This is a genomic window from Neolewinella agarilytica (assembly GCF_900110645.1).
In the GTDB taxonomy this organism is placed as follows: Bacteria; Bacteroidota; Bacteroidia; order Chitinophagales; family Saprospiraceae; genus Neolewinella; species Neolewinella agarilytica.
In genome coordinates, this window is the sequence record NZ_FOFB01000007.1 from 115,343 (window position 1) to 230,008 (window position 114,666).

At 53.9% G+C, this 114,666-nt stretch carries 79 protein-coding genes and 1 tRNA gene (1 of these 80 running past the window's edge); 26 read left to right on the top strand and 54 right to left on the bottom strand.

From position 1 onward, the window contains the following. On the top strand, positions 1 to 3,335 hold the 3' portion of the coding sequence (locus BM123_RS08215; protein WP_090167162.1) for a hypothetical protein. 64 nt of this gene lie to the left of the window's left edge; 3,335 of the gene's 3,399 nt are visible here — the last part of the coding sequence; its start codon lies beyond the left edge, outside the window; it ends in the stop codon at positions 3,333 to 3,335. A gap of 97 nt (positions 3,336 to 3,432) precedes the next feature. On the opposite strand, the gene BM123_RS08220 is transcribed toward BM123_RS08215, so the two are convergent. Further along, on the bottom strand, positions 3,433 to 4,305 hold the full coding sequence (locus tag BM123_RS08220) for a bifunctional 5,10-methylenetetrahydrofolate dehydrogenase/5,10-methenyltetrahydrofolate cyclohydrolase (RefSeq protein ID WP_090167164.1): 873 nt from the start codon (positions 4,303 to 4,305) through the stop codon (positions 3,433 to 3,435). A 197-nt stretch (positions 4,306 to 4,502) separates the two neighbouring features. Here BM123_RS08220 and BM123_RS08225 point away from each other — a divergent pair, with 197 nt between their 5' ends. The 7 genes from BM123_RS08225 to BM123_RS08255 all read left to right on the top strand — a co-directional run bounded on the left by BM123_RS08225 (position 4,503) and on the right by BM123_RS08255 (position 19,145). After that, on the top strand, positions 4,503 to 9,236 hold the full coding sequence (locus BM123_RS08225; protein ID WP_175489297.1) for a proprotein convertase P-domain-containing protein: 4,734 nt from the start codon (positions 4,503 to 4,505) through the stop codon (positions 9,234 to 9,236). 36 nt (positions 9,237 to 9,272) lie between these two features. Continuing rightward, positions 9,273 to 10,343: a PorP/SprF family type IX secretion system membrane protein gene (locus BM123_RS08230; protein ID WP_175489298.1), complete on the top strand. Its 1,071-nt coding sequence runs from the start codon at positions 9,273 to 9,275 to the stop codon at positions 10,341 to 10,343. 275 nt (positions 10,344 to 10,618) lie between these two features. Further along, positions 10,619 to 17,062, top strand: a complete 6,444-nt coding sequence (locus BM123_RS08235) for a choice-of-anchor L domain-containing protein (RefSeq protein ID WP_175489299.1) — start codon at positions 10,619 to 10,621, stop codon at positions 17,060 to 17,062. A 112-nt stretch (positions 17,063 to 17,174) separates the two neighbouring features. Next, positions 17,175 to 17,408 carry a KTSC domain-containing protein gene (locus BM123_RS08240; RefSeq protein ID WP_090167173.1) on the top strand — a complete coding sequence of 78 codons (234 nt, stop codon included), beginning with the start codon at positions 17,175 to 17,177 and terminating at the stop codon, positions 17,406 to 17,408. A 156-nt stretch (positions 17,409 to 17,564) separates the two neighbouring features. Further along, positions 17,565 to 18,179, top strand: a complete 615-nt coding sequence (locus BM123_RS08245) for a GyrI-like domain-containing protein (RefSeq protein WP_139211814.1) — start codon at positions 17,565 to 17,567, stop codon at positions 18,177 to 18,179. Continuing rightward, on the top strand, positions 18,176 to 18,985 hold the full coding sequence (gene pyrF / locus BM123_RS08250; protein WP_090167177.1) for an orotidine-5'-phosphate decarboxylase: 810 nt from the start codon (positions 18,176 to 18,178) through the stop codon (positions 18,983 to 18,985). The genes BM123_RS08245 and pyrF overlap by 4 nt, the downstream gene beginning before the upstream one ends. Before the next feature lie 84 nt (positions 18,986 to 19,069). Further along, positions 19,070 to 19,145: transfer RNA gene (locus BM123_RS08255), tRNA-His, on the top strand. An 81-nt stretch (positions 19,146 to 19,226) separates the two neighbouring features. Here BM123_RS08255 and BM123_RS08260 read toward each other — a convergent pair. Continuing rightward, positions 19,227 to 19,919, bottom strand: coding sequence for an L-type lectin-domain containing protein (locus tag BM123_RS08260; protein ID WP_090167179.1), 693 nt, complete (start codon positions 19,917 to 19,919; stop codon positions 19,227 to 19,229). Between the two features lie 315 nt (positions 19,920 to 20,234). On the opposite strand from BM123_RS08260, the gene BM123_RS08265 reads away from it, so the two are divergent. Then, positions 20,235 to 21,296 (top strand): ATP-grasp domain-containing protein, encoded by a 1,062-nt coding sequence (locus tag BM123_RS08265; RefSeq protein ID WP_090167182.1) that lies wholly within the window; start codon positions 20,235 to 20,237, stop codon positions 21,294 to 21,296. 4 nt (positions 21,297 to 21,300) lie between these two features. Here BM123_RS08265 and BM123_RS08270 read toward each other — a convergent pair whose 3' ends face one another. Together BM123_RS08270 and BM123_RS08275 are read right to left on the bottom strand one after the other, a co-directional pair. Next, a complete protein-coding gene (locus tag BM123_RS08270; RefSeq protein ID WP_090167184.1) occupies positions 21,301 to 21,666 on the bottom strand; it encodes a cupin domain-containing protein in 366 nt (121 codons plus the stop codon). Positions 21,667 to 21,892: 226 nt separating this feature from the next. Continuing rightward, on the bottom strand, positions 21,893 to 22,357 hold the full coding sequence (locus BM123_RS08275) for a CYTH domain-containing protein (protein WP_090167186.1): 465 nt from the start codon (positions 22,355 to 22,357) through the stop codon (positions 21,893 to 21,895). A gap of 296 nt (positions 22,358 to 22,653) precedes the next feature. Between BM123_RS08275 and BM123_RS08280 the strand changes: the two genes are divergently transcribed. Beyond that, positions 22,654 to 24,204 carry an amidohydrolase family protein gene (locus BM123_RS08280; protein WP_090167188.1) on the top strand — a complete coding sequence of 517 codons (1,551 nt, stop codon included), beginning with the start codon at positions 22,654 to 22,656 and terminating at the stop codon, positions 24,202 to 24,204. 631 nt (positions 24,205 to 24,835) lie between these two features. On the opposite strand, the gene BM123_RS08285 is transcribed toward BM123_RS08280, so the two are convergent. Then, complete coding sequence (locus BM123_RS08285) at positions 24,836 to 25,636, bottom strand: PIG-L deacetylase family protein (RefSeq protein ID WP_090167190.1); 801 nt, start codon at positions 25,634 to 25,636, stop codon at positions 24,836 to 24,838. Positions 25,637 to 25,686: 50 nt separating this feature from the next. Here BM123_RS08285 and BM123_RS08290 point away from each other — a divergent pair, with 50 nt between their 5' ends. Then, complete coding sequence (locus BM123_RS08290) at positions 25,687 to 26,115, top strand: hypothetical protein (protein ID WP_090167192.1); 429 nt, start codon at positions 25,687 to 25,689, stop codon at positions 26,113 to 26,115. Between the two features lie 75 nt (positions 26,116 to 26,190). Then, a complete protein-coding gene (locus BM123_RS08295; protein ID WP_090167194.1) occupies positions 26,191 to 28,203 on the top strand; it encodes a PEP/pyruvate-binding domain-containing protein in 2,013 nt (670 codons plus the stop codon). A gap of 73 nt (positions 28,204 to 28,276) precedes the next feature. Here the strand turns inward: BM123_RS08295 and BM123_RS08300 are convergent, their stop codons facing one another. The 3 genes from BM123_RS08300 to BM123_RS08310 all read right to left on the bottom strand — a co-directional run bounded on the left by BM123_RS08300 (position 28,277) and on the right by BM123_RS08310 (position 32,593). Then, positions 28,277 to 28,453, bottom strand: a complete 177-nt coding sequence (locus BM123_RS08300; protein ID WP_090167196.1) for a YqaE/Pmp3 family membrane protein — start codon at positions 28,451 to 28,453, stop codon at positions 28,277 to 28,279. 79 nt (positions 28,454 to 28,532) lie between these two features. Continuing rightward, on the bottom strand, positions 28,533 to 29,336 hold the full coding sequence (locus tag BM123_RS08305; protein WP_090167198.1) for a M90 family metallopeptidase: 804 nt from the start codon (positions 29,334 to 29,336) through the stop codon (positions 28,533 to 28,535). A gap of 350 nt (positions 29,337 to 29,686) precedes the next feature. After that, on the bottom strand, positions 29,687 to 32,593 hold the full coding sequence (locus BM123_RS08310) for a leucine--tRNA ligase (RefSeq protein ID WP_090167200.1): 2,907 nt from the start codon (positions 32,591 to 32,593) through the stop codon (positions 29,687 to 29,689). Positions 32,594 to 32,661: 68 nt separating this feature from the next. On the opposite strand from BM123_RS08310, the gene BM123_RS08315 reads away from it, so the two are divergent. Further along, positions 32,662 to 32,850: a hypothetical protein gene (locus tag BM123_RS08315; protein WP_090167202.1), complete on the top strand. Its 189-nt coding sequence runs from the start codon at positions 32,662 to 32,664 to the stop codon at positions 32,848 to 32,850. 9 nt (positions 32,851 to 32,859) lie between these two features. Here the strand turns inward: BM123_RS08315 and BM123_RS08320 are convergent, their stop codons facing one another. Beyond that, entirely contained in the window at positions 32,860 to 33,330 is a 471-nt protein-coding gene (locus BM123_RS08320) for a Gmad2 immunoglobulin-like domain-containing protein (protein ID WP_175489300.1), read from the bottom strand. A 69-nt stretch (positions 33,331 to 33,399) separates the two neighbouring features. Here BM123_RS08320 and BM123_RS08325 point away from each other — a divergent pair, with 69 nt between their 5' ends. Continuing rightward, the gene (locus BM123_RS08325) at positions 33,400 to 33,642 is read left to right on the top strand and encodes a CBU_0592 family membrane protein (RefSeq protein WP_090167206.1); all 243 of its coding nucleotides are present in this window, start codon (positions 33,400 to 33,402) and stop codon (positions 33,640 to 33,642) included. Positions 33,643 to 33,675: 33 nt separating this feature from the next. On the opposite strand, the gene BM123_RS08330 is transcribed toward BM123_RS08325, so the two are convergent. The 22 genes from BM123_RS08330 to mraZ all read right to left on the bottom strand — a co-directional run bounded on the left by BM123_RS08330 (position 33,676) and on the right by mraZ (position 61,246). Continuing rightward, complete coding sequence (locus BM123_RS08330) at positions 33,676 to 34,254, bottom strand: hypothetical protein (protein WP_090167208.1); 579 nt, start codon at positions 34,252 to 34,254, stop codon at positions 33,676 to 33,678. A 39-nt stretch (positions 34,255 to 34,293) separates the two neighbouring features. Further along, positions 34,294 to 34,836, bottom strand: coding sequence for an HD domain-containing protein (locus tag BM123_RS08335; protein ID WP_090167210.1), 543 nt, complete (start codon positions 34,834 to 34,836; stop codon positions 34,294 to 34,296). A 177-nt stretch (positions 34,837 to 35,013) separates the two neighbouring features. Next, positions 35,014 to 35,784: an exodeoxyribonuclease III gene (locus tag BM123_RS08340; RefSeq protein WP_090167212.1), complete on the bottom strand. Its 771-nt coding sequence runs from the start codon at positions 35,782 to 35,784 to the stop codon at positions 35,014 to 35,016. Positions 35,785 to 35,936: 152 nt separating this feature from the next. Beyond that, the gene (locus BM123_RS08345; RefSeq protein ID WP_175489301.1) at positions 35,937 to 38,531 is read right to left on the bottom strand and encodes a lamin tail domain-containing protein; all 2,595 of its coding nucleotides are present in this window, start codon (positions 38,529 to 38,531) and stop codon (positions 35,937 to 35,939) included. Between the two features lie 331 nt (positions 38,532 to 38,862). Then, positions 38,863 to 39,507 (bottom strand): hypothetical protein, encoded by a 645-nt coding sequence (locus BM123_RS08350; RefSeq protein ID WP_090167216.1) that lies wholly within the window; start codon positions 39,505 to 39,507, stop codon positions 38,863 to 38,865. Between the two features lie 20 nt (positions 39,508 to 39,527). After that, positions 39,528 to 41,078, bottom strand: a complete 1,551-nt coding sequence (locus tag BM123_RS08355; RefSeq protein WP_090167218.1) for a T9SS type A sorting domain-containing protein — start codon at positions 41,076 to 41,078, stop codon at positions 39,528 to 39,530. Between the two features lie 214 nt (positions 41,079 to 41,292). Next, positions 41,293 to 42,807, bottom strand: a complete 1,515-nt coding sequence (locus tag BM123_RS08360) for a T9SS type A sorting domain-containing protein (RefSeq protein WP_090167220.1) — start codon at positions 42,805 to 42,807, stop codon at positions 41,293 to 41,295. A gap of 13 nt (positions 42,808 to 42,820) precedes the next feature. Beyond that, the gene (locus BM123_RS23905; protein ID WP_139211815.1) at positions 42,821 to 44,383 is read right to left on the bottom strand and encodes a T9SS type A sorting domain-containing protein; all 1,563 of its coding nucleotides are present in this window, start codon (positions 44,381 to 44,383) and stop codon (positions 42,821 to 42,823) included. Beyond that, positions 44,380 to 44,748, bottom strand: coding sequence for a T9SS type A sorting domain-containing protein (locus BM123_RS08370; RefSeq protein ID WP_139211816.1), 369 nt, complete (start codon positions 44,746 to 44,748; stop codon positions 44,380 to 44,382). Before BM123_RS08370 ends, BM123_RS23905 begins: the two co-directional genes overlap by 4 nt. A 473-nt stretch (positions 44,749 to 45,221) precedes the next feature. After that, positions 45,222 to 46,706 (bottom strand): cell division protein FtsZ, encoded by a 1,485-nt coding sequence (gene ftsZ, locus BM123_RS08375; protein WP_090167226.1) that lies wholly within the window; start codon positions 46,704 to 46,706, stop codon positions 45,222 to 45,224. Positions 46,707 to 46,963: 257 nt separating this feature from the next. Beyond that, positions 46,964 to 48,328, bottom strand: a complete 1,365-nt coding sequence (gene ftsA / locus BM123_RS08380; protein ID WP_090167228.1) for a cell division protein FtsA — start codon at positions 48,326 to 48,328, stop codon at positions 46,964 to 46,966. A gap of 240 nt (positions 48,329 to 48,568) precedes the next feature. Further along, the gene (locus tag BM123_RS08385; RefSeq protein ID WP_090167230.1) at positions 48,569 to 49,381 is read right to left on the bottom strand and encodes a cell division protein FtsQ/DivIB; all 813 of its coding nucleotides are present in this window, start codon (positions 49,379 to 49,381) and stop codon (positions 48,569 to 48,571) included. Beyond that, positions 49,374 to 50,756, bottom strand: coding sequence for a UDP-N-acetylmuramate--L-alanine ligase (gene murC / locus BM123_RS08390; RefSeq protein WP_090167232.1), 1,383 nt, complete (start codon positions 50,754 to 50,756; stop codon positions 49,374 to 49,376). Before murC ends, BM123_RS08385 begins: the two co-directional genes overlap by 8 nt. After that, positions 50,756 to 51,904, bottom strand: a complete 1,149-nt coding sequence (gene murG / locus BM123_RS08395) for an undecaprenyldiphospho-muramoylpentapeptide beta-N-acetylglucosaminyltransferase (RefSeq protein WP_090167234.1) — start codon at positions 51,902 to 51,904, stop codon at positions 50,756 to 50,758. Before murG ends, murC begins: the two co-directional genes overlap by 1 nt. Continuing rightward, complete coding sequence (locus BM123_RS08400; RefSeq protein ID WP_090167236.1) at positions 51,894 to 53,054, bottom strand: FtsW/RodA/SpoVE family cell cycle protein; 1,161 nt, start codon at positions 53,052 to 53,054, stop codon at positions 51,894 to 51,896. Before BM123_RS08400 ends, murG begins: the two co-directional genes overlap by 11 nt. After that, positions 53,051 to 54,376, bottom strand: coding sequence for a UDP-N-acetylmuramoyl-L-alanine--D-glutamate ligase (gene murD, locus BM123_RS08405; protein WP_090167238.1), 1,326 nt, complete (start codon positions 54,374 to 54,376; stop codon positions 53,051 to 53,053). Before murD ends, BM123_RS08400 begins: the two co-directional genes overlap by 4 nt. A 39-nt stretch (positions 54,377 to 54,415) precedes the next feature. Further along, on the bottom strand, positions 54,416 to 55,672 hold the full coding sequence (gene mraY, locus BM123_RS08410; protein WP_090167240.1) for a phospho-N-acetylmuramoyl-pentapeptide-transferase: 1,257 nt from the start codon (positions 55,670 to 55,672) through the stop codon (positions 54,416 to 54,418). After that, positions 55,662 to 57,140 carry a UDP-N-acetylmuramoyl-L-alanyl-D-glutamate--2,6-diaminopimelate ligase gene (locus tag BM123_RS08415; protein WP_090167242.1) on the bottom strand — a complete coding sequence of 493 codons (1,479 nt, stop codon included), beginning with the start codon at positions 57,138 to 57,140 and terminating at the stop codon, positions 55,662 to 55,664. The genes mraY and BM123_RS08415 overlap by 11 nt, the downstream gene beginning before the upstream one ends. 41 nt (positions 57,141 to 57,181) lie before the next feature. Continuing rightward, positions 57,182 to 59,299: a penicillin-binding transpeptidase domain-containing protein gene (locus tag BM123_RS08420; RefSeq protein WP_090167244.1), complete on the bottom strand. Its 2,118-nt coding sequence runs from the start codon at positions 59,297 to 59,299 to the stop codon at positions 57,182 to 57,184. 59 nt (positions 59,300 to 59,358) lie between these two features. After that, positions 59,359 to 59,667, bottom strand: coding sequence for an FtsL-like putative cell division protein (locus tag BM123_RS08425; protein WP_090167246.1), 309 nt, complete (start codon positions 59,665 to 59,667; stop codon positions 59,359 to 59,361). Between the two features lie 182 nt (positions 59,668 to 59,849). Continuing rightward, positions 59,850 to 60,767, bottom strand: a complete 918-nt coding sequence (rsmH, locus tag BM123_RS08430; RefSeq protein WP_090167248.1) for a 16S rRNA (cytosine(1402)-N(4))-methyltransferase RsmH — start codon at positions 60,765 to 60,767, stop codon at positions 59,850 to 59,852. Further along, on the bottom strand, positions 60,767 to 61,246 hold the full coding sequence (gene mraZ / locus BM123_RS08435; protein WP_090167250.1) for a division/cell wall cluster transcriptional repressor MraZ: 480 nt from the start codon (positions 61,244 to 61,246) through the stop codon (positions 60,767 to 60,769). The genes rsmH and mraZ overlap by 1 nt, the downstream gene beginning before the upstream one ends. A gap of 519 nt (positions 61,247 to 61,765) precedes the next feature. On the opposite strand from mraZ, the gene BM123_RS08440 reads away from it, so the two are divergent. The 6 genes from BM123_RS08440 to BM123_RS08465 all read left to right on the top strand — a co-directional run bounded on the left by BM123_RS08440 (position 61,766) and on the right by BM123_RS08465 (position 78,232). Next, a complete protein-coding gene (locus tag BM123_RS08440) occupies positions 61,766 to 62,668 on the top strand; it encodes a DMT family transporter (RefSeq protein WP_090167253.1) in 903 nt (300 codons plus the stop codon). A gap of 110 nt (positions 62,669 to 62,778) precedes the next feature. Next, positions 62,779 to 66,687 carry a hybrid sensor histidine kinase/response regulator transcription factor gene (locus BM123_RS08445; protein WP_090167255.1) on the top strand — a complete coding sequence of 1,303 codons (3,909 nt, stop codon included), beginning with the start codon at positions 62,779 to 62,781 and terminating at the stop codon, positions 66,685 to 66,687. 208 nt (positions 66,688 to 66,895) lie between these two features. After that, complete coding sequence (locus BM123_RS08450) at positions 66,896 to 73,426, top strand: hypothetical protein (protein ID WP_090167257.1); 6,531 nt, start codon at positions 66,896 to 66,898, stop codon at positions 73,424 to 73,426. Continuing rightward, positions 73,423 to 75,474: a fibronectin type III domain-containing protein gene (locus tag BM123_RS24180; RefSeq protein WP_090167259.1), complete on the top strand. Its 2,052-nt coding sequence runs from the start codon at positions 73,423 to 73,425 to the stop codon at positions 75,472 to 75,474. Before BM123_RS08450 ends, BM123_RS24180 begins: the two co-directional genes overlap by 4 nt. Positions 75,475 to 75,480: 6 nt before the next feature. Beyond that, on the top strand, positions 75,481 to 77,265 hold the full coding sequence (locus tag BM123_RS08460; RefSeq protein ID WP_090167261.1) for a TonB-dependent receptor: 1,785 nt from the start codon (positions 75,481 to 75,483) through the stop codon (positions 77,263 to 77,265). After that, positions 77,252 to 78,232 carry a fibronectin type III domain-containing protein gene (locus tag BM123_RS08465; protein WP_090167263.1) on the top strand — a complete coding sequence of 327 codons (981 nt, stop codon included), beginning with the start codon at positions 77,252 to 77,254 and terminating at the stop codon, positions 78,230 to 78,232. The genes BM123_RS08460 and BM123_RS08465 overlap by 14 nt, the downstream gene beginning before the upstream one ends. Before the next feature lie 324 nt (positions 78,233 to 78,556). Here the strand turns inward: BM123_RS08465 and BM123_RS08470 are convergent, their stop codons facing one another. Continuing rightward, the gene (locus tag BM123_RS08470; protein WP_090167265.1) at positions 78,557 to 79,264 is read right to left on the bottom strand and encodes a hypothetical protein; all 708 of its coding nucleotides are present in this window, start codon (positions 79,262 to 79,264) and stop codon (positions 78,557 to 78,559) included. A 515-nt stretch (positions 79,265 to 79,779) separates the two neighbouring features. Next, positions 79,780 to 83,280 (bottom strand): pyruvate carboxylase, encoded by a 3,501-nt coding sequence (locus BM123_RS08475; RefSeq protein WP_090167267.1) that lies wholly within the window; start codon positions 83,278 to 83,280, stop codon positions 79,780 to 79,782. Between the two features lie 424 nt (positions 83,281 to 83,704). Between BM123_RS08475 and BM123_RS08480 the strand changes: the two genes are divergently transcribed. Further along, positions 83,705 to 84,571 carry a universal stress protein gene (locus tag BM123_RS08480; RefSeq protein WP_090167269.1) on the top strand — a complete coding sequence of 289 codons (867 nt, stop codon included), beginning with the start codon at positions 83,705 to 83,707 and terminating at the stop codon, positions 84,569 to 84,571. Between the two features lie 163 nt (positions 84,572 to 84,734). Here BM123_RS08480 and BM123_RS08485 read toward each other — a convergent pair whose 3' ends face one another. Continuing rightward, positions 84,735 to 85,595: a universal stress protein gene (locus tag BM123_RS08485; protein ID WP_090167271.1), complete on the bottom strand. Its 861-nt coding sequence runs from the start codon at positions 85,593 to 85,595 to the stop codon at positions 84,735 to 84,737. A gap of 144 nt (positions 85,596 to 85,739) precedes the next feature. On the opposite strand from BM123_RS08485, the gene BM123_RS08490 reads away from it, so the two are divergent. Next, positions 85,740 to 86,651 (top strand): universal stress protein, encoded by a 912-nt coding sequence (locus BM123_RS08490; protein WP_090167273.1) that lies wholly within the window; start codon positions 85,740 to 85,742, stop codon positions 86,649 to 86,651. A gap of 1 nt (position 86,652) precedes the next feature. Continuing rightward, the gene (locus tag BM123_RS08495) at positions 86,653 to 87,390 is read left to right on the top strand and encodes a hypothetical protein (protein WP_090167275.1); all 738 of its coding nucleotides are present in this window, start codon (positions 86,653 to 86,655) and stop codon (positions 87,388 to 87,390) included. A gap of 199 nt (positions 87,391 to 87,589) precedes the next feature. Here the strand turns inward: BM123_RS08495 and BM123_RS08500 are convergent, their stop codons facing one another. The 3 genes from BM123_RS08500 to BM123_RS08510 form a co-directional block, all read right to left on the bottom strand. Further along, positions 87,590 to 88,645: a response regulator gene (locus BM123_RS08500; protein ID WP_090167277.1), complete on the bottom strand. Its 1,056-nt coding sequence runs from the start codon at positions 88,643 to 88,645 to the stop codon at positions 87,590 to 87,592. Continuing rightward, positions 88,642 to 89,847 (bottom strand): PAS domain-containing sensor histidine kinase, encoded by a 1,206-nt coding sequence (locus tag BM123_RS08505; protein WP_090167279.1) that lies wholly within the window; start codon positions 89,845 to 89,847, stop codon positions 88,642 to 88,644. The genes BM123_RS08500 and BM123_RS08505 overlap by 4 nt, the downstream gene beginning before the upstream one ends. 107 nt (positions 89,848 to 89,954) lie before the next feature. Continuing rightward, complete coding sequence (locus tag BM123_RS08510) at positions 89,955 to 90,188, bottom strand: hypothetical protein (RefSeq protein ID WP_090167281.1); 234 nt, start codon at positions 90,186 to 90,188, stop codon at positions 89,955 to 89,957. Positions 90,189 to 90,656: 468 nt separating this feature from the next. Here BM123_RS08510 and BM123_RS08520 point away from each other — a divergent pair, with 468 nt between their 5' ends. Continuing rightward, positions 90,657 to 91,010 (top strand): carboxymuconolactone decarboxylase family protein, encoded by a 354-nt coding sequence (locus BM123_RS08520; protein WP_217642136.1) that lies wholly within the window; start codon positions 90,657 to 90,659, stop codon positions 91,008 to 91,010. On the opposite strand, the gene BM123_RS08525 is transcribed toward BM123_RS08520, so the two are convergent. From BM123_RS08525 to ccoS, 8 genes are all read right to left on the bottom strand, one after another. Continuing rightward, on the bottom strand, positions 91,007 to 91,408 hold the full coding sequence (locus BM123_RS08525; RefSeq protein ID WP_090167285.1) for a CBS domain-containing protein: 402 nt from the start codon (positions 91,406 to 91,408) through the stop codon (positions 91,007 to 91,009). The genes BM123_RS08520 and BM123_RS08525 overlap by 4 nt on opposite strands. Before the next feature lie 84 nt (positions 91,409 to 91,492). After that, a complete protein-coding gene (locus BM123_RS08530; RefSeq protein WP_090167287.1) occupies positions 91,493 to 92,179 on the bottom strand; it encodes a sulfite exporter TauE/SafE family protein in 687 nt (228 codons plus the stop codon). 64 nt (positions 92,180 to 92,243) lie between these two features. Beyond that, positions 92,244 to 92,684, bottom strand: a complete 441-nt coding sequence (locus BM123_RS08535) for a FixH family protein (protein ID WP_175489302.1) — start codon at positions 92,682 to 92,684, stop codon at positions 92,244 to 92,246. A gap of 7 nt (positions 92,685 to 92,691) precedes the next feature. Continuing rightward, positions 92,692 to 94,269, bottom strand: a complete 1,578-nt coding sequence (locus BM123_RS08540; protein WP_090167291.1) for a 4Fe-4S dicluster domain-containing protein — start codon at positions 94,267 to 94,269, stop codon at positions 92,692 to 92,694. Positions 94,270 to 94,272: 3 nt separating this feature from the next. Beyond that, on the bottom strand, positions 94,273 to 95,163 hold the full coding sequence (locus BM123_RS08545) for a cbb3-type cytochrome c oxidase N-terminal domain-containing protein (RefSeq protein WP_090167293.1): 891 nt from the start codon (positions 95,161 to 95,163) through the stop codon (positions 94,273 to 94,275). 22 nt (positions 95,164 to 95,185) lie between these two features. Continuing rightward, a complete protein-coding gene (locus BM123_RS08550) occupies positions 95,186 to 95,365 on the bottom strand; it encodes a hypothetical protein (protein WP_090167295.1) in 180 nt (59 codons plus the stop codon). Between the two features lie 6 nt (positions 95,366 to 95,371). Then, a complete protein-coding gene (gene ccoN / locus BM123_RS08555; RefSeq protein ID WP_090167297.1) occupies positions 95,372 to 97,543 on the bottom strand; it encodes a cytochrome-c oxidase, cbb3-type subunit I in 2,172 nt (723 codons plus the stop codon). Continuing rightward, positions 97,527 to 97,694, bottom strand: coding sequence for a cbb3-type cytochrome oxidase assembly protein CcoS (gene ccoS / locus BM123_RS08560; RefSeq protein ID WP_090167299.1), 168 nt, complete (start codon positions 97,692 to 97,694; stop codon positions 97,527 to 97,529). Before ccoS ends, ccoN begins: the two co-directional genes overlap by 17 nt. 120 nt (positions 97,695 to 97,814) lie before the next feature. On the opposite strand from ccoS, the gene BM123_RS08565 reads away from it, so the two are divergent. Further along, positions 97,815 to 98,678 carry a YitT family protein gene (locus BM123_RS08565; protein ID WP_090167301.1) on the top strand — a complete coding sequence of 288 codons (864 nt, stop codon included), beginning with the start codon at positions 97,815 to 97,817 and terminating at the stop codon, positions 98,676 to 98,678. On the opposite strand, the gene BM123_RS08570 is transcribed toward BM123_RS08565, so the two are convergent. The 9 genes from BM123_RS08570 to BM123_RS08615 form a co-directional block, all read right to left on the bottom strand. Then, the gene (locus BM123_RS08570; protein ID WP_090167303.1) at positions 98,675 to 101,122 is read right to left on the bottom strand and encodes a heavy metal translocating P-type ATPase; all 2,448 of its coding nucleotides are present in this window, start codon (positions 101,120 to 101,122) and stop codon (positions 98,675 to 98,677) included. The two genes, BM123_RS08565 and BM123_RS08570, sit on opposite strands and share 4 nt — an antisense overlap. 3 nt (positions 101,123 to 101,125) lie before the next feature. Then, positions 101,126 to 102,475, bottom strand: coding sequence for an oxygen-independent coproporphyrinogen III oxidase (gene hemN / locus BM123_RS08575; protein ID WP_090167335.1), 1,350 nt, complete (start codon positions 102,473 to 102,475; stop codon positions 101,126 to 101,128). A gap of 901 nt (positions 102,476 to 103,376) precedes the next feature. Further along, positions 103,377 to 104,036: a beta/alpha barrel domain-containing protein gene (locus BM123_RS08585; protein ID WP_090167307.1), complete on the bottom strand. Its 660-nt coding sequence runs from the start codon at positions 104,034 to 104,036 to the stop codon at positions 103,377 to 103,379. Between the two features lie 69 nt (positions 104,037 to 104,105). Continuing rightward, the gene (locus tag BM123_RS08590) at positions 104,106 to 105,143 is read right to left on the bottom strand and encodes a sugar kinase (RefSeq protein WP_090167309.1); all 1,038 of its coding nucleotides are present in this window, start codon (positions 105,141 to 105,143) and stop codon (positions 104,106 to 104,108) included. A 250-nt stretch (positions 105,144 to 105,393) separates the two neighbouring features. Next, positions 105,394 to 106,713, bottom strand: a complete 1,320-nt coding sequence (locus tag BM123_RS08595; protein WP_090167311.1) for an MFS transporter — start codon at positions 106,711 to 106,713, stop codon at positions 105,394 to 105,396. Continuing rightward, positions 106,710 to 107,063 (bottom strand): cupin domain-containing protein, encoded by a 354-nt coding sequence (locus BM123_RS08600; protein WP_090167313.1) that lies wholly within the window; start codon positions 107,061 to 107,063, stop codon positions 106,710 to 106,712. The genes BM123_RS08595 and BM123_RS08600 overlap by 4 nt, the downstream gene beginning before the upstream one ends. Then, positions 107,063 to 109,258, bottom strand: coding sequence for a heparinase II/III domain-containing protein (locus BM123_RS08605; protein ID WP_090167315.1), 2,196 nt, complete (start codon positions 109,256 to 109,258; stop codon positions 107,063 to 107,065). Before BM123_RS08605 ends, BM123_RS08600 begins: the two co-directional genes overlap by 1 nt. Positions 109,259 to 109,261: 3 nt before the next feature. After that, entirely contained in the window at positions 109,262 to 111,568 is a 2,307-nt protein-coding gene (locus BM123_RS08610) for a chondroitinase-B domain-containing protein (protein ID WP_090167317.1), read from the bottom strand. A gap of 529 nt (positions 111,569 to 112,097) precedes the next feature. Continuing rightward, positions 112,098 to 112,808, bottom strand: a complete 711-nt coding sequence (locus tag BM123_RS08615) for a FadR/GntR family transcriptional regulator (RefSeq protein WP_090167319.1) — start codon at positions 112,806 to 112,808, stop codon at positions 112,098 to 112,100. Positions 112,809 to 113,229: 421 nt separating this feature from the next. Between BM123_RS08615 and BM123_RS08620 the strand changes: the two genes are divergently transcribed. Continuing rightward, the gene (locus BM123_RS08620; RefSeq protein WP_090167321.1) at positions 113,230 to 114,486 is read left to right on the top strand and encodes a cytochrome-c peroxidase; all 1,257 of its coding nucleotides are present in this window, start codon (positions 113,230 to 113,232) and stop codon (positions 114,484 to 114,486) included. Positions 114,487 to 114,666 lie beyond the last annotated feature (180 nt).

Below are 114,666 nucleotides of genomic sequence, written 5' to 3' on the forward strand. Positions count from 1 at the left end.
AAGCAGCCAAAAAGCGCGTTAAGGCGCGCAAAATCGTCAGTCCTACCCCCCGAATGGTTCGCTGGTGGTTTCCGGACGGGGCGGGAAAACTGGCCATTATTTTTTTCCTGCTCCTTTTGGCCACGCTTCTGCTTTTTTTCATCAGTAACCCGCCCAGTGTTTCTCCACTGATAAACTCTTACCTCGACCTGCTGAACGAACACTCTACCTGGGCCATTCCCGTGATCGGTAGCCGGGGTAACCTTTCTTTTGTGCTTAGCCTGGCCTTTGTCATTGTCCTGACGTCCTTTCTGTGGCTAACCTATCGGCTGTGCCTGGGCAGTTATCTGGAGCCCGCACCGGATGATCCGGACTTACAGACCCGGTACTTCAGCCTCCGGCAACCGCCTCATCAGCAAACCGCACTTCGGATCGTTACGATCTTGTATATCCTGATGATGGTCAGCAATGTCTTGCTGTTCTTTTACTTTGACCGGCGGCTCAGTCAGCCGGAGTTGCCACTCGAGAGCACAGACTTCCGGATCGTTTACTTTCTTGCCATTCTAAGCCGCTTGTTCGGTGTTTTTATCGGCATTGGGTCCGTTCTCCAACTGTTCTTACAAGACTTTGGCAAGCCCATTGGCCTTTTTCTGGGGCGTTATCTGAGGTACTTCTACCCCGCCATTCTTGCCATCGCCATCGTTGGGTTCGTATTCACGAAAATGGACCAGTTCGACTCCCTATTCATCGAATTGGTTAATTCCCCAGGCAATTTTCTGCTCTTCTCTTTATTCTTTTTCCCGGCTTCTCTGGTTATCATCTGGTTCTCTCCGAACTATCTGATTTTTACGGATCAGCAGTTCTCTAACCGGTTTAAAACCTGGGATATTCTCGACCGCCTGCATGATGATAACAAAAAGTACCGTCAATCTCCTGGCCTAATGGGCTGGGCCTTTTTCCACAAACGCTTGTTCCCCCAACTTGACCGACTGGATGAAAAGTCCCCACCAAAAGAATTTATGCCGAAGGCAACAGGAATCATCGCCTACCCTCCTTCTTCCTTTCATCGGTTCCGGGCCTTCCTGGGTCTGATGTATATTCTGCTTCTGGTCGGTATCTGTGGAGACATTTATTTTGGCAATCAGACGGAGGCTCCGGCCTGGTCTTCCTACCTGGTTCTCCTTACGGCTCTATTAACACTCTTGTACATCATTTTTTCGTTGCGGATCACTAACCTGAGCCAGCTACCCGAAAATGAAGTAATCCGAAAGTTTCCCCAAGTGGACGATGCCAGTAAATTAAGTGTTTTCAGCCTCTTACGGGACCGGGCAGGAGACCGCAGAAACCGGAAACAGCAAGTTTACCAAAAAACCAGGGAAACCGTTTTCTTCGTTGAGCAACGATGGTCTTTTTTCCTTGGCCTCGGTGTTACCGCTGCCGCTTTTCTTCTTTTTGTGGTCACTCTGGTGCTGATTCTTGCGGGAGCAAGCTGGGATAGCAGTTTCCGATGGTTTCTGGGCTTTTTGGTTTTGTCCGTTTTCTCCTTCGCCTGGTTAGCCGTTTACCGGCCATTTTACCAGGGCTACACCTTCAACCTGAAAGACAATGGAGAAGGAGGCCGGCCAACATCAACCAACCGGTTCCCCTCAGATGCGGTAATGGACAGGCTCGATCATTTAACGGTGCAAACCATGCTGATGGCAAATCCCCTGTTGGCTTTACTGGCTACGGCATTTTTCCTGGTGGGCTTATTCTGGGAAGGCTTCGTATCCTCCTCCTTTGTTAGCTGGCTGAATCCTCTCAATATCTACCTCTTACTCATTAATGGCCTGCTTGCTTCCATTATTCTGATCGATCGCTTATTAATGCTTCGGGACCTGCGTCAGAAATATCGCTCAGCAAAAGCCGGAGAACTTAAGCAACACCTTCGCAGTGGAATGGTGAGCAGCTCCAGCAGGATGTGGGGCCTGGCCATCATTGGTGTTTTGCTAGGTACTGCCTATCTGGGCAACACCTATCATGAAATTCGCTACGTGACAACCACCGCCAACAATGAAGCACCGGACCTGGAAACCTACGTCACAAATTTCCTGCAGGCTGCGCCGGCCGAAGGGCCGGTTATTCTCGTCGCCGCCGACGGCGGCGGCCTCAAAGCCTGCTACTGGACGATGCTCAACCTCCTGGCGCTTGATGAGCAGGGACAGTTCGATGGCCACGTATTTGCCCTGAGCGGTGCAAGCGGTGGCACCATTGGTTTGTCCATGTATAACTACCTCAAATCACGGGGCAAAAGCAAAGCCCAGATCCGGGAGTACATCGAAAAAATCGGACGGGGTAATTATCTGAGCGGAGACTTTACCGGACTGCTCACCCGATTTCCCATTAACTACTGGCCAGACCTGCCGGGCTTCGAGCCTCACCGCTGGGATGACCGGATGGAAGGCATGGCCCGCTCGTATTTCAACATCGTTGGCGACGGCGGGGACGGACATGACTATGGTTCCGTCCGCAAAGAGCCTTTCTGGACCCCCTGGATTGACACCCCTTCCCTCCCCCTGCTCATCATCAATACCGCACGAGCCGAAGACGGTTTACTGGGCACCGTTATCCCCCTGAAAGAAAACCCCTTGACGGGCTCCATCGATCTTAACCGCAATAGCCGGGGACAGGCGATTTCTTACCCCGACGCGACCTTCCTTAGTAACCGCTTCCCCATCGCCAGCCCCGCCGCCAGAATTACGGGTAAAGGCCACTTTCTGGACGCCGGCAGCGCCGACAACTCCGGTCTCAATAGTATCTACAGTTTGTTACGAACCTTGAAAAGCAGAGAATTAGCGGACACCAGCAATACTGTTTACCGGCAACTTTTCGACCGCGGAGTGGTGGTTATCAGTCTCCGCAATGCGGCTTCCCGCTACGCCAGAGATGCCTTCATTGATGATTTGGACAAAATGAACCGCTACCCCTACAAATCAGAACTCAGCGCCAATTCCGGAGTCGCCGTTAACACGGGGCTGACGGGCGTCCCCATTAGCTGGGATGATTATCTGCGCGGTGAAACCGTTCGTAACCTCGGGCTTATTGATCAGTATCATACCGTAAACCTGCCCTTCCGGCTTCGGAAGGGAGATGTATTCTCCGCCCTGGGCGGAGAACTCAAACTAACGGACCTTGATCGCCGCCGGGACAGCCTCAACCACCTCATCAATGAGCACTTAGGGCGGGATTCCAGTTTTGCCGTTATGCCTCCACTTGGCCGCCTGCTGGCCGAGCCAACAAGGCGGTACATGGATATAATGGTGGATTGTCCGCAGGTGAAGGCGGTCTATGAAGATATTCGGGAGTTCAGGAAGTAGGGTGTGTGTTTTCGGATGTATTCTGTGAATCCAACTCCCTGGGTTAGTGTTATCGCAAGCTTGTGAAATGCAGGCGGTTGAAGCCCCGGCTTACTCCCTACTTTCGCTTACTGGCTTTAAGCGTATTCATCAATAAGGATACTACCGTCATTGGCCCTACCCCACCCGGAACGGGCGTCATGGCGGAGGCTTTGCTTTCCAGGCTTTTGTAATCCACGTCTCCGCACAGGCGGTAGCCACGTTTACGGCTATCGTCTTCTACGCGGTTGATGCCAACATCTACGATCACGACCCCGTCCTTTACCATATCAGCCGTAACCATTTCGGGGATGCCGATGGCGGCCACGAGAATGTCAGCCCGTCGGGTATGAAACTTCAGGTCCTGCGTTCTGCTGTGACACATCGTCACGGTCGCGTTTCCGGGACTTCCTTTCCGGCTCAGCAAGATTGTCATGGGGGTACCAACGATATTGGAGCGGCCCAGGACAACTACCTCCTTGCCGGAAGTTTCTATGCCGTAGCGGTCCAGCATGGTCAAAATCCCGTTAGGCGTTGCTGGCAAAAAGGAGGGTAAACCGAGGGTCATCCGGCCGACATTGACCGGCGTAAACCCATCAACGTCTTTACGGGGGTCGATAGCAAGATTAACGGCGTCTTCATCAATGTGCTTAGGTAGCGGCAGCTGAACGATGAAGCCATCAATGTCAGGGTCATTATTGAGTTGCTCAACGATTTCCAGCACTTCGCTCTGGGTTATTTCCGTTCCCCGTCGAATGAGCGTGGAATGAAAGCCGACTTCCTCGCAACTCCTTACTTTACTACGGACGTAGCTTTCAGAGGCGGGGTTATCTCCAATCAATACCGCGGCTAAATGAGGGATATTTCCTCCCGAAAGGCGGATTTGGTCCACTTCTTCCCTCATTTCTCCCTTAATTGTCGTCGCGAGGGCCTTTCCATCCAATACTTGCATAGCTTATTTCGTTTTGCGCCAAAGATAGACGGATCATGTCGTTTTGTCGCACGTCCGCTCCTACCTTTTCACCCACGCTGTTACCTTTAGGCCAGTCGAAGATCATGAATCCTTTATTTCATTCGCGCTCTGCTTACTTCTATACATTTTTGGCGCGGACGCAGGTGCAAGGAATCTTTAAGCATAACATCCCTCAGATGCCCATACTTTACATTCGCACGCTATTCGTTTTGTTATTCCTTGGTACTGCTTTGACGGCAGTGAACGGGCAAAACATCCGGATTAACCAGGCAGATCAGACCCTTTGTGACGGGCTGTTTTATGATTCCGGCGGAGCGTCCGGCAGCCATGCGGCTCCCGGGGTTAGCCATGAGATAACGATTTGCTCGGACCGTAGCTCCGGCTCTCACGTTGAACTTGTTTTTCAGAGCTTTGACATCCGGGGCGAGATGACCATTTACAATGGAACCTCCAGTGCTGCAGCGGTGCTTAACGTGATCGATGCCAACGCCAATGGCACCCAGTTCAGGGTTCAGGCAACGGCGGGGAATACTTCCGGCTGCCTCACCGTCAGGTTTGAGAACAATGATACTGAAATCGGAAATGGCTGGGCAGCCTCCATTAACTGTGTAGTCGCCTGCCAACCCATTGAGGCAGTACTACTCAGCACGAATCCCGCTCCGGGGCCGGATGGCTTTATTGACATCTGCCCGGGGGAGACCATTGACTTCAGCGGGCAGGGTAATTACCCGGAAAACGGCGTGATCTACCCTCAGAGTGATGCCCGGTCAGACTTCACCTGGAACTTTCAGGACGGGAATACCGGCATGGGGCAGAACGTCTCCAACACTTTTGAAGATCCGGGAGGTTACGTAGTACAGCTCATCATTGAAGATGACCAGGGATGCCGTAATGGCAACCGCATCAGCCAGCGGGTGAGGGTTTCCCCTCCTCCCATTTTCAACGACCCGGCCAACCTGCCCGCAGCAATTTGTGCTGGCCAGGAGTTACCCCTTACCGTTGGAAGAAATAGTACGGGCTCCATTTCCTTCAACCCCAGCCCACAGGAATTCTCTTTTAACACCAGTCAGACCTTTACCGAACTCACTGTGCTTCCTGACGGGACAGGAACGGAGTATTCCAGCCCGCTACTGTTCTCCAACTTTAACCCAGCACAGACCCTGGACAGCGGAGCGGACCTGGTTCGCATCTGTGCCAGCATGGAACACAGTTACCTCGGTGACCTCGACATCTGGATCGAATGCCCCGACGGAAACCGCCTGGACCTCCACCGCTTTGACGACAACGACGCCGTACGGCGGCAACTTCTGGGGCAGGGAAATGAAAACACCACTACGCCTGACCCTCCGGCCACCTATTGTTGGACGGCCTCCGCACCCCGCACCATGGCCGAAGCCGTTGTTGACTTCAATATTGGCGATGACCAGACAATGCCCTCTATTGATTATGCAGCAGAAGAAAGCTTCAACACCCTCGTAGGCTGTGAACTCAACGGAGAATGGACCTTTAACGTCCGGGATAATATTGCCCGTGACAATGGCTCTATCTATGAGTGGTCCATCGAATTCGCCAACAGTGTATATCCTGATCAGGAGACCTTCACCGTGCCCATCGATAATGTGATTTTCAAAAACACCAGCGACCTGGCTTTCTACTCTCCGGACAGCATCGTACTGAGTAATTCCAACCCTGGCCCGAAAACCATCACGATCATTTCAACGGACGACTACGGCTGTGTATTTGACACCTCCTTCGTCCTGGATGTATTACCGCCCTTCGACCCTGCCTGCCTTAGCTGCGGCCCACTGGTGGCCAGAACCACCATGGACACCGCCATTTGCCTCGGCGAAGACTTTCAACCCAATGTAGCCGGTAACCTGGCCGCAGACACCGTCATCACCTGGGAATCCACCAATGATGCCCCCTTCAGCAATGACCTCTACCGCAACGCCGTCAATGCCTACGAATCGGAAATCCGGATAAGCTCTCATTTCCCGGATCGCATTGATGACGCCACTACGGATATCCTTGCAGTATGCGTCAATCTGGAAAACAATGGAAACCTGCGGGATGTGACCTTACAACTTACGGCACCTAACGGGCGAACCATTACCCTGATCGAGCAAAGTGGAGGCAACGGGGAAGATCTTACCCAAACCTGCTTCACCCCACTGTCCACCACGCCCATCAGCAGCGGCTCTGCCCCTTACACTGGTGACTTCAGAATTGAAAGCGGTGGCTGGGGCTCTTTTAACACCAGCCTCGTCAACGGAACCTGGACACTAAGTGGATGGGACCGCGCCGGTAACGACATTGGACGTTTCATCAGTTGGTCCATTTCCCTCCGTTATGACCGCCAGCCGGTTTACCGCTGGACACCCGCCAACGCATCCCTTTCCTGTACGGATTGTCCGAACCCAACCATAACCCCAACGGCTCCCGGCACCTATACGCTTGACGTGACCACTTCTGATGGCTGTACTGACCAGGCCACCGTAAATGTAAGTTTCAATGTACTGGATGTTATGGTTACCGAACAGCTCATTCAGCCTCTTTGTAACGGCACTGCAACGGGCAGCATTCTGCAGGCGGTAAGTGGTGCCACGGGGCCCTACACCTATTTATGGAACGACGGTAACCGGGATAAGGACAGGACCTTGCTAACGGAAGGCCAATACGACGTAACCATTACAGATGCCAATGGCTGTACAAGAGAAATCACTTACAACCTCGATGAACCAGATGTACTTTCCGTTACCCTCGATGAAGTAATTGATGCCAGCTGTAATGGAGGCTCTACCGGTGAAATACGGGTAACCACCAACGGAGGAACCGGTCCTTTCACTTATCTCTGGGACGACCCCAACGCCCAGAACGATGAAGATGCCGGTGCATTGACCGCAGGTACTTATAACCTGCTCGTTACGGACGCCAACATGTGTACAGCTACATTCCAGGCGACGGTAGGAGAACCAGCAGTGCTGTCACTGCAATTCCGTGACTATGCCGTTAGTTGCCGGGATGGAGATGACGGCCGTGCAGTAGTTATTGCCAGTGGTGGTAACGGCGGGTATCAGTACAGCTGGCAGACGGGAGCGATGACGGATAGCATTTCCGGCCTGTTGACGGGCAACTATGAAGTAACCGTAACCGATCAGCTGAATTGCTCCATTTCCGGGATGGTCTTTATCGATCAGCCAGCCACGCCCATCACGGCTACCATTGTGCAAGACGAACAAGGTTGTTTTGAGGCCTCCGCCAACCGGGCAACGGTTGCCCCCAGTGGCGGAAGTGGCGGCTATACCTTTCTGTGGAGTAATGGAGAGAATACGGCTACGGCCACTGCTCTGCCCGCAGGCAATAACACCGTTAGTGTTACTGACTCAGGTGGTTGTGAGCAGGTCTTTAGTATCACCACCCAGGACCTGCCAGAGCTAACGGTCAACATTCTGGCCACTGCCCCAAGTTGTAATGACCGCTCTGACGGTCAGCTGGGGGCCGTTCCGTCCGGAGGAGCGGGAATGATGGAAAGTGATTACACCTTCCAGTGGTCTACCAATGAAGCCGGAGTGGTCATCACTAATGTAGCCGGCGACCAGATGTACAGCGTTACCGTTACCGGACCGAGAGGCTGTACGGGCACTGCCGAACGCTTCCTGGCGGCTCCTCCTCCCATCACCTTCACCGCAACGGAAGACCGGGTAGATTGCTTTGGCAACAGCACCGGAGGACTGGCCATCACCAACATTAACGGCCCCAATGCGGGGGCCTTCCAACTACAGTGGGGGCCGGAAGCTGCTTCCAGTATGAGCCCGACCATCACTAATCTGCCTGCTGGCAGGTATCCTCTCCGGATTACGGACGTGGGTAGCTGTACGGTAGATACCGTACTTACTATCAGTGAACCCGCCGAGTTGCTCCCCAGTGCCATGCAGACAGACGTAAGCTGTAACGGAGAAACGGACGGGCGCATCGCCGTAACCGGCACGGGCGGCACGGGTAATTATCAGTTCGCCTGGAGCAATGGCAGCAACCAGAACCAAATCACGGGTCTGGCAGCAGGTACCTACACCCTGAGTCTTACGGACGATAATGCCTGTGAGACCATCACTACCTATACCATTACCGAGCCTGCTCCGGTGGGTATTTCAGCCACCAGTACGCCCGTTCTCTGTATGGGAGAAAACACGGGTTCCGTCACCGTTACCGGATCCGGTGGCCGGCCACCCTTCCTCTTCGGGCTCGAAAACCAGGGCTTTACCCGGAATAATACTTTTATTGGTTTACCCGCGGGTGATTATGTCGCCTTCGTGAGAGACAGCGCCGGCTGTCAGATAAGCACAACCGTCACGGTTGTTGATGGCCCGACATTCTCCTTGGAGTTAGGGCAGGACACCACCATTATTTTCGCCGACAGTATTCAGCTGACGCCAGATATCATCGGTGGAATCGATACGCTGATTTACGACTGGAGAGGCGCTTACCCGGGTACGCTTTCCTGTACGGATTGTCGGGAGCCATTCGCCAGACCGGAGTATGAAATTGATTACGACCTCGTCATTACGGATGGAAACGGATGTATGGCGGAAGACCGGATCCGGGTCAGTGTAAGGAAAATCAGAGAGGTTGCGGTAGCGACCGGGTTCAGCCCCAACAATGATTCGGCCAACGATATTCTTTTTGTGCAGGGGCGCCCGGGTACCCGCGTCGTCAGCTTTGCAGTTTACGATCGTTGGAGTAACCTGTTGTTCGAGGACGGGGAGTTTGAAGTAAACGATGATTCACATGGCTGGGATGGCACCTATAAGGGCGAGCCCGTTAACGCCGGCGTTTACATTTACCGTATGGTTATTGAGTACGAGGATGCATCCCGTGAGACCCTCGCAGGTGAAACCACACTGATCCGCTAATTTTTGCCGTTTCTATCGCTTCAAAAGCTAATCCCCTTGAAAAAAAATTGCTCTACACTTTTACTTTTTGCGTTCCTGTTGTTGCCTTTTTTGGCGCATACGCAGGATGCAAGGTATGCTCAAATGGCAGCAGCGCCTCAACTTACCAATCCTGCCATGACGGGGATGATGGCCGGTGAACTTAGGTTTACGGCTAACTACCGCGCCCTCTACGGAAGTATCCTGGAAAGTGAAGGCTATCGAAGCATCGGTGCCGGAATCGAATGGAGGCGCCCTGCCGGCAATGGGAACTTCTTTGGTATTGGCGCACAGTTACAACGGGACGAGGCGGGCAGTAGTGAGTTCATCCGTAGTCAGGGCTTGATCGGCGTGAGCTATCAACAACACATTGGCGGCTCCCGCAGAAGAGGTGTTGCCCACTTTCTTACCGGAGGCGCTCAGATTGGTGTCGGGCAGCGGGGCTTCGACTTCAACAAACTCTGGTTTTCTCAACAATACTTTGTGGACAATACCACCCGGGAAGCATTTCTGGACCAAAGCCGTGCCTCCGGTGAGCTATACGGAGGGCGCGGAGCCGGCACCTACCTTGATGTCAATGCCGGCCTGGGTTACTTCGGCAGCTTTGGCGAACGCATGGGAGCTTACTTTGGCGTAGGTGTCTTTCACCTGACGCAGCCAGATGTTTCGCCCCTACCCGGCCAGTCTGATGTATTAGACCAACGCTTTGTAATTCATGGTGGCGGGGAAGTTCCGTTGGGGAGAGGAGATATGAGCCTCCTGCCCGCCGCCCGAATCATGCTTCAGGGGCCATCCTATGAAGCGCTTTTCGGTACGAACGTCCGCTACACCGAAGGCCGCTGGAAAGAGGTTGCTCTTAGGGCTGGTATCTGGGGGCAAATCAGCAATCAGTCAGGCGACTCACCGGGCTTTAATGCCTGGATCGTTTCGGTAGCGCTGGAGACCGAAAAACTCCAGTTTGGCGTAAGCTACGACCTGGCCGTCGGTGACCTGAATACCATAGCCAACAGCCGTGGCGGTTGGGAGCTAAGCATGATCTATGTACTACCCGCCAGCTACCGGGAAAAGGTCATTTGCCCCAAGTTTTAGTCACTTCGCCCTGCTTTTACGTTTTTTCATTGCATCCTGCGCTCCGTCGCCCGTTTACGGCTGGCAATGAATGACCGGCCTTCATAAACTGCTTTCTGTCAAATAATTACCGACGGACAAGTTGCTGATTGATTTGCCAGAATCAAGCTTTACCTTTGCAAAACTATACTTGAACAACATCCGGTAATTTTTTACGGCCGCTTTTCATCAGCTAAATGCTGACTTTTGCCACCAGTTTTCGTCTGACTTTTACATTTCCGGTCTAACACATGAACATGAAATTTTCGCTCATCACATTGATGTTGCTTCTGTATACGTCTTTGGCGTACGGACAAACATTTGATTTAACCGTTTTCGATCAACCTGAAAAATATGAGCTTAGTGTTGATGGTGAGCAGGAAATTATTCTACGGATCGGTGGGCTTTCAGTAGGCGAACCATACGGTATACAACTCCACAATCAGCCAAGAAATTTTCTCTTTGACTTCGGCACCTTCCCGGAAGGAACAGACCGGCTGTCTCCCGGTTTCCTGAGTGGTGTTGCGATGGAAGAGTCCATTAGTGTATGTGTCAGCGAATTGCTGGACGGCCCGGGAACGCTTACCCTTACCCTTCGCAAAAACAACCTGTTCAGCCGGGTGAAGTCTTCAGCCTCCACCTTCGAGGTGGCCAACAGTAATAATCTGGATTCGATGCTGAATATCGTTTTTCGAAACGAGAGTTGCTTCGATCTGTTCCCTAATAGTATCACTTCCGGCGTAAGAACGCTGGGAGATGGTCGCCGCGTGATGCAAACTGGTGTTTTTTCCGGAGGGGTGGACGCTTTCGACATGGAGAACGGGATCATCATGTCTACGGGTGCCGTAACCGATGCTGTAGGCCCTAATGCGTCAAGCCCCCGAAGTGTAAACTATGTCGGCATTAACAATACGATTGATTCTGATGCCAATAGTCTGATACCGCCTAACTTTTGTTCTCAGGGGCCAAATGATCCTCCTTGCTATTCTGACGTAGCGATACTGTCTTTTGACTTCATCCCCACCACTGATACGATATCATTCAACTATATTTTCTTCTCTGAGGAGTATTGTCTTGCACTGGACGGAGGTTTTGCCGCTGACGCTTTCGCCTTTTTTCTTGAAGGACCAAATGTTCTTCCTAACGGACGGCAAAACATAGCCCGCTTACCCTCCGGGGAAGTTGTATCGTCCAGGACAATGAATCACATAGAGACTCCTTCCATTTTCCGCGACAACTCCTTCAACAGTTTCTCTCCCTGTACCAACAACCCAAACGACCCGATTGCGCAGCAACAAACCGCTTACGATGGTTTTTCCAGGAAGCTTAACGTTAAGGCTGCCGTTACCCCCTGTGAACGGCACACCCTCAAATTGATGGTCCTAGATGCCCTGGACGCCAATCTGGATTCGGGCATTCTTCTCGAAGCGGGTTCCTTTACCGCAGGGCTCATCTCCGATCCGGAGCCTTCCGTTCAGGGTATTGCCGGGGCGATCAATCCGGTAGAAGGCTGTGATACAGCTTCCATCACCTTTAGCCGGTTATTCTCTGACACCTCTGATATTGCTCAGCCTCTGTTCGTCAACTACAACCTGATTACGACGGGGGGCGGGCTAAATCTGGCCGACAACGGCCTTGACTTCGACCTCCCGCCATCTCCATTTGTTATTCCTCCCGGAGACACCAGCGGCACCTTGAGAATTCCTATCCTTGCCGATGCCCTGGCAGCTGAAGGTGTGGAAGCTTTCATCATTAAATATGATGGCACCTGTAACTGTGACCAAAACCGGGACACCTTCTACATTCAGGACGCGGTCAACCTGGAAGTAGATTTGACGCCCGACCAGACGCTTTGTGCCGGAGACGATCTCATTCTGGAAGCTGACGTCAGTGGCGGTAAACCACGGTACACTTACCAATGGCCGAACGGGCTGGACACCAGCCGCGTAACCTATACCTCCACGGGGCGGGACACCACCATCCAGTTTGTCGTAACGGACAGTTGTGGCCTCATGGGTACCGGCGCCATCAACATTATGGCTCCTGCCGTCTCTGCGGCTACCGCCGGAGACTTCTCCTTGTGTAACGACCCAATCGCTACCGTCCCCCTGGATGTGGAAGGCACTCCACCTTTCAATGTACGATTGCGGATTGACTCCAGTGACACCATCAGAGAGGTGGATTATACTGTTACTCAGGACACGAGCTTCACCTTTGATTATCCGGCTACCATAAGCCTGGTTGAGGTGACTGATGACTCCGGCTGCGGAGGCTCGGCCACGGGTAGGGCTGTTATCCGTGCAGCGGACCTGACCGTTACACCGCTACTAACTGATCCGGACTGTAATACCTCCACCGGCAACATTACCCTGACGGTTGCCGGCGGGAACGCCAACCATACCTTCAGCTGGATGGATGATGCGGGCCAAACGGGGCCAAACCGCAGCAACCTGCCCGTTGGCAGTTATACGGTTACCATTGCTCCCGTCAGTGACCCGAGCTGTGCGGAGAACTTTACCTATATCCTTAATCCGCCGACGGCGCTGGTCATCGATTCTATTGATTACTCATTGCCTGATTGCCCCGGGGAGACCATCATTCTTTCTCCCATTGTATCCGGCGGTACTGCTCCCTACGAATTCTTCTGGCCCGACAGTCTGAGCATGGATAGTTTGTTGAGCATCACGACTCAAACCGGCAGAAGGGTCTATCCGGTAGTGGTGACGGACAACTGTGGCGTTGAGGTAACCGACTCTGTTGTTATTGACCTACCCGTTTTTTCCGTTGAGTTAAGCGGACGCTACTCCTTATGTAACACTGACCCCGTACAGGTTCCCTTTACGGTTTCCGGCCCCGCTGGAACGTATGCCGTTGAAGTTCAGACGGATTCTTCTGGCCTTAGCCAGCTGGATACCCTAATGCTCACTGTTGGAGTGACTGACGTTCTCTTTTCAACGCCTGCAACAATAACCGTCATCAGCATTCGTAACGCTGCAGATTGTAGCGGAGAGATTGTCGACGGGCAAGCAACGGTAGTTGACCCTGACCTGCGATTTAACCCGACGGTGGACCAGGTCCGCTGCCGTGGCGAAGCCACGGGTAGCATCCTGCTGACGGCTCCGGCTAACGTCCCCGTTACCTTCGCCTGGTCTGACGGCGGCAACACCAGCGGCAACCGGACGGGGCTCTCTGCCGGCAGCTATACGGTGACCATTTCGGACGCTATGGACGCCAGCTGTTTTATTGACACTACCTTTAACATTACGGAGCCAGCGGCATTAACGGTTGCTTTGGCTAATGGTAATTTGAGCTGTCCCCTGGCAGCCGATACGATTATACCCACCGTAATGGGCGGCACCCCACCCTACACTTTCCTGTGGCGGGACAGTCTCACGACTGACAGCCTGCTGCCCGTATCCGTTGGTGGAGGAAATACAACTTATACTGTTGAGGTAACGGATGCCTGTATGACTACCAGCACGGCCTTCATCAGTTACAGCTTTGAAGACGTCAGGGCCTCCGTAGGTGGCACCTATGGCGTCTGTAACCCTCCTTTCAACGTCGATGTACCGTTCGCTCTTAGCGGCAGTACAAGCTACGAGCTGGACATTCTGGAAAATGGCGTCCCCAGAACGCTGTCTCTCACGGGTAACACAACCATCAATTATAATACAGCAACGACCATTGAGCTCGTGGAAGTCAGAGGAGCGGATGGCTGTGTGGGCCTGGTTAATGGTACGGCACGCGTCATTGACTCCGATTTCATGGTCACTTCAGCCACTACCAACGTCAGCTGTGCCGGCGGAAGTGACGGGGCGCTGGATCTGACCGTCAACGGAGACCCAACGGCCTACACCTATGACTGGGCGACGCCTGGTCTTTCCGGGGCTAACCCTACTGGTTTGCCAGCGGGTACTTACCCCGTTCGGATTACGGACCTGTCTCCCAGCGCTTGTTTCTTTGATACCTTCTTCGTTGTCGCAGAACCAGACATGCTCCTTTCCGCTGAAGTAACGGCTCTCCCCAATTGCCCGGGAGAATTACTCGACATTGCAGTAAGCGTTACGGGAGGAAGTCTCCCCTACTCCTTTAATTGGGAAAACGGTGCTTCTTCTGACAGCGTCTACCAGATCACTACCTTACCAGGGCTTACCCGCTACCCGGTAGTCGTTACGGACAATTGCGGGCTGGTGGCCAACGATACGGTTACGGTAATTCTTGAAGACGTTCAGGCTGCCATCAGCGGTAACTATTCAATTTGTAATGCGCCCTTCAACGTGGACGTACCGCTGACCCTCAGCGGAAGCAACCGCTATGAAGTCACCCTGCGGGAAAACGGGATTGATCGCACTTTCATCGCATTGGGAGACACGCTGCTGAATTACAACTCAGTGGCCACGATACAACTGATTTCGGTCTTTGGCCTCGGCAGCTGCCCGGGGGCAGCGGGAGGCATTGCCAACGTAACGGATGCGACCTTTAGCGTTGTGCCCACCGTCACCGATGTAGCCTGTGCGGGACTTCCGGAGGGCGCCATCAGTGTAGTCGTTAATAACAATAATGCGGCTTATACCTTCAGCTGGGACCGGGCCGGGCTAAGCGGCCCTTCCATAGATAACCTTACCTCGGGTACTTATAGCTTAACCGTAACGGAAACTGCGGCAACGGCCTGTCTTTGGGATACGACCTTCACCATTCTGGAGCCAGCCTCCGTCATCAGTTTGTTACAGGACAGCAGCCGCAATGAGACTTGTTCCGCATTAGCTTACGCCAGTGCCACCTACACCGGAGGCACCGGGCAGCTCACCTACCGCTGGAGTAATGGCACAATGGGTAATGTACTCGGAGACGTGGCTGCAGGAGCTTATGACCTGACGATCAGCGACGAGAATAGTTGTGAAATTGTCCGCTCCTTTAATTTACAGGACCGCACGGTTACCGTTTTATCCACCATTTCCGCCTCTGAGCCTGAGTTAAGCTGTAACCAGACCAGCCTGGAGCTGAGCGCCCAGCAAAACACTCAAGCCGTCAGGTGGCAATGGACGGATCAGGACCAGAACAACCTGGGAACTGACCGGACCATCTCCGTGTCTGCCCCGGGCCGTTATTTCGTGGAGGTCTTTGACCCGGCAAGCAATTGTACGGCCCTGGACTCCATTGACATCGGGCAAAGCGCCGATCTGATCGATCTGGTATTACCGACGATCAGCCCGCTGACCTGTACTGATCAGATCATTGACATCACGGTAAGTCACCCTGACTACACGGATTCGGTAAGGTATGAATGGCGTCTTAACGGAGGCAGTATCATTGGCACATCTGCCACTTTGCCATCTGTCAGTACGCCGGGGAACTATGAAGTAACCGTAATACGGGAGGACAATGGATGTCCGACCGTTGCGACAACGGAAGTAGCCATTGACCAGGATCCGCCTACGGTGTCTAACCCCACTCCACAGGTAGTACTCAATTGCCGGCTGCCCGACGTGGCTGTTTTCATTACGGCCAACGGGCCCTATCGTTTTGCATGGTCTACGGCTAACGGGAACTTCACCGCTCCTTTAACCGAACCCGGCACCCGCGTTGATCGCCCCGGAATTTATTCTGTGCTGGTAACGGATACGCTTAATGGTTGTACCACTACGGCGAGCGTAGAAGTTATTCAGAACGGCGTTACGCTCACACCTCTGGCGGGTAATGACCAACCTCTGATTTGTGACGGCGCCGGGACGCTGCTTAACGGCAACTTCTCTCCCCGCCTCGCGGGCTCTACCGGACGGTGGTACGCTCCTGACGGACGGGTAATCAGCGAATCTACCCGGGCCTTTGCCCAGGAAGCAGGTCCATTTGTCTTTGAAGCTATTCACCCGGAATCCGGTTGTAGCTCCTTCGATACAGTGATGGTTGTTTCGGAAGCACCAACGGCTGTTTCTTACAGCATTCAGCAGCCCCCCTGCCCCGAAGTAGGTGGACGGATCTTCGTTTCTGGCGTAACCGGCATGCACCCTCCCTACGAATTCAGCAGCCCCACGGGAGTGACCGAACCCTTCGGTACGGGACTTCGTGGACTGCCCGAAGGAAGTAATGTTTTAGTCGTTACGGATGCACTGGGCTGTGAGCTACGGGATACCTTCCTGATCTTTGCCTCCGGGGAATTTACCGGCTCCGCTGAGGACGTCAGCGTTCAGCTGGGAGAAGAAGCGATACTCGGCGTAGAGACGAACCGGGGCGACGGAGCGCTGGTGCAGTGGGAGTGGTCTAACCTCCCGGATTCAACGGCCTGCCTCACTTGCCCGGAGCCAAGGGTTAATTCGCTGGAATCCTTTGTGGCACTCCTAACCGTGGCTGACTCAAACGGTTGTGTATTGGAGCTTCGGCAAAACGTATTCGTTACGGAGCAGGAACTCGTCTATATGCCCAATGCTTTTAGCCCTAATAACGGAGATGGGGTAAACGACATTTACACCGTGTTTGGCAATCCGGAATTTGTAACTAACGTATCAGCTTTCCGGATTTTTGACCGCTGGGGCAACCTGGTTTTCAATAATGAGAACTTTATGGTCAACGACCCGAATGAAGGCTGGGACGGTATGAACGCGGGGCAAAAAGCGCCCGCGGCCGTATATGTCTTCAGCGTTGAGGTAGAATACTATGACAAACGGACAGAGGTGATTCAGGGTAGCTTTACCCTGGTACGGTAAGCCTGTACCTGATCTGTTTCGAAATGAAAATTGCGAAAAGGCCGCACGAACATAGCCGTAACTGCTACCGTTGGGTAAGTAAGAGTGTATTATTAATTCTATCAGTTTTATCATGCAAAATATCAATCTACGTAACTGCTCCGAAATGGTGGCAGAAGCCAACTATGACGCGGTCGCTCAGACCCTGCTGCTCACTTACCAAAGTGGTAATACGACCATTGCCTACCAGGGGGTACCGGATACTATATTCCGGGAGCTCTGCCAGTCGGATTATCCTGACTTATGTATTCGCTTCAAGATCCAGGCGAGCCACCCATTCCGACGGGTGGATCGGGAAAGAAATTGAGCCCCTTCTGTTGGGCTTCAGGGAATTTTTCATCAGCTCCTGCCGGGCTAATACTTCTGATGGTTCAGCCGTAGGCCTGAACCGGCATTACCAAATGCCTGCGTCGGAGTGGTTTGGGCAACTTAGGTATATTACCTTTGCGGAAAATTCCTTCCCATGCTAAGAGCCGCTTCTTTTATGACCATTACTCTGCTGATGGTTTGCTGCTTTGCCTGCACCTCGACCGAACCAGAAGCAGCAGAAGAAACTATCCTTTCCAAAGAAACCGAAGGCGGAGACACCACCGCTCGGGTTACCACACTGGAATATCTGGAGCTGGACCTTCCGGAACGCTATTACGTTGTGTTCCGGCAAGATCTTTCTCTGCTGGACATGAACGGCTTTCTGGCTATGGAGAGTGATGCATTGAATAAGGCTGCTAAAGAGGCCAAGCTAAAAACCACGGGTCCCAGCACCAGCCTTTTTTACGAATGGGACACGGACCGTGGCTGGGGAGACGCTGCCGTAGCCCTTCCCGTAGCTGCCGGAGCCAGTCTGCCGCCATACGTTACCATTGCCCTGCCGCCCCAAAAAGCCATCGCCCTCGAGCTGGACGGGCCTTATGATGGTCTTTCCGCAATGCACTATGCCCTCGACGCAGAACTGAAGCGCCGCGGCCTGACCGCCGCTAAACCGAGCATCGAAGAATATACCGTCGGCCCGCTGGATACGAAAGATCCGACCCAGTTCAAGACCCGACTTATTTACACCTACGAAAACCCTGAGAAATGACCCGTGCCGAATTATTTGCTCAGATACAGGAGAAACAAAGCTTCCTTTGTGTTGGGCTGGATGCCGACCCGAAGAAAATGCCGCCCCACCTGAAGGGCGATGTCCTGGCCTTCAATAAGGCCATCATTGATGCAACCCGGGATCTATGCGTTGCTTACAAGCCCAACACTGCTTTCTACGAAGCATTGGGGCTGGATGGGATGCGCGTCCTGAAAGACACCATTGCCTACATCGGCGAAGATCACTTCGTCATTGCTGATGCTAAACGCGGCGACATCGGTAACACCAGCCGCTACTACGCCAGCTTCGCCTTCAATACCCTTGGAGCAAATGCCATCACGGTCGCCCCTTACATGGGCGCGGACTCCGTAGAACCCTTTTTGGAGTATGAAGGCAAATGGACCATCCTGCTGGCTCTAACCAGCAACAAGGGTAGCCAGGACTTTCAGCACGCCAGCCAGGATGGCGGTGTTCCCCTCTACGCCAAAGTGATGACGCGAGCTACTGACTGGGGCAGCGCGGATCAGCTGATGTTTGTCTGCGGAGCCACCAAGGCCGAGAAATTTGCCGAACTGCGGGCGCTTACGCCCGATCACTTTTTTCTGGTTCCGGGCATCGGGGCGCAGGGCGGAGACCTGGAGGGTGTCTGTAAAAACGGAATGAATGATCATTGCGGATTATTAGTAAACAGTAGTCGGGGAATCCTCTATGCCGGTCAGGATGAGGACTTTGCCGCCGCTTCGCGGGCCGCTGCACTGTCTCTGCAAACACAAATGGCAAAAGCATTGAAAAATTATCTCCCATAAAAGTTTTTCCTTCATTGGGAACTATTTACCTTTGCGTCGCTTTATTACAAAGCAGAGATTCAACTGAGTCAGCCCCATTTAAATGGTGATTGTAGCTCAGTTGGTTAGAGCGCCGGATTGTGATTCCGGAGGTCGCCGGTTCGAGACCGGTCTTTCACCCTAACCGACTCAGTTGAAAACCCCGGTAAGCCAGGCTTGCCGGGGTTTCTTGTTTTGTGGCCACGGCTTAAACTGTCGGCTACTAATCTGGCACCTCCGCCTGTGCAAACACCAGTTTCTTAATGCAGATGTCGTGGTAGTTCATCTTGCGGCCGGTGGCCGCCGTCACGCCCCAAAAGACGGTGGGGTTGCCCCGAAAAACATCCTCGACGATGTCTTCATTCAGGTTAGCGACTTGCTTTCCGTCCAGGTGAACCTGTAGTTGCTTTTCGATCGGGTTCCAGTAGATCCATAGCAGATGCTTTTGACCGTCCTCCAAATTGGGTAATTCGTTGGGGCCATCCACGCTGGCGTAGTGATGGGGCTGCCCGTTGACCGAGATGGCTACATGGTCATTCGGCGGATCGGCCAGATGGTAATTCTGATAAGTATCAAACTCAATACCAAGGCTAGGATAAAGACCAGCGAAGCCCATCCCCTCCCCCCGATAGCCCGTACGCATAACGGGATGGAAGACAAAGCCGATACCGTCAGCCCCCAACTCATCACGCTTGCCGAATACCAGACAGACAGTGAGCTCAAAAGACTGGCTCAGGTCGATGGGCTTTTCATACCAGGCGGAGCCCGAGGCAAACTGCACGTCGGGCGTCAGGCGGATGCAGTCTTCGTCGAGGATGCGGGCAGTGCCGCCTAACTTAAACTCCTCGACGCTGGATTGAGCAAAAAGAGTACCAGCTGTCAGCAAGACAACAAGCAGAGAGCGAAAAAAGTGCATATGTGCAGGTTTTATGTGAACAGTGGAATCGAAAGATTAACCGACACGTGCCTGATAATTTTCCTGTAGTAAAGGAGTCTGCCGGTAGCTTCGCCCTAGTTTTCACAGTCCGCAGGGTAATGGTAACACGCGTACCAGCAGTTCAGGCAACTTACCTGAGTCCGCATAGTTTGGGTATAACAATATAAAGATTACCGGAGAAATAATGTTGTGCCGCCGGTAAGTATTGATACGATGTTGCACCGGAAGACAACAAAGTACTGCCCGGACGGATTGTATCTAACAGTCCTTCACCGCCATAAAGCTGATTGAAATATGCCAAAGCTAGCCGTCCTTTATCAATCTTCTCCCCCACCCCCCGTTGATGGTATCAGTAAGCCCATGAAGCCAGGAGGCTATGCTGATAGCGGAGCAGACATTGCTTTTAGTCTGCAACAGGCAGGGGTGGAAGTCGTTCTCCCCGTCTCCGCACCCCGGCAGCAGCAAGATACCGACTGGGTATTTCCGGACACAGCAGCAGGCATCGAAAGCGCCCTGCAACGGGGCGCTACTATCCTTTGGCTCAATACTGTACTTTACGCCGGCCACGCGATCGAAGCCTTCTTTCCTTCCTCCCTGGAGCTGGTGGGACAGCTACCGCTGCGGGCCGGGCAATTCGACGACAAACTCCTGACGAACGATTTATTACGGAATCATGGCCTCCCGGTGCCCGACTACCACATCCTGTCACAGGATAATTACACCGAAAGATTACCGACGCTCACTTACCCGATAGTGGTCAAGCCCGTCCGGGGCCGCGGCAGCCAGGGGGTCACAAAAGTCGATGATGCAGAGCAAGCCGGTCTAGTCGTCCGTAAGTTGTTGGAAAGTGCAGAATACGGTGACAAAGTATATACCGAACGTTTTCTGGACGGGCAGGAAATCACGGTATCCGTTCTGCCTCCCGGCACGTACAATATACGGGGGCAGGAAGTAACTCAACCCTCCTACTGGTGCCTGCCTCCGGTGGTCAGGTTTAACCACGATGGGGGCATTGCTCCGTACAATGGCAGCGTGGCCGTAATTCATAACAGCCGGGTACTCTCCGCGGATGAGGCAGCCTCCCCGGCTCTGCAATCCGCTCTGCAGGCCTGTGCCAAAGCGGCTCATCTGGTGGGCGCAAAAGCCGTTATTCGTATCGATTGCAGGGCGGACGCAGCGGGAAATTACTTTCTCTTCGACCTGAACATGAAACCTAACATGACCGGAAATCAACGCTTGCACCGGCAAGACCAGCAGAGTCTTACTGGCCTCGCCGCCAGAGAAATCGGATGGTCGTATCAGGATTTATTGCTCAACCTGCTGGGTCAACGGTGGAAGGCCCAGGCGGCTTCGTGAGCGCTCAAATCCACTCGCATTCTTCCACTGTGAGCTCCGTTTTCTCCTCTCCGGTATGTTTAGTGGAAGCCGGTTCGAGTAGCAGCAACCACACTTCCATTCCGTTCTTAGTGCGTGGAAAATGCTGGACACCTTTCGGGACAATGTAGAAGTCACCGGGATTAAGTTCGACGGTTTCCCGATCGCGAAAATCCAAAAAGAGTGTCCCTTTATAGACAAGGAAGAGTTCGTCTTCGTTGGCGTGGTCATGCCAGACGAAGTCGCCCTTCACTTTAGCCAGCTTTAGCTGCTGGCCATTGAGCTCGCCGATGATTTTGGGAGACCAGTGGTCGTTAAAAAGCTCGAATTTTTGGAGGATGTTGGTTTTCATGGCTAGCCTTTTTTGGCGCGGACGCAGGTGCAAGGTAAAACCTGAGAAGCAATAGGCAGAGCAGCTCCCGCCGGATTTGGGCAGAGGAGTTCCAGCTCCGACCGGGCAAGGGAGTAAAACGACTTTGCGCAGACCACACCTCTTACATAACCCAGCTACCGCAAGCACACGCTCCGGGAGCCTTCGGCCCCATTCGCGCTCGACGCGGGAGCGTCTCGACCAGTGACTACCAGGAAGTAAACGGGCGATGAATGAGGCTCGAATTGTAGTACCGCACATCATCAGACACTTCCCGCCCCAACCAGGCGGGCCGGATAAAAGCTTCGCGCTCGGCCGTCAGCTCGATCTCCGCCACCGTAAGCCCCTCGTTAGCACCGGTAAAAACGTCAATTTCCCAGAGGTGATCTCCCAGCGGAACGAAATACCTCGTCTTCTCAATGAGTGGCTGTTCGCAAAGATCGATTAGTGCCAGTCCATCACTGACGGGGATTTCATACTCGTACTCCGCACGCGTAACTCCGGTAACCGGGCCTTTAATCGTCAGGTAGGCCTGCTCTCCGGAGATACGAACCCGGACAGTGCGTTCTTTTGTCGAGTTCAGATAGCCTTGTTTCAGGACGACGGAACGGGTTACTTCGGACTTCCAGTCGTCGTTGGCAAGGAGAAATTTTCGTTCTATTTCGTTCGGCATGTAGCGAAGATAGTCTGGTCACCGGCTAGTTTGGCCAGCTGCAACAAAGGAATGTTCAAAAGGGCTGATCCGGAGAAAGCTGATCGCTTTCAGGCGTACCGAACAAGAGCATTAATTCATTATGAGAAAAAATTGGATGAGTAAAATACAACACCTAAAACATATGCTGGCACCGATGCCTTTCGGATAATTGAAATAAGCCTGATCGCTTCGTTTGTGCATTGGTGATACACACGACGCCTGTCCGAAAAGTCACCAGCCTACATTTTTCTTACCTTGCCCAAAAGATAAAACCCATGCGTTCTACCCTACTCTGCTTTCTGGTCTTCCTTTGCACCTGCGTCAGCGCCCAACAAGAGAAAGCGGCTCCACGCGGCGATGCTTTCGGTGACGGTCCTCACAGCCAGCTCATTCTACGTGGGCTCATTCTCATCAATGGCAACTGCGCTCCGCCGATTGGCCCGGTAGACATCGTGATTGAGGGCAATAAGATCGTCTCGGCCAGCACGGTTGGCTTCCCCGGTGTAGAGATCAACGAAAGACGACGCCCCAAGCTGAAGGAAGGTGGCAAAGAAATTGACTGTTCCGGCATGTATGCCATGCCCGGCTTCGTGGACATGCACGGGCACATGGGAGGACGTGCGCAGGGCACGACGGCCGACTACGTCCTCAAACTCTGGCTCGGTCATGGCATCACCACCATCCGCGAACCCGGAAGCTTTAATGGCCTCGACTGGACGCTGGACCACAAAAAACGCTCCGCCACCAACGAGATCGCCGCTCCCCGCATCCGTGCCTATACGGGCTTCGGGATGGGCCGGGAAACCCCCTTCACGAACCCGGAGGAAGTGAAAGAATGGATCCGCGCCAACAAGGCCAAAGGTGCTGATGGTATCAAACTTTTCGGTGCCAGCCCGATGCTGATGCAGGCCGCCCTGGAAACCAACAAAGAAATTGGTCTGCGCAGCGCCTGCCACCACGCACAGATGGACGTGGGGCGGTGGAACGTGCTCAAGTCTGCCCGCGCCGGGCTCACCTCCATGGAACACTGGTACGGTCTGCCCGAAGCCCTCTTCACCGACCGCACCGTACAGGACTACCCCGTAGACTACAATTACCAGAACGAGCAGGATCGCTTCGGCGAAGCCGGCCGCCTCTGGCAACAAGCCGCAAAGCCCGGCTCCGACAAGTGGAACGAAGTGATGGATGAGCTACTGGAGCTCGACTTCACCATCAACCCAACTTTCAACATCTACGACGCCAACCGCGACGTAATGCGCGCCCGCAACGCGGACTGGCACGATGAGTACACGCTGCCTACCCTCTGGAAGTTCTTCCAGCCCAGCCGCATCAGCCACGGCAGCTACTGGCATAAATGGGGTACCGAGCAGGAGGTGGACTGGAAGAAAAACTACCAGCTCTGGATGGCTTTCATCACAGAATACAAGAACCGGGGCGGCCGGGTAACGGCTGGCTCTGACTCCGGCTACATCTACCAGACCTACGGTTTCGGCTACATCCGTGAGCTCGAGTTACTGCGCGAAGCGGGCTTCCACCCACTGGAGGTTATCCGCTCGGCCACCCTCTACGGCGCGGAGGCACTCGGCATGGAAAATGAGATCGGCACCATCGAACCCGGTAAACTGGCCGACCTGGTCATCGTCGGTGAAAACCCGCTGGCTGACCTGAAAGTCCTCTACGGCACCGGTGCCACCCGCCTCGATGACGACGGCGAAGTGACGACCACCAAGGGCATCCTCTATACCATCAAAGACGGCATCGTCTACGACGCGGTGAAGCTTCGGGAAGAGGTAAAAAGAATGGTTCGGGAGGCGAAACGGCTTTAGGAAGGGGGGTGTAGTCTTGTAGTTCGGTGGTCTTGTAGGCTGCCGCACCTCGGAGGAGGCGAGGCAGGCGGCACTTGTAAGCTACCGCACGTCGGAGGTGAGGCAGGCGGCAATGTTTTCCGGAGGAGTGGAAGAGAAGAGGAGTTTAATGATAGCAATCATGGGAAACTTCTAGAGTAGCTCGCAGGTACTTCGTAGCACAGCACCGGGTGTCTTGTAGGCTGCCGCACGTCGGAGGTGGCGAGGGGCGGAATCATCCACCGGCTCGGAGCGACGATTTTTCATCGGATGTATCTTTTGCTGGCGAAGCCGCAACAGTTCATCCGATGTATAAATCGAGGCTACCGCACGTCGGAGGTGAGGCAGGCGGCAATGTTTTCCGGAGGAGTGGAAGAGAAGAGGAGTTTAATGATAGCAATCATGGGAAACTTCTAGAGTAGCTCGCAGGTACTTCGTAGCACAGCACCGGGTGTCTTGTAGGCTGCCGCACGTCGGAGGTGGCGAGGGGCGGAATCATCCACCGGCTCGGAGCGACGATTTTTCATCGGATGTATCTTTTGCTGGCGAAGCCGCAACAGTTCATCCGATGTATAAATCGTTGAGGGTTAAGAAAAAACTTCCCACTGCTAATTTAAAACCCCACCTGCTCCTTCTCCGCTACGACCACCTTCCTGAAAAAGATCCGCTTGTCTTCGTCCGCCCGCTCAGCCGCAATCCAATCCTCCATGGCCTGCGGGGTGAACTGGCTCTGATGACAGCGAATGGCATCGTAGTAGCGTTCGGCATCGGTTTCGGAGAAGGAGATCCGGGTATTCAGGAATTGCTCGTCGGCGTAGTTGAGGTTCCAGTCGCCGTACTTAGTCGCCTGGGTGGGTGTATAGCTGAAGTAATAGAGTTCGGGGCGGTACTTGAGCTTACCGGAGAAAAAGAGCTCGGTGGTCACGTCGGCCGTCAGGCGGTGATCGGGGTGGCCGGAGTCACCGTCCGGGCCGAAGGTGATGATGACTTCCGGGCGCAGAGAATCAATGACGGCCTCCAGCGCGTCTTCCATACCAATGAGTTGACCGAAGAAAGCATCCATGCCCTGCTCCATACCCAGCATATCCCGACGGGATAAATGAATGGGAGGTTCAATGCCCAGCGCCCGGCAGGAACAGTCCAGCTCCCCGTTACGGACCTCCACGAGGGAGTCGCCGGCGGGGATGCCGGCGTGGTCCGTAACCCCATAACGGCCATCGGTAGCAATGACGAGATGAACGGTAACACCTTCGGCGGCGTATTTAGAGAGAATGGGCGCCACGGTCGTCTCGTCGTCGGGGTGAGCGAAGACGGCCATGATGGTGCCGGGTGATGTAGCCTCAGGAACGGAGGCCGTCTCCGCACCGCAACCTACCAACAAAACAGAACAAAGGATCAATAAATACTTTAGCATCGGGAAGGTGGTTGACGGAAACAAATATAACAAATGCCGAACTTTGCCCCATGCGTAGTACTCTGTTGACGGTTCTGTTATTCATTTCCGGTTGCTGTCTGGCACAGGAGGAGGTTCCCATTGTCTCCTTCGCCATTTCGGCGGAAGGCACGCCCCGGCTGGAGGTTGCCAACGAAGCCGACTTCTACTACGTACTCTTTGCGGAGGGGCGGGCGCGGACGCTGGTGCAGGGGGATGGGCAAAGAGCCGTGCTGACCGAACCGCTGGCGGCGCTCCCCGAAGCGGCCTACACCGTTCATCGTTACCCACGCGCAACGCCGGCGGATCTGGACAAAGACGGGGTGGACGATTTGACTGAGCTTACCGACTTCCCCTCCCGCAGCCCGCTCAATGCTGCCCGTCCCATTGCCTTCGAAGACGGAGTGGCCTGTATCCATGACAGGTCCGCCTTCGACGAACTTGCGTTTCAACCCGGATAATCCGCTGAAAATGAGCGTTTAAGAAACCTTGAGTTCGTTAAGTTTTACATCCAGGATAACGATGAGCCCGATTCCATGCGTGTGCACTACATGCATACGGAAAATCACGAAGCGCACGTCGAATTCGCCCGGGCAATCGGCATCCCGACCCAGGCGAACGGTAACAGCTTTCTGGAGGACATGCGCGGGCTGCTGATCTACCACCCCGAAGTAACGGCCCCCAGCGGCGAGCAGGGCGTATATACTTTCGAGTTTCAGCAGTTCGACGATTATACCTACGACATTATTCAGCAGACCTTTGACCTGTTGGGAGCCACCCTACCCTTCCTGCGAAACAATCTCGCTTACCTTCCCTTGCACCGGCGCGCCGTCGCCCGCTATAACGTAGAGCGAGCGTTGTATGACGCCAGCCGGATTCCCGTTTTGCTGGAAGGCGACCTTTACGAAGGCATCGATTACATCCCCCTCAACCTCACCGAAGGCTACGGCCGGCTACGGCTGATGGAGATCGGGGAACGCCCCGATCCGCGCGATATCGTCGTCTTTGAAACCATCCCCAACGATCTTCCCCGCGTGGGTGGCATCATCACTACCGTCGTACAGACGCCGCTGAGCCACGTGAACCTTCGTGCCCTGCAGAACAACGTCCCGAACGCCTTCATCCGTGATGCCCTGGACATTGAAGCCGTGAATGACTTGCTGGACCACATCGTTTATTACCGCGTAGACGCTGACACCTTCGCCCTCCGCCTGGCTACCCCCGACGAAGTGGACGCTCACTATGAGGCCCTGCGCCCCGACGAAGACCAGTTCCCTCCGCGCGACCTCAGCGTACAGCAGATTACTCCGCTGGACGACATTACCTTCGATCAATCCATTGCCTACGGCGCCAAGACCAGTAACCTGGCCACTATGCGCAGCTTCGCCTTTCCGGACTACCTCATCCCCGACGGCTTCGGTATACCCTTTTACTTTTATGATGAGTTCATGGCCTTCAACGGCTTCTACGAGCGGGTGGAAACGATGCTGGCCGCCCCGGACTTCCAGGCAGATTTTTCCATTCAGGAGCAAATGCTGGAAGAACTCCGTGATGACATCGAAGACGCCGATCTTCCTCAGTGGATGTTCGAAGCTATTACCCTCGCCCAGGAGAGCTTCCCCGAAGGTACCAACATCCGGTGCCGCTCCAGCACCAACAACGAAGACCTGCCGGGCTTCAGCGGCGCGGGGCTCTACGACTCAAAGACACACAATACTGACGAAGGGCACCTGGGTAAAACGATCAAAGAGGTCTTCGCCAGTCTTTGGAATTTTCGGGCCTTCACCGAGCGGGAGTTCTATCGCATTGATCATCTGCAGGCTGCCATGGGCGTGCTGATGCACGCCAACTTTAAGGAAGAACGCGCAAATGGTGTAGGGATCACTGCGGATCCCATTTACGGTTCCGGCGGCAATTACTACCTCAATACTCAGGTAGGAGAAGACCTGGTGACTAACCCGGACAATTTCTCCATCCCGGAAGAAATCCTGCTGGCCATCGAAGGTTCCGGACCTACGGCCTACGAGATCATTCGTCGCTCTAACCTGGTGCCCAACAACGATCAGGTAATGCCCTTGGCCTACCTGGATGAGCTACGCGGCTATATGCGGACGATTCACGAAGAGTTTGCCCTTCTCTTTGATGCCGTAGACGAAGAGAGCTTTTCAATGGACATTGAGTATAAGATTGACAGTACGGACCGGCTCGCCATCAAACAGGCCCGCCCCTGGATCGGCTTCCTGGACCAGCAGACGAGTACGGAGCAAATTGCGCCCTCCCAGCTCCAGTTGAGCATTTATCCCAACCCCATGGTGCAGGACGCGGTAATTAGTTTTGAGCTTCCGCAAAATGTGGAGGTGGAAAGCTGGTTATTTGACTTAACCGGCCGGCCCGTAAAACGAATTCAGCACGGCAACTTGCCAGCAGGAATGCAGCAAATTCGCCTAACCGTTGGAGATCTACCTCCAGCGGCCTATGTACTTCGTCTCCGGTTAGAGCACGGGAGCGGTAAGATCGACTTTACGACCGTTCGAGTGGTGGTACAATAGTTGTCCCCCTGCACCCTGCAACCCTGCAACCCTGCAACTTGCAACCCGCAACTTGCAACCTGCACCCCGCCCATCACTTTGCCAGAATAACAATCAGGGCGTAGACCATACCCGGCACACCACCGAGGATGGTAAGCACTACGCAAATCCAGAATTCTCTGCCAATGCCCTTAGCAAGCGCTACCCCCAGTGGTGGGAGTAATACGGCAAGGATGATGTGTAACAGGGAGGCGGTGGAAGTAGCGGCCATGGGAAGTTTGTTGTTAAGGGAGCCATTAAGAATGATAACAATTCCAAACTTAAGGATTTATGGTGGATAGACCGGGCGCTTAGCCAATTTTCCCATCCTCGTTCATATCCTGCTGAAACACCCGCTCCAGCAGAGAAAAAAGCTCGGGGTGATCTCGGTTAAGTTTGTAGGGCTGATTAAAAAAATACTCCGCAGCTACGGCGAAGAACTCCGCCTGGTTGGTCAGCGCATAACTATCAATTTCAGAATCTCCCCTGGCAATAGCGAGAGACTCTTTACGAATCATTTCCACCCAGGGGATCAGGTAATCGTTCTTCAGGAAATAGTCCGGGATACCATCCGTATCTCCGTCAGCTTTGTCCAGCAAATGAGCAAATTCATGAATGCCCGTATTGTCAGGTCCTTCCACTTTGAAGCCCCGATGCAGCGAAGGTCGTGAGAGCAATAGTTTTCCGTTGAGAAAACCGCCGCCCACCATTCCGGCTACCCGTCGATCTTTCCCCTCCGTTGCAAAATCTCCCCAGCGAAAATGTGTCTTGTACAGTAGTACCTGCTCCAACTTTGGATACTGGTTCCAACGCGGAAATCCGAAGGTGGGGATGATGGCGCTGGCCGCGATGAAAGCCCGGTCCTTCTCCGTGATTTCCGTCTCGATCCCCGTCAGGGTTACCTGCTGCAAAAAAGCCTGCATCCGGGCTTCAAATTTCTTCCGGTCAGCAGCGCTCAGGTTTTGGTAAAAGTTTACGTATTGCAACAACAGCTCGCGCCACTCTGGTAAAAAGGCAGGGAGTGGAGGAAGGCGTTTAGGCCGAAAGATGAAGTAAAGGATAAGGCCGAAGACCAGCAAAACGGCGAGGGCAGCGAAGGTGAAAGAAGGAGACATGGGCGGCAAGGTAAGAAACGGAGGCGGTCGGCGGGGTAAATCAGGCGCGCAGCGATGAATTTACCCACCGGACGCTCGGAGGGCCTGACGAAATGATCGATCCGACCGCCTCCGCTGGTACTCGCTCCACAACGGTGAATAGCAACTTAGCCAAGCGAGCTACTGCTTTGCACCAACAAGGAAGCAGAGCGATTTGAGCTTATGCAACGGCAGAACGGATGTTGGAACCCGCATACATCAGTCAACTCACTCCCGGAGGGAGTTCGCCACCGCTCGCTGCCGGAGGCAGCATTGACCAGGCACGTGCGGCAGCCTACCAGACCACCAGACCACTTAGTCGCGCAGCGACCCTACCCCACCACAAAATTAACCATCCGCTTAGGCACCACGATCACCTTGCGGATCGTCTTCCCTTCCAGGTGTTTGGCTACGTCGGGATGAGCCTTTGCTTCCGCTTCAATGTCTTCTTTAGAGGCGCCGGCGGGGAAGTCAAGCGTAAGCCGGGTCTTGCCGTTGAAAGCGATCGGATACGTGAAGCTATCCTCCACGAGCCACTTCTCATCAAGTGCGGGCCAGGCAGCGTGATGCACACTACCTTCTCCACCCAGCGCAGCAAAAAGCTCATCCGCCACGTGTGGAGCAAAGGGAGCGATGAGGCGAACCATCGGCTCCAGTACCGCGCGCTTGTTGCACTTTAGTTTGATGATGTCGTTAGTGGCCACCATGAAGGCAGAGACACAGGTATTAAAGCTCAGCCCTTCAATGTCAGCCGTCACCTTCTTGATGAGGGTATGGAGGACTTTCATTTCCTCCTTAGTCGCTTCCTCGTCGGAGACGTTCAATTGATCACCGTTACCCACAAAGAGGTTCCAGAAGCGACGCAGGAAGCGGTAAACGCCATCAATGCCGCTCACACTCCAGGGCTTCGCCTGATCGATGGGACCAAGGAACATCTCGTACATCCGGAAACAGTCCGTACCGTAGCGCTTACTGAGATCGTCAGGGTTAATAACGTTGTGCTTAGACTTAGACATTTTGCCCATCTGGAAGCTCAACTCAATGAAGAGTTTGCCCTCCCGGTCCGTTTCCCAGACAAAGGCATTGCCTTGCTGTAATACGGTACGGAAGTAGGCTGCATCCTGAGCTTTATCGTCAGCGACCTTGTCTATGGCCGACTTGTAGATCCGGAAGCTGGCTTCATTGTCTACGCTGGTTTCTTCTACCATCCGCAACGGCACTTTTCTGGTTCCGGACGATTCATCCAAAACCAAATGCCCCTTCCCAAGTCCTTCCACCTCCAAAGGCGTGCCTTCGGCGACGCTGCTACCGATCCAGATGGGATGGCGTTGCCCGTCCTCCGTCAGCAGGATACCGAGGTGGATACTCGTGATCGGTGCACCGATCATTCCCTGATTCAGGAGCTTTTTGTAGGGCTCGCGTGTTGGGACTTTGCCGAGGTCAAAGAGAAATTTATGGATCAGGCGGCTGTAGAGAATGTGGCTCACCGCGTGCTCCGCACCACCTACGTAGAGGTCTACGTCCTGCCAGTAATCGACCACGTCTTTGGCGACGAATGCATCGTCGTTGTTCGGGTCCATATAGCGGAGATAGTACCAGTTGGAGCCGGCGGTTGCGGGCATAGTATCGGTCTCGCGGCGGCCGGTGGGCGTCTGATTCCAGTCGGTGGCCCGTTCGAGCGGGCTGACACCGCTAACGGCCCGGAAGTCATCCATCGGCGGCAGGGTAACGGGCAACTGGTCCTCCGGCACCAGGCTCGGCACGTCGTTCTCGTCGTAGATCATCGGCCAGGGCTCCCCCCAGTAGCGCTGGCGGCTGAAGATGAGGTCGCGGATGCGGAAATTGACCTGCTGCTCTCCCCTACCCATTTCGGATAGCTTGGCCGTAGCGGCCTTGATGGCATCGGGTACTTCCATTCCGTTGAGAAAGTCGGAATTGATGAGCTTGCCCACCTTGTCTTTGAGGCTAGCGCCGGGGTAATCCGACTTATCAATCACATCGATAATCTCAATGCCAAACTTCTCGGCAAAGCGCTTATCGCGGTCATCATCGCTCGGTACGGCCATAATGGCGCCGGTACCGTAGTCTTTGAGGACGTATTCGGCGATGTAGATCGGCACACGGGCGCCGTTCAGCGGGTTGATGCAGTAAGCACCGGTGAAAGCACCAGTTACCTTAGTTTCGCTCTGGCGGTCAACTTCGCTGCGGCTACCCACGTAGGTGAGGTAGTCGTCGATTTCTTTTTGCTGCTCCGGGGTGGTGATCTCAGCCACCAACTCATGCTCGGGGGCGATGACCATGAAGGTCACCCCGAAGATGGTGTCAGCCCGGGTAGTGAAAACCTCCAGAGGTTCTTCCCGGCCTTCGATATCGAAGCGGGCGAGCGCACCAATGGATTTACCGATCCAGTTACGTTGCTGGGCTTTGAGGCCGTCGCTATAGTCAACCGTTTCCAGTCCGGCCAGGAGCCGTTCGGCGTAGGCCGTTATCCGCAGGCTCCACTGCTGCATGGCTTTTTGCACAACGGGATGATTACCGCGTTCGCTGCGCCCGTCTTTCACTTCGTCGTTGGCCAGTACCGTACCGAGGGCTTCACACCAGTTGACGTAGCTCGTGCCCCGGAAGGCAAGGCGGTAGTTCATCAATACGTCGGATTGCTCCTTCGGCCCCATCGCTTTCCAGTCAGCGGCGGAGAGTTCGAGGGCTTCGGTTTGGGCGGCGTTGAGTCCGGCAGTACCGTGCTGCGCCAGGTGCTCGCGGAGTTCGCTAACGGGACGGGCTTTGTCTGCCGTCTTATCGTACCAATGCTCAAAGACCTGAGAAATGATCCACTGCGTCCATTTGTAGTACTTCGGGTCGGAAGTATTGACGGCGCGGTCCCAGTCAAAGCTCAGCCCCAAAGACAGCATCTGTTCTTTGTAGCGTTCGGTGTTGACGGCGGTAGACTCACTTGGGTGTACGCCGGTATCGATGGCGTATTGCTCAGCGGGAAGGCCGAAGGAGTCAAAGCCCATGGGGTGCAAAACGTTGAAGCCCTGCTGCCGCTTGAAGCGGCTGTAGATGTCAGAAGCAATGTATCCCAGCGGGTGCCCAACGTGCAGGCCGGCGCCCGAAGGATAAGGAAACATGTCCAGCACGTAGTACTTCGGCTTCGAAGTATCGTTCGTTGTCCGGTAAGTCTTGTGCTCTTTCCAGTATTGCTGCCATTTCTGATCAATGGCCGTGACGTCAAATTTCATGGCGCGAAGGTAGTAAGTTCCGGGATTAAGGAGTTAATGGTCCGAGCCTTATCTCAGGTTGCAGCTCATTGGCTTTTTTTGGCGAGCACGCAGGTGCAGGGGAAAGGTTAGTGGAGCAGTGGATGAAGGGCCGTTGGCCAGCCCGCAGTGCAGCGGAGGCCACTGACCGGCGGGACCGCCCCTCGTTCCCCGGGAATCGGGCCGACGGCCTCAGTCTCGGCCAGCAACAAAACATTGCACCTGCGGCCGCGCCCTGATTCTGCTGACTACAGTACCACCGGAATCGTCATCGCCCGCTCGAATTTATCCACCCGGCTGGCGTCATTGTTTTTCAGTCTCAGGAAGCCTTTGGTTCCCGCAGGCGCGTCGTAGCTGATCTCATAGTCGAAGGTGGCAACCCCCTTATTCATTAAAAACTTCTTTGGCTTCACAAAACCTTCGCCGATCAGGTTCCCCTGCTCATCCGTGATTTGATAGGGCATGGCAGCCTCGAAGAAAAACGAAGTTGATGCTTCTCCCCTGACCGTAAAGGGAGAGGACAGCTTTGCCCCCGGCTTGGGAGAGTCCAGGCGAAGAAGGGAGTCCAGCGGCCGGGTATCGTTGTTTGGATTAAAATCGACTATCCCCTGTTTCGCCAGTTTTTCGGCAGCAACTTCGGCCGTAGGCCCCTTTGAACCGTCCTCGCCACAGCTGAATAAAGAGAACAAAAGACAAATAGCGCAAATTCGGATAAGCATAGTTCTTATTTTTCGGCAAAGGTAGGCATTCATTTGAGCCTTACCTTGCCGACACTAAAATAGAAAACTATGTGGATTGCCATTGCAGGTTGGGTCGGAGCCCTGGGTTTGTTGTTTGCCTTCGTGGCTTCTTCGCTCGATAAGCTGGACAACCTCGGCACGCCCTATCACGTCATCAATCTCATCTGCTCCGTATTGCTGATTGTGAACGCTACGGCAAATGATGCCTATCCCTTCATCGTGATCAACTCCTTTTGGTCGTTGATGTCGGCTTATGCGATTTTGAAAAATATGCGGGCGAAAGAGGCTTGATTTTATTCCCTGGCATTTATGCCGGAGAGATGCTCAATGTCTTCCACTTCCCCGAATTTTATCTTTTACTATGTACATCATGGTGTCTCTTGGTGCTCTAACGTGTGGCCCTGAGCGGTGAAAACACAATTCATCTTCAACGAAGTAGAATTTTGGAGACAAAACATCGCCATTAACGTGCACTTCTCGTGATAACAAAATAGTATCCTGGTTCAAAGAATAGCTTCCATAATGCCGTCTCGTTTCGAAGATGTTCGTCTCAACAACCATGAAAGTCCCGTTCTTTCTTAGCAGTAAATCAATACCTTCTTCGTTAAAATATTTTGCTTCAAGGATGGTTGGTCTGCTTTGATTGATAGATACCAACATCTCAGATATAAAGCTGAAGACTACTCCTATAACCAGTCCAATAATTATTCCTTTGGGGTAATACTCAGGCTCCAGCTTTTTCGAGAAGTAGCCCGTCGTTAACATCAAGAGAAATAGAGCCCCTGAGATTGGGATTAACACTAAGTACCCAATAGATTCCGGGCCTTCAATACCATCCCAGATAACTACCGTAATCACTAAACCGAAAAGAAAAGAGAAGAATGCCGCAGTAAACGTTGCCATTAGGCAAAGCTACAAATAACTTTAAAAATCAAAGCACTTTCAATATTTTTCAATTTTCTCGGCCAGGCGCTTTCGCAAATACCCACAAGAAGGCCCCAGCCGCTCCAGAATATACCGTGCTTCTTCCCGGTAAGCGTCTTTCTTTTCCTTTGTCCAGTAGCTCGGCGGGGCGGAAGAGATGTTACAGATCCGGTCGCAGAGTTTCACGGCAGCAATTTCCCGGGGTTGTTCCAAAATGCGGTTGATGCTGTCCTCCATCTGCTCACGTTTAGTTGGCAGAGACTCATCTTTAGTCAGGGCCTGCACGCCGGCCAGCACTTTGTTTCCGACGGTAGTTTTGAGGGTTTCCACCGTCATGGCGGTGTCCTCCAGACTATCGTGCAGGATGGCGCAGAGTAACATGAGTTTGGGGTTCAGGCTCCGGTCGTAGTGAAGCGCATTTTGCGCTTCGTTGAGCACCGCCCCGAGGTGCGTGAGATAGGGCAAGGATTCCCCCTCCACCGCCGTATAGTACCGTTGGCCTTCGTGATAAGTAGCGGCCAGGAGCCATGCTTTTTGGACGAGGTCGGGGTTGAAGGTCATTGGTTTTTTGGTCTTTTGGTTCCTTGGTATTTTGGGGCTGCCGCACCTTAGAGTAGGTAAGCGATTAAAAATATGGTAGTCTTTTGTCACTTTAGTCAGTGAACTCGCAGGCGGTAGTCAACTCACTCCCGGAGGGAGTTCGCTACCACTCGCTGCCGGAGGCAGCATCGACCCGGGCTAGCCCAGCTCCAGCAGCAAGGGACAATGATCAGAATGCATCGCATCCTTCAGATGAACGACCTCCTTAACCTGTTCCTTCATCTCCCGGCTGATGCTCTGGTAGTCGATGCGCCAGCCCTTATCGTTGGCGCGGGCGTTAGCGCGGTAGCTCCACCAGCTGTAGGCTGCTGTTTCCGGGTATAATTCGCGAAAAGTATCGATGAAGTCTGTTTCGGCGAACCACTTCGTCATCCACTCCCGCTCTGCGGGCAGGAAGCCGGAGGTTTTCTCATTCCGCTTCGGTGCATGGAGGTCGATTTCCTGGTGGGCAATATTGTAGTCGCCGACCACCAGAATATTAGGGCGCGTCTTTTTAAGTTCTACGATGTAGGCCAGGAAATCGTCCAGGAAACGATACTTAAAATTCTGCCGCTCTTCGCCCTGCCCTCCATTGGGGAAGTAGCAGTTGAAGATGGTCAGGTCTCCAAAGTCAGTCCGCACAATCCGGCCTTCCACATCGTAGTCTTCGATGCCTATCTTGGTTTCTACCAGATCAGGGGCCGTTTTACTCAGGGTCAGCACCCCGCTGTAGCCTTTCTTTCGTTCACAGCTATGCCAGGCGGCATGGGCAAATCCGGCGGCTTCCAATTCGGACAGATCGACCTGATCCGCCGTAGCTTTGGTTTCCTGCAGGCAAAGGACATCGATGTTGGTGTCGGCGGCCCATTCTGCCAGTCCCTTTTTCAGTGCAGCACGGATTCCGTTAATATTGTAGGTTACTATTCGCATGGGGGCGAAGGTAGTGATAGTATGGTAGTATCGTAGTAGTGATAGTATGATAGTAGTGGTAGTATGGTAGAGGAGCAATAGGCTTTATTTCGGAGGGGCATTGCGGCTAGTGGGCCTACTACCATACTATCATTACTACCACTACTACCATACTACAAAGCCAGCACCGCCACCAGTTTCTCCTCCCGCGTTTCGCCGTTGGGGTTGAAGAGTTCTACGTAGAGGACGTAGAGGCCGGCGCGGGCGCGCTGCCCGTCATCATCGGAGCCGTCCCAGTTCAGGGTGCCATCGGTTCCGAGTAGCTCGATGCGGCGGAGGGTACGGATCAGGCGCCCCTGTGCATCGAAGATGCGCACCCGAGCCAGAAAGCCGGGGCTCTCCGTCTGGTAAGCCAGCTCCAGCAGCTCCTCATTACCATCACCGTCGGGGCTAAAAGTAGGATTGACGACGGAAAAAACATCATCATCTTCCCGATCGATGATTAATTCTCTGGCCTGAGAATTTTCCCGCGTCGGTGTACCAAAGTTCTCCGCCTGAGCGGCCGTGAACCAGTTATTAGCATCCTGGGTAGCGGTGGTCTTACGCAGGCGTTCCAGGGCGACGCCGTCGTCGTTGCTCAACAAACCGGAGTGCAACTCATCGCTGTAATCAAAAGCATCCAGCACTACCCCACCGGCGATGACACTGATGTTACCTTCATCATCAGGCAGGGAGGGCAAGGTTTGATCTACGAGTAAGGTCGTGTCCACCATCAGGTAATTCTCCGCCACAAAGTCCGGGTTAGCCGTCAGCACCAGGTAATCTCCCGGCAGGAAGAGGCGGCTGACGCTGACGGTCCGTTCGGCGGAAGTCGTTGAAGTCGACAGGGTGTTTTGCAGCACCCAGTCCCGGATCTGGAAGACTTTGTCGGAGCAGTTAAAGAGTTCCAGGTAGTCACTCCCGCCACTGGCGGGGTTAAAAAGCAGTTCGTTGATCACGACATCGCCCGCCTCCGGCACGCCGGGAATCGCGAGCGGAAAGGTAAGGGCTGCGGCGGGGAAATTGCCGGCGCAATCGCTGAAGTCCGGCAGCACCGTCAGGGTATAGATGATACCGGCCTCGATGGTGGTGGTTAGCACCACCGTGGTTTCGTCCACTACGGTCAGGCCGGTGACGGAGGCACCGTTATCGAGGCTAAACAGGCCGGGATCAAACTGGGCCGCATCGAGGTTTTCGTCGAAGACGAGGGTGAGTTCGCCGCTGTCGTTCAGGTCCACTTCGCTGATGCCCGGGGCGGTGTTATCCACCGTCAGACCGTCAACAGAGTTGGCACGCCCGGGCGTGCCGCCGGAGGCATCCAGGCTTGCCCGCCAACTCGCACTGCATCCTGCGTCCGCGCCGCCCGTGTACTCAATGGAATAGCCGCCTGCATTTCGCTCGGTATCATTGTACCAGGCAATCGTGTAAGTAATTTCCTGGATCGTTTCTTCGCCAAAGACCAACGTAATTACGTCGCCGCTATTCGTCAGTGTTGGCAAACCAAAGCCGATTGCCTGAGCGCCCAAAGCGCGGAAAGCATCCGCTTCGTCCACCCTCGTCAACACCACATATCCACCCGCCGGCAAGGGCTCCGTGGCGGGAATCGCCACCGGTGATCCGCCACTGCCAATCATCAGTCCGCTCAGGTCCAGTGCTTCGTCTCCGCTGTTAAAGAGCTCCACATACTCAACGTTGGGCAGGCCCACTACGGGCGTTGGGTCCGCCATAAATTCCGTGATCCGCAAATTATCCGCCGAAGGGCGCACCACCCGCACGAATCGCAACGTCCGCTGCAGATTATTGGCCTCGTTACCGCTGGCGTCTACCGCCCGCAACACCGTAAGGTCGACATCGACACCATTCGGCAAGTCGGCATCCAGGGCCAGCAGGACTTGCCCACCGTTCACCGCTGCGTTACTCACGCTCACGCCACTGGCGGAGAGGTTGTAGTTGGTAACAGCACGCATGATGGCAGCATCAACCGGCTCATTGAATAGCAATTCAATGTTTCGCTCATCAATTACTGTGGCATCACTAAGCTCCGGCGCCACCCTATCCGCTTCCGCCATGCTGGTCACTTCGAGGTCATCAAAGCTGAATTTGTCAGAGCGCGTGCTGGTATAATTGCACGTAAGGCGGAAAAAGTCGGGGGCAATGGCCGCTCCCGAAAGTTGCCCCTGCAGGCTAAAGTTCGTACCGCCCGTGTAGTCTGCTTCCAGGGTCCAGTCTCCCGCGTTGCGGCGAATCAGCCGAAAGCGAACGATGGCCGGGCTGGCGCCCAGGGCTCCGGCCGGACCGCTGATCTCTCCTATTTCTGAACCATCATCGCCATAAAAAGTAGCCCGCAAAGAGTCTACGCTACCGGAAGTGCCGCCGATTCTTAGCGAAATTCCGGTGGTCAGTTCGTCCTCTATTCCACCGCCTTGCAGTAATTCTATTGCTGCGAAGTTGCTGGTGGAAGGCGCAAAATCCATATCTACGAGAAAGGAATAGCTGAGTTCACTGGCGTTGGCAACTACCGGGGTGGCCAGGCCGAGCACGGCGGGATCCTCCTGGCTGGCGTCCAGTAAACGGAGGCGTCCGTCGGTAACCGTGAACTTGTCCAGGTTACCGCTCCACGTAGGGTTCAGCAGGTCTCCGTCGGAAAAGTCGTCAGCAGTAGTTTGGGCGCGGACGCAGGTGCAGAGGACGCTCACAAGAAGAGCAAGGGAGAGGAGGGTGGGCTTCATGGCGCTAAGGTAATGGTTGAGACGCTTTGCGTCTAACCGGACAATGGAGCGCAGCGACTTTGATCGTGTAACAACTGTCATGGTTGAGACGCTTTGCGTCGAACCGGGCAAGGGAGCGCAGCGACTTTGACCGTGTAACAACTGTCATGGTTGAGACGCTATGCGTCGAACCGGACAAGGGAGCGCAGCGACTTTGACCGGGTAACAACCGTCATGGTTGAGACGCTATGCGTCAAGCTCATAACTCATCTCCCTCATACAACAGCTACCGCAAATACACGCTCCGGGAGCCTGCGGCCCCGTTCGCGTTCGGCGCATAGCGCCTCTACCATCAATCAATCTTCACGTAAACCTTACCATCAACGTCCTGCAAACGTAGCAGTCCTACTCCTTCCTTAAGCATAATACTCGTAAACCGACCGCTGTTTGACAAGAAGGGCAACACGGCAAAAGCAGTGGCATCTTGTCGTAGTTCCAGTACATCAGTATACATTTGCCCGCCGATAGTAATGGAGTCCCGCAATAAAGCCAGCTCGCCATCTAAGACGATATTGGGCACTACCAGCACAGCGTGCGTACGGTTAAACTCCGACTGGGTGATGTCCTTCCAGAAAAAAGAAAGTACGGTCTGCTCGGGCGTATTCCGGATGCTGAGGACCTGGTTGAAGTTCATCGTCAGATCAATGCCTACCGCTGCATTGCGATACTGCACCTCCGAAATTTCATTACAGTCGATGTCGCGTTCTTCGTCCGCAGAGACGGAACAGACGGGCGCCGGCTCACTGGTCTGCACCCGCAGACGTTCAAACACAGTAGTATCACCATCGGAGGTGCGAAAGCGGATTTCCTCCGCGCCGTAGTCTGGCAAAAAGCCTTCCGCATCGTAGGTGAAGCCCGGACAGTCACGACAAACCTGCTTGTTGCAGCCAGCATAAAGCAGGCCGACGAGGAGTAAAAATGGGAGGTAAATTTTCATGGAGCGAAGGTAGGAAGAATCTATTCCTTCACCACCTTTCTTACCACCCGTGCGCCCTCATGCGTAAACACGGCGACATAAACACCGGGAGCTAAATCTGCCAGCTCCCAACTCAGATTATCCCGAAATTTCGCTTGCCGCAGGGCCCGGCCGTTGAGGTCATACAACGTAACCGCTACCTCAGATGGTAGTGGACTGGAGAGCTGGACATTGAGGGTGGCGGGGACGGGGTTGGGGTGGAGGGTGAGGCTAAAGTTTTTCTCTTCAGTGTCCGTAGAAACTGGAAAATCACCTGGTTCTACGGCTCCACAATCATTCGCAAGGCAATCATTAATGGACAACCGGAAGAACCAACTCGTAGCGGTAGCCCCGAAATATTTCAATGTACCAGCACCAATAATTTCTCCATTCCCAATATTCCGTAATCGCCTCACCTCATTACCCGTTGAAGTGCCATGTGATGTATCGTCGGGGGAATTCAGCACAAGAATCGAGTCTCCATCTAGCCATCCACTTGCCTTGAATAGAATCGATTTAGATGTCGAACTATTCAAAACTGGGACACCGTAAACAATGGGATATCCAAGCTGATCCAAGTACATCCCAAATGGATAGAAGCCCAGTTTATAAAACTCCTGCCGATCTCCGGTGCTACTAAATAATGATAATCCACCAACGAAATCTCCCGGTCTGGGACAGCTTTCAACAGCGCAGGATAAATCTGCATCATTTAGGTACCCCTCCAAAATTGCGACATTATTTTCCGCTAATGGTTCAATAGCCACAAATTTCTTCGGCAAGGTTGAACCACTCAGGTCAAACGACCATAGTTCATGCCCTTCACGGCTCATTTTCATACACCTTGTCTGAAAGAAATTAGCCTCAGGTACAGTTTCCTCTATTACAAAATAAAAATTACCCGCTGAGTCAATATTCGCAGCTAACAAGACAACGTTTGTATCAGCTCGGGAAACTTCAAATCCACCAATAGAATCTAAGTTATCATTATAGTGAGTAACAGATAAAAGTTCCTTGTCCCGCAATGTCCCTCTAATGAAAGAGAAACCTGACTCCTCAAATTTAGTTATCGCATATCGAGACAAAAGACCTATTTTTTGGAAAGGGGTGCTTTTTATAAAATCTCCATACTCATCAATAACGGATATCCAATAGCCTTCCTCTTCACCATCAAGTTTCCCCTGAGTTACTACTGCAGCCAGCACATTACTTAAAGGTAAATGTTTTACCGACGAAAAAGATGAAGAGTATTCGTGCAGTACTGTGGGACCGAAAGAAAGATCATACTCAGCAATAATACCTGTTGCCTGTCCTTGCCTTAAAGGGCGAAATTCTAGTTGATTTACCTTAAAAAGGTAGGATTCCCCAAAAAGATGTATATCACTTGCTCGGGAATCACTGTTAACATTTATTTCATAGGAGAATTCATATTGAGCTTTCGATGTGAAGCTCATCATAAAGAAAAGACTAAACAGAACGAAACAGTACTGATTAGAAGATAGCAAGAAAAAACGAATCATAGGTGTCATATCAAGGCCATTAATGTCTTCCAAGTTACTTGTTTTTTTTTCAACTATCCATCATGTTTAGATCTAGGCTGTTCCGTTTATAAAAGTTGAGCCGTAACGGATTTTTGGGGCCTTATCTGGGCTAAAGCCCAGACCTGTGCTACAAAGCTCTTGCGAGCTGGTTCGTAAAAACCGTCACGCCCGTAGCTCAATAAAGGGAGCCCTCTCCCTACGTTTAGATCCAAGGTGATTTTTCGCACTACTCCTTCACCACCTTCCGCACCACCCGCTTCCCTTCATGCGTAAACACGGCGACATAAACGCCGGGAGCTAAATCTGCCAGCTCCCAACTCAGATTATCCCGAAATTTCGCTTGCCGCAGGGCCCGGCCGTTGAGGTCGTACAGCGTAACCGCTACCTCAGATGGTAATGGGCTGGAGAGCTGGACATTGAGCGTGGCGGGGACGGGGTTGGGGTGGAGGGTGAGGCGATGCTGCGGAGAAAAATTTTCTAACCCATTGGGCTTTCCGATGTTACAGTCCGCATCCGGCCCAACGCAGTAATCAATAATGGTTCCTCCCCCGATTCCGCAACGATTGTTAGCACTAAAAATACCGCCACCTCCTCTGATCTTACCGATTCCACTCACGAAGGCCTCCTCCAAATCGATGAACTGCCATTTTCGAGTCTTACCATACAAATCAATCCATTCTACCCTTTCCACGTCCTCCCCTTCACACCACATGGGCGTATTTATGGTATCACTCATATTGCCGGAAAAATCATGAATGACCAATTCTCCAGGATACTCATTGGCCAAAGTAGGCTCTACAAACCTTCCGTAAACAGTCTGTGCCAGCGTATCGTCCCGCAATAAGGCGTATAAAGTACCTTCTCCGACTGGGTATGGTGGTGCTGCATTCCAAAAATTAGATGGATCCTCTGGCAGGTATGTCCTTCGGAAAAGCTTTTTGTAGCTAACCCCATCCACAATACTGTCTCCCTGAATACTCATGATTCGGTGCTTCCGCTCGCCATCATCGTCTCTGCCTGCATCGAATATTATCCAATTGGCACTTTCAATGGCCATTGGTTGGTAGGGGGTTGTTGCAGGATCAATTACCCGGATACTACAATCGGCGTATTCTCCCACGCAATGATCAATCACAAAAGTTCTTCCGTCATTCGTAAATGCAGATACTCCGCCAGAAAATGGGCCATAGTTTAGAGATACAACTCCTTGTGCATATTCTCTGGCTGCTGTCTGGAAGTTTCTCATCACCCCAAAAACTTCTCGTTGTCCGGTTGCTTCAATAATTTGCTGTAAACCCACATCTTCAGGCACAAATCGGGCTCCAATCAAGGTATCACCAACGGTTAGTGAAAAATCATGTAACAAGGTATCTGAAGTCCATTGTCCCCTGCTGATATAGCGCCCGAAGAGTCGCTCTTCTTGTACATTTTCCCGTAATAAACCAACCAACGTTTTTTCCTGGCTAACGTTGTAAGGCGCTACGGGTGTAAATAGGAAATAGTCATTCCAATCAAAGTAAAGCCATCTGCGATACAGCTTTTTATAGGCTAATCCGTCGACAATTGTATCTCCTTCCAAGTGATGCGTAAAACCATAGTTCTCTATACCGTTTGCCCGGGTATCTAATTGCACCCAATTAGCACCTTCTACAACGGTTGGCTGGTATTGCGCATGCAGCAAAGAACTCTCCCCAACACCCAAAAAGATAAAAACCACTAAAAACCGTAACCGAAGCATCATCTCATATAGGGTTTCAAGAAGCCTTCACAAACCGAACACTCCCCAGTATTCGTCCATCGACTTCCAGTTTCAAAAAATACAGGCCGTTGGGCAAATCAGCGATTGGTATTTGCTGCGCTTGCCCGGTGAAGGTTCCTTGGGCGTAAATCCGACCGCTGCTGCTGATGATTTGATAGTCACCACCATTGGTTAGCCAGGGGTTTTTCCCTGTTTTCAAGTTAATAAAATCCTTGGCGGGGTTGGGGAATAGTTCCACCAAGTTACTGCTGGCCGACAAAATTTCTTCGATTGCTACGGGGTCTTCCAGGTAAATGGTGTCGGAGCTACAGCCCGGCTCCAGACAGCCGTCGGCGTCTAGTTTGACGACCCAGGCTTTGAGGGGGCTGCTTCCATCTTCGGGGAATTGTGATTCTGCAACATAACCAGCCCCTACAATGTAACCTTCACAGTCTTCAACAACCTCATTAAATCCCGTTCGTGCATTCGGTGAATCCCGGTGATCCTGGACGTATCGCTCCCAAATCAATTCAGCCTCCGGAGAAACGCGAACCATCCAGCCGCACCAGCCGATGTCCGTCCAGGCGACCCCGCTTCCAATTAAGTCTCCGTTGGCAGTAGCCCGTAAATTAGTCAACGTCCTCCAGTTCCCGTGGATTTCCAAGCTGTCCCGCTTATTTCCAAGGGTGTCGAGAAAATAAATGATTGGAGGGGATTCTTGGATGTCCAGATTATTGGTGTCTCTGGTCCAGGAGTAGGCGATGGTGGTGTCGTTCAGGACGGTGACTTGGGGTATTACCCTTTGGTTGTCTGCCGTAACGCCATATTCTCTTATCCAACCAATCTCCCCATCAGCCTTCACCTTCAACAATCCCCCTTCTATTTGCCAACAATCTTCACGGTTCTTACAGCCTCGAAAGGCGGCAAATATCTCTTTGTTTTTATTTACGGCTGAGGAGTTGGAAAACACCCAGTAATGATCTTCTAAATATGTTGTATAATTTAACTCATCATTTAACCCACGAAGCCAGCTAACTGCCAAAGGAGAATATCCTTCTCTACCAATTAAAAGACTCCCCGTAAAGATTAAATCATCCTCCCCAAATGAGTAAATACTTCCTGCGAATCTTGGAATACTATCTGTATACCGGATTAACCTACTATTCCTGGTTGATAAATCCGTAACAACTATTCCGTAATTAGAAAAAACCGATTCATTTCTATAATTCGCGATAGCTACCACACTATCTCCTTTCAGAAACAATGCATCTTCAAAAGAAATTCCAATTCTTCCTTCAGGAAAATCCCATCTAGTAGACCAAACCTCTTCACCGTTGGGGTCTACATGAAGCAGCCCGCCCTGAACCTGAGTAAAAGGCTCACTCACTACACTTGAATTGTAAAAAACATATCCGCCATTCACTTCAAGAATACTTCTTAGTTCATCTCCATCATTGGGGTTAATCGTATACTTATTTATGAATGTGGGTTGAGAAAATCCTGATACATTCAAAAGAAGCACTAGCAAGAATGACAGCCTAATCCTGATAGACCACTTATCCTTTAAAAGCCAAATCACTTCAAAATAAGTTTTCGGGTAAATGATGTTGACAAACCAACAACTTCTACAATGTAAAGGCCTGGTTTTTCATTCAATTGGATCAATTTTCGCTCGCCTGCTTCCAAAAGATATTGCGAGCATACCCTGCCTTCTATTGAACGAATGGTGATATTACAGGAGTTTTCTACCTCCTTATTGGCTACAGAAAATGATCCGTTTGTTGGATTTGGGAATAGCTCAATGTCATTAGCATTGGTATAAGGGCAACTCATCGGTGTTTCATTCAGTACAACAATTAACAAGATTGTGATAAATGTATGGCAAAGAATTCCTATTTCTAAATTTATCCCTTTAAAATACAAAAGATCTTCAAGGACTTTCACTCGATATCAGACACGCGATGGGCTCCCTCCTCAGCTACGCTGACTCGGTCAACCACCGCTACTAACAAACGCCCTTCCAGGGCTAACGGGTCGCCTAGTCCCGGACGTCTAACGTAGCGATGGCCGACCAAAACGGCGAAGCCGGTAAGGGAGCCCATCGCGCAAGCCCAACAAACAAAAGCGCACACCAGGATTGACCCCCTGGCATGCGCGTCCAAAGCTAAAAAGGTGTGATTGCTGAGGCTGGCGCCTAATCGGACGCCAGACTCAACAGTATTATGACTTTTTTATAAAATGACGTTCTGTGGTGAAGGTGACGAATGTCACTTCGTAGTTGAATAGTAGGATAGTAATAGTAGTAGTGATAGTTTGATAGTAGTGGTAGTATAGTAGTAGGCTACCGCACGTGGCAGTACTATCATACTACCATAATACCACTACTATCAAACTACTATACTACCACTACTATCAAACTAATCTACATTATCATGCAAATACCGGTTATCCCGGCGCAGCGGCATCTCCTCGTTGTCGCTGATGCTCCAGCGGCTCATCTCGGGCTGGTCGCTGGGGGCAACATTGTCGAGAGAAATGTTACGGCGGAGGTAAGCGGGCTGGTTTTCCAGTTCGTTAACGACCTTGGGGTTGCTTAGCTTGGGTAGCTCGGTGCGGTTACGCAGCGCCTCACGGCGCTCCCGGTCGCGGGCTTCCATTTCCTGACGCTGGGCTTCCCGGCGGGCTTCCTCTTCGTTCTGGATGTAGCTGTTGGTGAAGCTCGGTGTGTCCCGCTGGCGGCTGCGCAGGCGGGCCTTGGCTTCCTCGATGTCTTCAAACTCGAAGGTGGGCGTATTGCCATCGTTTTTAGTGTAACCTACCGGGTCGCTCTCGCCGGTAATGTCTTCCAGAGAGACGCGTTTCTGCGGCTCCTGCTCCGTGCCGGATTTATCGCGGTCCAGGTGCACCACCTTACGGTCACTGCCGCTGGCAGTGTTGATGCTCTTCTTGTCACCAAAACCAGTAGCGATCACGGTAACGCTCAGGCCTTCGCCCAGGCTCTCGTCGTAGCAGTTACCCCAGATAAGGTCGGTGCCGTAGCCTGCTTCTTCCTGTACGAATTCGGTGATCTCGAAGATCTCGTCCATCGTCACCTCTTTAGTACCGGAGGTAATATTGAGCAGGATGTGACGGGCGCCACGGATGTCGTTGTCTTCCAACAGCGGACTGTGGAGGGCCTGGTCTACGGCCTGGCGGGCACGATCGTCGCCTTCGGCGGTGGCGGTACCCATGATGGCTACGCCGCTTTCGCGCATAACGGTGTTGACGTCTTCGAAGTCAACGTTGACGTAACCGGGCACGGTGATGATCTCAGCGATACCGCGGGCGGCCGTCGTTAAGATATTGTCGGCCTTACTGAAGGCTTCGCTCAGGTTGAGGTTACCGTGGATCTGGCGGAGCTTGTCGTTGCTGACAACAATCAGCGTGTCAACGTTTTCCTTCAGTTCCTGCAAACCTTCCATACCATTATTGGCACGGCGGCGGCCCTCAAAGGTGAAGGGCAGCGTTACGATACCTACCGTCAGGATACCCATTTCACGGGCAGTCTTAGCGATAATGGGCGCAGCTCCCGTTCCCGTTCCACCACCCATTCCGGCGGTAACGAACAGCATGCGGCAGTTGTTATTAAGGTATTTCTTTACCTCCTCGATGCTTTCTTCACAGGCAAGTTTACCAACGGTAGGCTTGGAGCCTGCTCCGCGTCCTTCCGTCAGGTTGGGGCCGAGTTGCATTTTGGTGGGCACCGGGCTCATTTCCATGGCCTGGTGGTCGGTGTTACAGATAGCAAAATCGACACCGATGATGCCCTGGCTGTACATGTGGTTTACGGCATTAGAGCCGCCGCCACCGACGCCGATCACTTTGATGATGGGCGCTTCGCCCTGGGGGAAATCAATAGTCATGATAAAAATATTTATGCCCGATCCTCAGCAAGGTTCACACCTCTGGAAACCCATTTAATTGCGGATGTTATCCGGGCTATGCGCGAAGCGAGTTCGCGGATTAGTTAATTGATAATGTTTTGTCCCTGCGGAGCGAATGCCTCATTTGGCGCGGCCGCAGGTGCAATAGTTGGTTGAAAAGCAGCGGTTTCTCATCGGATGCATCTTTTGCCTGACGAAGTCGGCAAACGTTCATCCGATGCGTAAACCGCACAGCACTAAAAGTCCGAATCCGGCTCCGCCTCAAACCATTCCTTGGTTTTCTTGAAGACGTTGTCAAACCATTTGGAGCCACCGGCCAATGCTTCTTCTTCCTTTGCCTGCTCCTGCGCACGCGCCGCCTCTTCTGCTTCTGCCTTGGCTTTTGCCTCGGCTTCGGCCTTCTTGCGGGCGATGGCTGGGATGACCTTTCCGGCGTCGATGTCCGCAAAGCCCTGCAGCAACAGTCCTACGCCCGTAGCGTAGATCGGGCTGGTGAGTCGTTCCTGGTAACCGTGGGCGAGGTGCTCGATCGGCGTACCGATGCGTGCCGTCATGCCCGTGTGCAGCTCCGTCAGCTTGTCCAGGTCTTTGAGCAAAGCCCCACCTCCGGTAAGCACAATGCCACCGATCAGTTCCTTGCCTTCAAAGCCGGCCCGACGGATCTCCCACATGACGTGGTCCAGAATTTCCTCCGCCCGCGCCTGAATGATGAGCGCGAGATTCTTCTCGCTGATCTCCTTCGGCTCACGGCCCCGCAGGCCGGGAATGACGATGAGTCGGTTCTCGAATACTTCCGTCGCCAGGGCACAACCGTAGTTGACCTTCAGCTTTTCCGCGTGCTCTTCCATAACGGTGCAGCCCGCCTTGATGTCCTTGGTGAAGACATTGCCACCGAAAGGAATCACCGCCGTGTGGCGAATGATGCCATCCTTAAAGATGGTAATGTCGGTCGTACCGCCACCAATGTCTACGAGCGCAACACCCGCCTTTTTCTCATCGGCGTACAGCACGGAGGCGGCACTGGCGATGGGTTCCAGCGTTACACTGGCCATCTCCAGTCCGGCACGGTCCACGCAGCGGTTGATGTTGTTACTGGCCGTGATCTGGCCGGTAATAATGTGGAAGTTAGCCTCCAGCCGGGAGCCGGACATGCCAATGGGGTCCACAATTCCCTGTTCGCTGTCCACGGTGTATTCCTGAGGAATCACGTGGAGAATCTTGTCGCCGGGGGGGAGTACCAGCTTGTGCATATCGCTGATCAAGCGGTCAATGTCCCGCTGGCTGATCTCCGATTGCGCATCGTCGCGCACCAGCATACCGCGGTGCTGCAGACTTTTGATGTGCTGGCCGGCAATACCGACGTGCACAATGTCGAAGGTCGTTCCGCTGGCTTTCTCCGCCAGGTCCCTTGCTTCGCTAATAGCACGGATCGTCTTCTCGATATTCGAGACAACGCCGCGCATTACACCCTCGGATTCCACCTTTCCGGTGCCGAGAATTTCCAACCTGCCGTGCGCGTCGCGCTGTCCCACGAGGGCGCACACTTTGGTGGTGCCGATATCCAGAGCGGCAATAATTTGAGTTTGAGTGGTATCAGTCATAATAACATCCTTTATTAAAAAATACTCGACATCGTAGGGTCATTACGAGCGGTCGTGGGTTTATTGTAGTCTTTTGGTCTTTTGGTTCGTTGGTCTTTTGGTCTTTTGGGCTGCCGCACTTTGGAGGCGTGGCAGATGTGATACGCTGCCGCATTTTGGAAGCGTGAAAAGTGTATCGTAACCTGAGCTACTCCCACACTATCCCGCCTATCCCTCGCGGCAGCCCAACGGACCAACGGACTATCGTTTCTTCGCCACCACCTGGTCCGAGAAGCGCAAGTCAAAGCTTTTGTACTTACGCCACCCTTCGTAGGGGAGGCCTTCGCGATAGAAAGTTTTTAATCGACGCAGGCGTTCCTGCGTTTTTGTTTCGTGGTAGCGACCGAGGTAGATTACCTGATCACCGACTTTAGGAGCAAGTACGAACTCGCCCTTTGAGTTGACATAAATCTGTTCGACCAGCGCGTTGAGGAACTCATCCTTGCGCAGGTAGTGCGCCAGATCGACGAGCTGCCGGAGCTGGTGGTCTTCGTGGTCCATGAAATCATCAGACCAGAGCACAACGTTTCCGCTGGCCACGGGCACACGGGCCGTGTAGGTTTCGCTGAGTGGCATCCGAACACCGTCTTCGTCGAGGTAGTAGTTCTGACCATTTTCAGCGATGACGCGCAGCAGCGGTACCCGCTGCGTGACGATAATGTTGAGCTGTTCATCATCGTCTACGAAGGCGTCAGCATCCGCGACGAAGGCCTGGCCTTCGAGTACTTCTTCTACCCGTTCGATGTCGATATCGCCCAGGGTAAGCTCGTTCATAGGCTTGGTAAAACTGGCCGCCAGCAGGTCAAGTAATTCATCTTCCACCACGAGCGCTTCCCCGTCGGGCAACGGCAACACCACCGGAGCAATGGTGGCTACGTGGGCCGCCTCCCGCGAACCAATCGCAGAGATAGCCAGAACGGCAACGGCGAGAGCTACCCCGATCCAGCCGTAGGTACGGATGCCGGTCAGCAGCCGAAGTCCGAAGGGAGCCTTTTTGCTTTTACGGTTAGCCATGGGTGAGAGTGTTTTGGTGTTGAGCTACAATTTTCGGAATCAGGGCATCGATGTCCCCCGCGCCCAGTAACAGTAGTACGCCGTCGGATAGTTCCGCCGTAGCGTCGAGCATCATTTCGTTGGAAAGCAGTCGGCGGTTAGGGGACGCCATTCCATCATAGATCATCTTGCTTGTCACCCCGGGAATAGGCTCCTCGCGGGCGGGGTAGATCGGGATCAGGATCGCTTCGTCGAGCAGGTCCAGAGCGCGGGCGAAGCCCGCAGCGAAGTCCTGTGTCCGGCTGAAGAGATGGGGCTGAAAGACGCCACGGATAGTTTTGTCGGGATACAGCTCCCGGGCGGCGCTAATGGCCGCTTCCAACTCGGTTGGGTGGTGAGCGTAGTCGTCAATGATGACAATCTTATCGGTCTTGAGCGCGACTTCAAACCGCCGGGCGATGCCCCGGAAGGTATCCAGTCCCTTACGGATAGCGTCTTCTCCACCGCCAGCCAGTCTCGTTACTGCGCAGGCCGCTACGGCATTCTCGATGTTGTGCCGGCCGGGCAAAGCTGTTCGGATATTAGTAACCAGATGCCCGTCAGGCTCCTTGAGGTCAAAATGGAAAGCACCGTCTTCCACGCGAATGTTCTGTGCGGAAAAATCCCCGGTCCCAATACCAAAAGTGGAGAGTAAAACGTGGTCGATCCCAGAGAAATATTTCGCTACATCATAACGCACAATCAACTGCCCGCCTTCAACCACCTGGCGTGCATAGGCCCGGAAACCGGTTTCCAGCATGTTGTCATGATCTCCGTAAATGTCGAGGTGATCGGGGTCGCAGCTAAGTATGACGGCGATGGTCGGGTGCAACTGCAGGAAGCTGCGATCATATTCGTCGGCTTCGACGACGACCCAATCGCTGTCGCCAGCAACGTAGTTTCCGTCAAAGTCACGGGGGATGCCACCGAGGAAGGCATGGGGCGAAAGCCCGGCTACCGTCATCAACTTGGTCGTAAGCGTAGTCGTAGTCGTTTTACCATGCGTGCCGGCAATGCCAACGCATTGCATGCCACGGCTGATGAGCCCGAGTACTGCGGAGCGCTTCATAACGGTGTAATCACCAGTCTGCACCTTCACCAGTTCGGCAAAGTCACGGGGAATAGCAGGCGTCCATACCACCAGCAAATCAGCAGCGGGTTCAGGAACCAGGTTTACATCAGCCTTACCGTAGTGGATGTCAATACCTTCAGCTTCCAATGCACGAGTCAGCGGCGTCTCGGTCTTATCGTACCCCGCAACCGGCAACCCGCGCCCGTTAAAGTAGCGGGCAATCGCACTCATCCCGATGCCACCAACACCGATAAAGTAGACTTGTTTAACGTCAGCTAATTGCATCAGGCGGCAGTTTTGGCGGGTGAAGAAATGAGGTTAAGTACTTCGTTGGCAATGCGGGTAACGGCGCCGGTCTGGGCCATTGCGCGAGCGTTCTTACTCAGGGTCTGGCGGCGGTTTTCCTTATCAAGCAAGTCATAGACAGTTGATACAAGTTGATCGGTTACTTCTTTATCTGCGACCAGGACAGCAGCGTCCCGCTCCGTCAGTGCCCGGGCATTCATGGTTTGGTGATCTTCCGCTACCCAGGGGCTGGGCACCAGGATGGTGGGTTTGCCGAGGAACTGGATTTCGGCGATGGTCGTGGAGCCAGCACGTCCGATGACGACGTCAGCTGCAGCGTAAGCCTGCTCCATGTCGTCGATGAAGGCGGAGATGGTGACGTTGGGTAACTGCGCGGTAGCGCAGTCTTTGAAGGCCTCGTAATAATGCTTGCCACATTGCCAGATCCATTGCACCTGCGGCCGCGCCTGAATAAGCTCAGTGTTGTCGCGCAATGCTTCGTTGAGGCTACGGGCACCTCCGCTTCCACCCATTAGAAGTATCGTAGTGGACCTCGAAGCGTCCTGGAAGGACCTTTGAGCGTCCGCGCTATGCCGAAGCACCCGCTTCAGCATCTCCTCCCTCACCGGATTACCCGTCTCCACCAGCACTTCCTTCGGGAAAAACTTCTCCATTCCCGGAAAGGCCACACAAACTTTATCCACGTACTTACCCACCCATTTATTGGCCAGACCGGCAAAGGCATTCGGCTCTTGGATCAGCGTCGGTACGCCCATCTTCGCCGCTACGTATAGGATTGGCCCACCGGCGTAACCGCCGGTGCCCACCACTACGTCCGGGCGGAAGCTTTTGATAATGCCACGGCTCTGCCACAGGCTGGCAAGCAGCTTGAAGGGGAAGGATAGGTTCGACAGTTTCTTCGTCCGGTCCAATCCGCGAATCGGTAAGCCAACAATCTTGTAGCCCGCCATTGGCACCTTTTCCATTTCCATCTTTCCTTCCGCTCCTACAAACAGGAACTCGGTATCGGGGCGAAGCCGCTTGAGCTCGTCCGCAATGGCGATGGCCGGGTAGATGTGCCCGCCGGTGCCGCCGCCACTTACGATTACTCGTAAGGGGGCCGTGTTATGTCCGACACTAGGTTGCATCAGCGGTAACGGCTTCGATGTATTTCGAGACAGACAAAATGATGCCGAAGGAAACACAGGTGAACAAAAGGGACGTACCCCCCATGGAAATCAGGGGAAGAGTAAGCCCGGTGATGGGTAGCAGGTCGAGGTTGACCGCAATATTGAAGAAGGCCTGCAGCAGCAGCGCCATACCGATTCCGAAGGCAACCATAGCGCCAAAAGCTTTGGAACTACGGGTTACCAGGCGAACTATCCGGAAGAACAGAAGCACATACAGACTGATGACCGCAATGCCGCCAACGACGCCATACTCCTCCACGATGATGGAATAGATAAAGTCAGCGTGCGCCGAAGGAACGTAGTTTCTTTGGGTTGAGTTTCCGGGGCCAACGCCGATCAGGCCACCATTGGCCATCGCGATCTGGGCTTTGGTGATCTGGTAGCGATCGTCCGTACTGGCGCGTTCCGGGTTGAAGTAAGTTTCAATCCGCTTTTCCCAGGTCGATGCCCGGGGGATCAGGTGAGGGTAACGTGCACCTATCATCACCATCAGGCTGAAGGCACAAATGCCCAGCAGCACCAGCATCACGATGTACTGGATGGCTACGCGGCCAACCACCATCATCAGCATGCAGATCAGGAAAAGCATCAGAGCGGAAGAAAGATCGTTTACGGCAATCAGCATACAGATGCCAATGATCGGGGCGATGATGGGCAGGAAAGCTTCTTTGAAGTCCTTGATCACGTCTTGCTTAGACCCAATGGACCGGGCAACGAAGATGATCAGGGCCAGTTTGGCAAAGTCAGAACTCTGGAAGGTGAGCCCGATAATGGGGATTTTCAACCATCGCTTAGCATTGTTAATGTCTACCCCCAGCCACAGCGTGACTAACAACAGGGCAAAGGCAACCACCAGTAAGCCTGGCGCCCAGCGGCTGAATTTTGTGTAGGCCAGCAAGTGGCAGATGTAGATAACCACAATCCCAAAACCAAGGATGAGGCCGTGCTTCATCAGGTAGTAGCCCACTTCACCGTCCCGTTCCACGTAGGCCAGAGATGATGCAGAGCTAAAGACGGACACCATGGAAATGATGGCCAGCAGGACCACAATGGCCCAGATTACGCGGTCACCCCGCAACTCCGTCGCTATGCGTGCTGATAGGTTCATGCGTTAAGGTTTTTGACGGCCGTACGGAATTGATCTCCCCGGTCGATGTAGTTCTTGAAAAGGTCAAAGCTGGCGCAACAGGGACTGAGCAGGATGGTATCTCCGGTTTTAGCCCGCTGGTTGGCGAAGGTCACTGCGGCCGCAGCGCTGCTGCATTCGAGCAGCGTTGGCACGTCGTTTTTGAAGGCTTCGACCAGCTTGCTGTTATCAATACCCATACAGATCAGGGTGTGCACTTTGTCCTGCACGATCTCGCGCAGCACATCGTAATCGTTGCCCTTATCGGTGCCGCCGGCGACCCAAACAGTAGGGCCGGTCATCGCTTCGAGGGCGAAGTAGCTGGCGTCTACATTGGTGGCTTTGCTGTCATTAATCCAGGTTCGGCCGTCGCTGGTGGGGATAACTTCCATGCGGTGGGCCGCAGGGCGGAAGCTGTCCAGTGCCAGCTGAATTTCTTTTTCAGTCACCCCCAGAATCATCGCAATACGAATGGCGAAGAGTGCATTGAGGCCGTTGTGGCGGCCACGCAGACTGCCCGTGCCCATGTTGAATTCGTAGCCGTCGATAAAGACGGAAGTGCCACGGACGTCCTCCGGAGAGATCGTCGTGATGTTCGTGTCCAGACTTTGGCGCCGGAGCGCAGGTGCAATGGTTTGTTGATCGGCCAGGACTAGCAGCCGGTCGCTTAGCTTTTGGTTCTTAGCGATGGACACCTTGCTGTCGGCGTACTTCTCCAGCTCATAGTTGTAGCGATCGAGGTGGTCGGGTGTAATGTTCAGCACCGTCGCAATGGAAGGGCGGAAATCAACCATACCGTCCAGCTGGAAGCTACTGAGTTCGAGCACGTAGACGTCAGCAGGTTCTTCGTCCAGCAAGAGCCTCGCGAAGCTGTCGCCAAGGTTTCCGCCAGCCAGGGCGTTGACGCCGGCGAAGTCAAGCAGGTGATGCGTCAGCATCGTCGTGGTCGTCTTACCGTTCGAGCCGGTAATACCGATGATCTCCGCACCCCGTGGCGCAAAGCGGTAGGCAAACTCAATCTCGCTAATGACCGGTTTCCCGGCATTGCGCAGTTCTACGATCATCGGTACGCTGTCTGGAATTCCGGGGCTCTTCACCACCTCATCAGCAGCAAAGATGCGCTCGCCCGTGTGTTGATTCGTTTCGAACTCGATACCAGCCTCCCGCAGTTCCTGCAGGTACTTCTCATTGCCCGGCCCTGCGTCAGATACGAAGACGGCATAGCCCTCCCGCTGTGCGAGGCGGGCCGCACTTACGCCGGATTCTCCGGCTCCGAGGATGGCTATGGTTTTCTTCGTTGACATGGTTTAAGTTTGTACCGTCGACTTCAGTCGACGGCGTTTTTAGCGCAGTTTAAGGGTGAGAATGGTAGCTACGGCCAGCAACAAGCCCACAATCCAGAAGCGGATTACGATCTTGGTTTCCGGCATACCGAGTTTTTGATAGTGATGGTGAAGGGGTGACATTCGGAAAATGCGTCGGCCTTCGCCGTATTTTTTCTTCGTGTATTTGAAGTATCCGACCTGCAGTACGACGGAAAGGTTTTCGATCACAAAAATTCCACAGAGTAGCGGCAGCAGAAGTTCTTTACGCAACAGAATCGCGAGTGCAGCGATAATTCCTCCCAGGGCCAACGATCCGGTATCTCCCATGAAGACCGTAGCGGGGAAGCCGTTGTACCAAAGGAAACCCAGGCAAGCGCCCAGCAAGCAAGCGCTGAAAATGACCAGCTCCTGCGTTCCGGGCAGATGTAGCACCCCGAGATAATTGGCGGCAATGGCGTTGGAGCTCACATAGGCGAAGACCGCCAGCACCGTTGCGACAATTGCGGATACGCCAGTGGCCAGGCCATCGAGACCATCCGTCAGGTTCGCAGCGTTGGAGATAGCCGTGACGACAAATACAATGAAAGGCACGAAAATGATCCACACCAGCGAAGCGCCGATATTGAAGATATTCTCGTACGCCATCTGGCTGTTCTTGATAAAGGGTACGTTGGTGAGGGTGGTCCGGTAATTGGCCCGTTTTACCTCTTCTCCGGTATTCAGAGATACGGTAGTTACCTCCCCTACCCGATCAGCATCGGTCAGCCCAATGGTCTCAGCTTCCGTTTCGGTCATTCTTACGGTGACCTGTTCGCTGAACAGCATGACCAGAGCGATCAGAATGCCAAGGCCTACCTGGCCGGCAATCTTGAACCGCCCCGCCAATCCGTCCTTATTCTTATGCTTGATCTTCAGGTAATCATCGGTAAAGCCAATGGCTCCCATCCAGACCGTTGCGATCAGCATGGTGACGAGGTAGGTATTTCCCAGGTTACCCATCAGCAGGCAAGGGACGATGATGGCCAGCAGGATGATAACACCACCCATGGTGGGGGTGCCCGCCTTTTGGGCCTGGCCTTCCAGGCCAAGGTCCCGCACCGATTCTCCCATCTGATGCCGTTGCAGCATCTTGATAATCTTGCCCCCGAAAATAATACTGATGATCAGGCTCAGAATAATGGCCATACCTGCCCGCACACTCAGGAAGTCAAGCAGGTTGTTTCCGGGAAAATCTCCCAGTACGGATTCCAGCCATTCGAACAGACTAACTAACATGAGCACGAGTGTTGAGGGCGTTAGTCAATTCCAGCTTGTCATCGAAGGGAAAACGTTCCCCTTTGATTTCCTGGTAGGTTTCGTGGCCTTTTCCGGCCACCAGTACGACGTCTCCGGGTCGGGCGAGCTGTACGGCGGTGCGGATGGCACTACGGCGATCGGTAATGCGCAGACTTTTTGCTTTGTGGTCAGCGGAGACGAGGCCGGCTTCCATCTCGTTGAGGATGGCTTCAGGGTCTTCGCTTCTGGGGTTATCGCTGGTCAGGATGGCCTGATCCGACAGGGAGGCAGCGAGGCGGGCCATTTCGGGGCGTTTGCTCCGGTCGCGGTCGCCGCCGGCACCGACGACACAGAGTAGTCGTCCACCGGGAGGCATTATATCCGCCAGGGTTTCCAAAACGTTCCGAAGTGCATCCGGTGTGTGGGCATAATCCACCACAGCCGTAATTGCACCCGTGGGATCAGTGACGTAGTCAAGGCGGCCGGAGGCTGCCCCAAGGCTACTCAGCGCGATGAGCACTTCGTCCTTAGCCATTCCCAACTCCGTGGCGACGCCGTAGGCTGCGAGTAAATTATAGGCATTGAAGCGTCCGATCAGGCGAGTAAACACCTGCGTTCCGTCCACCTCCAGCTGTAAGCCCTGGGGAGAGCTGGAGAGTACCTTAGCGCGGTAATCGACCATTTTCCGGAGACTGTAAGCGCGCTTGGCGGCTGCCGTATTTTGCAGCATGATGGCGCCATTTTTATCGTCGGCGTTAGTCAGTGCAAAAGCCGTTTTTTCCAGTTGATCGAAGAAAGCCTTCTTAGCATCCCGGTAGGCCGCAAAGGTCTCATGATAATCTAGATGATCGTGGCTCAGGTTGGTGAATACCCCGCCGTTGAAAGCGAGGCCTTCCGTTCTGTGTTGGGCTACGGCGTGGGAACTGACTTCCATGAAGACATAGTCACAGCCTGCCGCCCGCATTTCGGCCAGCAGTGCATTGATGGCCAATGCATCAGGGGTCGTATGGGTGGCTTCCAGGACCGTCTGACCGATGCGGACTTCAACGGTAGACAGCAAACCGGCCTTGTACCCCAACTTGGTAAAGAGGTCGTGCAAGAGCGTGGCAACGGTTGTTTTACCGTTGGTGCCCGTGATGCCAATGAGGGTAAGATCCTGGCTGGGGTTGCCGTGGAATTCGGTGGCGAGGAGTGCGAGGGCCTGAGCGGAGTTTTGGACTTGGATGTAGCACCCCCCCTCCCCTGGTCCACCCTCCGGCATCTCCTCACAAACCACCACCGTAGCGCCATTCGCAATGGCTTTATCTATATAATCATGTCCATCTACCTGCGTTCCGCGAACGGCCACAAACAGGCTATTACTTGTTGCCTGACGACTGTCAAAAACCATGCCGCTCACCACACGACCGACCGGCTCACCGGAAACGGCGAGTGGTTGAATACGATCGATTAATTGAGTGAGCTGCATGGTTCTAATCTCAGTTGCAAAAAATAAAAAATGAAGAGTCTTTAATTTAGGATTAAGGTCACATCCTTACCGCGTTGGCCGCGGCCGTCTTTGTGCCATTTCTGGTCCGTTACGCGCCCTACCCCCTGGGGGTGAACGCGGTATCCTTCGTTCTCCAGGACGTATACGGCATCACGCAAGCGCATGCCCCGAACGTTCGGGAATTTCTGGGCTGCGGGGTCCCAGGGTTTGATGTCAACCCGTTCGTCTCCGGCATCCACAACGGCTAGTTCTGTGGCGGGCAGCGAGTCCAGATCAACGTTGACATAGTCTAGTACCCGGGTGATTTCATCCAGGTAGCCTGCATCCCGATTCGGGAGTTGACCAGCATACAGCACTGGCCGGGGGCCTTCATTGAGAGCATCGTGTACCTCAATCATGCTGTTGTAGATATTGTCCGCAATTTCACGAAAAACAGGTCCGGCAACCTCTCCACCGTAGTAACCACCCCGGCTGGGGTTATAAATGACAACGATGACGCTGTACTTTGGATTCTCCGCCGGGAAGTAGCCCGCAAAGCTGGCCTGGTATTCTTTCTTCCGACGGCGCTTACCATAGTTCTGCTGGCTTGTTCCCGTTTTACCCGCAAAGCGGTATTGGTCCGACTTCAGTTTGTAAGCCGTACCGTTTTCTACTACTCCTTCCATCAGCATCCGTAGTTGCTCGATGGTCTGTTGGGAAGCAATTTCTTCATCGATCACCGTTGGCTTATAGTCAGTCACGACTTCACCGTCCCGGCGGACTTCCTCCACCAGGTAAGGCTTCATCATTCGTCCGTTGTTAGCAACGGAGTTGAAGAAAGTCAGCGTTTGCAGCGGTGTCAGCTTGCTCTCGTAACCAAAGGCCAGCCATGCCCGGGAAATACCCGACCAGGTCGTAGAGCTCGTATCGTTAATGAAGGGTTGCGCTTCACCTTCGATCTCGACCCCCGTCTTTTCGTTAAGGTGGAAAGATTGCAGTCGGGCGGAGAATTCGTTGTCCTGATACAAGCTGTCGGCCAGTTTGGCCATCGCCACATTCGAAGACTGTTCGAAGGCCTGCCGTACACTGATCACGTTCCACTTCCGACTGAGGGGATTAGAGTCCGTGATCGTTTTATCATAGAATTCTTTACTCCCGTTTTCAATGTCGATCTCACTGTCCAGCGTTACCTTATTATCTTCCAACAGGGCCATCATGGTAGCCAGCTTGAAGGTCGATCCTTGCTCGGTGGCCATCGCCAGAGCATAGTTGTACATTTCGTAGTAGCGGGCACCGTCTCTGGTTTTACCCAGATTCGCCATTGCACGGATCGCGCCGGTCTCCACGTCCATAACCACTACACTGCCCCAGTTGGGGAGGTGCTTGCGAACGGCCCGGTCGAGCGCATTTTCAGCAATATCCTGGATGTTGACGTCGATTGTAGTGTACACGTCCGCTCCGGAGGTAGGCTCCACAATGGAGAGGTTCTCCGTCGGCAGCCAGATGCCACCCGGTGATCGGAACATTTCTGCTTTACCGCTTTTTCCTGCCAGTGGCTCGTTGAAAGCACCCTCGATACCGACGAGCTTATTATCAGAGCTGTAACCGATAGTTCTCCGGGCCAGCCAGCCGAAAGGGCGCTTGCGTTCGTCGCGTTTTTCCACGATCAATCCTCCCTGCATCCGGCCGAGGTTAAAGATCGGGAACCGTTGAATCTGTTGCAGTTTGCGGTAGCTTACGCTCTCCGCAATTTTGTAGTAATGCTTAGCCCGCTGCCCTACACTATCGCGCATATCGATCAACTTCTCACGCCAGGCACCCGTCGTCATATCAGGGTTCACGTGGGTGGCCAGCAGGTACGCCAGGCTGTCCACATTATCGTAGTATTCTCTCGGCGGGGCAACAAAGGGATCGAAGTGTAAGCTGAAGTAAGGCACCGAAGTGGCCAGCAGATTTTCGTTACGGCTGTAGATGTTTCCACGCTCCGCCGTCACCGTCCGCTCCTGAAACAGTTCACTTCCCATTTCCAGGTACTCTGCCTGCCGCAGGACGGCAATATCGATCGTTCGCCAGACGAGCACCACCGCCACGGGAACGACGATCAACGCCGTGATGGCGTAGATGCGTACCAGTACTTCGTCTTTAAAATTTACGGCCACTTTGGGAGAAATAAATCAGTTTAGAAAAATGGGTGGATACTAGCGTCTGGAGGAGGCTTCTATTTGGAGCCTACCACCAGTTTTTTAGGTTTTCCGCGATGCATGCGAAGTCCGTCTTCACGAACATTTTCAACGACCTCGGAACGAAGCCCGTTATACATGTTCTCGCTTTGCAGCGACATATACAACCAGCGTTTTTCTTTGATTTCGTCTTCCAGTACCTGGATACGACGGACGTTGTATTCGGCGTAGTGTGCGTTACCGATATACAACAGGGCCAGCCCGCCCAGAAAGGCGAGAAAGCCGAGATTATTCAGAATAAAAGTGGACAGGTCAAAGGACCGTCCGGCTTTGCGTCTTGCTGCCATTTTTTTATCACACCTTGGGGATTTCTGATTCTTGATTTTGGATACTCTATTCTTGATTTGGCTCCGCACGAGGACGCACGGCAAGTAGATCAAAACGGGTTTCAAAACTCAACAGTCAATAAAATCCAGCAATCAAATAAATTCGCTTAGTGGTTCTAAAATCAAGAATCTAAAATCGAGATTCAAGAATCGAGAATCCTCTCCCCCACCCTCAGTTTGGCACTGCGGGCCCGGGAGTTGCGCTGAATTTCTTCAGCAGCAGGCAATTCGGGTTTTTTCGTCAGGACTTTATAGGGACGGTCAATTTTCCCGTAAAAGTCTTTGTTGACGACGCCCTCCGCGTTGCCGGTTTTGAGGAAGTTTTTGGTAAGGCGATCCTCCAGTGAGTGATAGGAGATCACGACGAGTCGACCTTTGTTTGGTATCAGTAAATCGGTGGCTTGCGCCAATAAATCAGTAAGTGCGCCGATCTCGTCGTTGACCTCTATCCTCAGTGCCTGGAACACCTGCGCCAGGTAGCGCGGCCGGGTTCCCCTCACCAGCGGATCGCATACATTCAGGAGATCCTGAATGGTAACGATCGGCTGCCGAGCGCGGGCCTCCACGATTGCGTGGGCCAGCGTACGGGCGTTCCGGACTTCGCCATATTCCCCAAGCACTTTCTGCAGATCGTCAGCTTCATAGTTGTTCACTATATCGGCGGCGGTGCGGTCAGCGGCTTTGCCCATGCGCATATCCAGCTCCGCGTCGAAGCGGTAGCTGAAACCTCTGTCTGCCTGGTTAAACTGGTGGCTGGAGACCCCCAGGTCAGCGAGTAGCCCATCAATCTGGGTTACTCCGTGCAGACGCAGGTAATTGCTCAAGTGGCGGAAGTTGGCGGCTACGAAGGTGAAGCGTTCATCGGGCAGGGCATTGGCTCTGGCTTCCTCATCCTGGTCAAAACCGAAGAGCCGGATATCCATATCACCAGCTGCTTCAAGGATGAGGCGGCTATGGCCACCCCCACCGAAGGTTACATCAACGTAAACTCCTCCCGGGCGGAGATTCAGATAGCGCACGCATTCGTGCGCCAGTACGGGTACGTGGTAGTCGTCAGCCATTAGCCGTTGTCCTTCTCGCTCCGCGGTGAATCACCGAATACTTCTTCCGCCAGGGCAGCCAGGTCATCCGGCTCATCCTCCAGCAGTTGTTCGTATACGGCTTCCGCCCAAATTTCAATTCTGTCGTTGCGGGCACTGAGCACGATGTTCTTCTCCGCCTTTGCCCGGGCCAGCAGTCGCTTGGGCAGCAACAGCCGGTCGGCAGAGTCAGGAAGCACTTCGGTAGCACCCGCATAGAAGGCCCGCTTGAAGGCGAGGTTCTTCTGGTTGTACTCACTAAGCGCATCGACTTCCTGCTTGATGGTGTCCCATACCGGCTTTGGGTAAAGGGTAAGGCAGCCACCAAGACCACGGTTGACGACAAACTTCAGTGTGTCACGATCACCAAGACTCTTCAGCAGACCACTAGGCAAACGGAAGCGCCCCTTGCTGTCAAGGGCCACGTCATACTCGCCAAGTAAGTCATATGGATGTGTCATAAGTAATCAGGACGGGATACAACAATCCCGTCGTGGCTGTAAAAATACAGCTTATTGACACTTATTACCACTTTTGCCCACTAATTTTCACATTTTTATTTTCAACAAGGGCGAAAAATCACCTTTTTGGTATAGAACAACATCAAATAAGTTACAAAATGCACCAAATCACTAATTTAATGAAGTAGACTTAATTAACAATACTGCTTTCTACCACCCTGAATCCTTTTCATCTCTTCTTTGAACCACTATAAGAAGTGGTAAAAAGTGGAAGATGAGGTGGGAAAAAGTGTCAGAATGGTAGCCTGCAGCTCAATCAGGGTTCAAATATAGGCTTTTTTGTTTATAAAAAATAACACTTACCACAATTAGACACATACAACGGGGTCTGCAAATGATAAATTATTAGCCCCTCGACTACACCCTCCCCTTGCTTTAAAAAAACGACTGCTGCACCTGCGGTGATCGCCCTGCAACCCTACCCCTTAGAAAGTGTTTCACTACGACTCAACCACCTGAATGAATAAACTGACTGACTACCTCACGCCGGGCATACGCTACATCATCCTGGCCGGCCTCTTCTTTGTGACGATGCAAATCATCATTAAAGAACTGACCCAGTTTCATTTGTTTCAGATTGTCTTTTTTCGTTCAGCGATCACTTCACTGGCCGCCATGACCTACCTGAGACGCAACAACATATCGATGTTGGGTAATAAACGAAGCTTGCTCATTCTCCGGGCACTGTTCGGGGTAATTGCCATGACGCTTTTTTTTGCCACCATTCAACGTATTCCACTGGGAGCTGCCGTATCGCTGAAATACCTCTCGCCTTTGTTTACCGCCGTTTTCGCGGTTATATGGCTCCAGGAAAAAGTACGCCCGATACAATGGCTCCTTTTCGCGCTGGCCTTCTCCGGCGTTTTCCTCCTCAAAGGGTTTGACTTCAGAATCGACCCGTTCAACCTGTTATTGGGTGTTACCGGTGCTGTTTTTGCCGGCCTTGTCTATGTTACAATCCGCAAAATCGGATCTTCGGAGCACTCCATGGTCATCATCAATTATTTTATGTTGACGGCCTCCGTGCTTTCCGGCATTGCAATGATTCCTTTTTGGGTGACGCCTACCCTGCCGGAGCTTGCCGCTTTATTAATCATGGGGGCATTGGGTTACTTCGCCCAGGTGTTCATGACTCGTTCACTGCAAATGGAGCCCGCCAGCCGAATAGCCCCTTTCCGGTACCTGGAAGTGGTCTATTCTCTGATACTCGGATTTCTTTTCTTCAAGGAGAGCTACACCCTGCTCAGTTTTATGGGCATTGTGTTGATTGTTGGGAGTATGGTCGTCAATGTTTTCCTGAAGAATACGGACCAGAAGAATACGGTAGCGCAGCACGCAGGTGCCGTGGAGGTTAAAAAATAAAAGGAGGCTCCACCAGCTAACTTTTGTTCCCTAAACCATTCACTGACAGAGTAGTATTTTGTGGTCCACACTCTCAAGCTCAGCCGTTGCGTCCACTTTGTCTTTTCTTAATGCTGTTCTGCTCCTACCTGTTCGCACAGGTACCACAGCCTTATTTTGACACCTATACCACCAGGGATGGCCTGGGCGCTGAAGCGATCAACGACCTGCTTACCGATCAATATGGTTACCTGTGGACCGCCGCCTACAGCGGGCTCCATCGATACGATGGACATGAATTTCTAAAGTACTCAGCGGATATTCTTGATAGCTGTGCACTATCCAACAACATCGTCAGATGCCTGGCAGAAGATGAAAGCGGGAACCTCTGGGTCGGCACGAGTAGCGGTTTGAACCGACTCGACCGGGCAAGCGGATGCTTTCAGCGCTTCTTCCATCAGCAGGGCCATTACCGAAGCCTGCCCGCTAACAATATTCTCGACTTACTTCCTCTTGCCGACGGAGACATGCTGGTGGTTACGTCTGAAGGGCCGGCCCGCTACCACCAGGACACGGACGACTTTAAACGTCTCTCCAGCCCCCTGCCCTTTCCGGACCGGGCGGTTATCCATGAGGGTATGCCTTTATTGGTTGGCAAAGGTGGCGTTGCGGAGATCGGGCAATCCCGCGCCATAGCCGTTTTTAAAGAACCGGAACCTCCGGAAGTGTTTGCGCTTATCTCCTACGGGGACAGTCTCATCATTGGCACCAGCCGCGGCCTGTATGCCTGGCAGCCGCACGATAGCCTGATCCGCTACCTCTATCCGGAGCTCCAACAAATCAACCGGTCCATTTTAGATATTCAGCCCGGAGCCATTCACGGCTTTGAAGGCTTATACATGGCCGTCCGGGGTGAAGGGCTTTCCTTTATTGACATCGCTTCCGGCGAAGGCGTAATTTATACCCGGGAAGAAAGCCAAAGCAATGGCTTGCTGGACAACCACGTCAGAGCGCTGGCACCCAATGGGGACAACGGGCTTTGGATTGGCACCTACCTCGGGCTGAATTACCTGAACGCCCGCGCTGACCGGCCACGCCATTATTTAAACCAGTTAGCCGATGGCCAGGAACCGCAAACACTTGAAATACACGTTAGCCCTCAGGGTGTCGTTTTCACTTATGAGCGGTGGCGAGGGCTTTTTCGCTCTTCCAGGGTAGGGACAAAGGCAGAACTTCTGGACTTTCCCAGGAACGACTTTCTGCAGGCCAAAGACCTTAACTGCTTCCATACGGACAGACAGAACCTGACCTGGATCGGCAGAGGCCATGACGCGCTTTATCGCTACGATAATGAATCGGAGCGCTTCTTAACTCCCTTTCGCCACCCCGACCTGGTGAACTGCAGAATCAACGCCATCTATCAGGACGAAAAAGAAGATCACCAATACTGGCTGGGCACGAGCTGTGGGCTGGGGCTGTTGGATATGTTACGGGAAGAAATAGAGTGGTTCGCCCCTACCCAACAGTTTCCGGAACTGGTGGGCAATGCCCTGGCTACCATTATACCAGGGCCTAAAGGCAGAATATGGTGTAGTGCCGGCGATTACTACCAGGACCGGCTCGGCTATTTTTCCCCCTCCGAACGAAAGTTCCATTTTTACGATTACGCTGCCGGAAACCCCGATAAAAGTGCCGGCGGCCGGATCAAGCAATTGGCCATTGACCCGGAGGGAAATGTCTGGGCCGCGGCCAGCGACGGGCTCATTGAAATTCCCAGCGGCAAAGCCCCCGTCTTACACACCAGGCTTGGGGCGGAACAGCTGGGTTCTTTAGAATCCGTAGTGGCCGACTCCAGTGGGATATGGTTTTCCAGTGAAAACCGGATCGGTAACTACCGGCCTGAGCAGCAACGGATGAAGTGGTTCAGTGGCTCTCCGCTGCGGCAGTTCAATAATTCAGTAGCCAGCAAAATACCCGATGGCAGCTTTTTTTTCGGTGGTATTGGCGGGCTGGTTCGCGTGGATCCCAACCGGTTACTATCGGAGAGTTCTCCTTTCCCATCACTCGTGTTACAGGAAGTAAAAGTTAATGGTCAGGAACGACGGACAAACGTCCCCTGGGAGGAGCTCACCGAATTACGGTTAGAAAGAAATGAGCGTGCGCTCAGTTTGCGCTTTGTCGCGCTTGATTTTGGGCGTGAGGAGGTAATCAATTACTCCTACCAAATAAACGGCGGAGAATGGCAGGTACTCGGCCGGGAACGATCCCTGGCCTTTACCGATCTCCAGCCGGGCCAGTATGTGCTGAATCTGCGCGTCAGTAACGGGCGTGGTCAATGGTCAGCGGAAGTCCGAAAAATTTCCATTTTCGTCACTCCGTATTGGTATGAGCGAAAGGACATTCGTCTGGCCGGACTTTTCCTGGCGGGCCTGCTGGCCCTTCTCCTGGCGAGAGCTTTTGTCCGACGGCGACTGGAACGGCAAACGATAAGACAGCTTAGGGAAATGGACAGCTTCCGGAATCGGCTGCTAACGAACCTGACCCATGAATTCAGGACACCCCTCACTTTGATCCTCGGCCCGGCCCGCAGGCTTCGTGAGCGGGCCAAAAAGCAGGAGGACCCGACCTTAGCCCGTGAGGCCCGACGTATTGACCGTCAGGGGCGTAAGTTACTGGAGCTCATCAATCAGTTGCTCGACTTACGGCGAATCACGCATCAGCAACTGAGCATTGAATACAGCCCGGTTGACCTTTCCGGCTTTGTGAGCGGGCTCGTCAATGCGCACAAACCAGCGGCCAGAGAGAAAGGCATTTCGTTGGCGTTCGAGCAGGATTTGGGCGCTTACGCAGGTGCCGTGCAGGTTGATACAGCCAAGTTAGACAGCATCCTCACCAACCTGATCGCCAACGCCATCAAATTCACCCCGAACAAGGGGCAAATAAGGGTTCTACTCAACAGCAGCTCTTCCCACTGGACGGTGAGGGTACAGGACAGCGGACCGGGAGTTCCGGTAGCTGAACGCAAGAAGATCTTTGAGCAATTCATTCGTGCACCCGAAGCGTCTGCCTCCGGGACGGGCATCGGACTGGCCTTAGTGCAGGAGCTCACCACTCTGATGGAAGGGGAGATAAGCGTTGGAGACGCTCCGCTGGGCGGAGCGGAGTTTCAGCTAAGCCTGCCGCTTCGAAAAACGATGAGTAGCAAAGCATCCCCTTCCGAAATTGCTGTGCCCGAAGGCGATCTCCTCTCCCCCGCCGGAAAGACAAATTTGCCCAGGCTACTTATCGTTGAAGACGACAAGGAAATAAGAGATTTCCTGAAGGAAAGCCTCTGCGACTACTTTTCAATACTACAAGCCGCTGACGGGCAAAAAGGTCTTGCCATCGCCCGTCAGGAAACACCCGACCTCGTCATTAGCGACGTAATGATGCCAGGGCTCAACGGACACCAACTCTGCAGCAACCTCAAAGCAGACCCCCTGACCAGTCATTTACCCGTGTTACTCTTAACCGCCAGGACGGCCGATGAGCACCGGCTGGAAGGCCTGGAGCATGGAGCGGATGCCTACCTGACCAAACCCTTTCAGGAACGGGAACTACACCTGCGGCTCAGGAACCTGTTGGCCTTGCGGGACCGGATGGCTACCCGGCTCCGCACGGAATGGTTACCCGCCGGCAAGGCACCTCCGGAAGGGGAACAACTCTCCCCTGCTGAAGCCGGTTGGCTCACGGAACTACGGACGTACATCCACCAGCACATCGATGACCCAGGCCTGAAGGGCGCTGACCTGGAACGCCATCTCGGCATGAGCCGAAGCCAGCTGCACCGGAAGCTAAGCTCTGTCCTTGGCTTATCTCCCAACCGGTTAATCAATGATCTGCGGCTCGAAACCGCCAGTCAGCTACTTCTGAAGAAAGGTAAAAGCGTCAGCGAGGTCGCTTATGCCTGCGGGTTTAATGACCCCGGCTACTTTCGCAGAAAGTTCAAAGAACGCTTTGGCAAGGCTCCTTCTGATTGGGCAAACCATAGAGCGGGGTAAAAGGAAGCCTGCCGGGGCAGAAAACAAAGAGAAGTTAGTTTTCAGCAAAGTTCGTGCATTCTGACCGCCGGGGCTATCGTGCCGGGATCTGGGACAAAAATCCCGGTAAATGGGCAAATAGTCCCGGGGGAAAGACTCGGATAGCCAGGATATTACCTCTGCTTAGAGATGTATTCAGAGGCTTATCCCACTCTTTTATTCCGAACCCATGAACCTGACACTGAAACCAAGAAGACAACTGGTCTTCACCCTGCTCCTATGGTCCGTTCTTTGCACCTGCGGTAGCGCCCAGGAGATTCGCCTCAGCGTGATTGTCCCCAATCCTCCGCCAATCTACTGGGAATCCTATCTGGAATTTGACGCGGATATCCGGGTCATTGCCACCAACATTGGTACGCAGGTCCGGCAGCTGAAACTCATCCCCACCCTCAGTTCGGACCGGGGGCTCAGCGCAGCTTTTCGTCCCGGATACCAACCACTCTCTCCGCTTACCCTCAGCCCTGGTGAAACGGTCACGCTAACGTACCGGGAATTGAATGCGCTGTTTGGCACGCCCACCCAAGACGATATTTTGCTGGAAGGTATCGACTTTGATCGCCTGTTCGCCAGCGAAACCATCCCTGAGGGTAGTTATTCGCTCTGTGTGGAAGCGCGCGATTTTGCAACCAACGAGCCACTCAGTAATAACTTTGGCTGCGACCTTTTCTTCGTCCGCCAGCACGAGCCTCCGCTCATAATCTGGCCATTCGACCAGGAGTCTGTCACCGCTCAGGAGCCTCAGTTCTTAAACTTCCTCTGGTCGGCAACGGGGATTCCCGGCCAGACCCATTACCGCTTTGCGCTCTATGATCTGGATGAACTAGGGCTCAATAACCGATCCGATGCCTTCTTACTATCTGCTACCCGGCCGCTCTACGAAGTAGACAATCTGATGGCCACCAATCTGGTTTACGACCTGGCTTTACCTCCCCTGACTCCCGGGCGTCATTATGCCGTTCAGGTGACGGCTTACGATCCGGCAGGGAACTTGCTCTTCGCCCAGGGTGGGCAGAGCGTAGTGCACCAATTCCTTTATTCGGAAGGCTTCAGTGTATTTAATACCGATGCAGTTTTCACTAATACCGAGGGGGGCAATGGAATTAACAATGATGGTCCCGGGCAATTTCAGAACGACTCCCCCGGCCAACAGCTGGCCATGCAGGGCTGCGCAGATCAGCCGCCCGGGGTCCCTATCCCCTACCCGACGACACTTACCACGGGGCAGACGATTACCGTTGCTGGTTTTGACCTGATATTGAACACGGGCGGGCAAACGCCGCTGGCGGGGAACGGGCGGATTCTGGTAGAGAGTCTGAATACCTTCGTCAACGTAAGTTTTACCGGTCTGGAGGTAAACCAGAGTAATGAAGTGGTGGGAGACAATGTAAGCATCTCCGCCATTAGCAATGGCAACCCGGACCTGGACAACCTGAGCGAAGCCACCGCATTGCAGCTGGCCGATCAGGTAGCCCAGGGGAATAACTGGATTGAACCCGGGGGCGGAGCCCCGGGCCCGGCGCTCAACTTACCACTGGGCATGGCCGGTGAAGGAATGGACCTGATCGTCACCGGGATGAATTTTAGCCCCGGAAGCGCCAGCCTTGACCTGTTCGCCAAAGTAGAGCTCCCGGAAGCACAAGGAAACCGACGGCTCCTGCTGATCGGGAAAGGTGCCTGCCTGAACGATAATGACCTGGGGCAGGATATGGACCTCTTGCTCGCTGACGACATCACCTATACCCTCAGCCCCGGCGTATCCATGACCTTTGCCGGAGGAGAAGAAGGCACGCGGCTACAATGGAATGAAAACGGGATCGAAGAATTGGCGGTGGATTTCACGATGGGCTTTTCCGCAGACCTTATGCCAGAGGGCAACCCTTTCTCCGCCCGCATCATTGCCACCGTAACGGACTACCAGAACTGGATGGGCAGTGTTGAACTCGCCCCCGAAAACGCCGTAGCGGAAGCCGGAGAGAATCTTTCCTTCAATTACGGTAAAACGGAGTGGGTATACGATCATTCCAGCATGGAAAACCCCGCGGGCCTCAGCCTTCCGGCCAGCCATCCCGATGCCGGGCAGCCTGATCTCTGGCAGGGTTTGTATCTGTCATCATTCGACGTATTATTTCCGGAAGGCTTTGACATCAGCCTGGCTGCGGAAGATCTCTTGCTCGACGCCCAGGGATTGTGGACGATGCTGAACCTGAACGGGGAGCTGCTATCCATCGACGAAGGAAGTCTGGGTGGTTGGGCCTTAGGCGTAGATGGCCTTGAGCTGGACATCAGGGCTTCCAGTTTTTACGCCGCCAGCTTTGACGGGCGGATCAAACTTCCGATTGGAGATACCGAGGTGAACTTTACCGCTCCTCTGGGCAACGACGACGACTTTACTTTCGCCCTGGAACTGGGGCAGGAACTGGAGGTAGATATGTGGCTGGCCGACATCGAGTTGGCCGGAAACTCCACCCTTGGCTTTTCTAAAGTGGGCAACAGTTTCGTCCCGGAAACTAATCTGCACGGCAATATTAGTCTGGGCTGGGGCGGTGATGCAGAGGAGGAAGAACTCTCCGTCAGCCAGTTTGGCCTGCCAGGGTTCAATTTTCAGAACTTCAACATTGTTGGTGGGGACAACCCCTCCGTCAGCGGTCAGTTCGGGCTGGATCTGGAAGACGTCAACCAGGGCAGCATGCAAAACATTCCGCTTCAGCTCAATGATGTAGTACTGGAGCTGGCGCCCAATAACATTGACATTGGCCTTCAATTCGACCTCGGGTTAAAGTTTACCAATTCCGCTAATGGCTTCGATGGCAATACAGTATTTACCATCTTTGGTCGGCGGGAGAATGGGCAATATATCTATGACCACACCCAGCTCAATGCCGTTAGCATTGAAGCGGAACTCAACCTGGTGTCGCTCTACGGTGAACTGGAAGTATATGATGGGGACGATGTTTACGGCGACGGATTCGCGGCGGCCATTGGCATGAACATTGCTAACATCGGGGCGGGCTTTGACGTCCGCCTCCAGGTAGGCCGTGCCCCCGGCGGCTACCGTTACTTTATGACGGATGCTCTGCTCATGTTACCCGACCCGGGGATTCAACTGGGGTCTACCCCTTTCTCCATCTATGGCTTTGGCGGAGGTCTCTGGCGCAATATGGAGCGGGAGAGTAACATTGGTCAATTCATTACTTACGACCCCGACAACCTGGCCCCTCAGGCCCAGGGCAATGACGACCCGGGCTCCTCGGCGACCTTCACCCCTACGGAAGGCAACTTTGGGTTCAGCATGACGCTGGTGACGGGCATCAGCGGAAGTCAGCGAGCCGTCAATGCCGACCTGGAATTCACCATGACCATCGGCGAAGATTTCAGTGTCGATGAGATCACCCTCGGCGGCGGCGTGTACGTCGTGCAGCCAATGAGCGACCGTAGCAGCGCCTTCATCTCCGGAACCGGAGAACTGAAGCTCGATTTTGATGACCAGATATTTACCCTGACCGTTGAAGGCGGGATGGACTTCAGCCTCCCGAAAGCCGTTGACGTCGACGTCTCCGCGCCGCTCTACGCCGGCTTCTCCACCGGCGGTGGCGTAGACTGGTGGTTCTGGCTCGGACAATGGACCGACGGCGTGGAGCCACAGGATGATGACACGCGGGTAAGCATAAAGACAGGTATTGACTTTGGCTTTGCTTCCCTGGAAAGTACGCAGAACCTGTACTTCGTGATGGGTAACGTATGGCCGCAGGGGGAACCGGGCGTGCCGGCAGTCGTCAATCAAACCTTTGCCGAAGACGGTAAATCGGTGCCACAGCAAAACCTGCCGCCCAACACCACCCAGACGGGCTTCGCTTTTGGCATGGCCCGCTCCATGGACCTGGATTTTAACGCCAGAATATTCCAATTAGAAGTGGGGTGGCTCTGGGGTTTTGACCTGGCCCTGCGCGACCTCGATGGCGTTTGTGATGCCGATGACTTCGGGATCAATGGTTGGTACGCCGACGGAAAAGCCTACGCGCATATGCACATTGCCGGTAGCGTAAAGGGGCGTTTGTTTGGTAAAACGAGAACCTTCAAGTTTCTGGAGTTAAACGCTGCCGCCCGCCTCGACTTTGCCGGCCCTAACCCGATATGGATTAAGGGGACCGCCCGCCTTCACGGTCGTGCACTGGGCAAACTGATCAAATTCGACACGAACGTCAGTTTTGAGTTCGGTGAAAAAGTAGACTGTCGGAACAGCGATGGAGGTATTTTCGATGAAATCCCCATCGTTGAGCAACTTGACCCCGATGACGGGGCTACCGGCCGGAGCATTTTCACGGCCCCACAGGCGAGTTTCAACTTCCCCAACCATCCTTTGGAGATTGAGGAAGACGACGGACAGGTGAATTACTACGGCTACCGTAAAATATACTGCAAGGTTTCTACCAGAAAGAAAAAGAGCGATGCCTGGCAGGTGATGCACCAGGACCTGGACGCTAGCTATGACACGGAGGGCTATGCGGCTATCTTTGACCCGGGCGCGTTGCCGCCCGAGCACTGGGTAAAGGTAGAACTCCGGGTACAGGGCCTGCGCTATCAAGGGCCCAATGGCGGGATAGACAAACTCTTCCTCCCGATGCAGGACGAAACCATCGAATTTAAAACCGGACCGGCCCCTGACCGCCTGTTGAAAGGAAGCATCAGTAGCACGGTCCCCTTCCGCCGACAGCTATACTTCACCCCTGGCGATCATCCGACCGGGCGCATTGATTTCGGGACGACGCAGTCTCCTCATCTCTTCCGGAATAAACCCGACCAAAACGACAAGTTGGACCCCGACGGCAGCTTTGAGTACGTCGTCCGGTTTACCAGTCTGGCCAGTGGAATGAGCCGGGATGCCGCCGTAACCTCTACTGACCCCGATGAAGGGATTTCTTTCAATATGCCCGCCAATGGTTTTGCTCCGAACACCATTTACAAAGCTGACTTGCTGCGGCTCTATTACCCACCAGCCGGGACGGAGGAGGCCAACACTGAAGTAGCGTTAGTGAACCTCAACCTCTATACTCCTCCGGAGATGGGGCTTGTAGCGGTTACCCCCGGCAACGACGACGATGATGATGATGATGACGGAGGCATAATTGGCAACCTCCAGATAAGCTTTGTCAATCAGGGCCAGCCTGGCTTCCCACCAAATAGTAATAACGGCTATCAGTTTGCGGGCAACCAACAGCAGCAAACCAACGGAATAAGTCAGACGGCCACCTTGGCCATTGAGCAGCTCCCTCCGGGGCCTGACCCGCCCTTTGAACCGGAGATGGGGCTTATGGGAAATGGAGGCAACGATGATGACGGGCCGGGCATTGGCGGCCCGACCATCTTCCAGGAGCCCGGCGGAAGCAATGGCACCCTGGAGCGGGAAAGCCGGGAGTTGAAAAGCCGGGGAAGAACTTCCGCGACCGTTGAAAAAAGCCTTTGGCCCAAAAATCAACAGACCTGGTATTTCCGCACCTCTGACTTCAACACGCTGCAACAAAAAATCAGTGAAGTCAATTCGCCCGTAGGGCTGCAGAACCGAACATACACGACGGCCATCTTAACCGACGATAATTTCGAAGAGGTAAAGGAATCCATCCACCTGCCCTACGTTATTATTCGAAGCAAGGAACCTTTTGACCGCTACGAAACCCAGTACCGAGAACAGTCCTTTACCGTTTGGGACGGTGAACAACACCTGCCGCATAAAGACTTTGATAAGAAATTCTATCCGGCGGTAGATATATCCGGAGCCCAGTCGCAATGGCGCCAACACGTCTTTTATGACAAGTCACCAGGGAACGACGGTGGTTTGTTCGATCGCCCCTTCCAGAGTGATTATGGCTGGTGTACGGAGAACTTTCTGGCGGTGGAAGGACAGGAGATTGGCAGCTCCGTACGGCCGGGAGGAGGAGATCATGCGCCGCTGCACGAGGAAGGCTCCTTCATGTGGCAGGACTATCTCCAGTTTGGTGGCTACGCTTATTCCGTGATGAACAGCGAGACCCGTTTTGGGTCCGTTAAGCCTTTTGGCCGCAATGCCTTTCAGCGGCGATTCGCAACACCGGACAATTTCTACGATTACGAAAAGCCAACGGTAGAATTTGCTCAGTGGGGGCCCAACAGCCACGGGCTTGGCGGTAGCGGCGTAACGGATAACCGAAAAATACTGTCCCAGGCTCAGATCAATGCGGTACAGCCCATTGATCCGATGGGAGGAATCGGGGAAATAACCCTGGATGCTTCTCCCGGACAAAACGTACTACCCGCCCAACAAGACTACGAAGTAGCCCTCATTGATTATACCGAATGGGTCACCTTTCAGGACTACGTGCAAATGCGCAAAGCGCTGGCTGAAGGCATCGAGGAACTACGCGATCGATTCGCTCCGGATGGTTCTGTTTTCCCCGAGCATACGCTCACGGATTGTAACGTGACCTGCAATAACTGCGACCCTGCTCACCTGGGGGACCTGACCGGAAACACGCTCAGCGGCGGACGATCTTTCTATCATTTCTATTACCGGCAAATCAGGAGTTACCTCGACAAACCCATCGGGGCGAATACCTACACGTACTTCCCCTACCCCGTCCGTCCGCCCGGGGAATACAGCTTCATTCTGGGATCCAAGCCCATCTTCTTTAACCTGCCTGCCGTCAACCACCAAACCCCTCAGAAATGATTCGCTCCCTGTTACTCCCCCTGCTGTTTGTGTCCGCACTTTGCACCTGCGCTGCGGCGCAAAACACCCTTGCTGAAACGGCAACGGACAGCCTTACCGAAATCCGCCTCATTGCCCGCCCCCACGGAGACAGTATCGTCTTACGCTGGGCACCGGAATCCTTTGCCGCCTGGACCTTACTGCGGCAGCAGGGCGTACTCATCGAGCGCCGGCGCATCGGCACCGGCAAGGGCTTCGCCCTGTTGCCCGGCGAGCGGCGCATGGCCATGTCTTTGGAAGACATTATGAGCTTTGCCGACACCAGCAATGTCCACGTAGTCGCCACCGCAGAAGCCCTGTACGGAGCCGCAGAACCCGGCACACAACAAGGCGCGATGGGCCGCGTCAAAGATATCCATGAAGAGCAAAGCCAGCGCCTGTTTCTGGCGCTGGTGAATGCGGACCTGAGTACCGCTGCCGCCGACGTTCTGGGCTGGCGCTTCGTGGACCGCACCGTAGAACCGGGATATACCTACGAGTACCGGCTTCGGCTGCCCGCACCCGACCAGCGGAGAACAGTGCCTCTGCGGCTTCGCTCCGATGCTAACTTCTATGCCGGCCCCGTTCACCAACTATCCATTGAGCCGGGCGACGGCAAGATCCTCCTCCGCTGGCCCCAGGCCATCAACGGCCCGAGCTTTGTGGCTTACCGCCTGGAGGTATCCGACGATGGGCAGCAATGGACCGAGCCATCGGGTCTGCCCTTCATGCCCGAGCCCGCCGGGAGTTATTTCGAGCACGAAGTAAAACTCGAAAACAACGGGCAGGAGCGGTACTACCGCCTGCGGGGCATCAACTCTTTCGGAGAAACCTGCCCGGCGGGTGAAGCCGTCAAGGCCAGCGGCAAAGACCAAACACCGCCGCCGGCCCCCTTCAGCATCAACGGCAAAGACCTGCGCGATGGCCGCAACCAACTACAGTGGACCATCCCGGATGAAATGCCGGAGGATCTGGCCGGCTACCGGCTCCTGCGGGGGCTTTCGCTGCGGGGCAAACTGGAAGTCATCACGACGGATCTGTTGCCTCCGGGCACTAGCTCCTGGACGGATAACTCGCCCTTCGCCGACCGCAACAACTACTACGCTGTAGAAGCCGTAGACCAGGCCGGAAACGCAGCCCGCAGCCCCGTAAACTTTGTCCAGCGCTGGGACAAAACGCCACCGGCCACGCCTCTCGGTCTTACCGGCAGAATCGACACAGCCGGGCGGGTGTTCCTGTTGTGGGAGGCCGGCACGGAGCCCGATCTGTTGGGCTATCGGGTTTACCGAAGTCACGCCCGCAACCGGGAATTTTTACAGATCAGTAAGGAGGTCCAACATCGCAACTTCTTCTTTGACTCTACGAGCCTGAAGGTCCTTAACGAGACGGTGCTCTACCGCATCGTGGCGGTTGACCGCCACTATAACCCCAGCGAATATTCGGAGATACTGGAATTGCGGCGGCCAGACAAGATCGCGCCGGCCGCGCCGGGCATTAGCGGCTATTCCGCCCGGGGAACAAGCATCTTGCTTACCATCCGACCGAGTGAAAGTCCGGACGTTGTTCGCCAGACGGTTTGGCGTGCGGAGGGAGAACAGCCCGAGCAGCCCATTGCGGTCATCGGTGCACGGGACAGCATTTTTCAGGACACGAGCGTACGTACCCGAACGGTCTACAGGTACTCGATCAGAGCCGAGGATGAGGTGGGTTTATTCGGGGCTTCCCGCCCGATATCCGTTCAATCAGGCCTGCCGACTTCCAGAAAAGGAGTGCAGCAACTGGCGCGGACGCAGGTGCAAGGGAAGGAACAGGAAGCCATGCGGTGGCAGCTTCCCGGCCCCGTGGCGGAGATTGCCGGCTATCAGCTTTTTGCCGGCCCTTCCGCCCAACGGCTGCGGCCCGCCCATCAGCTCCCGCCCGAAACGACAGAATGGTTGTTGCCCGATACCCATCAATTCTACGCCCTGAAAGTATTGTTTACGGACGGGAGCCGTAGCCCTCTCAGTGCCATTCTTCCACCCGCTAAATAAGGTCCGATGTCAGACAAATTCCGCAGAGACGCCTTCGCTAAAACATCCCTTAAAAAGTGGGCCTGCCTGCTAATCCTTGTCTTCCTCGCCCTCCCCGGCAGTAGCCAGGATTTGGAAAAAATCACCCAGGCCCGGCCCATAACGGTTACCGGAGGAATGCGCTTCGGCGGTCAGTATTACCAGGTCTCCGGGCTCAACGCCCGGGCAGCGCCCTTCCAGTTCAACGCCAGCGGGCGGCTCAACCTGGCCATTTACGAGACCTTCAATATTCCGATCAGTTTTGCGGTGGGCCGGATGCGCCCCAGTTTACAGTTTCCTGTGTACCGCCAATTCGGGATGAGCCCGCAGTACAAATGGGCGACCCTCCATGCCGGCTACCGGAATATGCGGCTGAGTCGATTCAGTCTCAACAACCACACCTTTCTGGGGGCCGGGCTGGAGCTCCACCCCGGCAAACTGCGGGTGGCAGCTATGTACGGTCGCCTGCGGCAGGGAGTCCGGGAAGCGAACGAGAACATTGACCTGCTCTTCGGACAGCCACTGTACAACCGCTTTGCTTACGGTGGCCGACTGGGTTGGGGCAGCGACGAAAGTTACCTCGACCTGGTCTACTTCCGGGCGGAAGACCGGGAGGCCAACATCAACCTGCCCGCCAACGCCCGGCTGCCGACTCCGGCCGAAAACGTAGTGGTGGGTCTGGAATGGAAACAACGCATCGGCAGCCACCTGAACCTGAGCGCAGAGGTCGCCGCCAGCGGGCTGAACCGCAACGTGGACAGCGAGGAACTGCCGCTGGAGGACTACCCCACCGCCAGGGCGCTTGACTTTCTCTTCACGCCCAGGTTTTCGGCCCAGACCGGGCTGGCCATCCGGAGTGGAGCCAGCTACCGCAACAAAGGCTTCAGCCTGGGAGCGGACTACGAAAGGATTGACCCCGGCTTTGAAAGTATGGGCACTTACTTCCTGAACGGAGACTGGGAAAACATCCGGGGCCGACTGGGCTTTGGGCTCTTTAAACAGCGCCTGCGCCTGATGAGTAGCCTGGGGGTACAACGCAATAACCTGAACGGGCAGCGGGCGGAAACGAGCCGTCGGTTGATTGGGTCGTTGATCTTGTCCTTGCGGGCGGGCGCCCGCAACAGCCTCAACCTGAACCTGGCTAACTACTCACAAGACCATCGCCCCAGCGCGGTGGTGATCCTGAACGACACCCTCCGGATTGCCGCCACCACGCGGCAGTTGGGCGGCAGCTGGTCTTCCGCCGGCCGCGGGGGTAAAGGGCGCCCGCTGGGCACCTTCACCGCCACGGCGAACTACCAACGGACGGATAATGACAACCCACTCAGCGAAGGCTTTGATGCCCTGACGACCCGCTACGGCGGACTGAGCTATTCTCTCCGGCTGGCGAATGCACAGACCACCTTTACGGCGGGCACGAACTACACTGCGGTGGATGTGCGTGGCCAGCAGACTCAGGGGCTGGGCGGAACGCTGAGCTGGCGCCAGCAATTCGGCAAAAGTCGCTGGCAGCTGGACCTCACCAACACCTTTAACCAAAACACGGTAGACGGGCAATCCGACGGATTCAGCAATGCACTGCGCGGGCAATTGAGCTGGCGTGTAAGCAAGCAACACAGCCTGAACCTTGGCTTCTCCTGGCTGGAACGCAGCAGCAACAGTGGCTTTGGCTTCCGGGAGCAACGGGCCAACATCGGCTACGCGTTCACCCTGCCTAAACCTGCCCCTAAACCCACCTCAACTCCAACAACAGAAAACCATGAACCGCACTAACTACCTCCACCGCCTTTGCTTCTTAACCCTCCTTTGCACCTGCGTGCTCGCCCCTTCTGGCTCTTTATCCGGCCAGGGCATCAGCATTAACTTACTCGCCGCCGGCGTCGGGCCGGAGCCCAGCGGCGACTGCGATAAAAACCTGCCGGACCCTGACTGCTCGGCGCTGGACGGGAACCAGAACCTGACCCTTGCCCCGGGCGCGCTGTACGGCTTCTATTTTGAGTGGGAAAACGACGGACTGGCTACCTTCACCGAAGTGCGGGCCACGGATCAGGCCGGTGAATTGCTCTTCGCGCCCGTGACTACACCACTGCCTGCCGGCGGCACCTCCTCCATGAGTAACTTCAGGAATGCCCCCGTAGCAGAAGGCAATTACGATTATCTCATCACCGTAAGAGCGATAGAAGAAAACGGTCGGGAAGACATTGCGCAATTTCGCTATTTCCTAACCGTTGATGCCTCGCTGCCCGTGCAACTGACCCACTTTGCGGGTCATCCGCTCGACAAGGGTAAAAACGAGCTCCTTTGGCAAACCAGCGCTGAAAGCCATCACGATCACTTTGTGGTGGAACGCAGCCATGACAACCTGCCCTTTCGGGCCATCGGGCGGGTTGATGCTCCCCAAACAAGCACTGGCCCGATCAAAGAATACCGCTTTGTGGATAAAGCCTCCCCAGCTGGCGGTAATCTGTATCGCCTTCGGCAGGTAGATTTTGATGGCACTTATCAATTCAGCTCCATCATTAGCCTGAATACGCCGGCAAACGAGGCAGGCTGCTGGCCAAACCCCGCCGTTCATCAACTGTACTTCGCGGGTGATCATCAAGGGCCCGTATTTGACCTCTGGGGGCGTTCCCATTCTCTGCGCCAACAAGCCGATGGCGGGCTGGACGTAAGTCCCCTGGCTCCCGGACAATACTGGCTTCGGACTTCCCGGGGTGTTGTCCGGTTTCTGAAGCAGTGAGAATAAGCCTATAGAAGAGACACAAATGGCTGGCCCCGGGGTAAAGGCAACAAGCCCGCAAGTGTTCTTCATCTTGCTATCGGAGGCAGTTTCGATCCGGCGGTAGTAGTTACTCCTAAGTTCCACGGGCAGAAAGGAAGACTCTTATGTGTTCTTTGTGTCTATGTGCATTCTGTGTCAATTGCCCCGCAGGGGCCCGTTTACCTGCTGTCGCTTTCACAGAAATCACCGGCCAACATAAAAATTATAGCCCGCATACGTCAGTCAATTCGCTCCCGGAGGGACCTCACCACCGCTCGCTTTCTGAGAAAACGTTGACCGGGCCTACTCCACAATGATCTTCCCGCCCAGTAGAACTCCGGCTTCCGTTACTAACTCAGAGCCTGCATCGATGAGAGCCAAACTCCCGTTCTCTGCCTCCGCCAGTGTCCGTAGTTCTTGCAGAAAGCCGTTAAGTACCGGTACCATTTTTTCGGCGACGGCACGGTTATCCCGTACGACACCTTCTTCCACAATTTCTTCCAACCAGATATTTGCGTGAGATTTTACGCGGACCGTCAGGTATTCTTCCCAATAGAATTCATCCATCAGGTCTTCGTAGAGTGGTCCGGCGACGGTAACGAGCTGCATCATTTTCGCTGCGGACCGTAACTCCAGCGAGTCGGTGGTATCCACCGGGGCTACGGGAATGCCATCTTCCAGCTCTGCTCCCCGCAGGTCGAGGCCAACGAAGGCTACCCGGTTGCGGAAATACTTTGACTCTTCAAAGTTCAGCAGGGTTACCGCTTCGGTCTTTCGCTGCTCCATACTCAGGAAACGCTCCTTTTCGTACTTCTCCAGCAAGGGCTCCATATTAAGGTAGACCTCCGTTTTGAAGGGTACCGCCACAAATAATCCGGAAGCCTCGCCCAACACCAGAAAGGCCTTCTCAAAAGCGATGATTCGCTCCAGGTAATTTCTGGAATTGATCCTGATTTTCAGCTCGTAGGTAAAGGTGGAGCGGTCGTTGAGGTAGGCGGAGGTGGGCTTCATTTTAGTATGGTAGTTTGGTGGTAATGGTAGTTTGGTAGTAGCTACCGCACGAGGAAGGGCACGCCGCTTCGCGGCTGGGCGAAGGTAGTCTGGTAGTTTGGTAGTCTGGTAGTAGCTACCGCACGAGGAAGGGCACGCCGCTTCGCGGCTGGGCGAAGGTAGTATTGTAGTCTGGTAGTCTGGTAGTAGCTACCGCACGAAGAGGGCACGCCGCTTCGCGGCTGGGCGAAGGTAGTATTGTAGTCTGGTAGTCTGGTAGTAGCTACCGCACGAGAAGGGCACGCCGCTTCGCGGCTGGGCGAAGGTAGTCTGGTAGTAGCTACCGCATGGGATAGGCCACGCCGCATGCAACGGAGTGTTCATCAGCGCTTTTAACGAACGTCTCAGTGCCTACGCCAATTCCTAGGGCATTCTCCATAAACGAAGCCTTCCTGGTTAGCGGCTTGCCATACTTCAGTCAACTCGCACGCGGAGGGAGCTCGCCGCCGTTTGCATTTGGAAAAAGCGTCGGTCGGTTATCCCACCGTTACCACCAGATCATCTGTTTCTACCAGTGTTTTCTCCTTCAGGGCAAGGCTTTGCACCTCTCCGTCAATGGGGCTGGTGATGGTGGACTCCATCTTCATGGCTTCGATGACGAAGAGTGGATCTCCGGCTTTTACCACGTCGCCGACTTTAACGAGGATACGGCTGAGGTTACCCATCAGCGGGCTACCCACCTGGCCTTCGCCAACGGCTTTGACGTTGCGCACCACCTCCTTACCGGAAGTACGGTCCCTTACGGTAACGCTACGGGTCTGTCCGTTGAGGCTGAAGAAGACCAGTCGGTTGCCCTGGGCATCCGCCTCGGTCATATTGAGGTATTTGATGGTGATGGTCTTACCCATACCCAAGCGGACCAACACTTCTTCATTTGGCTTCAGGCCATAGAAGAAAGCGTGGGTGGGCAGGTTAGCCACTTCACCAAACTCCTCGCGGTGTGCGTTAAAGTCTTCGTACACCTTGGGGTAAAGGAGGTGAGCCAGTAGCGCCTTTGTGTCCGGCTTGCGACCGAACTGTTTGATGTATTCCTTTTCTGCTTCGTCCCAATCAATGGGCTCCAGATGAGCATTGGGGCGATCCGTAAATGGCTTTTCGTCCTTCAGCACGAGCTTCTGGATATCGGCGTTGAAGCCACCCTCAATTTGGCCCAGATTACCGCGCATCAGGTTCTTGACGCTGTCGGGGAAGTCGAGCTTCGCTCCCCGTCGCATAACGTCCTCCGCCGTTAGGTCGTTGCTGGTCATGAACATGGCCATATCGCCTACGACTTTGCTCGAGGGGGTCACCTTAATCAGGCCGCCAAAGAGGTCATTAGCCGCTGAGTAATTGTCGCGAATGGTGGGGAACTGATCCTCCAGCCCCAGCCCCCGCGCCTGCGGCCGCAGGTTAGAGTATTGGCCACCGGGAATCTCCGTATCGTAGATGGTAGCAGTTCCGGCCCGAAGCTCCGTCTCGAAGGGATAGTAGTAGGTCCGTACGGTCTCCCAGTAATCAGCGTACTGGTTTAGTAGTGGCAGGTTGACCGGGTTTTCCCGCTCGTGGCCCTGCATCATGGCGGCGATGGAGTTGTAGCCGGGCTGGCTCGTCAGCCCCGAGAGGCTGTTGATGGCCACGTCGACCACGTCGACGCCCGCCTCAATGGCCCGCAGATAGGTAGCACTCTGGATACCACTCGTGTCGTGGGTGTGCAGGTGGATCGGCAGATTCGTATTCTCCTTCAGCGCCTGCACCAGCTCCGTGGCGGCCAGGGGCTTCAGCAGACCGGCCATATCCTTTATACAAAGAATGTGCGCACCGGCGTCTTCCAGCTGCTTCGCCAGCCTGATGTAGTAGTTCAGGTTGAACTTGGTCTTCTTGGGGTCCGTGATGTCTCCGGAGTAACAGATACAGGCCTCGGCCAGACTGTCGGTGTTTTCGCGGACCGTTTTAATGCTCACTTCCATGTTCTTCACCCAGTTGAGGGAGTCGAAGATGCGGAAGAGATCGATGCCTCCGGTATGGCCCGTCACCTTACCCTCCTCATCGTATTGCTCAAAGCCGCGGGCTGCTTCCTCGATGAACTTTACGATCAGGTTATCCGGGTAGGCCTTATACCCTACTCCGTTGCTGCCGCGCAGCAACATCTGGAAGATGGTGTTCGGGATGGCCGTACGCAGCTTGCGTAACCGCCGCCAGGGGTCGGCTTTGAGGAAGCGCATGGCCACGTCGAAGGTTGCGCCACCCCAGACTTCCATACTGAAGAGGTCCGCCGGTTGGTTCATCGCGTAGCTCTTGCTCACGTTGAGCATATCAATCATCCGCATCCGGGTGGCCAGCAGACTCTGGTGGGCATCCCGGAAAGTGGTGTCGGTATACTGGATTTTCTTTTCGGCCTTGAGCCAATCGACGAATCCGTCGCGGCCCAGTTCCTTCAGCCGGTCGCGGCTACCATTGGGCAGCGTGGCAAACTCATCAAAGGCCGGCACGATGGGTTTCAGGAAGGAGCGGTCCTTATCCGGGTTCTTAACGTCCTTATTACCATTTACGATGGTATCGGCCAGGTAACCGAGCATCTTCGTGCCCCGGTCGCGGAAGTTATGGGGCTTCATCAGCTCAGGATGTTCCGGAATGAAGCGGACCGTTGCCTTGCCTTTCTTGAAGTCGTCGTTCTCCAGCAGGTTGAGCAGGAAGCCGATGTTGGTCTTCACTCCACGGACACGGAATTCACGCAGGGCACGGTGCAGGCGGTCGGCCGCGCCTTCCATCGTGCGACCACTACCACTGACCTTCACCAGCAGACTATCGAAGTACGGACTGATGACCGCACCGGGGAAGGCCGAGCCCGCATCGAGGCGGATGCCCATGCCGCTGGCGGAACGGTAGGCGATCAGCGTACCGTAATCAGGTTTGAAGTCGTTCTCCGGGTCTTCGGTTGTTACCCGGCACTGAATGGCGAAGCCGTTGGTGCTGACATCGGATTGGTCACGGATAAAGATCGTCTCGTGCTCCAGGGGGTAGCCCATGGTGACGAGGAATTGGGTCCGCACCAGATCGATGCCCGTCACCTCTTCGGTGATGGTATGCTCCACCTGGATGCGGGGGTTCACCTCAATGAAGTAGATGGAGTCGTCAGCATCCACCAGGAACTCCACCGTACCGGCGCAGTAGTAGCCTACTTCTTTGCCCAGGCGTAGGGCGTATTCGTAGAGCTTATCTTTTACCTCCTGTTTGAGGTTAGCGGCCGGTGCGACTTCCACTACCTTCTGGAACCGGCGCTGCACGGAGCAATCGCGTTCGTAGAGGTGGACGAGGTTACCGTAGTGGTCGCCCAGCAGCTGCACTTCGATGTGGCGGGGGTTCTCGATGAATTTTTCGAGGAAGATCGTTCCGTCGCCAAAGGCCTTTTCGGCTTCGCTGGCCGCATCGACTACCTCAACGCGGAGATCTTTTTCGTTGCGGACTACCCGCATGCCCCGGCCACCGCCGCCGCTGGCGGCTTTGATGATGACGGGGTAGCCGATGCGATTGGCTTCGGTGGCTGCCACTTCTGGATCGGAAATGTCCTTATCGCTGTCCTGAATCAGCGGCACCCCGACGCGGCGGGCGAGCTCTTTGGCGGCGACTTTGTCGCCGAGCTGATCCATACTCTCCGGCGCCGGGCCGACGAAGGCGATGCCCGCCTCGCGGCAGGCGCGGGCAAAATCTACGTTCTCCGACAGGAAGCCGTAGCCAGGGTGAATGGCATCAACGCCCTGCTCTTTGGCCAGTTTGATGATGGCCTTGATGTCGATGTAGGGGCGCAGCGGCTCATCGTCCGGGCCAATCTGGTAGCTCTCATCCGCCTTATAGCGGTGCAGGCTGTAGCGGTCTTCGTAGGTGTAAATCGCTACCGTCCTGAGTTTCAGCTCGGAAGCCGCCCGCAGAATACGAATGGCGATTTCTCCCCGGTTAGCGACGAGGATTTTCTTGAAACGGTTGATGCTTGGAGTGCTCATGAACGGACAATTCGGTATGGCCGCAAGATAATGAGAGGGAAGGGAACCTACTTAGTTTTGGAAATAAACTTTGTTCGAGGGATTTACGATGGGTGGGAATCTGGCCCGGTCGAGGAATTACACTCCGAGTGACGGAAGGCTTATGTGGCGCGGACGCAGGTGCTAGGGGAGGTTGTAGCAGCAGGTTGCCCGCTAAAGGCAGCAGCGCAGCATGACAGGTACTGGGCTGCCAGGCTCTCCGGGTTCGCTGAGAAAAGCTTGCAGCCTCATAAGCCGGCAACAACTTCAGGGGGAAAACGCAAGCCCCTCCACCCTCCCCTGCACCTGCGGTGAGCGCCCAAAAACATCATGGTCTATGCTGACAAATATCATTTAGCGAGGGCTCCGCTTACACCATCTTTGGAACAATCAAACACCCCAGAATATGGCCAGAATAATTGTACCCACGGATTTTTCTTCTACCTCCGTTTCCGCTCTCCAGTATGCTAATTACCTCGCCATCGTGACGGGTTATGACCTGGCAGTCATTCATGTTCATGATGGCTACGGAAATACGGATGCGCTCATCGAAAAGCGGGGGAACCTTGCCGCACGAACGGAAGCGATGCATAAAGTGGAGGAGTTCATCCGCTTCAATCTCAGCCCTTCCTATTTTAGTGAGCGGGTACCCGGCATTGGCCAGGTGCCTGCATTGGAGATTAGCGAAATGGTGGGTGCCCCCGCTGCCTCCATTTTAAAAGCGAGCGAGGAGAACGATACCGCGCTGATCGTGATGGGAGGAACTGGTTCGGGCGGCACCTCTACGGTGAGCCCTTTATTCGGGTCCGTGGCACAAACCGTTGCCCTGGGGGCAACATGCCCGGTGTTTCTAATTCCGTGCGACTATGGCATTCCGGAGATCAACGAAATGTCCGTTGCCTTTGAATACGTTCAGCCGCTCAAGGAAATGATAGAAAAAATCAATTTCCTCCGAAAGCCACTCGATGCTAACGTCCGGTTAGTCCACGTAAAAGACGCAGACGCGGACCGGGAAGAAAGCAAAGAGGTTGAACTGATGGAGGAAATCCTTAAAACGGGCTTTCCTGGCTTTCCAGTAGAGCTTGATCTGTTGGCTCCCGGAGACGTAGCAAAAGAATTGCTTCAATATGCTACAGGAAGAAACGTTGACCTGCTCGTTATGGGCCGCAGACAGCGTGGCTTTTTCTCCTCCCTTTTTATCGGCTCAGAGGCCGGGCCGGTGATCAAATCCTGCACCACTCCTTTGATGATCATCCCGATAAAAACGTACTAAGGCCGCATCCGTAGTCCCTGAGCTGTTGCCGAACCCGTTCGGCAAGCTCAGGAACCATGAGCGTCACGACCCCAGGGAAACATGTCCGGCAAGCTCAGGTAGAGCGCAGCGAGAGGTTGGCAAAGTGCATGAAACCTTTAGCTATACGGTACCGTCGGGATTGCTACTGGATCAGATCTGCTGAAGACAAGATCATGAGTGGAAGGGAGGCATACTTCACTGCGTCCCGGGTGTGGCTTTTGCTAAAGAGCCGGGCCAGCCAACTGCGGTCCGGGCGGGCCATAATGACCATTTCCGCCTCATTTTCCCGCGCGTAGGTGAAGAGGCCAGCCACTACGTCGTCTCGTTTAATGCTGACAAAATTGGTTTTCAGATTGGAAGCCGGCCGGTCAAACATTTTGCGCAGAGCGGCCAGGCCGAATTCGGGTTCCTCTTCTTCCTGTCGTACGTGCAGAAAGGTGACTGCGGGCCTGAAGGGTAACAAAGCCGTCAGCAGGTTATCCACCTGAAAAGCATCGGCGTGCTTAAGGTCCGTTGCATAACAGATGTTCTTCAAAGGCTTGAATGCACATTCTGACGGGATGACGATGAGCGGACAAGCCACTCTGCCCAGTAAGGAGCTGGTGTGCGTCCCCAACAACTCATCCCAACCGTCCCGGGAACCATGAGTCCCCATCAACACCAGGCTGATGTTTTCACTTTCTACGTGCTGCCGTACTACGGTGGAAAGATCTCCTACTTTGATGTAGCTCCTGATTACCGGAGGGCGGACGAGCTGATCTTTGATTGCAGACTGCACATCATTAATAAAATCGTCCATTCCTGACAGGGCATCCTTTCTGAGGTCTTCGAGCAGATTAATGGTAAAAGGGCCGGCATCCGCGGATGCCGAAGCTGGCGGGATGCCGTAAACGAAGTGTACCTCAGCAGCCAGTCGGTCAGCAAATAATAAAGCATACCGGCAGGCATTCGCAGATATGCTGGAAAAATCCACCGGAACGAGGATAGAATCTATCTTTTTCATAACAGGATGCTTTGTTGATACCCAAAGTTGGTAGAATTCAGCTTGGCGGCGGGTGCGAAAAATCACCCTTCGGAGTGATCCGAATCAGTAGACGGAGGATAATAGCTGACGAACTTTGGTAGCGTAACCAAAACCAATCCAATCATGTCTTCTTTGCTTATCCCGGTAGACTTCAGTATCCCCTGCCACAATGCTTATCGCTTTGGTCTTCACCTGGCGAAACAATTGAATTTAGATGTGGTGCTGGCCCACTATTACAGTGGCTCACTGGACCCAGACCAACCCCTTGTTTTTGGGGGAGACGGTAGCCTTCATGGCAACTACATTGATCGTTTGCGCCAATTCGCCTATCCAAGTGGAGATGGTGATGATTACCCTTTAGTAGAGCCACCAACCGGTGTCAACCTTTCTTACGAGACGGCCGTCAGCTATTCCCCTTCCGCCTCCATCATTAACCGGGCCAATGAATCTGACATCAGATTTGTAGTGATGGCCCCCCGGAGCTCAAAATCAATGCTGAATAAATGGCTGGGCAGTACCTCCATTACCGTGAGTGAAAGTTGTAAGCGCCCCGTTCTCCTCATTCCGGAAGACGTTGATTTCCGCCCTATTCGCCAAATTGTGGTAGCCAACAATCACGCGACGGCCGATGCTGCGCCGCTAAGCCAACTAAGGAGCCTAGCCAATCTGTACGGAGCGATGGTCCACTTCGTCCATGTCGAATGGCCGGATCAGTACATGCCCCTGCGCTTCGTTCCCTGGCGCTTAATGGAAGAGCTTGTAGAAAAAGACGGCGGTGCTGACTACCCCTTCGAGGTCATCACGGTAGAAGAGGAAGATATTACCAAAGGGCTATTAGATTTTGCGGATCAGGTTAACGCCGATTTGGTCGCTATCGTCAATAAAAAGCGGAGCCGCTGGCGTTCACTCATTCACGCCAGCCTTACCCAGGACATGGCCTTACGCACCGCCCGCCCCTTACTAGTGCTCCATGCGGAGGAAGCTGGTGACCTGGCCGACGAGGCCATCAAGGCTTATTCAGACAAAACCCACTAGCATGAGATTATTACTCCTTTTACCTGCGCTACTTCTGATGGTACTGGCCGGTGGCTGTACACCTGACCAACTTGACCTTAGCCGCGAAGCGGAAATGGCCTACGTTGACCTGCTGTTCGCTCTGCACCATGATCAGAAAGAAGAAGCTGCTATTGCCGCTGACAACCTGGACTTCTTTCTACGGCAAATGCACGGCAAATGGCCTCGCCCCCTGAAGATGGAACAGCTTGACAATCATCTTTTCCATATCGGCCGGGCGGAGTGGGCCTATGACGATGCCCTGGAGTCAGTGGAAAAAGGAGATCTGACGTTGGCCAGGGTGCAGCTTGACCGGGCGACCTACGAGTTTTCGGTAGCGGCACCCGCTGCCTTCCACGAACTATACATCGGAGAGATGTACGCCTTCGTTACTACCTGGCTGGAGGTTGAGCAGGCAGCAGGAGACCAGGAACTCTGCAGCCTGAACTGGGATCAGTTTTCCCAGTATGCCCATGACGCTAAAAGTCTCTGGAAACAGGACCGATATAATCGCCCCGACAGCAGAGCCTATGCTATGCGCCCAATTGATGAAGCCACATTTGATAAAGCCCATCAAGGGGTGCAGCTGGAACTGGACGCCTTCATTGACATCCTGAAAAGCGGAGACCAGTGCCACGCCCGCGAAAAAGCGACGGCCGTTAGTGCTGCCGTCTGGGAGCTCGTTAATCTGTTTGGCAGCAGAGAAGGGAATGCGCTATAAGCAGGCAATTTGCGCAACCTGGCTTTGTGAGCTGTTTGGGGAGTAAACAGCTCGCAGAGCCTCGTAACGCAGCACCGGCTTCAGCCGGCGGAAAGAGGCCCACCCTGCTTCATCCCGCCCCTCCCTGCATCCGTATATCTGGCAAGCTAAGTAACTAAGGGGGCCACCGAAATGTCTGCGCCCGATTTTCACCCAAAACTTACACCAACAAACTCCGCAAAGCCTCCGCCTGGTTGATGATAATGGCGCGCCCCTCCGTACGCAGCAGTCCGTCCTTTTTAAAATCGGACAGAGAGCGGATAACACTTTCTTTCGTAGAGCCGACCATTTGAGCGAGTTCCTCCCGGGAGAGTTCAATGGGCTCATCCGGGTATTTCTGATGAAGGTCACAGAGCACAAGTGCGGTGCGGCGGCGAACACTGTCGTAGGCCTGGTTGGCCAGTCGTTCTCCGTGTTCCACAACCTTGCCCGCCATGAGGTGCATGAGCGCTTCGGTAATCTGGCGGTCTCCGTTGATCATTTTCAGCAGGTCCGCCGCAGGAAGAAGACTTAGCTTTGTATCATCAGCAACCGCCTTAGCGGAATAGTGCAGCGGTGTTCCTTCCAGAACCGTCGGGACGCCGAATATCTCTCCCGGGCCAAGTTCTGCGATGATGTAATCCCTCCCGTACTCATGCGCCCGGCTCAGGTGGATGTGCCCGCTCTCGATGAGGTAGACAAAATGCGCCCGGTCTCCTTCCCGGTTTACGAGTTGATTGCGGTGGAATGTCTGTGACCGTCCTTTTTCTTTGAAGGATGCCTTCAGTCGCTCCGCCCCTCGCTCCGGGTCGCTGAGATGCGCGACGTCCTGCGGAGAATTCTCTACGGAACCTTTTCGTTGTTTCGCGCGGCGGAGCCGCAGCTGGATAACCTCCAGTAGTTCGTCTTTATAGAAGGGCTTGGTGATGTAGTCATCCGCACCGAGCATCATTCCCCGGCGAACATCCTCTGTTTCCGTCCGGGCAGTAATGAAGACAAAGGGCGTTCCTGCCGTTCGTTCATTCTCATTGAGGAGATTAAGAACGCCGTAGCCGTCCAGCTCGGGCATCATCACGTCGCAAAGTATAATATCGGGCAGATGCTCAACAGCAAGTTTCACCCCTTCAATACCGTTGGGAGCCTCCCGAACGTCATAGCCGTAGAGCTCCAGTATCTCAACCAGGTTTTCCCGGACTTCTTCGTTGTCTTCTATGACCAGGATATTAGCTTTACTCATAATACAGAATTGTCTTGTGGAAGATGGACGGTGAAAGAGGATCCTTCGCCCAGTTTACTTGTGAACTCAATTCGCCCTCCCATCAAGCTAACGTAGTGATTAACGATGTTGAGCCCCAGGCCGGTGCCCTTTACGTTTTCAACGTTTCTGGCCCGGAAAAAGCGATCAAAGAGATGCGGCTGATCTTCTTCCGGGATACCAATGCCCTGGTCAAGAATGGTGATCGAGCAGTAGTCTTTCGTTCCTGCGGAACGAATGGTTACCGGCATACCCGGTGAGGAGTATTTAGCGGCATTAGAAATCAGGTTGATGAGCACATGACGGAGGAGTTTGGGGTCCGTCATCAGTGTTCGAGGTTCATCGGCCAGCTCCAGAATAACCTCCTGCCCTTCTTTAAACTGCCCTTCACTACTTTCCACGCTGGTAGAAATCAGCGCCCGTACATCAATTAACTTCGGTTTGCAGATCACTCGCCCCTGCTCCAGCTGAGAGAGGGAGAGAAAATCGTCCAGGACTTCCGTCAGCTGGTTGACGGCGTCTTTAATTCGATTGATGTGACGCTCCCGTTTGGGTTGCTGCTCCGGTTCTACGTAGAGCTCGATTAACTCTGCGGAGCTAAGTACCGTACTAAGGGGCGTCTTAAACTCGTGGCTGGCCATACTGAGGAAGCGGCTCTTCAACTCATTGAGTTCCCGCTCTTTGCCCAGGGCCAGCTTCAACTCAACTTCCCGCTGCCGCAGGGCGGCGGTGCGCTCTTTCACCTTGTTTTCCAGGTCAGCATTAAGTTTTTCGACTTCTTCCTTTGCTTTTCTGAAAGCACTAACGTCATGAAGAATGCCGGTATAGATGGTCCGTTCGTCTAGCTTGACCTCGCTTACGGCCAGTCGAAGGGGGAACTCATGTCCGTCCTTTCTCCTGCCGATCACATCACGACCAATACCAATAATATGCGGATCACCGGTTTCATGGTAGCGTTTGAGGTAACCATCGTGATGCGTACGGTCATATTGGGCCATGAGCATATTCACCTTTTGGCCCTGCATTTCTCCCGCGGCATAGCCAAACAGATCACAGGCAGCCTGGTTAACATTTTCGATGAAGCCGTCGGAACTCATGGTAATGATTCCATCCGTTGCCATCTCAAACAAGGCACGCAAACGCCGGGAATTTTCCTGGCTCATATCCTCGTCGGTAAAGTTCATTGACTGAATGCTTGTGGTTTGATGCAATTAGTAAACGGGCCCAAAAAAAAGTGCCCATCACGTTCTGTGATGGGCACAATATAATAACTTAAAAACCCCTTAGGTCATTAGGCTGCCTTCCGGCTCTGTTTAGGGGTGCTTTCAAGAGAGACAACAGTAGAAGAGTCGTCTTCTGACCCGGTATCGGGCAGAAAACTGACGCCCAATAGGGCGCTGAGGAAAAGCGGAAGGGCAACTAGTGCTAGTAGTGGCTGACCGACGAACAAACCAACGATGACGCAAGCCATCATGAGGAAGAAACGGAGGACAACCTTATCGAAAGAAAGAGCGAAGAAGCGCATGTTTTTGTGTTTTGTTGTATCACAAATATCGGCGCGCTTACCGTCGCTACTATTGACTAAACGCATCTTACGAACTGACATTAGTCATTTAGCTAAAGCAAAAAATTACCGCCAGGGAATAGCGGGGCAATTGAAAGTCCGTGCTGACTCATTAGGCCTACATGCGAGTTCACTTTTCGAGCGAGCGAAGGCAAATTTTGTTCTGAAGAAGGCACGAAGGGGGGAGCTCGCAACAATTCTGTTGGACAGGGCGCGGCCGCAGGTGCCGGCAAGGGTGATCAGCAAGGTGACCTGATAAACCCTGGTTCCCCTTGCTTTTCATCCTCCCCCTGGCATCCTGCGGTAGCGCCAACTGATCTAAATCATTAGCATGAATGACGCAGGTCAACGCCGGCAAAGCCAGCAATAAAGACATTTGAGCACATCCGAAAAAACTAAGCTGAAAGCTTACATAAACTCAACTATACAATGCAGAATTTCCCCGCCCGCTACGCAGAACTCAAAAAATCAATGGCTCAACTCGGGAAAGACATTCCTGCTACTATGGGCTCGTTCGGAGACCTCCATCGCAACAGTATGGTAACCGGTGCCCTCAGCTCAAAGCATAAAGAATTGATTGCCTTAGGTATCGCCATTACCGTACGTTGCGACGGATGCATCACCTATCACGTTCATGACGCCCTCAAGGCCGGTGCCAGCGCCAACGAAATTCTGGAAACCATCGGTGTTGCCGTCCTGATGGGTGGCGGCCCCTCCATGATGTATGGGTGTGACGCCGTAGAGGCTCTGAAGCAATTTCAGGAAGCCCGGCAGGCGGCCTAATAATCCGACAAGTCCACCTTCTCTGCGTCCATCAGTCGGATCAGGTCCAGGGTCGTCAGGATGCCAACGAGCTTTTCACCTTCCACTACGGGCAAGGCATGAAAGCGATTAAGAGCGAACAGGTTAGCGGCCGTCCGGACAGTATCGTCCGGCTCCAGCTTCGCCAGATGACTACTCATAATACTACTCACCGTCTGGCTGGCGTCATACTTCTCTACCACTTTGAGAAAATCCGCGTGGCTTAGAATACCCTCCAGCTTACCTTCGGGGGAGACTACCGGCAGGTGGTGGATACTGTGCTTATCGAGCAATTTCTTTGCTTCTCCAATGGGCGTAAATGCCGGTACCGTAATGAGCTCACTCGTCATCAGGGTCGAAACTTTGGTCAGTGGATTCATGGTTCTGCTTTTTTATTGATTCTTTTGTTGGTGAAGCGATGTTGCCTCCGTTCCTATCGTTCGGGAGGGTGGATTCCCGCCGCACTAATGGCACATTGGTGGAAATACCATGTCCTGAAAATTAGAGAAAGCAACGGGCATATGCGCGTTCCAACCTCTCCAGATCAGGAGTATTCCGGTAAGTGCCATGATGGCCGGCGTCCATTTATTGAGGTTGATCGAGCGAAAGGTCAGTAATCGTCGGCCGGCATAGAGTGTAGTGATTAGCAAGGGTAGCGTGCCGGCACCAAAGGCCAGCATGAAGGTTGCTCCGGTAAGTGGGTCCCCCATATTGGCTGCCGCGATAACGGCCAGGTAAACCAGGCCACAGGGCAGCAGTCCATTGCAGCAGCCAATACCAAACTGAGCCACTGCTCCCTGCTGCTTAATGAAACGCCCCATCGTTGACCGCAGCCAAAACTGAAACCTCGCATAGGCGGGTATTTTCTGGAGCGCGTCTCCGGGATCAAGCTTCAGATAGGCCAGCAAGAGCAACAAACCGCCAGACAGGATCGCCATTACGCTCTGCGCATTCCATAACCGAAGGCCGAGGCCGAGGCTTCCCAGCAACACTCCCAGAAAAGCGTAGGTCAGCAATCGGCCGGCCTGATAGGCCAGCGGGCTGCGCCAGTCGGTTTGTCCTCCGTTTGCCGTCAGCATCAGCGATCCACACATACCCACACAGTGCAGGCTGCCGAAAAGACCAAGCGTGAAAGCAGAAAGGAGGTACATAGTTATCTTTTGTTGCCGACTGACCGCCGCAGGCAGACGCGAAGCGCACTCGGCGGTACAAGGATTAAACGTTCAGGTCAAACTCATCCAGATAATCTCGCCCACCGGCGGACCATTCCAGGATCAATTCGTACCGCCCGGGCTGCAGCCCGTCAGTGGAGAGATACATCTCTCCTTTATCATCCGTCGACAGCTGGATGAGACGGTCGTGTTTCTTACTGCTGGGCCGGTAAAACTGCAGTGTTCCGCTCACTTTCGGCCCTGCTTCCCGGGGAAAGGAGATCCGATAGGCACCGGACTCTTTGTCCAGGCTTACCGCCGTTGTCAGGTTGATACTATTCTGACGCCGGTCGTATTCCTGTTGGTAGGCGATGTCTTTAGCGTAGTATTCTTCCGTGACCAGACTGTTATCAAAGCCCGTACTTTTAATCACCACAATGATCAGTACAGCGACAAAAAAGGAATAGAAGAGGAAGATGCCGTGTCCCCAATTGAAAGTTGCCATTGGTCTATTATTTAGGGTGAAGGAAGCTGGTGGAAATCGTTTCGAGTTGTTCATCACCGGACCAGACACCGATGGTGAGTTCGTCCGGAAAATCTCCGGCGGGCACATCGATGAAGAGCGCTCCTTCGGTAACTTCTCCGGGTTGCGCTACGGGGGCGGAGCCGATGGCCCGCACCTTAGCCCCGCTCACATTCATCACCTCAAAGCGCAGGGAAAGCTCTTTGCCCGTCTTATTGACGACCTGGTAGGTGTATAAGTTATTCAATGAGCCGTCGGCGTTCTCCTGATACAGCGTTCCGGGAGTTCGCAGCAGGATGACGTCCAGGCCATCGCGGCTTCCCAGCATCACAACATTAAGGATGATGAGTGCCAGCAAAACAACGGAATAGGCAATGACTCTTGGGGTCCAGATTTTCCGCTCACCACGGGCAACACCAGCCTCGCTGTCGTAGCGAATCAGGCCCCGTGGCCGGTCAATTTTATCCATCACCGCATCACAGGCATCAATACAGGCGGTGCAGTTGATGCACTCCATTTGGATGCCGTTGCGAATATCAATACCCGTGGGGCACACCTGGACGCAGAGGGTACAGTCAATACAGTCTCCAATCGTTTTTGGCGTCTCGGCGACGAGTGAAACCGTGCCGTCATCCGAAAATGCAAGGGGCGCTTTCGCAGGTACAGGGGATGGTTTTGACGCATCATGTTTTCCGGCGGCCAGCGCTGCCTCCATCCGGTGGACCATCTGGTCGCCGCAGCTGTCTTTTCCGTCACGGCAGTTTTCGCAGTCCGTACAACTGCTCTTCTTGGGTTTACCTTTCCGGATTTTGCCGCGGGGCTCCCCGCGCTCATAGTCATAGATAACGTTGACACTGTCTTCATCCAGCAACACCCCCTGGAGGCGTCCGTAGGGGCAGATGGCGATGCATACCTGCTCCCGCATATTCGCAAAGACGAAGTAAAAGACACCAATAAAGATTACAATCGCTATAAAACCACCCGGTGCCGACAGCGGGGATTGGCTCACGGTGGCGATGACTTCATCCGTTCCGATGATGTAGGCCAAAAAAGTGTGCGCAATCAACGCTGCGACCAGCAGGAACAAAGCCTGTTTCGTGACCTTCTTACGTATCTTTTCCGGCGTCCATGGTGCTTTTGCCAGCTTCCGCTGGGCGTTGGCGTCGCCCTCGATCCAGTATTCAATCTTACGAAAGACCATTTCCATGAAGATCGTCTGGGGGCATACCCAACCACAGAATATCCGTCCAAATACTACGGTAAACAGGGCGATAAACACTACTGCGGTGATCATCAGTATCGCCAGATACTGAAAGTCCTGCGGCGAGAACAGCATGCCCAGCAGGATGAACTTCCGTTCCAGCACGTTGAGCATAATGATGGGCTCGCCACCAACCCTGATCCACGGCAGGCCGAACAATATAGCCAGCAGCAGGTAACTCAGGTAGGTCCGCCAGTTGTAGTAACGGCCTGCCGGACGCTTGGGGTAGATCCAATTCCGCTTCCCGTCTGCATCGACGGTTGCAATGGTGTCCCTGAAACTGCCTTGTTCCTGCTTCTTGCTCATGACTTATTTTGACGAGGTGACTTCCGTTTCTTCCGCGCTACGATCGTAGGGCTCTCCCTGCGGGTCCTTTGGGTTAGCCGGGCTGGTTCCTTCCAAACTGATGATATAGCTGGCGACCTCCTGCATGGCCGAAGGGCGGAGTTCTGACTTCCAGGGTATCATCCCTTTCTCTGGCACACCATTTTTGATGGTCTTGAAGATGTCTCCGATGGAGCCACCGTGGAGCCAGTAACTATCCGTGAAATTGGGGCCGATGCCTCCTTCCCCTTCCTTACCGTGACAGACGGCACACTTCGAGTCAAAGATGATCTTACCGTTGCTGAGCGCATCAGCATCCGCCAGATAGGTCACATTCGTTTCATCCACCGCGTTTTTCTGGGTTGCCAGGTAGGCTTTCACCTCCTCGGCAGCGACTTCCATCTCTACGGCGTATGCCTCCCGGGAGCTCATTGCATAATCCGAAAAGTGAACGGCGTAAATATAGATGGGCGCGAAGGCCATCGAGATGTAAAAGACGCCCTTCCACCAGGGTGGAAGGTTATTGTCCAGTTCCTGCACGCCGTCATAGTCATGATCCAGCAGAAAATCCTGCTCTTTTTCCAGAGGGACGTAGTCCGTCATCCGGTCATAGACTTTTTTCCACCAGGGGATAGTCGGCGCTACGGCTTCTATCCCGACTTCTTTGAGAATTTCAGGGTCCACCTTTGCCAGCAACCTGGCCTTCTGCATTTGCACCAGGGAGTTACTGAGGTTCATGATTGACCATCCGCCAGCGAAGAGCACCAGCAGGATCATGGTAAAGAGCAGTTTTTCCAGCGGAGAGAGCGCGTCAAATAAACCGGTACTTACCGCTTCCGGAACAGCCGTCTCAACTTGTAATAACAGGTAGTTCATTATATAGTGGTTTCTCGGTTAATCAATTATCATCAGTCGTGGGGTAGCTATCCACCAATGGTTGGTTCGCGACCTCTTCATAGCTCCTGCGTCCGCGCCCGAAAACCATCACTAAGGCGATGCTGAACACGATGAAAAACGTTAGTAGGGCCATGATGGCCAGCCAGTTGATGCCGGCGTCTTGGAGAAGGTACTTTGCCATGATTATTTACTTTTTGGTGGAGGTAGCTTGTGGGCGTGTTTTGATGTCGGTACCGAGGCGTTGCAGGTAAGCGATGAGGGCTACGATTTCCCGTTCTTCCAGCTCTTCATCCTCGATGCCCTGATCTCTAAGGCTGGCGGCGATTTCCGCAGCCTGCTTCCGAAGATCATTGATCGCTTCGTTTTCGTAGCCTTCAGCGTAGGGGGTGCCGAGCATGCGCAAAGCATTAATCTTTGCTGCCAGCTGGTTGGTATTCAGCTTTTTCTCCAGCATCCAGTCGTAGGGAGGCATGATACTTCCCGGGCTGGTAGACTGTGGGTTTTCCATGTGGCGATAGTGCCAGCTGTCAGGATACTTACCCCCTAATCGGTGTACATCCGGTCCGGTCCGCTTACTACCCCAGAGGTGAGGCCGGTCGTAGATGAATTCACCCGACATGGAATACTGTCCGTAGCGTTCCGTCTCCGAGCGGAAAGGACGAATCATCTGGCTGTGACAGTTATTACAACCATCGCGGATGTAAATATCCCGTCCTTCAAGTTCAAGTGGAGTATAGGGCATCACTGCCGCAATCTTTGGCACGTTATCTTCTACCATCACCATCGGGAAGACTTCCGCCAGGCCGCCAATCAACACAACGATTGTAGAACCAACGAGCAGCTGAACGGGCCGGCGCTCGATCCAACGGTGCCAGTATTCTCCTTTGTGTCCGCCGGGGCTGGCAGCCAGTGGTGGTGCAGCAGCGGGCTCGTCATTAGCAAACTCTCCCTGCTTAACGGTCTTGATCAGGTTGTAAATCATCAGAATGACACCGATCAGGTAAATCGTTCCACCCAATGCACGGAGCTTATACATTGGCAGAATGGCGCTAACTGTTTCCAGGAAGTTACCGTACTGAAGCAGGCCATCAGGCGTGAACTGCTTCCACATAGAACTTTGTGTCCAGCCGGCAACGTAGAGTGGCACTGCGTAGAAAAGCGTACCCAGGGTAGCAATCCAGAAGTGGGCGTTAGCCAGTTTTGTGCTAAAGAGTTTCGTATTGAAGATGCGGGGAATGATGTAATAAAGCACCCCGAAGGTGAGCATACCGTTCCAGCCCAGGGTACCAATGTGTACGTGACCTACCGTCCAGTCCGTGTAGTGACTGATCGCATTGACACTCTTGATGGAAAGTAACGGACCTTCCAGCGTAGCCATACCATAAGCGGTAACGGCTACTACCATCATTTTCAGAACGGGGTCTTCCCGAACCTTGTCCCAGGCTCCCCGCAGGGTGAGCAGACCGTTCAACATACCGCCCCAACTTGGTGCGATGAGCATGAGGCTGAAGACCATACCCAGGCTCTGCGCCCAGTCCGGAAGACTGGTATACAACAAGTGGTGAGGGCCGGCCCAGATGTAAATAAAGATCAGTGCCCAGAAGTGAATGATCGACAGCCGGTAACTGAACACAGGACGGTTAGCCGCCTTGGGCAGGAAGTAGTACATCAGGCCCAGGTAAGGAGTAGTGAGGAAGAACGCTACCGCGTTGTGGCCATACCACCATTGTATCAATGCATCCTGCACCCCGGCAAAAACGGGGTAGCTTTTGGTGAGGCTTACGGGAAGCTCCAGGCTGTTACCAACGTGTAAGACCGTCACCGTTACCCAGGTCGCGATAAAGAACCAGATGGCCACGTAGAGGTGGCGCTCCCGGCGCTTCATGATGGTCATAAACATGTTGATCCCGAATACGATCCATATCAGAGCAATACCGATATCTATCGGCCACTCCAGTTCGGCATATTCTTTACTGGTGGTAATTCCCAGGGGAAGGGTTATGGCCGCCGCCAGAATGATGGCCTGCCAGCCGTAGAAGTGAATGGCGCTGAACAGATCAGACCACATCCTGGTCTTCAACAATCGCTGAAGGCTGTAGTAAACCCCCATAAAAATGCCGTTGCCCACAAAAGCAAAAATCACCGCATTCGTGTGCAGTGGACGAATACGGCCGAAAGTCGTTTCTGCCGTAAAATTCAGCGAAGGGTAGATCATCTGCAGAGCAGCCAGGAGGCCGGCAGTCATACCGATTAACCCCCAGAAAGCCGTCGCATAGGCGAAGCGCTTTACCGAAAGGTTGTCATAAGCAAATTGCTCCAGCGTAGTGGACGGTGCAGCGCTGCTAGTCGTTTGGGTCATCGTTAGATGGTTTGGGGTCCTCAAATAAAATTCTGATGGCGGGAGTCACTTCGTCATCATACTGTCCGGTTCCCACTGCCCAGAAGAAGGCCAGCAGAAAACCAACGGCCACCAACAGGCTAAGTAAAATGAGTAGTAAGATGACGGTCATGACGGTTGTCCTTTATGTCCGCAAGGTCCGATGACCAGCCCGCTGGTGAAATGAGGCAATTCACCCATGCCGGTGATATATATCATCTTTGGGCTAGTTATTCCGTAATCCCCCCGTTCTATGAAAAATGCCAACTGGCTTACAAGCTATTTTTTTGACGGCCTCTTTATCGTCATCGGCGTATTCTGCGCTGCTTTTGGTTTCAAGGGCTTCCTCCTTCCCGCTCAGTTTATTGACGGGGGCGTTACGGGTATTTGTCTCCTGATTACCGAGACCGTCGGCTGGCCACTGTGGCTGCTGCTGCTCCTCATCAATATTCCTTTCCTCTTTCTGGCGCAGACTGTGATCGGCAGAGTCTTTGCCATAAAAACCGGACTGGCCATCGTCCTGCTTTCCATCGTTGTTCTCATTGTTCCTTTTCCCATTCTAACCGACGACAAGCTACTCGTCTCCGTTTTCGGCGGCTTTTTCCTCGGCACGGGGGTGGGGCTGTCCATGCGGGGTGGCAGTGTACTGGACGGCACCGAGGTGCTGGCCGTTTACCTCAGCCGGCGACTGGGGGCCAAGGTGAGTGACTGGGTCATCATCATTAATGTTCTCATTTTCATTGCCGCCGCCACCCTGCTGTCGATCGAACAATCGCTCTACTCTCTGCTCACCTATCTGGTGGCCTCCAAAGCCCTTGACTTCATCATTGATGGAGTAGAGGAATACACCGGCATTACCATCATCAGCTCAGGCAACGAGCAAATTGCGGGATCCCTGATCGATGAGGCCCAATGCGGTGTCACCATCCTCACCGGCCAGGGTGGCTACGGGGAGCGGGGAATGGCGGAGACCACCACCGTTCTTTACGTCGTCGTTACCCGGCTGGAGATCAATAAGGTGACAAAAATCATTCAGCGACTGGACCCGGAGGCCTTCATCACCATGACGAGCATCAGCGATGTCTACGGTGGCATGGTAAAAAAACGACCGCTTTAGGCAGCTTCCCAACGATAAATCAGGCTCGCCCCCAGGCTGGCCACCAGCACAACGGTGATGGAGCTTAGCGGCATCAGAATGGCCGCCACGACGGGGCTCAGCGTTCCGGTAACGGCGTAGCTCAGGCCGATCGCGTTGTAGAGAAAGGCGATGCCGTAAGTGAGCCAAAGCACTATTCGGGCGCGGCCGCAGGTGCTAAGGAGCTTGTTTAAGCCGCCGATCCGGCTTCCCGTCAGGATACCATCACAGGCCGGGCTGAAGCGGGCTTCCTCATCACTGATCGCCAGGCCTACGTCGGCGGCAGCCAGGGCCCCGGCGTCGTTCAGGCCATCGCCGACCATGAGCACTTTGTCTCCGGCAGACTGCAGCCGATGGATAAAGGCCTGCTTGTCAAAGGGAGACATGTTGAAGTGAACGTTCTCCGCTGGGAAGTGATCAGACCAAAAGTCCGTCTGCGGAGCCTGGTCGCCGGAGAGCAGGTAAACGGAGCCGCGTTTCCGGAGTTGCGCCAGCAACTTGTCCGCACCGGGGCGGAGGTGGATGGCCGCAGGCTCCAGTGCCAGGAGTGCCTTCCCATTCCAGCAGGCGTAGGTACGTCCGTCGTCTTCGCCCAGGCCACAGAAGGAGGCTTTACCGATGCGGTATTCGTCTCCCGATTGAGAGAGACTCAGGCCGGCACCGATGTGTTCCTGGCAGGGAAAACGCGCTGCGTTTTCCATAGCCCCTCTCCCCCGGAGAGGGGTGAGCTGCGCTGCTGACTCTGTCGGTGGGGAGAGGTTTCCTATTTCTCTCAGCAAAGCCAAACTCTTAGGATGAGAGGAGCTCTCCGCCATCTGCCTGAAAACAGCCCATTGATCATCCGTCACTTCCGACAAAAGAGTAAGCGGTTGCTGCTCCCCCTCCCCTACCAACGTTCCGGTTTTGTCGAACACAAAAGTGTTTACCTCCGCCATGCGGGTGATCACCCCCGGGCCACGGAGGTAGCAGCCCGCACGGCCAAAGAGCCGCTGCAAGGAACCATAAGCGAAAGGGGCCGCCAGCGCCAGGGCGCAGGGGCAGGCAATGATCAGCACCGCCGTAGCGGCCCGATAGGCCAGGGAGGAATCTTCCGCCCACCAGTAGCCAAAGGTTACTGCGGCCAGCAGCAATACCCCCGCCGTAAAGTAGCGGATCAGGCCCTCCGCAGGTTGGACATTATTGTCGTCGGTCTTCTCTCCGCTCTCCTGCCATAACTGAAGCAGGTAACTCTGAGAAACGGTCTTACTCACCTTAATGGAGAGTACAGAAGTGGTCGCTCGCCCGCCGGCAAAAACGGCCTGCCCGGCCAGGGCGGGCCGTGGGTCTGCCTCGCCCGTTACGAAGGAGTAGTCGATGCCGGACTGCCCATCCTGCAGCAGGGTTCCGTCAGTCGGGATGAGTTGCCCGGGGCGGACGAGAATGCGGTCTCCCGCCAGCAGATCTTCGCTGGCGACCGGCTCGCTGTCACCGTTGGGCAGCAGGCGGTGGGTCGCGATGGGAAAATAGTCGCGGTAATCCCGGTCAAAGTTCAGCCGGGCAAAAGTGTAAGACTGGAACCAGCGGCCGATGAGCAGAAAGAACACCAGCCCGGCCAGGCTGTCGAGATAACCCGGCCCGGTGGCTGAGAGAATTTCGTAGAGGGAGCGGAGAAATAAGGCCGCCATCCCCAGTGAGATGGGTACGTCAATGGTAACCCGCCGGGCCCGGAGGCCGGCCCAGGCCGTCTTGAAAAAGCCAGTGCCCGCATAAAACATGACCGGAAGACTGAGGGCCAGCAGCAGGTAACCCATGGCTCCTTCAACTCCCCCTGCACCTGCGGCAGCGGCCATTCCAAAGTATTCCGGGAAGCTCAGCAACATGATGTTGCCAAAACAAAAACCCGCCACCCCGATGCGATAGATCAACGAGCGGTTCTCCATTTTTTTGCCCTCCCCGTCGCGGTGCGTCTGAAAATGCGGCGGATAACCGATGCGGGTGAGCCATTCGGCTACCTGGCGAAGACTCGTCTCCTGCGGATCAAAATTAATCACCGCCTGCTTGCGGGTAACGTCTATTTTGACGGACCGGATGCCCCCTTCCAACTGCGGTAATCGTTCCAGCAACCATACGCAGGAAGCACAGTGAATGGCCGGCAATTCCATCTCTACGTGGCACTGGCGGTCATCTTGATAGCGGATAAAGCGGCCGGCCAGCTTATCGAGGTCCAGCCAGGAATAATCCCGGGCCGTTTGCCCACGCTGGGCCCTGCCGGCGTCTTTGTCCAGGAGGTAAAAGTCGCCCAGATTGTTGGCCTGCAGAATCTCATATACTGACTGGCAGCCCTGGCAGCAGAAGCTCAAATTACCCACCGGCACGGTGGCCGGCGGGCAAGGATCGCCACAGTGGGCACACTCGACTTTAGTATTTATGACTGGCTCTTTTCCCACCGGTTAAATGGCTTTACTAAAGGTGGTGTTCTGTGGTTGGCGGTTCCAGTAGTGATCGTCCAGGGGAAGACAAACATTGCGCAAGAAGGGCTTGCCGGCGGGCAGTACTTCCACCCGGTAGGGCGAGCGCACCAGAATGCCGTCGGTGGCCATATCGTTCCACTGCAAGACGGCTCTTTCCAGGGCTTCGCAGCGCATCGTTTCGGCTTTCCACTCGGTGTAACCCTGGCACATCAGGTTGAGGATATGTCGGCGGACTTTTTGCTCCGACTCCGTTAATTCATGCCCCTTAATGATGGGCAGCCGATCTTCTACGAGGACAATCTGCTGGTAGGTTTCCACCTTTTTTTCGTTTTGGACGTACATATCCCAGCTGTCTCCGATGGAGGAGCAGCCCAGGGCGATGGTCACCGGCGAATCCGCCGTCGTGTAGCCCATGAAGTTGCGGTGCAGCCGCCCGCTTTGGTGGGCTTTGCTCAGCTCGTCTTCGGGCAGGGAGAAGTGATCGAGGCCAATGTCCTGGTATCCGGCTTCTTCCAGCAGGTCGCGGCCGGTAGCGTAGAGGTTCCATTTATCGCGCCCCTGGGGCAGGTCTTTTTCGGAGTAGGCGCGCTGCCCGGGGCTCACCCAGGGTACGTGGGCGTAGCCGTAGAAGGCAATGCGCTCCGGGCGCATCTCGCGGATCTTATTGACGGTGTAGATGATATCCCGCTGGTCTTGGGTTGGCAAGCCATAAATAACATCGAAGTTGATCGATGTGTACCCCAGCGCCCGGGCGTCATTGACCGTTCGGGTCACGTCCTCCTCCGATTGATCCCGGTTGATGATCCGGAGAATCTCCGGATTGAAATCCTGAATCCCGATGCTGATGCGCCGAAACCCGCGCGCGGCCAGTGTTTCCAGGTGCTCAAAGGTGGTACTGTTAGGATGTGCTTCAAAACCGAAACTATGGTCTTCCGCTACGTCAACGTGCTCCAGAATGCCGTCGATCAAGTGCCCCAACATAGCCGGAGAGAAGAAAGTGGGCGTCCCCCCGCCCAGGTGTAACTCCTTCAGCCTCGGGCGGCGCTTCAGCCCCCGGAGGTAAATCCGAAACTCCGCCAGCACCGCTTCGATGTAGGGGTGCTCCACGCTGTGATTCTTCGTGATCCGCTTGTTGCAACCACAATAAGTACAGAGTTTTTCACAGAAGGGCAGATGCACGTAGAGGCTTACTTCCTCGTTCTCTTCCATCCTCCGGTTAATGGCCGATAGCCAGCGTTCCTGTTCGGGTATCTGCTCTTGCCAGTAAGGAACGGTGGGATAACTCGTGTATCGGGGAACCGGACGGTTGTATTTGCTGATTAAGGGCACGGGGTAATTCGTTTGGCCCAAAGGTGAGGGAAAAGGCTTAGCTCGTAAATGACATCCCGCAGAGGCAAAAATGATATATGTCACTTTTGTCCCGTCGGCTGGCGGCGTAAGCGCCCTCCGGGCGCGACCGGCCAAAGCGGCTTCCAGCCGCGCTACCCTTCCACAGGGATTAGAGGAATAGGATTTTTTGGGGGGGGGGGTGAGATTGGGCGTCCCGTTAAATGGTGGACTTTTCGGCTCGGTCGACAACGAAAACTTCAATAACGAAAACAAGACCGTGAACGGCCTTGCTACGAGAGGCGGGCCTCCGGCCCTGGTGGGTTGGTCGGCGGTATGCTGCAGGTCATTTGTGCGCCTGAATACCCGGGGAGTAGGATTGGGATAGGATTTTTAGGATAGCCTGCCAGCACACACTTAGTCCCGGAAGGGACGTCTACCGTAGCGATGGCTGACCGAAGGGCCAACGGCCCGGAGGGAACCCATCGCGCATGGAAGGAAGCCAACCACCCGGAGGGACCTCATCATCCCCTCCCCTTGCTGCTCAAAAAACTCCCACAGCACCTGCGGTCCCGCGCACAAAAAGCGCCCCAGATACCGCTTCTCTCCGTCCGAAAACTGAAGCAAGTACATGCCCCTGGGCAGTCCGGCTACGGGGATAGAAATGGTCTTGCCGGGATAACGGAAGCTGCTGGGGCCCGTAAACCTCGCAATAGTCTTCCGGAGAACGAGAGCATCCTGGGCATAGAAGGTCGTGGCTGGCGCCAGGAAAAGCTTTCATGCCATCTAAGGACTTCTCTTTTGGCGCGCACGCAGGTGCAAAGGGCAGGATAAAGGAGCCGGGGAAGCAGCTGCCGGTCAATTGTAGTCATGACGGACAACCCATTCCCCAGCTCCTTACCTGTTACCCTTTTGCCTCTGCAACTAAAGCCAGGCACTCCGCCGCCAGGGCTTGCATGCCTTTGTAGTCGCCATTGGCGAGCAGGTCTTTGCGCAGCAGTCCGGAGCCCATGCCCACCGCTACGGCCCCTTCGCCGAACCAACGGCCAAGGTTTTCCGCATTGGGCGCAACGCCTCCGGTCACCATCACACTCGTCCAGGGAGACGGTGCCAGCAGCGATTTGATGAAGCCCTTCGCTACGGCGTTGCCGGGGAAGCACTTCACAATCTCCGCACCGAGGCTCTCCGCCCGGCCAATCTCGGAGGGCGTAAAGCAACCCGGCATCCAACCGATCTTACGTCGGTTGCAAATGGGAGCAATCTCTTCCACCAGCATGGGGCTGACGATAAAGTCCGCACCGAGTTGAATGTACAGCGCAGCCGTTGGCGCATCCACCACGGAGCCTACGCCCAGGGCGAGGTCCGGGTAGTTGGCCCGGCAGTGCTCCGCCATGAGGTCGAACACTTTGTGTGCCCCTACCCCACGGTTGGTATATTCAAAGCTTCGGAGGCCACCGGCATAAATGGCGTCGATGACTTTTTTGGCTTTATCGACCTCGTCAATGTAGGCCAATGGTACAATGGCCTGGTCGAGGACGGTCTTATATACTTCTAATCGTTTCATTATTTGCTTTTGTACCGCCGGCTTCAGCCGGCGGTTTATTTATCCACCGACTGAAGTCGGCGCTACAAACTAGCGGCTCACGCGGCCACTTCCGTCACCATCCATGAGTGCCATAACCTCTTCCGGCGTTGCCAGGTTGGCGTCGCCAAAGATGGAATGCTTCAGAGCAGAAGCTGCTACGGCAAAGCGCAGGGCTTTTGCGTCATCATCCGGCCAGGTCTGCAGGCTGTAGATGAGGCCTCCCATGAAGCTGTCTCCACCACCAACGCGATCCACGATGTGGCTCAGCTGGTAAGTTGGTGCGGTGTACATTTTCTCTCCGTCCCACATGACACCTGACCAGGTGTTGTGGCTGGCGGAGATGGATCCCCGCAGGGTGGTGATTACTTTCTTCGCTTTCGGGAAGCGCTTCATCAGTGCCTTACAAACGGGCAGGTAGGCCTCCGGGTCCATGGTGTCCCCTTTGGTAACGTCCACGCTCTCCGGGTGAATGTCAAAGTGCTTCTCTGCATCTTCCTCGTTGCCAAGGATGATGTCACAGTGCTCCACGAGTGCGGGCATGATTTCCTGAGGAGATTTGCCGTAGTTCCAGAGCTTTTTGCGGTAGTTCAGGTCGGTGCTGATGGTGATTCCCTTAGCGGAAGCCACCTTACAGGCTTCCAGGCAGGCATCGGCGGCGGTCTGGCTCAGGGCCGGGGTAATTCCCGTCCAGTGGAACCAATCAACGCCCTCGAAGACGGAATCCCAGTCGATTTCGCCGGGCTCGATGGTAGCCATGCCGGAGTGATCGCGGTCGTAGACGACCTTGGAGCCCCGCTGCATAGCGCCGGTCTCGAGGAAGTAAATACCGAGGCGTTCTCCACCACGAACAACGTGGCTGGTGTCTACGCCACGGCTTCGCAGCGCGTTTAGGGCGCAATCACCGATATCATTTTTGGGGAGGCGGGTAACGAAACGGGCGTCCATGCCGTAGTTAGCCAGTGTGACGGCAACGTTGGATTCACCACCGCCATAGATAACTTCAAAAGATGAAGCCTGAGAAAAACGTTTCCAGCCGGGAGGGCTGAGGCGAAGCATAATTTCGCCGAAGGTTACAATACGTGGCACGATAAAAAATTTTGGGTGCTAAAAAATTTGATGAGTATAACGTTTCGAAAACATCGATACCCCGCCGCGAAGGTCGGGATATTGTTTTTCCAATTTGTTCTAAAACATAGCAACATTGGTTTGTTACACAGCAATAGATGGTTAAACATCCCCGATACTGTGTCAAACCTACACTCTACGTTTTGATCAAAAGAAAATCCCGAAGAAAAAGCTCACTTTTTCTTCAGGATTTTACTATTGCTGAGTCGATCTAGTCAAGTCCGTAGTCTTGACTTTTCGGCTTCAAAGGTTCTATTGTAGGGCATAGAATCCAGACACTTGCGATGGCAATAGCGGCCAGCGCCGCACCAATGACAAAAGCAGGTGTGTAGTTTCCTCCGGAAGTCAACCAGGGGACCAACGAAGTCAGGCCGGCGACCGCTAATTTCGCCGCCATTCCTGCCAGGCCGGAGAGCGTACCTACCGTTTTACCACCGAAAAGGTCACTGGGCAGGGTCTGTACGTTTCCGATGGCCGTTTGGAAGCCGAAGAGAATGGTAGCCATCAATAAGACAGCGGTAACCGGAGCACCGGGATTAGCCATGGCCAATAAAGCAGGCAGCATGATTACACAGCCCAGGGTGATGACCAGTTTTCGGGTCCGGTCTACGTTCCAGCCAGCCTTGATGCGGTTCTGAGCCAAAAGCCCACCGAACCATGCTCCTAGCATGGCGCCTACGTAGGGAACCCATCCGTAGATACCGATGGTCTTAACGTCCATACCGTATACTTCTGAGAGATAGATGGGAATCCAGAAGACAAACAACCACCAGATGGGATCAATCACCGCCGAGGCGATAATGACGCCCCAGCTTTCTTTGTGGGAGAGCATCGTCATAGTATCAGGGTTATAGCCTTCATCGAAGCTACCGTCCTCATCGAGGTCCTGATTCCGCTGTCCCGTCAGAATGTATTCCTTTTCCTCTTCTGTAATCCAGGGGTGAGACCTGGGCGGTGCTTTCACCAGTACCAACCAGGGAATTAACCACACAAGCCCCGAAAGGCCCACAAGTACAAAAATTGTCTTCCAACCGAAATGGACAGAGAGGTAAGCAATGAGCGGTATTGAAATAATACCACCGATCGCTGCGCCGGAATTAAAAATCCCCTGAGCCAGTGCACGCTCTTTTGTCGGAAACCACTCTGCGTTACCCTTCGTTGCACCCGGCCAGTTTCCTGCTTCGGCAACTCCAAGGATGGACCTGAAAACAGAAAAGCTCAATACGCTACCCGCCACAGCATGTAAAGCTGTAGCAATGGACCAGACACCGATGGAAAGCACAAAACCCAGGCGGGTTCCGATCCAATCAAAGATCTTTCCGAAGATAGCCTGCCCGAAGGCGTAGGAAAAGACAAACACTACGGAAATAAGGGCGTAAATTTCCTTCCGCTGATCCTCTGTCTTATCGGGAAAGAGGTCTACGGAAATTTCCGGCCAAAGTACGTTAAGTGATTGTCGGTCAATGTAATTAATGACGGTCGCCAGAGCAATCAGCCCTACAACCCACCATCTTAGTCCGCTTAATTTCATGAGTTGGGGATTGAGTCCATGAAGTCCTCACGGTGTGGGCTAAAGACATCGATCAGTACACCTGCTTCAATACACACACAACCATGCATTACGTGAGGAGGAATGTAGTAAGAATCTCCGCCCCGGATGACTTTCACTTCATCCCCGATCGTCATTTCAAATGCGCCGCTTTCGACGTAAGTGACCTGGCTGTGGTAATGCTCGTGTAGTTGCCCGACGGCGCCTACCTGAAAGTCTACTTTCACAAGCATGATTTTATCATCATAGCCCATGATCTGGCGTTTCAGGCCGGGGCCTACTTCTTCCCAGGGAATTTCGTTGCCAAAAATAAATTCTTTACTTGCTTTCATCATTCGTTTTTTATCAGATGATGGACACCACTCCATTCATGGGTGGTTCCGTTGATTACTAAATTGTGTTGGCCATCGGGGGAAGCATCCTGATTAGATAGCAGGAGCATCCAGCTTTGACCATTTTTGTGTCGAAAAGAGATAGCGGTATAGGGGTCAGTATCCACCAACAGCTTAAGATCCGTAATGTGACCGAAGGGCTCGCGAGCCACCTCGTCCAGCGTTGAATAGCTGCCGTGAGTTTCAAGTAAGCTAACGAAGGTGCTACTCCCCGCTGCCTTCCGTCGATGGACGACGGCCTGGTCCCTCCGGAGGTTAAACTCCGGGTCATTAGCTCCTAAGCGAACGAAGAGAAATTCATCTCCCGCCTGCCCGACGGAGGTTTGTGTATAGAAAACGTTCCTGTTGAAGAAATTGAAGCTCAGCAGGTTGGTATCCGGCTTAGCAGCGGCCTCCAGCCAAATGTGCTGATAGCCCTGACCATCACCAAGCGGAGCCAGTTCATTGTTCGTTTGGTAAGCAAAGTTCGTCTGCAGCAACTGCCCGTGGTACCAGGTAGGTAAATCCAGGGTAGCCGCTCCACCACCCTTTACCCGGAAGATGTCAATCATGAGCGGATGGGAGAATGCATCATCCGTCAGCAGCCATTGGCTGCGGTGCAGCTCCCGACCGGGGTAAACGTTCTGTGCTTTGGCACTCATGAGCTGCAGGCCAGCGTCACTCGCTTCAAAAGCGTAGAGATCCGGGTGGTACTTTTCCCCGATGCGAATGTCTCCCTCGTAGTGAGAAGTTTGCCCGATCACCAGGGTATTATGGGCGATCGTCTGCTTGGCGAAGGTATTATTCTCCCGCAGGTAACGGCCTCCGCCTTTCTGATCAATGTTCACCCAGCGGGCGGCGCCGTAATCCTGAATGACTTCACCGGTATGGTTGTAAAGGGAGTAGGCCAGTTTGTCGAAGTGCCCGTGCCCCATTCCCTGAGCGGAGTATTTCATCACCAGGGCCGTCGTTTGGTCGGCGGAGCCGGTTGCCCGCAGGACGCCAACGCCACCTTCATCCCCCTCCGGCCCGTCTGTGTAAGCAAGGGAAGCGGGTTTAAAGGGTTTCGCCTTTCCGGCCGCAATGGCCGTAGCCACCGCCAGCCCCGCGTCATCAAGGGTGACACTCCCCTGCTTTTCGGCGATGGAGAGTAATTCATCACTTTTGCCGTAATAGAAGTAGCCATAATCCACTGCCTTGACCACCTCAGGGGCGTAGACAGACATTCCTTTCTGGGAATCATTCAGCGGAAAAAAGTCTCCCTTCGGGTCTGCCTGAGAGAGCATTCCAAAGATTGCTTTGCCCAGAATTCCATCCCGGTATTCCAGTACGCCCAGGTCGGGGCGTTTGTCTCCCAGCATCCGCCCGAAAAGTAAAAACGGAGAAAGGGCGTAGCGGAGGTAGTACGGTCCTTCCGTGAAGTAACCATCGGGGGAGAAAGAAAGGTCCAGCTGGGCAAGAAAGCCCGCGCGACCGGTTTTAGATTTTATGCGTCCGGAATCATCGTCCCGGAGGTCATCCGGTAGTTCATCAGCGGGAATGCCATAGAGCGCCCGTTGCACCAGTTCCTCGTCCTCCATTACCAGACCGATCATGCCAACGGCAGCGTTTGCCCAGGTGCTGTGGTTGTGAATACGGTTGAAGAACTGCGGGTTTTCAACGGACAGAAAATCTGCCATGGGGCGGAAAAGTTCCGTGTTGAGTTTTGACTGGGTTTCTGCATCGAGCCAATCGTAGATGTCAGCATAAGCCTCACTAACGTAGACGAGCCAGTTGGCATCATTGAGGCATTGCCAGAAAATCTTGCCCGTAGCGTAGGAACGGTTAGTTGGATGAATAGGCCAGTCCTGGTAGACCGCAGCATAGGCCAGCAGGGCATCGCGTACGAAGACCGCATACCGCTCTTCGCCCGTATGACGGTAAAGAGCACCAGCCGCCCTCAGCGTTTTCCAGTTTTGCTTATGGACCTCGTGGGTATAGCCACCAGCCATATCCTTCGGAGTCGGGACTTCCACCCCTTGCTCCATGAAGCCTTCCACTTGCACCTGCGTCCGCGCCAGCTGTTCTGCAAACATTGGCGGATAATCCGAAGTTCCCGTTTTTTCATTACAGGAAAGCAGGACCGCGAATAACAGACTTATTAGTAGTAATCTCATTTCTTATTCGCTAAGTGTAGTGCCAATCTTCAGGCCACCATCCAGTTCATAAAGTGGTTCCGTCAGGCCTCGTTTCAGGTTATTCACCTGATACGGCTCTCCGTTATCTTCCAGCGTGGTACCGCCCGAGAGCACCGAATTCCGCAGTTCTACTACCGGCTCCCCTACAACCAGGTGAAGTTTCAGTGGTGCAGAATCATCGAATACGCACTTGTCAATATCGACATACTGTGTTCCCCACAGCAGGATCGAGGTACCCGTTTTATTTCGCTTGTCTCCACCTATTTCATCGAAAGTACTATTGTGGATAGTAACCCTGGGCCCAAGCGTACTTTCGTCCCGGCCGCCCCGGTGTACATGAATGGCCGTGTGGCCGATTTCGTCAAAGAGGCAGTTTTCTATGACCACGTTTTCTGCATTATAGATGCCGATATCGTCCGTTTCCCGATCCAGGGCCAATACACTGCCGGAGATGTTTTCGAACCGGCAATTGCGCAGCAAGATGGAGTCCGCCATCGTATTCTTGGCAACCCTGAGTACGTTAAAGCTGTGGTTGACGTCAAGGTCTACAAAATCACAATCTTCCACGAGCAGCTTGTAATTATTGATCATGGAATATCGGCTCGTCCGAATCACCGCATTGAGCGGCTTGTCTTCGCCTTCTTTCCCATCAATTTTCAGCCCGCGCAAGCTCAGTCCTCCACCATTTTCAATATTAAAGAGGCTGGAGCGGCGGAAAGTCACTACCGGTTTTTCGGACAAGCCGTCAGCAGCCACAACCGATACGGGATGCGTCAGATCAATACTCTTTGTTTGCTGGTATTCACCGCTTTCACTCAGGCGAATAATATCCCCTGGCTCAGAATCCCGAACGGCATCCCACAGGGTGTTTTGGCCGGGCTTTACGTCGATGGTTTTTCCGGTATTAAAAAACATCTCGTCCTCCTGCCGGGGGTACCAGGTCAATCCGGTATTTTCGGGAGTTGCCATCAGGTCCAGCCCCGCCCGAATGCTATCGCCAGCGGCCGTTTTTTCGGGAATCATGATACCGTTCTCCAGCGTTTCAAAGGTCAGTTCTTTATTCTGAAAACCCGTTGGCTGTAGCGGGACGATGTTCGGAGAGATCAGGTTGTTGCTGAACGTAATTCCACTGATATCGTCAAAAGCTGAGAAGATTTTATCCCGTGTTTTGTTACTGAAAACATTGTTAGCCATAACTACATTTTCCGGGGTTGCTGACCGTTCTTCGTCACTGCCCACACAAAACTGCACATTATCACAATCGATAAAAACGTTGTTACTGGCTTCAGAATCCGTTACCTGTACGTAGCGGTTTAAGGGTGAGTTAGGCACCCCGTTCATAATCGTTAGTGCACTGCGGAAGCGGTAGCCGGTAAGGCCGGAGGCGTAGTTATTGACAACTTTTTGCTTGGCGTTAATGATTCGCATTCCACCGGTATTTGCGACCCCGTTGCCGAAGAAAAAGTTGTTAGAGATCGTCACTTCGTCTCCGTGGCGGATCGTTAGCGTTCCTTTGGATTCAAAGAAAGTATTACCGCGGAAGACATTCTGACCGGACTTATTGGAAATGATCTCCACTTCTCCGTCGCAGCGATAAAAGTAATTGGACTCCACCAGCGTATTGGAGTTGAACATACAGTAGTGGCTCGTGCCAATGCGCAGCGTCTCCCCTCCGTTAGACCCCAACACTGCCCGGTGCCCGAAGTAGTTATGATCAATGCGGTGGAAATTCTCCCGGCTGGCTTCAGTATCCATCCGAACGGCAACCGTCACCCCCTGATTTCTTTTACCCGTAAGGTAGTTATGATCAAGCCGGTTATGCTTACCGTATAAGGCGATCCAGATATCTGAATCGAATCTTTCTGCAGGGTTGTAATTGTCGATCACACATTCCGTAACGCGGCAGTTGTTACATACTTCTACCTTACTTGTCCGAAAGGAAATCACCTCACTGGTCGGAGAATGGCCGTTACGAAAAATGAGGCCCTCCACGTGCAGGAATTGGCCCGAAAGTTCCAGATTAGACTGGCCCTCAAAAAAGACCTTCCCTTTCTCTTCCACCGTAAGGGTAATGGGAGCATCTTCCGTCCCCTGCCCCACAAAGCGCATCTCCATATCAGTGTATGTACCATTGGCAATGGTAATTACATCTCCGGGAGAGGCAGCGGCTATCGCGGCGTTCAATTCTTCACTGCTCTTCACCACGCCCGGAGCGTCCCCTTCACAGGAAGTAAAGAGAAATAAAGAAGCCAGGAAGAGTAATCCTGATAGATAGTATGGACGAGTCATAAAGGGTAAAAAAGTGGAAGGAGGCGGTAAACCAAGCAGTACGGTCCTCGCCCACTCCCCGTATGAATAGTAGTATGAAACAGTTGTAATCCTTGTGTTCTGTAGTAGTTTGAACCTCTTTTGGCGCAATCGCAGGTGATGTGCCAGGTTTATAAAAGCAGGGTTTAAGGGCTCACTTGCAATGAATCGTATTCACTTTAGCGAAAGCTTCCTCTCCCCGGGTTTTCAGGTAGTTGTCAATCATGAAACAGTTTTCGAATACGGCCCGCTTTTCCTTTTGGAGGTTTTCGCAGGCGTTTGTATTCCCCAGCCACTCAGGGCATACATCATTTTACCATCAGATGCTTGTACATTTAAAGTCCATCTTCCGGAGCGACTTCTTATTCCGTTTGGTAAAGGGAGAAACAAGCGTCTTCCCTGCTACAAATTGAATAATTAAAGTTGTTTTCCAGAATTCGCGGAAAGGACATTAGCGGTGGTTACCCGAAGGTTCTTTAATAGATTTGTAGTTATTTACATGATCAGAAATTCAGTTGTTCCGCCGAAGGGATTCACTGAAATCGGTAACGTCTTTTAAGTGCCCTAGCATTGCTTCTTCGGCTCCAGCAACATTTTGCTCACGGATCTGCCGCAAAATTTCCTGGTGCTCGAATAATGCCTTCAGCTCTGTTTTTTCATCACAGACCTTATACCGCGTATGGCTAGCGATAATGTCAGGAGCGATGACCATCATCAGTGACTTTAAAACACCGTTCTTGCTGGCATCAGCAAGGCTGAGGTGAAACATAAGGTCTTCCTCAACGGCGACTTCTCCGCCCTTAATTTTATCCTCATAGGCAGCTAGTGCTTTTTCGATTTCCATCAAATCTTCAGCCGTTCGCCGCTCGGCGGCCAGCTTAACGCACTCCACCTCAAGCATTGCCCGTGTCTCCACAAGAGAGCTGAAGTCGCTTTCTTCCAATTGCAACACATCGGTTATCAGCCCTTCCAGAGCGGTAATGCCCAGGCCCGCAACTACAGTACCGCTTTGGGGCAGAGTCCGTAAGATGCCATAAAATTCGAGCTTCTGTAGTGCCGCCCGTACGTTGCCTCGGCTAACGCCGAGCTTTTCAGCCATTTTACGTTCAGCAGGTAACCTGTCTCCAGGCTCAAGCTGACCTGATGTAATCAATGCACGAACTTGTCCAATGATCATGTCTACTGGACTCTCTACTTTAATTTCACTAAAATTTTCTAACATGATCCTTTAAATGAGTATATCTGATGGTCGTCCAAAGTTAGAAAAGAAAAATTGCCAGACCAAATTATTGGTCAACCAATTTTTTTCATCCTTCAATATTGCCCGGTTAGCGAAGACTACTATTCAGGGTAGTTGTGCCCGAATGGCGTCGCGGCTACTGAGGCTTCGATAGCTGAATCAGGTTAAACAATCCGTTGTTCGGAAGTAGCGATCTTTTGCGTTGCACATGCCCCCCGCAGGCCATCAATTGGTGCTAACACATCGGCGGGCTGCAGGGCAGCAGCGGAAGTGAATGGACTGAGCAGCCGTGTTCTCAGCCCTGCTCATTAATCCCCCGGCTTGCACCTGCGGCCGCGCCCAGTGCTTGTTTGTCAGCCAGTTAGACTTTATATTTACACTACACTGACAAAACACCCTACGAATGCGTTTCCGGAAACTACTGCCCCTGCTTCTCCCCTTCCTGCTTTTTACCGCCTGTAAACAGGACTACAGCATCCTTCAGGATTCTGTCCCCGATCCGCTGGAAAACATCAATTCTCCACTTCGCTTTTCCGACGCAGACTACGAGGAGCTCCGCCAGGAACTCGATATCGAGCAGGACATCAACTTCCCGCTGGCAGAAATTCCCAGTCACCTTGCCAGCCGTAGCCGGACGACCGAGCTCACCGCCACCCAGCAACGCCGGGCCATGCTCGGCCGGGTACTTTTCTACGACCGGCGTGTTTCTGTTACCGGCGAAACCAGCTGTGCGACCTGCCACGCTCAGGAATTTGCCTTTAGTGATAACAAGGCCTTCAGCGACGGTATCCGGGGGGCGCATACAGCCCGAAACTCCTTCCCGCTCGGTTCGGTTCCTTCTTTTCTTACCGCTCCGACCAACTCTTCTCTGCCGGCCGTTGGCTACTACTCTCCACCGCCACCAGACGTGCCGGAACCAAAATTCGGTCGCTTTTTCTGGGACGGGCGTGCGAAAGACATCGTTGAGCAGTCTCGGGAAACAATGTCTAACCCCATCGAAATGGGTAGTAACCTCGAAGAGCTGGCCGACAAACTCAACCAAGAGCGCATCTATCAAATCCTCGGCCGTAAAGCTTTCCGGGACGAAGAGCTCAGCCCCGGGGACATCATCCTCGCTATCGGCGACTTCATGACCACTATGAGCTCCACCGATACCCGCTATGATGACCTTCAGGACCTGAAAACCAACCGCGTGCCGATGTCACGCATTCTGGAAGATTTCACGCTCTCCGAAGTTCGCGGAGGCGAAATCTATCGCACCAGCTGTGCCAGCTGCCACCATTCCTCCATGGCAGAACCCACGGTTAAAATGGCCAACAACGGCCTTGATCGGGTTTATACGGACAAAGGTAGTGGCGCCGTTACCGGTGACGTACTCCGCAACGGCTTTTTCAAAACGCCCTTCCTGAGAAACCTCCCGCTTACCGCTCCTTACATGCACGATGGTCGCTTTGCCACGCTTCGCGAAGTGGTCGACCACTACAGCGAAGGCATTCAGGACCACCCCAACCTGAGTCCCATCCTGCGCAACGACGACGGTTCCGTCCGGAATCTACACCTCTCCGAATACGACAAGCAGGCCCTCGTGGATTTCCTCGAGCTTACGAAGGACCGGACAATTCAGACGGCGGAGCATTTGAGTGATCCGTTTATAAGGTAAGTTGCAGGTTGCGGGTTGCAAGTTGCGGGTTGCGGGTTGCAAGTTGCAGGTTGCGGGTTGCGGGTTAGTTATTAAAGATTACCACTGGAGCTCCTCACGAAAGTAGACAGTGACTTCTGATTGAATAGGTTGCTACCTTTAAACTACTCAACTCGATCCAATGTCGAAAATCAGGAAGAA

Coding starts and splice junctions, on each gene's coding strand:
- rsmH (WP_090167248.1), bottom strand. CDS start 60,767: ATGGCTGACGACTACCACGTACCCGTACTGGCGCACGAATGCGTGCGC.
- BM123_RS08615 (WP_090167319.1), bottom strand. CDS start 112,808: ATGTTAGAAAATTTTAGTGAAATTAAAGTAGAGAGTCCAGTAGACATG.
- BM123_RS08585 (WP_090167307.1), bottom strand. CDS start 104,036: ATGAAACGATTAGAAGTATATAAGACCGTCCTCGACCAGGCCATTGTA.
- BM123_RS08610 (WP_090167317.1), bottom strand. CDS start 111,568: ATGACTCGTCCATACTATCTATCAGGATTACTCTTCCTGGCTTCTTTA.
- BM123_RS08485 (WP_090167271.1), bottom strand. CDS start 85,595: ATGAAAAAGATAGATTCTATCCTCGTTCCGGTGGATTTTTCCAGCATA.
- BM123_RS08310 (WP_090167200.1), bottom strand. CDS start 32,593: ATGAAATTTGACGTCACGGCCATTGATCAGAAATGGCAGCAATACTGG.
- BM123_RS08470 (WP_090167265.1), bottom strand. CDS start 79,264: ATGAAGCCCACCTCCGCCTACCTCAACGACCGCTCCACCTTTACCTAC.
- BM123_RS08510 (WP_090167281.1), bottom strand. CDS start 90,188: ATGCGCTTCTTCGCTCTTTCTTTCGATAAGGTTGTCCTCCGTTTCTTC.
- BM123_RS08320 (WP_175489300.1), bottom strand. CDS start 33,330: ATGCTTATCCGAATTTGCGCTATTTGTCTTTTGTTCTCTTTATTCAGC.
- BM123_RS24180 (WP_090167259.1), top strand. CDS start 73,423: ATGATTCGCTCCCTGTTACTCCCCCTGCTGTTTGTGTCCGCACTTTGC.
- BM123_RS08440 (WP_090167253.1), top strand. CDS start 61,766: ATGAATAAACTGACTGACTACCTCACGCCGGGCATACGCTACATCATC.
- BM123_RS08275 (WP_090167186.1), bottom strand. CDS start 22,357: ATGCCGAACGAAATAGAACGAAAATTTCTCCTTGCCAACGACGACTGG.
- BM123_RS08340 (WP_090167212.1), bottom strand. CDS start 35,784: ATGCGAATAGTAACCTACAATATTAACGGAATCCGTGCTGCACTGAAA.
- mraY (WP_090167240.1), bottom strand. CDS start 55,672: ATGTTAGTTAGTCTGTTCGAATGGCTGGAATCCGTACTGGGAGATTTT.
- BM123_RS08600 (WP_090167313.1), bottom strand. CDS start 107,063: ATGAAAGCAAGTAAAGAATTTATTTTTGGCAACGAAATTCCCTGGGAA.
- BM123_RS08520 (WP_217642136.1), top strand. CDS start 90,657: ATGCAGAATTTCCCCGCCCGCTACGCAGAACTCAAAAAATCAATGGCT.
- BM123_RS08525 (WP_090167285.1), bottom strand. CDS start 91,408: ATGAATCCACTGACCAAAGTTTCGACCCTGATGACGAGTGAGCTCATT.
- BM123_RS08335 (WP_090167210.1), bottom strand. CDS start 34,836: ATGACCTTCAACCCCGACCTCGTCCAAAAAGCATGGCTCCTGGCCGCT.
- BM123_RS08490 (WP_090167273.1), top strand. CDS start 85,740: ATGTCTTCTTTGCTTATCCCGGTAGACTTCAGTATCCCCTGCCACAAT.
- ftsZ (WP_090167226.1), bottom strand. CDS start 46,706: ATGACTATTGATTTCCCCCAGGGCGAAGCGCCCATCATCAAAGTGATC.
- BM123_RS08245 (WP_139211814.1), top strand. CDS start 17,565: ATGCTAAGAGCCGCTTCTTTTATGACCATTACTCTGCTGATGGTTTGC.
- BM123_RS08280 (WP_090167188.1), top strand. CDS start 22,654: ATGCGTTCTACCCTACTCTGCTTTCTGGTCTTCCTTTGCACCTGCGTC.
- BM123_RS08530 (WP_090167287.1), bottom strand. CDS start 92,179: ATGTACCTCCTTTCTGCTTTCACGCTTGGTCTTTTCGGCAGCCTGCAC.
- BM123_RS08285 (WP_090167190.1), bottom strand. CDS start 25,636: ATGCTAAAGTATTTATTGATCCTTTGTTCTGTTTTGTTGGTAGGTTGC.
- BM123_RS08425 (WP_090167246.1), bottom strand. CDS start 59,667: ATGGCAGCAAGACGCAAAGCCGGACGGTCCTTTGACCTGTCCACTTTT.
- BM123_RS08540 (WP_090167291.1), bottom strand. CDS start 94,269: ATGAGCAAGAAGCAGGAACAAGGCAGTTTCAGGGACACCATTGCAACC.
- mraZ (WP_090167250.1), bottom strand. CDS start 61,246: ATGACACATCCATATGACTTACTTGGCGAGTATGACGTGGCCCTTGAC.
- murG (WP_090167234.1), bottom strand. CDS start 51,904: ATGCAACCTAGTGTCGGACATAACACGGCCCCCTTACGAGTAATCGTA.
- BM123_RS08475 (WP_090167267.1), bottom strand. CDS start 83,280: ATGAGCACTCCAAGCATCAACCGTTTCAAGAAAATCCTCGTCGCTAAC.
- BM123_RS08225 (WP_175489297.1), top strand. CDS start 4,503: ATGCCCATACTTTACATTCGCACGCTATTCGTTTTGTTATTCCTTGGT.
- ftsA (WP_090167228.1), bottom strand. CDS start 48,328: ATGACTGATACCACTCAAACTCAAATTATTGCCGCTCTGGATATCGGC.
- BM123_RS08505 (WP_090167279.1), bottom strand. CDS start 89,847: ATGAACTTTACCGACGAGGATATGAGCCAGGAAAATTCCCGGCGTTTG.
- murD (WP_090167238.1), bottom strand. CDS start 54,376: ATGTCAACGAAGAAAACCATAGCCATCCTCGGAGCCGGAGAATCCGGC.
- BM123_RS08220 (WP_090167164.1), bottom strand. CDS start 4,305: ATGCAAGTATTGGATGGAAAGGCCCTCGCGACGACAATTAAGGGAGAA.
- BM123_RS08240 (WP_090167173.1), top strand. CDS start 17,175: ATGCAAAATATCAATCTACGTAACTGCTCCGAAATGGTGGCAGAAGCC.
- BM123_RS08415 (WP_090167242.1), bottom strand. CDS start 57,140: ATGCAGCTCACTCAATTAATCGATCGTATTCAACCACTCGCCGTTTCC.
- BM123_RS08290 (WP_090167192.1), top strand. CDS start 25,687: ATGCGTAGTACTCTGTTGACGGTTCTGTTATTCATTTCCGGTTGCTGT.
- BM123_RS08465 (WP_090167263.1), top strand. CDS start 77,252: ATGAACCGCACTAACTACCTCCACCGCCTTTGCTTCTTAACCCTCCTT.
- pyrF (WP_090167177.1), top strand. CDS start 18,176: ATGACCCGTGCCGAATTATTTGCTCAGATACAGGAGAAACAAAGCTTC.
- BM123_RS08385 (WP_090167230.1), bottom strand. CDS start 49,381: ATGGCTAACCGTAAAAGCAAAAAGGCTCCCTTCGGACTTCGGCTGCTG.
- BM123_RS08360 (WP_090167220.1), bottom strand. CDS start 42,807: ATGATGCTTCGGTTACGGTTTTTAGTGGTTTTTATCTTTTTGGGTGTT.
- BM123_RS08300 (WP_090167196.1), bottom strand. CDS start 28,453: ATGGCCGCTACTTCCACCGCCTCCCTGTTACACATCATCCTTGCCGTA.
- BM123_RS08620 (WP_090167321.1), top strand. CDS start 113,230: ATGCGTTTCCGGAAACTACTGCCCCTGCTTCTCCCCTTCCTGCTTTTT.
- ccoS (WP_090167299.1), bottom strand. CDS start 97,694: ATGACCGTCATCTTACTACTCATTTTACTTAGCCTGTTGGTGGCCGTT.
- BM123_RS08565 (WP_090167301.1), top strand. CDS start 97,815: ATGAAAAATGCCAACTGGCTTACAAGCTATTTTTTTGACGGCCTCTTT.
- BM123_RS08500 (WP_090167277.1), bottom strand. CDS start 88,645: ATGAGTAAAGCTAATATCCTGGTCATAGAAGACAACGAAGAAGTCCGG.
- BM123_RS08550 (WP_090167295.1), bottom strand. CDS start 95,365: ATGGCAAAGTACCTTCTCCAAGACGCCGGCATCAACTGGCTGGCCATC.
- BM123_RS08350 (WP_090167216.1), bottom strand. CDS start 39,507: ATGAAAATTTACCTCCCATTTTTACTCCTCGTCGGCCTGCTTTATGCT.
- BM123_RS08545 (WP_090167293.1), bottom strand. CDS start 95,163: ATGAACTACCTGTTATTACAAGTTGAGACGGCTGTTCCGGAAGCGGTA.
- BM123_RS08595 (WP_090167311.1), bottom strand. CDS start 106,713: ATGAAATTAAGCGGACTAAGATGGTGGGTTGTAGGGCTGATTGCTCTG.
- BM123_RS08235 (WP_175489299.1), top strand. CDS start 10,619: ATGAAATTTTCGCTCATCACATTGATGTTGCTTCTGTATACGTCTTTG.
- BM123_RS08260 (WP_090167179.1), bottom strand. CDS start 19,919: ATGCACTTTTTTCGCTCTCTGCTTGTTGTCTTGCTGACAGCTGGTACT.
- BM123_RS08450 (WP_090167257.1), top strand. CDS start 66,896: ATGAACCTGACACTGAAACCAAGAAGACAACTGGTCTTCACCCTGCTC.
- BM123_RS08445 (WP_090167255.1), top strand. CDS start 62,779: ATGCTGTTCTGCTCCTACCTGTTCGCACAGGTACCACAGCCTTATTTT.
- murC (WP_090167232.1), bottom strand. CDS start 50,756: ATGCAATTAGCTGACGTTAAACAAGTCTACTTTATCGGTGTTGGTGGC.
- BM123_RS08330 (WP_090167208.1), bottom strand. CDS start 34,254: ATGGCAACGTTTACTGCGGCATTCTTCTCTTTTCTTTTCGGTTTAGTG.
- BM123_RS08270 (WP_090167184.1), bottom strand. CDS start 21,666: ATGAAAACCAACATCCTCCAAAAATTCGAGCTTTTTAACGACCACTGG.
- BM123_RS08295 (WP_090167194.1), top strand. CDS start 26,191: ATGCGTGTGCACTACATGCATACGGAAAATCACGAAGCGCACGTCGAA.
- BM123_RS08400 (WP_090167236.1), bottom strand. CDS start 53,054: ATGAACCTATCAGCACGCATAGCGACGGAGTTGCGGGGTGACCGCGTA.
- BM123_RS08605 (WP_090167315.1), bottom strand. CDS start 109,258: ATGAGATTACTACTAATAAGTCTGTTATTCGCGGTCCTGCTTTCCTGT.
- BM123_RS08265 (WP_090167182.1), top strand. CDS start 20,235: ATGCCAAAGCTAGCCGTCCTTTATCAATCTTCTCCCCCACCCCCCGTT.
- BM123_RS08495 (WP_090167275.1), top strand. CDS start 86,653: ATGAGATTATTACTCCTTTTACCTGCGCTACTTCTGATGGTACTGGCC.
- BM123_RS08460 (WP_090167261.1), top strand. CDS start 75,481: ATGTCAGACAAATTCCGCAGAGACGCCTTCGCTAAAACATCCCTTAAA.
- BM123_RS08305 (WP_090167198.1), bottom strand. CDS start 29,336: ATGTCTCCTTCTTTCACCTTCGCTGCCCTCGCCGTTTTGCTGGTCTTC.
- BM123_RS08325 (WP_090167206.1), top strand. CDS start 33,400: ATGTGGATTGCCATTGCAGGTTGGGTCGGAGCCCTGGGTTTGTTGTTT.
- BM123_RS08535 (WP_175489302.1), bottom strand. CDS start 92,684: ATGGCAACTTTCAATTGGGGACACGGCATCTTCCTCTTCTATTCCTTT.
- ccoN (WP_090167297.1), bottom strand. CDS start 97,543: ATGACCCAAACGACTAGCAGCGCTGCACCGTCCACTACGCTGGAGCAA.
- BM123_RS08480 (WP_090167269.1), top strand. CDS start 83,705: ATGGCCAGAATAATTGTACCCACGGATTTTTCTTCTACCTCCGTTTCC.
- BM123_RS08345 (WP_175489301.1), bottom strand. CDS start 38,531: ATGAAGCCCACCCTCCTCTCCCTTGCTCTTCTTGTGAGCGTCCTCTGC.